The organism is Streptomyces sp. NPDC025618, assembly GCF_055558795.1.
In genome coordinates, this window is sequence record NZ_JBVHLW010000028.1 from 1 (window position 1) to 95,936 (window position 95,936).

Consider the following 95,936-nt stretch of genomic DNA (forward strand, 5'->3'; position numbering starts at 1 on the left):
CCGCGACTACGAGACCCACCCGCACCGCTCCGAAGCCATGATCCACCTCGCGATGATCGACCTCATGACCCGCCGCCTCACCGGCGAAACCACCCCGAACTGGCGCGGAGCCTAAACCCCAGGACCAAACACGAATCAACGGACCAAACGCTCAGTAAGGAGACCCATGCCTCCCCGTGACTTCCACATGCCCTTCACCTGCCCCTCCCCGGACAAAGAAGACAGCGACTGGGCCGAAAACTGGGGAATCGCGTGGGTGAAAAGGTTGGGATTCGTGCCTGACGATCCGAAAACAGACGCCCGCTATAAAGTACTCAACTACTCCTGGTTCGTCGCTTCGTCCTGCCACGGTCTCCCCCGAGAGAAGATGATTCCGGAGATTCAGGCCATGTACTTCACAGGGATTGTGGACGATTTCTTCGACCGTCCTAAAGTTGGAGAGGGATTCGGCCGAGAAGTGTGCCGGCAGATTAGCGATTTTCTTCGCACCTCGCACACCTCCGCCGCGCATCATCCGCTTGTGCATGCCTTCGCCGATCTTTGGCGGCATCTCACCGAGGGAATGTCAGACTACTTCGCCGGCCACGCCAGGGTATCGTGGACATTGTTTTTCCGCGGGTGCGTCGAAGAGATCCGTATGCGCGACACCACGGGAATCCCAAAAATGGAAAAGTATATGGCGACACGCAGGAAGAGTGTTGCCATGAACGTGTTCTTCGAAGCTCTTCAGGCTGCGCGCGGGTTTGAGGTGCCGGCAAAGATTTACGAACAGCCACTCTTCGCAGAGATGCGGCAGGACATCCATGACGCCGTCATCTTTTCCAATGACATCCAATCAATCGAGAAAGATTCCCTTACTGGAGGTGTGGCGAATTCCATCTTCATCTTGCAGCAGCATGACGGTCTGGGTCACGAAGAGGCCGAAGCTCGCTTGTACGAGAGGGTCCAAGAGATTTTTCGGAACATTCAGCGTCTTCGTGATGACGTACCGTCCCTATGCGGAGATAGTGGACTCGACCTCGACCTCGACCTCGACCTCGCGATCTCCTATGCGGAGCTCCTGACCACGGTCCTGGCCGGCGCCTTCAACTGGGCGCTGCAAAGCGGGGGGTACGAAGAGGAATTCTTGAGGGTGGACATCAAGAACCTCCTTGCAGGCGGGCTCTGACGCGCTCTTTCCCTGGACATCATCGTCCGCGCCTCCGGTGAACAACGCCTCTCCGGCGAACAGGCTCAAGGTGAAGTCCACAACGTAATCGTGGTGAGCCCCCGTGCACAGGTACACCTACGCCTGCCCGCTGAGATGGGCTGACGCTGACGCCAACGGCCACATCAACAACGCCGTCTTCCTCCGATACATGGAGGAAGCCCGTACGAGGATGTTTCGGCAAGTGCTGCCCACCGATGAGGACGGCCGTCGCCGGAACGCGTTCGTCGTGGCCCGCTCGGTAGTGGAGTACCGAGCCCCCCTGGACTACCGGGACGAGCCGGTCGAGGTGCACATCTGGGCCACCAAAAGCGCCGCGGCAACCTTCGAACTCGCCTACAAAATCAGAGACGACGATCGCCTGTACGCCGAGGCGACAACCACGATCGTCGCCTACAACCTCAACACCGGCCGACCCCGCCGCCTCTCCGAGGACGAACGCGCCTTCCTGACGCGCTACACCCAGCCGATCGACTGACCTTCATCGAGTGCATGCAGCCGGGAGCGCGGCACCGGGCGATCCGACGTCGGCCGACCGAGCAGCGGCTGCGGCATGCCCGTGTTCGTGCACGGCTATCGGACGGGACGGTCCGGTTCGGAGCTGATCGATTCTTGCGCCGTCGTTTGGACGTCTCCCTCTGCTGGTCGCGGGCGCCGCCGCGGTCCGGCAGTGGTGCGTCCGGTGAGGGTGGCCCCTGCCGTCGGGAGGGTACCGGTTCGGCTGCCCAAGCCGGGCGGCATACGGTGGCGTCACCGTCTGGTGCGCCGAGGCATGACACGACTCGCTGTGCAGCCGGACCTGATAACGGCGAAGAGCTGACCTCGTCGAACAATGAGGACGGGCGAACGGTCTATTACATCGTCGTCAACACCGGCAGCCAGGCAGGCAAAGTCCTGCCCTGGAACGGTTCCAGTGAGGCTGTCGCAGCACGAAGGTTCAAGAACTGCAATCACGTTTGGGCCCTGGTCCACGATGATCAGGCCTCCTTCTACCGCCACAGGCTCTACGGCGACTCGTACAACGCGGTCCTTGACGTGCCCAACCGCAAAGGGAACCGGGACATGGGCTGCTGGGACCGCAACGGCGGCCTCGGAGTGCGTCATGCCGGGACAAGGCCCATCGCGCCATCCCTCACCGAGCATCGGCGACTCGCCCAGCGGCGACAGGGCTCGGCCTGTTCGCCGAGGACTGGGCCCTTGTCGTCCTCGCCTCGGCGGCCTGGGCGCCACCTTGTCCTCGGCAAGCGACACACTGACCGCCGACTCGATCGCGGGAACAGCCGTCGTACTCACCGGATGACTTCTTCAGGGAAGATCACGCCTGTTTCCCTACGCAGCCCCTCACTGCCCGTTCATGGCATCTCTTCCGTTTCGCGGAACAGATGCTGCCGCCTTCCCAGATGGGGTCGTCTTCCGTTCCGGGCCAGGAGCTGTGTTCCAGCGCGCGGGCAGGTCAAGGCGGCCGGTTCGGGTCGCTTCTGAGGCGTTGGCGCCCGGCGCATGGTGACCGGGTCCGCACATCGACTGCCACCTGTGCTCGGCGGATACGCCTGGCCTGCCGCTGGCCTTTGCGTTCCAAATGGAGGATGAGAGATGAATCGTGTGTATGACGTGGATGTGCGGGGATCGAGGCCGCACAAGCGGAAGGACGGTGGCGAAATGGCGATCGAGACGGCACCGGGTTCGGGGCGGTCGGTGGCTTTGCGGGGTGGTCCTCCGGAGTTGCCGCGGCTGTACCGGATGCCGGAGGACACGGCGGCGGATGCGTCGCCGGTCGTGCTCTCTTTCTACGGGCGTCACCACCGGTTCGAGCCCGCCGGTGAAACCGAGTGGGGCGAGGGCCGCGAGGTGCCGGTCTTCCGGTTCTGCTACAGCACGGCGATCGCCGAATAGGCGGGGATGGGTGGCATGTCGGGGTCGGGTGCGGAGCCGATCGCGGTCGTTGGGGTCGGCTGCCGATTTCCGGGCGGGGCCGATTCCCCGGCCGCGTTGTGGAGGCTGCTGCTGGACCGCACGGACACGGTCGGCAAGGTGCCGGCGGACCGGTGGGACGCGGCAGAGCTGAAGTCGTATCAACACCCGGATGATGCAGACCAATTCGTACGGGGCTGTTTCGTCGACGGGGACATCTGGGCATGGGAACCGTCCGCGCTGTCCGCGTCGCCACAGGAGGCGGTGGTGGTCGACCCACAGCACCGCCTGGCCACAGAGGTGGCCTGGGAAGCCGTCGAGCACGCGGGTATCCCGGTCGACCGGGTGCGTGGTTCGCGGACCGGGGTGTATCTGGGGATGTATGCGGTGGACGCGCTGATGAGTTCGGCGCGCCCGGTGCGGGACTGGATCGACGGGCTGAACATCTTCGGCAGCCACCCCGGCAACGCCCCGGGCCGGATCGCCTTCGCCCTCGATGTGCGGGGCCCGGTGATGGCGATCGAGACGTTGTGCTCGTCCGGCCTGGTGGCAGTGCACGAAGCCGCCCGCGCCCTGGCCGTCGGGGAGTGCGAAATGGCGCTCGCCGGGGCGGTGATGTTGATGACGTCGCCGGAGACACTGCACTACGAGGCGCAGTGGCTGACCTCCCGCACGGGGAAGTGTTTCGCGTTCGATGAGCGGGCGGACGGGTTCGTACGCGGTGAGGGTTGCGGCATGGTGCTGCTCAAGCGCCTTGGGGACGCGGTGCGTGCTGGGGACCGGGTGCTTGCGGTGCTGCGCGGGTCGGCGGTGACCAGTGACGGGCAGTCGGAGCGGATGACCGCGCCGTCGACAGTAATGCAGCAGGAGGCGGCTCGGCTCGCGCTCGCCCGCGCCGGGGTGGATCCGGCCGATGTGGGGCTGGTGGAGGCGCACGGTGCCGGGACGCCGGTCGGTGATCCGATCGAGTACACGACGGTCAACTCCGTCTACGGCAAGGGCGTCACGCCGTGTGCGCTGGGTTCGGTCAAGACCAACATCGGGCACTCCGAGCCGGTCGCCGGGATCGCCGGGCTCATCAAGGCGGTGCTCAGCGTGTATCACGGCGAGATCCCCGCCAACCTCAACTTCCGTGCCTGGCACCCCTCCATCGAGGTCGACCCGGGCTCGCGGCTGTTTGTGCCGACTGAGACCATGCCGTGGCCGGTGGACGGTGGCAGGCGTCTTGCGGGCGTATGTTCCTCCGGGCTGGCCGGGACCAACGCGCACGTGATCGTCGAGCAGCCGCCCGTGTCCTCGGCCGGCCACCGGGCGCGGGGGCCAAGCACCCAGCAGGGTGCGGTGCCCCGGCTGTTCTTGCTGTCGACGGCTTCCCCGCCGGCCTTGCCCACGGCGGCCGGGCGGCTGGCGGACGCGGTCGAGCAGCACCGGCCGCCGCTTGCGGACCTGGCACATACGCTGGCTGTGCGCCGGATGCACGCCACCGAACGCCTCGCCGTATATGCCGCCGATCCGAGTGAACTCGTCCGGCGGTTGCGCGCGTTCACTCAGGGTGATGGGGTCGCGGTGGTTACCGGCCGTCCGGTGCTGCCGCCCGAGCATGCCGGGCCGGTTTTCGTCTTCACCGGGCAGGGCTCACAGTCGCCCGGGATGTGCCGCGAGCTGCTGGATGCCGATCCGGTGTTCACCGCCATCGTCGACGAACTCGAACCACTGGTGCAGGTGGAGGCGGGCTTCTCCGTCCGCCGGATGCTGGCAGAACCGGAGCTCTTGGTCGGCGACGACAAGATTCAACCGGTACTGCTTGCCGTGCAGTTGGGGCTCGCGGCGATGTGGCGGTCCTGGGGCATCACCCCGTCCGCCGTGATCGGCCTGTCTCTCGGTGAGATCAGCGCCGCCGTGGTGGCCGGGGGCCTGTCGTTGGAGGACGGGGTGAAGGTCAGCTGCCGCCGCTCCAAGCTCGCCCTCAACGTGCAGGGCGGGGCGATGGCTTCCGTCCTCCTCGGTGCGGACAAGGTCACCGCCGACATCACGGCGGCCGCAGCCTGCAAGGTGTCGCTGGCCGTGCTGACCGCGCCGGGCACTACCGTCATCTCCGGCGACCGCGACCAGGTTGAAGGCCTAGTGGCTGCCTGGCAGGCCCGTGACATCGGCGCCGGCGTGATCCGGGTCGACTACGCCTCCCACTCCGCCCACGTCGACCCGATCCTCGACTCGATCCGTGAACGGATGTGCGAGGTCACTCCGACCGCGCCGGCCATCTCGTTCTATGGCACCACCTACTCCGACCCGCGCACACCCCCATCCCTGGACGGCGATTACTGGGCCACGAATCTGCGCGAACCAGTGCGCTTCACCACCGCCTGCGCGGCCGCATTGGAAGACGGGTACCGGCTGTTCATCGAATGCTCCCCGCATCCCCTCGGTGTCCGGGCCATCGGCGAGATCGCCACGCGTGCCCACATCAGCGATGCCGTTGCCCTCGGCAGCCTGCGCAAGGGCAGCAACGACACCGAGGCATTCCTCACCCATGTGGCCGCTGCCCACTGCGCCGGCGCCCAACTGGACTGGGCTGGACAGTATCCGGGGAACCTGGTGGAGGCCCCCACCTTCACCTGGCACCGCACCCACCACCGCCCCGAACCGCCCTACGAGTTGGTCGCCCCGAATCTGGTCGGCGCCCGCCAGCACAGCCTGCTCGGCGGACACGTCGCCGACCCCGACCAGGACGGCCGCCACTTGTGGCAGACACCCATCGGCCCGGGGCGGGTGCCCTGGCTCGCTGATCACAGCGTGGCCGGTACCCCCGTCATGGCGGGCGCGGGGCTAACCGAGATGCTGCTCGCCGCCGCAGCCCAGGCCCTCGGAACCGACCACGTCGCCCTCACCGGCCTGCAGCTCAGCGCACCGCTGCTGCTGGATCCGGAACCGGACGTCACCGTGCAGGCTGCCACCACGCAGGGCACGGTGGACGTGCGGGTACGCTCCCACTCCGGCGCCGCCCCGGTCACCCACGCCCACGCCACCGCCGTAGCCGTACCACCAGCCCGGCCTATCACGGCGGACACTCTCGACCTCCAGGCATGGGAGAATATCTCGGTCACCGACTTCTACACCTACCTCCGGCAACGCCACCAGGTAGTGCACGGCCCCGCCTTCACCGGCCTGGAGCGCCTGCGCCTCAACCCCGAACGCGACGAAGTCCTGGCGGACGTACGCATCCCCGACACGGCCCGGATCTCCGCCTGGATGATGCGCCTGCACCCGGTGCTGCTCGACACCGCGATCCAGACCGCCTCCGCCGCATGGCGGCTGCGCTACCAGCTCGACCCCGGACCGGTCGTCGTCGCCGGCATCGACAGGGTGGAACTCTTCGGCCCCACCCAGCACGCCCGCCAGGCCCACATGCACCTGACCAGCGCGGACGAACGCACCTGCACCGCCGACGGACACCTCGCCGATGCGGACGGACACGTCCTCGCCCGGATCACCGGCGTCCGCCTCGCCAACATCACCCCACCCGCCGAACGGTTCACCGCCCGCCTCTCCCACCTCGCCCTCACCCCCGCCGAACAGTCCGCCCCTCCCCGGGCCCAACCCGGCACCTGGCTGGTCCTCGCCGAGGAAGGCGACCCCTGGGCACCCCGACTCACGCAGCACCTGAGCACGCAGGGCGCCGACGTCCACCAGACCGCCCTACCGCTCGCACAGCAGCCAACCGCCGCAATCTTCCCGCCCGCCCTGACCGGAGTGATCCTCGCCATCGGCCCAGGAGCGGATATCGCACCCCCACACGCCGCCCGGGAACGCGTGCTACGCCTGTGCACCGTCCTGCGCACCCTCGCCGCGCAACCGGACGCACCCCGGGTGTGGGTGGCCGTGTCGACCGGCGCCGTCCCTTCCCTGCGCACCGCCGGACTGCGCGGCGTACTGCGCACCGCCACCTATGAGTACCCCCAGCTCGCCGCGAGCATCGTCACCGCCGACGCCCCCGCCGCCACCAGCCGGCTCGCCGCGGAACTCCTCAGCGAAGACGCTACCGTCCGGGAAGTCGCCTGGCAGGCAGGCCGGCGCCACCTGCTCCGCCTGCACACCACGCCGCCGACACCCCACCACGACACCGGCAGTGAACAGTGCATGATCCACCCTGACGGCGCTTACCTGGTCACTGGCGGGCTCGGCGGCCTCGGCCTGCTCACCACCGGCTGGCTCGCCCAGCGCGGGGCCGCCCATGTCGTCGTCATCGCCCGCTCCCAGCCCACCGAAGTAGCCGCCGCCCACCTCGACGGTCTCCGTGCTACCGGCACCCGGGTCACCGTTGTCACCGGGGACATCGCCGACGCCCCCACCGCCCAACGCGCCGTGGCCGAGGCCACCCGCGACGGCCACCTGCTGCGCGGCGTCATCCACAGCGCCGCCGTCGTCGAGGACGCCACCCTGGACACCCTTACCGGAAACCTCATCCAGCGCGTCTGGCGAGGCAAAGCCGAAGGCGCCTGGCAGCTCCACCACTCCACCGCCGCACAGCCGCTGGACTTCTTCGTCGTCTACTCCTCCCAAGCCTCCCAGCTCGGCTCCCCGGGCCAGGCCGCCTACGCCGCCGCCAACGCCTTCCTCGACGACTTCGTCGCCTGGCGCACCGCCCAAGGCATGCCCGCCACCGCCATCCGCTGGGGAGCCTGGGCCCAGGTCGGCGCCGGACAGCACATGGCCCAACGCGGCTTCACCATGATCAAACCAGCGGACGGCCTCGACGCTCTCGACCGCATTCTGGCCGCCGGTCACACCCACATCACCTACTCACCCATCGACATGGGCCGCTGGCTCGCGCCTTACCCCCAAGCGGCCGCCTCCGCCTTGTTCACCGAAATCCTCGGGGAGAACCGCGGCGCCTCTGCACAGGGCGTCCCCGCCCTGGCCACCGCCCTCCTCGAAGCCCCCGACGACCAGCAGCGCCGCGCCCTCCTGCACACCCACATCATCGACACCGTCCGCGACCTCCTCGGCAGCACCACTATCCACATCACCCCCACCACCTCCCTGGTCATGCTCGGCCTGGACTCCCTCGGCGCCACCCAACTTCGCGTACGGCTCCAGCGCGCCCTGGACCTCACCATCGACGCCGCTGTGCTGTGGACCAAACCGACCCCCGCCGGCCTCACCGACTGGATTCTGCACCGGCTAGGTCTCAACGACGCCCCGGTCACGGCCTCCGCCGCAGGTGAACCGTCATGACGGACGACACCATCGAACCGACGGCCGTTCCCACGCCCGCGCATACTCCCCGAAGGCGCTGGGTCACGCCGATCACCTGCCTGGCCGCGCTCGGGCTCGCCCTGCTGGCCTTCCAGGCCACGGTGTTGGGGCAGTGGATCGCCGACACGGGGATTCACGCGGCTCCGGACGGCGACTACACCATCTCCACCGCACGCAAGGTACAAGCCTGGCTCTCCCAGGGGTTCATGGCCGCCCTCGTCATCACCTGCTGGGCGGTGGCCTGGCGCGACCGCAAGAAGGACGGGGGGATGCCCCTCAACACCGCGGCGGTCATCGGCTACACGCTGACCTTCTGGGCCGCGCCGATCATCAACGGAATCAGCATCGTCTGCGTCCAGAACCGCTATGCGCTGAACGTCGTCGGCTGGGGCCCCTACCTCCCGGGGTGGGGCCCCGACCACGATGTGCCGCTCGTCGAGACCCTGCTTGCCTCCGCCGGGCTCACCTACGTCCCCATGATCGTCTGGGTGTGGGCCCAGGTATGGATGGTCAACCGCTTCCGTCGATGGAGGCCACAGTGGGGGGTGCTCAAGCTGACGCCCGTCATCTTGCTGGCAGGCCTGATCATCGACACATTCTTCGAGATCTGGCTTGTAGTGGTCATGTCCGTGTACGCGTACCCCTACGCGGATCCGTCATGGTCGTTGTTCGCAGGGCATTGGTACCAGATCCCGCTGTTGTCATTGGTCGCTGGGATTTTCTTCCCTACCCCGGTGGCCTGGGTCTGGATCCACGCCCAACATAGCCGGAAACCCCCGGTTGTCTTCCGTGGAGAGGACCGCTTCCGGCCCCGCGCCCGGCTTTGGCTGCGTGCCCTGGCCGGGGTCACCCTCGCCAACTTGGGCATTGTCACCTGGGCCCTCATCGATATGATCTCCCCGCTGCTCGGCACTGGCCCCCTGCCGGCCGACTTCCCCAACTGGTTCCTCCCGCATTGAAATCCCGTCCGCCCCAGCCGCAATCCCGGTCTGCCCTTCGAGAGTGACGGTGCACCGTGCGCGAACCGAACCAACCTTGGCGCGGGAGCCGCGCGATCGTCGTGGGGGCCGGGTTCGCCGGCCTGCTTACCGCCCGGGTACTGGCCCAGCACCTGGGCGAAGTCACCCTCATGGACCCGGACCCGGTCCGCGACCCGGCCCCGCACCGTCGCGGCACCCCGCAGTCCCGCCACCCGCACGCGCTGCTGCACCGGGGGTCGGCGGTCCTGGAGGAGCTACTGCCGGGATTCGGAGCCGAGTTGGCTCACCGGGGCGCCCGCGAGTTCGATTTCGGCGAGCAGGCCCGGGTTATGCTGCCCAGCGGCTGGGCCCCCACCCTGACGTCGGGCCTCCGCCTGCACGCGGCGAGCCGCACGCTGATCGAGGCGGCCGTCCGCAATCGCGTGCTCGGCCATCCCGCCGTGCGGGCCGAGGGCAACACCCGGGCCGAAGCGCTGCTGTGGAGGGCTGGACAAGTCACCGGCGTACGGGACAGCACGGGCCGCGCGCACCACGCCGACCTGGTCGTCGACGCCACCGGCCGTGCCTCTCGGCTCGCCGACTGGCTCAGCGCCGCCGGACTGCCACCTCCCGACCCGCTCAGGGTAGCGTCACAACTTTCCTACACCTCACGCCTGTTCGCCTGCTCGCCGGATTACGTCCCTGACTGGCAGGTCACCGCCGAGATCACCTACGCCCCCGATCATCCGCGCGGCGGCACTGCTACGCGGATCGAGGACAGCCACCTCCTGCTCGCCCTGATCGGGGCCGCAGGTACTCGGGCGCCCCGCGACGAACCGGGCTTCCGCGACTACGCGGCGGCCCTGCGCAATCCTTACCTGGTCGAGGTGATCGACCGAGCCCGTCCGGTCAGCGGGATCTACCGGTTCAGCGGCCTGGACAACGTCTGGCGCCCCTACCACCGGATGCGCCGCTGGCCACGGGGGCTACTCGCCGTCGGCGACTCCGTCTGTACCCTCAACCCCGTCTACGCCCAGGGCATGACCGTCGCCGCACTCCAGAGCCGACTTCTCGGCCGGCTGCTCTCTGCGGCCTCCGCGCGCTGTGAACTCCCAGGCATGGGACGCACATTCCAGCGGGCCGCCTCGGCCACCATCCGCACCGCCTGGCATCTGGCCGCCTATGCCGACGTCGGCTGGCAGGACACCGCCCACCCGAGCGCGGCCGCTCTCGTCCACCGGGCCGTCCGCCGGATCGTCGACCGAGCCCAGACCGACCCGCTGCTCTACCGCAGATTCCTAGCCGTCCAGAACCTCACCACCCACCCGGCGACCCTGGCCGTGCCGGGCCTGCTCCGGCGCGGGCTCGTAGGCCCAGCAGCCTGCGGACCTCACCCCGACAACACCCCCAGGAAGTGATCGGCATGTCGCTCGAACGGACACATGAGGAGCCCCGAAGTGTCCGGACGATGCTGCATAGAGGCTGCCCATAGGGAAATGACGCAAAAAAGTGGCATGTACTGGATTACAGCCGGAAATGTCGAGGCAGCTGACGTCGATCAGTTAGCCGAGATGGCAGCTGAGCGGGACGAGCGTGGGGCACCTCCTGATGGTCCGCAATGGTCATTACCGGATTCAACCCTTGTCACCGCGGCCGGCCCGGTGAAGGTCACCGCACCCCGGGTGGACGACCGCTGCGTAAACGAGGCCACCGGAGAGCGCAAGCGGCTCTTCTCGAGAACCTGGCCCCGTGGCACCGCCACTCGTGTGTCACCCCCGCCCTCGCCGCGGCGGCTGAAGCGAGAGCCCTTGCTCGTCAAGGCGACGCCCATGGAACGGTGATGGCGATCTACCGCGCACGAGCGCTTTTCGACCAGACCAACGGCGGCGACACCGAAGACGCCTTCGCCTTCCCGCTCCGCCGGCTCCCGCTGTACCTCAGCGGTGCCTACACCTTTCTCGGCAAGACCCACGAAGCCGCTCAGGTCCAGCGACAGGCCCTCGCGCTCTACCGGCACTGCTGGAGCGTAGAGCGCAGCGTCGCCCGGCTCAACGGCTGCCGCAGGCTCCACCACCGCTACGAACACAAACCCAGGCACTTCCTCGCCTTCGCAGGCATCGTCGCATCCCTGATCTGCTACCGCAGACTCACCAAATGAAACGGCTTGTTTGGGCGCAAGTGGGGGGTCCCAGTCTCATTCGCGCCCCCTGGACGGCCGCGTAGGTAGGCGATGCAATAGGGGTCTCCCCGCATACCTGCCACCAGCCGGCGGGACGCCATCACCCGCAGCCGCCCAGAGCCGCCCACGGCCGCTCATCGAACAGACCGCTCCGCAGCGTCGGCCCGCGTGCCAGCACGGCCTTCGTCCTCACTGCCTTCGTTGTGGCCGACCGAGACCACGAGGCAGCAGAAGGCGCGCCCCCCCCGCCTGGGCATCCCAGGCGGGGGGACCCGTCTCGACGATCACTCACCCGGCGGCCTTCCCATCGACTTCAAAGCCCTCCCCGCCATCTGCGTACCGCGCGCCCTCACACTCACCACAACACCTGACGGACTACCGCACACGCCCCACAGCCCGCGACAAACGAAGGACGACCATGTCTGCCGAAACCCGCTTCTCCATTCCCGACCTCTACTGCCCCTTCACCGGCACGTGCGACCAGCCGCAACCGGCCGCCGAGGATGTCGGGCTTGACATCGCGGCTCTGGTACACGACCTCGACGACAACCCTGGACTGGCCGAGATGCTGTCCGAGCTCCGCCTGGGCGAGTTCACGGCTCGTTTGTCCCCGCGACTCACTACCGAGGGCAACTGGCTTATGCAGCTGTACTGGGCGATTTACTTCACAAGCGACCATTGGTGCGACCGCAGGCCCGACGGCACGTTCCGGGAAACCGCGGAAGCGGTGAACTTCTGCCGACGTACCGTACGGGTCTTGTGCGGCGAGCCTGTCGCGGCCGACGATCCGGTGCCGACGCGTTTGACCGCGTTCCTCAGGGAGCGATTGGACGCGTACTGTCCCGACTGGAGGGACTCCCGCCTCCCCCACTACTTCGACCGCAATATGACGGCCCGCCTGTGGGAAATGGACGTTCAACGGAGCGGTCGAACACCATTGTTGGCGGAGTACCGCCGCATCAAAGTCGTGAAGAGCGGCCCGGAGCCCCTCTTCGAACTCGACATCCTGGCCCACCGGCTCTGCATTCCCTCCTGGATCCGCGCGCACCCCGCCGTCGAGACCCTCCAGGGAATCGCCGCGGACTACATCGCGAGGTACACGGATATCGTGACCGTGTCGAAGGATCTCCACGAAGGCACTGTGTCCAACATCGTCACGGTCATCCGGGCCGAACGCGGCTGCACCCTGCAGAACGCCGTCGATGCCGCCGCGGAGATCATCCGGGCCGACGCCGACGCCTTCGTCGATCTGCGGGCCCGCCTGCCCCATCTGGGAGTCGGGTGCCATCCTGACCTCGAGGCGTTCCTCGACCGGCTGCAGGAGTGGATGGCCAACTGCGAACCCTGGGCGAGGAACCTTCCCCGGTACAGCAAGCACTACGACGAGGCCGGGTAGAAGCCCCTTGTCCTCGCCGTACGCGCACGACGAGACCGGGAACTCGGACGGTCCGTGAGCGTTGCCGCCGAGTCCCTTTGGCGCCGATTTCCGCACACGTTGACGCCCCGTCATGGCCGAGAGCGACCTACCCCCGCCCTTGGCGCGCGACGCCCCGATTCACCGCTGCCGCGAGCGTGTATGCCGTACCGGGTGTGCTCCTCGACGCCATAGGGGCCAATACCGGCTTCCGGTTCGAGACCGTGCATATGGCATGGGGTCCGACGCCTGACCGACGTGTACGAGCACCTGACGATGCCACGCTCGCGGACGTGCCGACGCTCCGGCGCGGACGGTCGACTTCGGTCCGGGTGGTGCGCGCCGCCGCGCCAGTCGTCGGGCGGGGCACAACGGCGTCCACGGAGGCACCGCCGCGCCTCCCTCCCAGCGGCGAGTGCGCTCGGTTGCCCGCATATCGTCCGCTGAGAGCAGGGCATATTGAAACGGTGGACACCCCCACGCCCCGTAGGGACCGCTCGCGGACCCGGCAGCATGCATGGGAACTGGTCAACGGTGAGGGTTCGGCCGGGTGCATGCCCTCACGGCGCCCTGCCCATGGGCCCACTGGCGACCAACGATATGCATCACGGCGGAGAGAATCTCCATGCGGAGTCCGTACCGGACAATGCGACGCATGCGCCGGGGCCGCTGATACCCAAGGCGGTCCCGAAGGCCCTGCGCGGGTCCTGCCGGAGGAGGGGGGTGCCTTTCCGCACCGGCCTGGACATGCGCCGCTGTTCGTGTGGTGAAGGTATGCGCCTCGGGCGGGCTACTGGAGCGGAGGGATCGCCGTCAGGCAACTCGGGGGCGAGGCCGGCGAGGTGTTGTCGTCGCCCGCACTCCTCCCATGCGGCCCGCCTCACCGTGCCGGCACTCGTCGCTGTGTCGGCCGATCGCACATGACCTTACTGGTCCAGCGAATTCACAGGTATGGGGGCTGTCGTGTGCGACACACGATCGGCCCGTCACCTCCGGCCCATTGCCCACGATGTGGCCGACCACGCGCCACGACGACGTACAAGCGGTCACAGCAGCCGAAGGGCACCGAATCTTCGCGTTGCCCGGGAAGTCGAGCAGTACGGCACCACACGTGGCGGCACGAGAGGAGCGTTCTGTGAAACCTGATCTCTTCGTCCGTGGAGCACCTGCTCCAGGGCACCCTGGAACGACCCGTCGAACGGAGCGAGTTCTCTGTGAGGGCGATCGGTCATGGGCGCGGTGAGGTCCGAGGAGGAAATCCGGCGGCTCCGCGCCTGTCGGCAGCGCCTCATCGAGCATCTGACCGGATGGGTCGATCCTGACGGTGGCGTCGACTCGCCCTGTGAAAGCCGGGTCCTGGAATCGGCGCTCGCCCTGCGCCTCCTCGACGCACCCGGGATCGGGCCTGACGTCCGGCAACCGCTGCGCGCGTACTTGGAGAAGGCACGTGCATCCGCCGCGTCCCGGCTTGACGCCGTCTTGGCCACAGCGGCGCTGGGCCTCCCCGTGCCGAACGGATCCGGTCTGGTCCGGGAGATCACCAAAGACATCGATCACTTCACCGCCGGCCGCAAGCGCGTACTGCTGGAGGCGGTGCTCTACGCGGTCGGAGCGATCGACGAGGTGACTCCGACGCCGCCGGATATCTTCGACGCAGGTGACCTTCAGGTCTGGAAACAGGTGGAGATGACGGCGTGCAAGGTGATCCTCGCCCGCGCTCTTGGAAAACAGGGTGAATGGATCCGGCACGACGATCTGGGGCTGCTGGCCTCCCTGTTGCGGCCGGACCGGATCTGGGAAGGCAACATACTGGTCCACCTGATGGTCCTGACCGCGCTCCAGAGGTTCCCCGCCTACCAACAGCAGACCCTGAACGGGCTCGCCGCGCTCCTGGCCGCCCAACGACCCGACGGCGGATTCAGCCTCTGCTCCGACATGAACGTCACCATCACCGCCCTCGCCGCCACGGCACTGGCCGAGGCCGGCGCCAACCCGGCCCTCCTCGACCGCATGACCGACTGGCTGGCCGCCCGCCAGGACGCCACCGGAGGCTGGGTCTACAACGCGGCCACCACGCAGACGGATGTCGAGACCACGTCGTTCGTCATGGAGGCGCTGCAATCGGCCCCCCACCCCCGCTACACCGAGCACCTACGGCGCGGCTACCCCTACCTGTGCCGCATGCAGAACCCCGACGGCGGCGTCCCCAACTATCAGCACGGCAACCCTTCGGAAACCTCCATCACCGGTGAGACCGCCACCATCCTGTCCACCCAGCCGATCCACACCGCTCAAGTAGAGCGCGCTGTGCGGTTCATCATCGACCAGCAGCACGCCGACGGTGGCTTCTCCCTCAACTGGAGTGCCAGCGACGCCAACGTCATCCTGCGCGCGTGCCTCGGCATGCAGAGCGCCATCACCTACGGCCGTCTACAGCCGCCTACGGAGCAGGCGGCACGCCACGCCGTCCGCCGCAGCACCGATTTCCTCGGTAGCCGCCCAAACTCCGACGGAGGCTGGGGCCGGCAGCCTGGGGAGCCCAGCGATCCCACCAGCACCGCCTTCGCACTCTGCACCCTCTCCAGGACCCGCCCGGACCATCCGGCAGCCGCCCGTGCGGTTACCTACCTGCTCAACGCCCAAAACCCCGACGGCGGTTTCACCGCACCCCCCGACACCTACTCGCCCCGCTTCATCCTCATCGACTTCCCCATCCTCCCGAGCATCTACGCACTGCGCGCCCTCGCCCGCCCCCGCGCTTCCGCACGGCCGACCACAGCACCACCGGTCAGTGACACCTAGGCAGAGAAAACACCCTGACCAGCACCGGCCTCCACCGAAGACGGCCACGGTTCGGCCCGTGCAGGCGGTCCAGGCGTGGGCGTCGAGGGGCACACGACCGCGGGCACGGGGGAGCCGCGGGCCAAACCGGTACGTCCGAGCCGAACGACCACGCCGGCTCGGTGTACGCGCGAAAGACCCGTGGACACCTCACCACCGGCAAGGGCCGGCAACAGCACCCCGCACGAAAAGGAAGACGACATGTCGGCTACGGAACCTCTGCGGATGCGTGACCACCAGCCCTCCGACGAGCTGCGCCTGTACTTCCCGCTTCCCCCACTCGACTACTCCCACGATTACGAGGACGTCGTCGAAGGCACTCGGGAATGGGCTCGGCCCTACACCGGGTATGTCGGCGCACGGGATCACGACATCCTCGACTCATGCGCCTATTCAGCGAACATGTGCCTCAACCCACGCGTTCCCCGGCATCTGCGCGTCTGGTTCAGCGCCGTATCATCATGGACCCTGCTCTCCGACGACCTCTACGACCGGGGGACCGTACAGGACCGGCAGCAGCGGTACGCCGAGGTCGCGCCGCAGCAACGGCACGCTCTCCTCACCCCTCTCGACATCCCCGATCCTGACCGCCTGCACCCGCTGACCGCCTACATCTGGGCGCTGCGCCGCTACGGTGAGGAGCATGCGCCGCCGGCGGCCGTCCGTGGAGTGATGAAGGGCCTCGAGCGTGGGCTGCGCGAGACGGCGACTGAGATCGGCTACGCGGTCCGCGCGGAACACTGCGGGGCGGACGAGTACATTCGACGGCTTTTGAGCGGCGCGAAGTACACGGGAGCCTTCGCGACCATGGAGGAGGTCTGCAATCGGCTGACCATTCCGGAGAGCGAACGACAACATCCTCTCCTGCAGGGTCTCTATCGCCTCACCGGCACTTTGGGCCATCTCCACCTCGACTTCGCGGGATGGGCCAATGACGGTCCCGGCGAGGCGTACAACCTCATCAACGCCGTCGCGCACGATCTGGGGATTCCACCGCGCGAGGCCGGGCCCCCGGCGGTGGAACTCGTCAATCTCGTCATGGAGCTCTTCCTGCGACTGCGAGAGAAGATCAGGCCTCAGGTCGGCGAAGCCACCCGCACTCTCCTGGACGAACTCGACTGGATGCTGCGTGGCAACATGGACTGGGCCCTCTACACCACCCGGTACGCCAGCGGCACCAATCCGATGCGGCCGCTTCTGCCGGAGGAGCACCGTACACCGGTGCCGCCGCCCCGGCTCGACACGGCGCCATGCCCGGCGCTGGGCCCCCTGTTCGAACTGCTCGCCTGAACGTCGCAGTTCCACATACCTCTGCTTGTGGTCCACCGGTGCCGATGTGGCCGTGGCACGTCAGGGAGCGGGCCGCGTTGCGGCGGATGTGGTGCGTGCCGTCGAGGTCGACGCCCGCGTCGGCCACCACCGTGGCCGGCAGCGGGCCGGGACTGGATTCCGCATCGGGCACCAGGTCCTTGGCCCGGTCCGGGACCGAGGCGTCGTACTCGCGGGCCGGCACTACGGGCGCCGTACCGGCGGGCCTCGGCGCCGACCAGTCGCCGCCTGGCCGTGCCGTCGTCCGTCAGCGGCGGCCTCCGCGCGGAGGCCGCGACGGAGTTCCTTGGGGAGGGAGAAGGCGATGGATTCCTCGGCGGCGGTGACGGCCTCGACGTCTTCGTAGCCGCGGGCGGCGAGCCATTCCAGGACGCCTTCGACGAGGATCTCGGGGACGGAGGCGCCGGAGGTGACGCCGACGGTGTTCACGCCCTCCAGCCATGTCTCGTCGATCTCCTCGGCGTAGTCGACGAGGTGGGCGGCGCGGGCGCCGGCGCCGAGGGCGACCTCGACCAGGCGCACGGAGTTGGAGGAGTTCTTGGAGCCGACGACGATGACGAGGTCGGCCTCGGCGCCTATCTGCTTCACCGCGGTCTGGCGGTTCTGCGTGGCGTAGCAGATGTCATCGCTGGGCGGGGAGAGGAGGTTGGGGAACTTGTTCTTCAGGGCGCCGACGGTCTCCATGGTCTCGTCGACGGAGAGGGTGGTCTGGGAGAGCCAGACGACCTTGTCCGGGTCGCGGACCTCGACGTTCGCCACGTCGTCGGGGCCGCCGACGAGCTGGATGTGGTCGGGGGCCTCGCCGCTGGTGCCGATGACCTCCTCGTGGCCCTCGTGGCCGATCAGGAGGATGTCGTAGTCCTCGCGCGCGTAGCGGACGGCTTCCTTGTGGACCTTGGTGACCAGCGGGCAGGTCGCGTCGATCGTGGCCAGCATCCCGCGGGCGGCCTCCTCGTGGACGGTCGGGGCGACGCCGTGCGCGGAGAAGATGACGATGTTGCCCTCGGGCACCTCGAACGTCTCGTCGACGAAGATCGCGCCCTTCTTCTCCAGGGTCTTCACCACGTATTTGTTGTGGACGATCTCATGACGCACATAGACCGGCGGCCCGTACTGCTCCAGGGCCTTCTCGACGGTGTCGATGGCGCGGTCGACTCCCGCGCATACGCCGCGTGGTGAGGCGAGCAGGACCCGGCGGCGGGTCATGACCGCCTCGTGGTGGCGGCGAGGGCGACGTCGTACAGGGCGTGGCGGGCCGGGGGTGGTGCGGGGAGGTCGGCGAGGGCGGTGAGGGCTTGTCGTTGGCGGTCGCGGATCAGTTCTTCGACGGTGGCGCGGGCGCCGGTGGTGGTGAGGATGTCGCGGACGCGGGCGGCGGTCCGCTTGTCCAGGTCCGGGTCGCCCAAAGCGGCGTGCAAGAGGGTGCGTTGGCGAGGGTCGGCCTTGTGCAGGGCATGGGCGATGAGGAGGGTGTGTTTGCCTTCGCGGAGGTCGTCGAGGTTGGGTTTGCCGGTGTGGGTGGGGTCGCCGAAGACGCCGAGGAGGTCGTCGCGGAGCTGGAAGGCCTCGCCGAGCGGGAGGGCGTAGGCGCTCAGTGCCTCGCGCAGGGCCAAGCCGGCGCCGGCGAGGGCGGCGCCGATGTGCAGGGGGCGTTCGACGGTGTATTTGGCGGTCTTGTAGCGGATGACGCGCAGGGGGGCGTCGAGGTCGGTGCCGGGTGCGATGCCCTGGATGAGGTCGAGGTACTGGCCGTGGACGACTTCGGCGCGCATGGCGTCGATCAGCGGCCAGGCGGCCTCCGTCTGCGCCGGAGTCAGCCCGGCGGTGTGCAGGAGTTCGTCGGACCAGACGAAGGCGAGGTCGCCGATGAGGACGGCGGCGTGGGCGCCGAGTTCGTCGACGGCGGCCGAGGGGTGGGCGTGCCGGTGGTGGGCGGCTAGGGCGCGGTGGACGGTGGGGTGGCCGCGGCGTAGGTCGGAGTGGTCCATGACGTCGTCGTGGATGAGGCAGAAGTCGTGGAAGATCTCCAGGGCGGCGGCCACGCGGACGACCGGCGCGGGTGGAGGTTTCGTCGTGGCGGTGTACCAGCCGAGCAGGCACAGCACCGGGCGCAGGCGTTTGCCACCGGAGAGGATGAAGTCGGCCAGGGTTTCGGTGGTTTCGGCGGGCAGGCCGCTTGCGTGTGCGGCGGCGCGTTTGGCGTCGAGGAAGCGGACCAGGACCTCCTCGACCTGGTCGCGGAAGCGGGCCAGGTCCGGTGGTTCGGCGGTCGGGGCGAGGACGGAGTTCATGTGGGGTCACTCGTTTCGGGGGAGGGTGCTTCGGTGAGGCGGAGGGCTTCCTCGATCAGGGCGTCGACGACGCGGTGTTCGGGGACGGTGCGCACGACTTCGCCCGCGACGAAGATCTGGCCTTTGCCGTTGCCGCAGGAGACGCCGAGGTCGGCTTCGCGGGCTTCGCCGGGGCCGTTGACGACGCAGCCCATGACGGCGACGCGCAAGAGGTGGGGGAAGCCGTCGAAGGCGGCCTGGACTTGGGCGGCGAGTTTGTGGATGTCGACTTGCAGGCGCCCGCAGCCGGGGCAGGAGACGATCTCCAGTTGGCGGGGTCGCAGGCCGAGGGACTGGAGGATGTGGATGCCGGCCTTGACCTGTTCGACGGGCGGGGCGGAGAGGGAGACGCGGATGGTGTCGCCGATGCCTTCGGCGAGGAGGATGCCGAAGGCGACGGCGGATTTGATCGCGCCCTGGAAGGCGGGGCCGGCTTCGGTGACGCCGAGGTGGAGGGGGTAGTCGCAGGCGGCGGCCAGGAGGCGGTTGGCGGCGACCACGGTCATCGGGTCGTGGTGCTTGACCGCGATCTTCAGATCCTGGAAGCCGTGTTCCTCGAACAGCGAGCACTCCCACAGTGCTGATTCCACCAGTGCCTGGGGGGTGGCGGCGCCGTGTTTGGATAGCAGGCGGGGGTCGAGGGAGCCGGCGTTGACGCCGATGCGGATCGGCACTTTCGCGGCCGAGGCGGCCTTGGCGATGTCGGCGACGCGGTCGTCGAAGCGCTTGATGTTGCCGGGGTTGACGCGCACCGCCGCGCAGCCGGCGTCGATCGCGGCGAAGACGTAGCGGGGCTGGAAGTGGATGTCCGCCACCACCGGCAGCGGGGACTTCGCGACGATCGCCGGGAGGGCGTCGGCGTCGTCCCGCGAGGGGACGGCCACCCGCACGATGTCGCAGCCGGCGGCGGTGATCTCCGCGATCTGCCGCAGTGTCGCGTCCACATCCGCCGTCGTGGTCGTCGTCATCGTCTGCACGGAGATCGGGGCGCCGTCGCCGACGGTCACGTCACCGACGGTGATCCGTCGCGCCGGACGGCGCCGCGGTGTCTTCGGGGGGACGATGGGCAGGCCGAGGTCGATGGTCATCGCGGCCTCCGGCGGCCGTTGACGGGGTGGGTGAGGGGGGTGAGGTCATAGGTGGCGAGGTCGGTGCGGGCGTGGAGGACGGCGGTGATGATGCCGTCGGCGTCGAGCCCGGTCTCGGCCAGGAGCGCGGTGCGGGTGCCATGGGGGATGAAGGCCCGGGGCAGGCCCAGGCAGCGCACGGGAGCGGTGACGGCGGCGTCGGCGCATGCCTGGGCGAGGTGGGAGCCGAAGCCGCCAGTGCGGGTGTTGTCCTCGACGGTGATGGCGAGGTGATGGCGTGCGCTGAGGTGGACGAGGGCGGGGTTGAGAGGGGTGAGCCAGCGGGGGTCGACCACTGTGGAGCCGATTCCTTCCTCGCCCTCCAGCCGTCGGGCCGCTTCGACGGCGGCGGCCGCGGTGGGGCCGGCGGTGACGAGGAGGACGTCCAGGGACCGGCTGGAGCTGCGGTGGAGGATGTCGAGGCCGTCCATCCGTACCAGGGCGTCCAGGTCGGGTCCGGTGGCGGCTTTGGGCAGGCGCAGGGCGGTGGGGCCGTCGTCAGTGGCGACGGCTTCGCGCAGCAGTTCCTTGAGGCGTGTGGTGTCGCGGGGGGCGGCGAGGCGCAGGCCGGGGACGAGGGTGAGGAGCGTGGTGTCCCACATGCCGTGGTGGGAGGGGCCGTCGGGGCCGGTGATGCCAGCGCGGTCCAGGACGAAAGTGACGGGCAGGCGGTGCAGGGCCACGTCCATCAGGACCTGGTCGAAAGCGCGGTTGAGAAAGGTGGCGTAGAGGGCTACGACGGGGTGGAGGCCGCCCATGGCCAGGCCCGCGGCGCTGGTGACGGCGTGCTGTTCGGCGATGCCGACGTCGAAGACGCGGTCGGGGTGGGCGACGGCCATGGGGTGCAGGCCGGTGGGCCGAAGCATCGAGGCGGTGATCGCCACCAGGTCCGGGCGCTCGTCGGCCAGGGTCAGCAGTTCCTGGGCGAAGACGTCGGTCCACGTGCCCGACGGCTGTGGCGGCGTGGCGGTGACGGGGGCGCGGCCGGTGACCGGATCGATCACCCCGACGGCGTGGAAGCAGTCCGCCTCGTCCGCCTCGGCGAACGGATAGCCCTTGCCCTTGACCGTCACCGCGTGCACGATCACCGGGCGGGCCAGGGCACGGGCGGTGCGCAACGCCTCCTCCAGCGCGGGAAGGTCGTGCCCGTCGACCGGCCCGAGGTAGGTCAGGCCGTGCGCGGCGAAGAGGTCGTCCTGCGCGGCCGGGTGTGGGCCGGATGCGCGTAGGCCGGCCAGGTGGGCGGCGAGCGCGCCGCCGGTGGGGGCGTAGGAGCGGCCGTTGTCATTGAGGACGACGACCACCGGGCGCTGGGGTGCGGCGCCGATGTTGTCGAGGGCCTCCCATGCCATCCCTCCGGTGAGCGCGCCGTCGCCGATGACCGCCACCACCGCCCGCTCCCCCTCCCCTGCAAGGGCCCGGGCCTTGGCCAAGCCGTCGGCGTAGGACAGGGCCGTGGAGGCGTGCGAGTTCTCGATCACATCGTGCTCGGACTCCGCGCGGCAGCAGTATCCCGACAGGCCGCCGGCCCGGCGCAACCGCGCGAAACCCTCCTGACGGCTCGTCAGGAGCTTGTGGACGTAAGCCTGGTGGCCGATGTCGAACAGGACGCTGTCGCGTGGTGAGTGGAAGACGCGGTGCAGGGCGATCGTCAGCTCGACCACGCCCAGGCTCGGGCCCAGGTGGCCGCCGGAGGCGCACACCGTCGCCACCAGGTAGCGCCGGATGTCCTCCGCCAGCGCCTCCAGCGCTTCCACCGGGAGGGCTCGTAAGGCCTCCGGGCCTGTCACTGACGCCAGGAGTGGCGGTACGTGTGTCATATTGCCAGGAGGGTTCTGCATGGGGGCCTCCGCGCTGGGGTGATCAGCGACCCCGCCTGTGCCGGCGGGCCCGTGTGCGGTGACCGACACCGTGCTCCCGCTCGGTGCGGCTTCGTCGGGACCGCCGTGCTACGGGTCCGGCGTCCACCACCGGGAGGCGGGGGCCGGTTTTGTCGTCCACGGTGCGCATGCCCAGCCTCCAGCGGCCCGGATGCGGGGCGGCAGGTGCATTCACCGATGGGGGGAAGCACGGCGGCACCTCCGCGAACGCTCGCGCGGGAAGGTGCCGCCCGAGGCCCCACCGCGCACCACCCGGCTCGTCCCGGCTTCCTCGTGCCGGGGCACTGGGGCGCCCATGAGCGTGGTGCCGGCCGGGGGCGGGGCGCGTCGGGAGGCGGAGGGCGGGCCGTCACGCCGTACGCCCCCACGCCCTTCCCCCGGCGTCCGAGTGCCGCGGGTCGTACCAGTACGAGCCTGGACGCGGCCCGCTCGGCGTGTCGTCATGAAAGAAGTGGCCGGGCCCGCGCGCGAGAACCCGTACGGGCACGGCACCCCTGCCCACGCGCGCGCCGACCGGGACGAGCCGGCGCAGAAGAAGGGGCCAATCATGACCACCCGTTCGAGGGGCCGCCGCCGAAGCGGCCTCATCCGTTTCATCGGCGACGTCCTCGACGACGCGAAGGACTTCACCGACGAGTGCCTGGACCGGGCCCGCGACCTGGAGTACGACCTGCGCAAGGCGGCGAGCGACGCCGTCCGGCCCGACGAGGACGACGACTACCGGCCGGCCGCCCGGACCGGCCGCGCCCGCACCCGGCAGGCGGTAGCCGGTAAAGGCACCGGGATCTGACGGCCCCCGGATACGCTGATGCGTGACGATGCCCCGTGCCGTGAGCCGTCCCGGCCGGCCCGGGCGGTGCGTGAGCTGACCCGTCACCAAGACGGCTCGCTGTACGACACCGCCGCCCACCGGCCCGTCCTCTTCGGCGAGTTGGCGGACGACATACGCGCGGGGGCCACGTTCCGGGCGCGGGACGCGGCCACGGATCAGGACTGCACGTATCAGGTGCTGGCCGCCGTCCTCGCCGGAGCGCTCTCCTGGCTGCCCGCCCCGTTCGGGCGCGGGGGAGCGCCGTCGGCCGCGATCAGCGCCCTGTTGGCACCGGAGCGGAGCTGACGCCGTGTCATACGCAGTCTTCTGCGGTGTTGGCCGGTACGCCGTGCTCCGCGGGGTCGGCACCGGTGGACGGGGAGGCGGGCGGCGTGGCGTCGGCCGCGGGACGGTCGACCGGCGTGCCGCCGTCCGGGACCGGCCGGCGGCACGGTGGTGTGGGCCGGCCGGGCGGCGACGGTTCGTCCGGCACGCCACCGGGGCCCGGTGGGGCGCCGCTGTCCCCGGGGGGATCGGGAGGGGCCTGAGCGGCGTCACGGAGTGCTGGGACAGGACGTCTCGGCTGTGCGTCGGCGGCGCCTGCGGGGTGCCGCGGGCCGGAGCGGATGCGGCGGCGGGCGGTGGGCCCGGCCGCGCCGCACCGGCGGACGGGGCCGAGGACCGCGAGGACGACGCGGCGGGGGCCGCTTGAGTGCTCGCCCCGCTCATGCCGGACACCGGCGACGGAACCGCGGGCGGCCGCTGCTGGACCGGCTCGACGTATGTGGCGCTGAACGAAGCGCATCCGGTGGCCGTCGCCAGGGACACGGCGGCGAGCGCGCGTCGTAAGGCGTTGTGGGGAAACCGCACCGAGGAACTCCTTTGCTCCGGACGACTCTCAGGCCGCCTCGGCGCGAGGGGAAAACGGACTCCGACCCGCTTCGGGACGAGGGGCGAGGCCGAGGGCGGTACCGGGCCGGCCGATCGCCGTCACCGGGGGGTGGTGAGCACGCTCATGAATGTCTTGAGCCCGGTGAAGAGGGTGATGACCGCCCGCGAGACGGCCAGGATCGCGTGGGCGGTGGCGACGGGAGCGGTCGCGATGAAGAACAGGACGATGATCACGACCAGCCAGAAGAAGAGACCGCGGGGACGCGACAGCAAGGGGCTTACCCTTCGTGGCGTGCAGGACCGGGCGGGCGGTGAGTTTCGGGCTCACGTCCCGCCGCCGCTCCGGACGCGGAGCCGGCCGAGGGGGCGGGGGGCGGCCGTGCTCCCTTGTGGCGGACGGCCGCGCCGACGGTTTCGGGGCCCTGGTGACGTCGGGGTCTCGGTGGTTGCGGGGGACGGTTGGACGGTTTCGGTAGGGGAGGTGGCGTCGAGTTTGGGAGGAGACGTGCGGCGCCTACCTCACCGGAGAAGACGGCCTTCGAGCCCCCCTTCCGCCACCCTCGCACTGGGACCGGCTCCTTGGGCAGCCGCCCCGGCACCCGCACGACGTACCGAGCGCGGCCACCGGCCACATGTCCTCCACAAGGTCGCTACAGCCACCGGGTGGTTCCCGCGTCCGCGTCCGCCGGGGGCGCGCCGACCGCACCCGGCACCGAGCCGCGGCCGGCCCCCGCCCCCGGACTCCTTCCTTCCAGTGCGCGCCACACCCCCCTCCCCGACAATCCCGCACCAGGCGGCGTGCGAGCGCATCGGGCGCGCTCGGCACACTCCGGGCGGCGTGCGCGGCGGAAGTGCCGTCTGGCCGCGCCGCGGAGGAGCTGCTACAGATGCCGGTGGCCCGGTCGACGCGCACGCTCGCCATCCGTCGCCGCGCCAGGGCACTGCACGCCGGCGCGGACACGACAGGCTCGTTGCCGTCGGCCCCGGAGGGCAGCGCCGGGGCCGAGCGTCAGGGCGCCGGCTCATCTCCTCCTGCCGCGGGCGAGGTAGCCGGCGAGGGCAAGGGCGGCCCAGAAGGGCCAGGACCCGGCGTCCGTGGCCCTCTTCCGCCGGTCGTCCTCGCCGGCCACCTTGGCGTGGAAAGTGAGGTCCTGCTCGGCGAAGGCGCGCAGGATCCCCCGTGTCTGCTGGAGGGCTCCCGGGGCGGCGATCATGAGATCGAGGGCGGTGCGGGCGGCCTGCTGTTCGGAGAGGGTCTCGCGGGCCAGGCCGAAGACGACGGTGCGGAGGTTGTCGGCGAAGACGTCGGTGATGGACAGCTCCGGGCACAGGTAGCGGATGGCGCCTTCGAGGTTGGCGAAGGACTTGCCCAGCAGCGAGATCACCGGGCTGGTGCGGATGCCGCGGCGGGTGGCGTGCGCGAGGACGGCGGTCAGGGTGACGCCGAAGTTGAGCTCCTCCAATGTGACGGAGGAGATCCTCGGGACGATCAGGCTGATGTCGGAGCGGAATCCGGCGACGTCGGCCCAGGTCGTGGCCGTCCCCATGTCGATCCAGGCCGCGGCCAGGCCCGCGCCGTCGTTGGCCGCGAGGTTGAGCAGGGCCAGCACCAGGTGCCGGCTGGTACCGCTCTCCATCCGGCCCACCATGCCCCAGTCGATCAGATGCGCGGGCTCGCCCGGGGCGACGAAGACGTTGCCCGGATGCGGGTCCGCGTGGAAGAACCGGTCGAGGAAGTAACCCCGGAACATGAACGCCATCAGGTCCCGGCCGATGCCGGCGCGCTGCGCGGCGGTGAACGCACCCCGGTCGGCATCCCGGATCGACACGCCCGGGGCCAGCGCCTGCACCAGTACCCGCCGGGTCGGCGGCAGCAGCACCTCCGGCACGGACAGATACGTGAACTCCTCGCACAGCTCACGGGCCCGGCGCATGTGGCCGGCCTCCACCCGGAAGTCGGTCTCGGCCTCCATGGCCTCGAACAGCACACCTAGCATGGCCGGCACGTCCGCCACTGTGGTGAACCGGGGAGCGGCCCGCGCCAGGAGGCGGGCGGCCCGGCGCAGCAGCCGGATGTCCCCGGCCATCACCTCTTCCACACCCGGCCGTTGGACCTTGACCGCGACGAGCGAGCCGTCGGCCAGCCGCGCCCGGTAGACCTGCGCCAGCGAGGCGGCACCCAACGGCGCCGAAGTGTCGACCTCCTTGAACAGCCGCCGCCACCGCGGCCCGAGCTCCGCCGCGAGCACCGGCTCGAAAGTACTGAACGGCGCGGGGGTGACCTGGTCGTGCAGCTGCCCCAGCTCCTCCAGGACGGCCGGCGGCACGAAGTCAGGCCGGGTGGAGAGCATCTGCCCCACCTTGATGTAGAACGGGCCCAGCTCCTGCAGCGCCTCCCGGACGGCCCGCGCCTGCTCCTCGGTGCCCTCCCCGGGCTTCGCCCGGCGGGCACGGACCTGCTCGGCCAGCAGGCGCCCCACCACACGCGCGACGTGCCGGGCGCGGCCACCGCCCAAGAGTCCCTCCCCGCTGTGCACCACCCCGCGCCGCGACCGGCGGTACGTCCCACCCGTGCACCGAGAGCGGCACTTCCCGCCCTTCTCCTTCGGCTGCCTCCAGTGCACGCCACGCCGCCGTCCGCCCACAACCGCGCACCCGGTGGCGCGCGTAGGGTACGGGGAGGCGCGCGGGGGCCTGGTCCCGCCCCGACGGCGTCGGGGGTGAACGCGCGCGCTGCCTTGACGTCGAGCGGTGTCCCGGGAAGACGTCCGTGTGGGTGACGAGGGCGTGCGTCGGGGCACCGGCAATCGAGTGAGCAGTGCCCTTTGGCGGGATAGGCCCGGCTTGTGCCGCGCCGGGTTATCAGAGGAGTGCTCCAGGCTGAACTTCTTGACCGGCCAGGCCTGTTCGGCGGCTCACGGCGGTCTTGCCCGGCCCGCACCCGGGCCGGTAGTTGTCTGGGGCCGCGGGGCGGGCCGGCCCTTCCGGCGGTGGCGGCCGACGCACGGTGCGGGCCCGTATGACGTGATCGCTCCTTCGCGGAGCAGGGTGCTGGTGTTGCTGTCCGCACCGGCCGTAGAGCCGTCGAACGCTCCGTCCCGGGCGTCGTACACCCTGCGGACGGCAGCCATGACCTGAAGATCCAGAACAACCATGCTCATTCCTCCCTGTCCCTTTTCCTCGTCCCTCTCGTCAGGGCTACCCCCCGGTGCCCGGACGCAGTCCGGCGCGGACATCGGCACCCCCGCCGGCCCGCTGATCAAATCGTCGAGAACCGCGATGGATGGACAGGATGCCCGGCCAATGTGAGGCACGGAGGCTCAGGAGGAAGACCAAATAACAGGCCCCATGCGCATAGCCTGGTGCCCTGGACCGCGCGACACGGTTGGAAGCAACCGGCTGAACGACAGCTCGTGGCAGGGGAAGTTCGGGGCGGATTCGCTCACGGCAGACGGGATACCGCCCTACAGGGCTGGAGCCAAGGGCCGAACCATGTCAACGTACAACGCTCCCGGAAATACCGGGCAGCCGGCGCCCTCTGGCGTTGCCGCTTCAGAGCGCACCAGGAGTTTCAACTGTCCAGCGCCGGAATGGGCGTCCTTCGCTTCACCAGCTCCGTATTGTTCGGCCTTGGTGCGCTGAATGCTGCGAGGGCTCAGCTGACTCCTGACAGGGGCATCCCGGAGTCAACGCGAGGCACGTCGCTTGTGCCGTAGAAGCTCGCGAAGGCCCGGCTCTCGGCAGCCTTACGCCTGGCCGACGGCGGACTCCTCACGGCTGCTGCATCGCGCAGGGAGCCAGCGCTCCGCTCGGCCAGCCCGAGTCCTTGAGCGGCTGGCCGACATTCCCGCGGTCAAGTGTGCTGGCCGCTATACAGCCGGTGATCCCCGGTTAGCGAAACCGGGTGTCCTCCGGATCATTGGTCTCGTTCGCGTGTGGCTGTGCTTGGCGGTGGAGCCTCGCGAACAGCGGGTTGGGTTGCCTGGCATCAGTAAAGGAGGTGTCGGAGCGTCCGGCCTGCACTGATCGGTCAAAGCGGCGCCTTTCCGACCGATTCTTCGCGATCCCCGAGTTGAAAGGTGACAGTCAATGGCGCGCCCGCCTGCCCTGAAACTTACAGAAGTGCTTGCAGAAATCCGGATGAGTCCGTCCGCCTTTTATCGGCTACGTGCCCGTGGGCTGGCGCCGCGCATGGTCAAACTGCCGAACGGTGAGCTGCGATGCCGGTGAAGTGATCTGGACGCCTGGTGGGAGGCGTGTGAGAGGGATTCCATACATTGGGGATGAGCTACAACGTCCGGTTCTGGGACATACGCGAGCGCCTCGACCGGCGCAAGCCGTACATGGTCCGGTGGACGGTTAATGGTCGCGAAAAATCCGAATCGTTCATGACCTTCGGGCTCGCCGACAGCAGACGCTCAAAGCTGATGACGGCGGCGCGCGACGGTGAGCCTTTCGACGAACACACGGGTCTGCCGGCGTCCGAACTGCGAGCTATCAAGCAGCGGACGACATGGTATGACCTCGCCCACGAATACCTCGACCAGCGGTGGGCGTGGGCCCAAGCCCCGAGCGAGGAGTGGCGTAAGGCCCTTGACTGGAAGCAGCGAAACTCCCTGCCCGTCAGTGCTCTCGCGGAAGCTGATGTTCTGCGACGTGCGCTGGACGCCCTGTGCCGCAAACTGGACGGCAAGGCGGCTGCTGGGTGGGGGATGCTCAATCTGTCGGGGCGGTGTCGTCATCGCAGGCAAGGAGTGGACGGACGACGGTGCCGTGCACGAGGTGCACTCGCTGAAGCGCCGAGCGGAGACCGCAACCCGGCCCGTACCCATCCCGCCGCAGTTCGTGCGCATGCTCCGAGCGCACATTGAACGGTTTGGCGTGGCGCCGGACGGCCGGCTGTTCCGAAACCAGGCGGGCAACTACGTGGACGCAGCTGCGTATGGCACGACGTGGTCGCGGGCACGGAAGTACGTGCTGACCCGTACGGAGCTTGCCTCCAAGCTGGCCAAGCGGCCCTACGATCTCCGGCATGCCGGGATCTCGTTCCGGCTGTACTCCGGTGTGGACCCGGCCGAATGCGCTCGCCGCGCGGGCCAGAGCATCGAGGTCCTCTTCCGTCACTACGCCAAGTTCCTGGACGGTGTCCGGGAGCAGGCCAACCGCCTCATTGAGCAGTCCCTGCAGGAGTGGGACCGCGTCAGCCAGGGCTCGTCGTCTGCGAGGTGAACGGGGCTTTTGGTCCGTGACTGGTCCGGAAGAGCTGGTCAGGAACGGGATAGCGGTGGGACGAACTGGGAGTTACGACGTAAACGGGTCCCTGCTCCGAGGGGGCGGCCGGAAGGCGCCTGACGGGCAAAAGCCCAGGTCAGGCGCCTTTTTTCGTGCCTCTAGAAGAAGCCCAGCTTCTTCGCCGAATACGACACCAGAATGTTCTTGGTCTGCTGATAGTGATCCAGCATCATCCTGTGCGTCTCCCGCCCGATCCCCGACTGCTTATAACCTCCGAAAGCCGCATGCGCCGGATACGCGTGATAGCAGTTCGTCCACACCCGCCCCGCCTGGATCGCGCGGCCCGCCCGGTAGGCCGTCGTGCCGTTGCGGGTCCAGACGCCCGCCCCCAGGCCGTAGAGCGTGTCGTTCGCGAGGGTCATCGCGTCGTCGAAGTCCGTGAAGGGCGTGACCGCCACCACCGGGCCGAAGATCTCCTCCTGGAAGACCCGCATGCTGTTGTCGCCTTCGAGGATCGTGGGGCGGACGTAGTAGCCGCCCTCCAGTTCGCCGCCCAGTTCGGCGCGGGTGCCGCCGGTGAGGACCCGGGCGCCTTCCTGGCGGCCTATGTCGAGGTAGGAGAGGACCTTCTCCAGCTGGTCGTTGGACGCCTGGGCGCCGATCATGGTGGTGGTGTCCAGCGGGTGCCCCGCGACGATGCGTTCGGTGCGGGCCACCGCCGCTTCCATGAAGGCCGCGTAGTGGCCGCGCTGGATCAGGGCGCGGGACGGGCACGTGCAGACCTCGCCCTGGTTGAGGGCGAACATCGTGAAGCCTTCGAGCGCCTTGTCGAGGAAGTCGTCGTCGGCCGCGGAGACGTCGTCGAAGAAGATGTTCGGGCTCTTGCCGCCGAGTTCGAGGGTGACCGGCTTCAGGTTCTCGGAGGCGTACTGCATGATCAGGCGGCCCGTCGTCGTCTCGCCGGTGAAGGCGATCTTGGCGACGCGCGGGCTCGACGCCAGCGGTTTGCCGGCCTCCACGCCGAAGCCGTTGACGATGTTGACCACGCCCGGCGGCAGCAGGTCGGCGACGAGGTCCAGCCATACGTGGATCGACGCCGGGGTCTGCTCGGCCGGCTTGAGGACGACCGCGTTGCCCGCGGCCAGCGCGGGGGCGAGCTTCCACGTGGCCATGAGGATGGGGAAGTTCCACGGGATGATCTGGGCGACCACGCCGAGCGGTTCGTGGAAGTGATAGGCCACCGTGTCGTCGTCGAGCTGGGAGAGGCCGCCCTCCTGCGCGCGGATCGCGCCCGCGAAGTAGCGGAAGTGGTCGATGGCGAGCGGGATGTCCGCGGCCAGCGTCTCGCGGACCGGCTTGCCGTTCTCCCACGACTCCGCGACCGCGAGCTCCTCCAGGTGCTCCTCCATGCGGTCGGCGACGCGGTGCAGGACCAGCGCCCGGTCGGCCGGCGACGTGCGGCCCCACGCGGGCGCGGCGGCGTGCGCGGCGTCCAGCGCGCGCTCGACGTCCTCGGCGGTGCCGCGGGCGATCTCGGTGAACGGGCGGCCGTTCACCGGGGTGGGGTTCTCGAAGTACTGCCCCTGCTTGGGCGGGACGTATTCACCGCCTATCCAGTGGTCGTACCGCGGGCGGTAGGAGACGATCGCGTCGGGGGAGCCGGGGTCGGCGTAGCGGGTCATGAGGACGGCCTTCCGGAAGCGGGGGTACGACGGAGGTGCGCCTCGGAAGCTAGCCCCGGGCAGGTTGCGCGAACGTTGCCCGGCCTCCCGGCCCGTACGCTGCCCGGCCGTTCACCGCGTACGCCGCCCCGTACTCCTCCCGCAGCCGCCGCGCCCGCGCCGCCACCGACCGCCGCTGCGGCGCGCTCATCGGAAGCGCGGCCAGCAACCGCTCCCACACCTCCAAGTCCTCCTCGCCCCACGGGGCCTCGGCCCACATCTGGAGTGCGGCGGCGTCGCCGCTGGTCAGCACCGCGCCGCGCAGCCGGGCCTCCATAAGGCGCCGCATCCGGCACACGCCCGGCGCCTCCGACAGCGGGAGGAGCGGACCGCCGTACGCGCGGAGCGCGGCCCGCAGGCCGCCCGCGGCCAACTCCCGCTCCAGGCAGTTGAAGTCGGTGTCGACCTCGCCGCGCAGCCGGTACGGGCGGGACGCGAGGAGTGGGCCGACCAGCCGCCGCAGCCGGGACAGTTCGGCCCGCAGGGTCACCGGGGGCACCGGGCGGTCGCCGTAGAGCGCCGCCGCGAGCCGCTCGCCCGTCAGCCCGTCGGGGTGGGCGGCCAGCAGGGCGACGATCTCGCTGTGCCGGCGGCCCAGGCGTAACCGGCGCCCGTCCACGACGAGCAGCGCCTCGTCCCGGCCGAGCACCGACAGGACGCAGCCGGGCACCGGCTCCGGCGCCGCCAGCCGCGCCTCGGCCGCGCGGGCGGTGGCCTGGACGAGCGCCAGGCTGTGGGGTGAGGCCAGTTGATCACCGCCGGTGATGTCCACCGCGCCCAGCAGCCGGCCGGTGCGGGGGTCGTGCACGGGCGCGGCGGCGCAGGTCCACGGCTGGACGAGGCGGTTGTAGTGCTCGGTGGCGAAGACCTGGACGGCGTGGTCGAGGGCCAGGGCGGTGCCGGGGGCGTTGGTGCCCGCGTGGGTCTCGTCCCAGCGGGCGCCGGGGACGAAGTTCATGCGCTCGGCCCCCTTCCGTACGCCCGTGTGTCCCTCCACCCACAGCAGCCGGCCCGCGGCGTCGCAGACGGAGAAGAGGTGCGCCCCGTCGGCGGCGATGGAGCCGAGCAGCTCGCGGAAGAGGGGGAGCGCGGCGGCCAGCGGGTGCGCGCGGCGGTAGGTCTCCAGCTCGGTGCCGGTCAGTTCGACCGGTGCGAGGAACTCGGGCGCGGGCAGGGCTCTCGCCGAGCGCCGCCAGGAGTCGGCGACCACGGCGCGTACACGGGGACCCGCCGGGCCCCCGGTCACGAAGGCCGCGTGGGCGTCACGGACCGCGCGGCGCCGCCGCGCGGGGTCGTCGCCGGACACCAGCGCCAGCCATGGGTTGACCATGCGGACCCTCCCAGCCCTCGGCAGCCCCCGCAAAGAGGGCAGCATCCCACAGGGGGCGGGGCCCGCACAGGTTCCGTGCGGAGTCTCACTGTCCGTCAGGTCTTGCGGTACGGGCGGCGCACCCAGCACGCTGCCCCTTCAGCCATACGACGCGAACGGAAGAGACACAAGAAGGCCATGACTGCCCTGTCCAAGAAAGTTCTCCTCGACATCCTCGAGCGCACCCTCGCCGCCTATGTCACCACCTTCCTCGGCCTTCTCATCGCCGACGGCTTCGACCTGACCGACGTCTCCGCGCTCAAGGCGGCCGCGATCGCGTCCCTGCCCGCCGCCCTCTCCGTGATCAAGGGCGCGATAGGCACCCGCTTCGGTGACACGACCAGTGCCGCCTGGCTGCCCAACCGCGGCGGCGGAGCCAAGAGCGGAGCCAGGAGCGGAGCGAAAAGCGGAACCAAGGCGGGCTCGCGCGCGGGGCGGCAGTCGAGCGGAGGCTGACCGTTCACACGGGGTGTGCGCGGCGCACCCACGCCGCCCCCGCGCACACGCTTCCCGGCGTGGCCCGCCGCACGGTTGACTCGAAGACGCGAGTCCCACTGGAGCGACGGGACCCGGGCCGTCGGCCCTTCCCCCGAGCCGACGGCCCACCGCCTCGTACCGCCGGGCGGACGGTACGGGGCGGATCGTCGCCTTGCGGCGCGGGCCACACGTGGCTCAGACCAGTTCGGGCTGCGGTTCCGCGCGCGGCATCGGCGCGGGCTCCCGCTCCTTCGCCTCCCAGCGCCTGGTGGTCCGTACGTAGCCGTAGATCACCGAGGCCATCGCCAGGATGAGGAGCGGTCCGAAGGCCCACCGGTGCCCGGCCATCTCCACCGGCAGCCAGCGGTATGCCGCCAGGAGTGCGGCGAAGACCGCCGTGCCGTAGGCGACCAGCCGGATCCCCGAGCGGTCCCAGCCGCGGTCGTAGGTGCGCAGAGCCGTCTCGATCGTCAGCGAGAACACCACGCCGGCGACGAGGTCCACGCCGTAGTGGTAGCCGAATCCCAGCGTCGCGCTGAGCGTGGCGACCAGCCAGAACGCCCCCGCGAAGCGCAGCAGCCGCGGGCCCTTGCGGGTGTGGATGAAGATCGCGGTGGCCCAGGCCGTGTGCAGGCTGGGCATGCAGTTGCGCGGGGTGATCGTGTCGTAGGGCACCGGGTGCGGGATGTGGACCGGCGGCGGTGTGTGCGGCCACAGGTCGGCCACCGCCCACTGCACGCCGCCGGTGCCGGAGGCGCCCGGGCCGTAGGCGAAGACCGGTCCGACCACCGGGAAGATCATGTAGATCGCCGGCCCGAGGAGGCCGATCGCCAGGAAGGTGCGTACGAGGTGGTGGCGCGGGAAGCGGCGCTCGGTCGCGACGTTGCGCAGCTGGTACAGCGCGACGACGATCGCCGCCACCGCGAGCTGGGCGTAGACGGTCCCCAGGAGACGGTCGCCGACCGGGCCGATGGCGTCGAGGACCCGGCCCATCGCCCAGGACGGGTTGCCCAGCGCGTGGTCGGCGGTGGCCAGATACGGGTCGAGCACCGTCGGGCGGGTCTTCGCCGTGATGAGCAGCCAGGTGTCGCCGATCTTGCGGCCGGCCACCAGCAGCAGGCCCAGCGCGACGCCCTTCAGCATCAGGGTGCGTTCGCGGCCGGTGCGGCGGGTGAGCGCGATGACCGCGCAGCCGAGCATCACCCACAACGCGCCGTTGCCGAAGTAGTGGCCCTCGGGCACCTCGGCGCCGACCGCCCACCGCACCAGCACGAAGACGACGTCGATGCCGATCGCCGCGCCGGCCGCGATGAACCGTTGCCGCCAGGTGAGCACCACCATCATCAACGCCATGCCGCCGTACAGCGGCCCCGGCTTGGGGGCGAAGATCACCTCGCGCACCTGGGTCGTCAGCGGCCCGGGCACGCCGGCGTAGCGACGGGCGGCGATCTCCAGCGCGACGAGGAGCACGACGGCTGCCACGCCCGCCGCGGCCCACAGGAGCACCTGGGGTCGCCGCCGCGCGGCGATGTCTGTTCGCGAAAACACCCGGTCAACTATAGGCATCGATCACGTAACCGATTTGTTGGGTGTTGGTCAATTGTTCACTCTTTGCGGTGAATGGTGTGACTTTCCGGCATGCCGGGAGGGGGCGGCGGACCGGGCGGACCCATGCGCCCGTGCGGGGGGTCGTGCGGGCGTCAAGGCGCCCCCCGCCGTCCGCCCGCGCGGAGCGGGTGCAACGATGTGCACGTCATGAGAGCAGGGCAGGCGCACGAGGGTCCGCGAGCGCTGCGAGCCGCGGTGTTCGCAGCGGTCTGTGTGCTGCTCGCTGCCCTGGGACACGCGGTCATGTCCGGCACGACCGTCCCCTGGTGGGCCGTCGCGGTCGCGCTGTGCGCGACGGGCAGCGGCGCGTGGTTCATGGCGGGACGCGAACGCGGCCCGCTGCTGATCACACTCGCCACCGTCGGGGCGCAGACCGGACTGCACTCCTTCTTCGCCCTCTCCCAGAACGTCGCGGCCAACGCGGCCCGTGCGGCCGCGGCCGCACGCGCCGGGCTGCTGGCGGGCATGCCGGGGGCGGACCCCGGCATGCCCATGGGGCACGACATGGCCGGGTCCATGAGCGGCATGGCCGGCACGTCGATGGGTGCCATGGGTGACCTGGGCGGCGCCATGGGGCACATGAGCGGCGGCATGGCCGGCATGTCCGGTCACTCCATGGCCGGTCATTCCATGGCCATGCACGCCGGGCACGGCGCCCTCGGCATGTGGTCCGCCCACGTCCTCGTCGCGGTCGTCTGCGGCGTCTGGCTCTCCGGCGGCGAACAGGCCGCCTTCCGGCTCGGCCGCACCCTGCGCACCCGCCTCTTTGCCCCGCTGCTCGTCCTCTTCCGGGACGTTCCGACGCCCTCCGGGCCGCCGCGCATCCGCGCCGACCGGACGCGCGCCGCGCAGCGCCTGCGGCAGCTGCTCTACGCCCATGTCCTGGACACACGTGGTCCACCGGCCCGCGTCGCCGTCGCCTTCGGCTGACGGCGACCCCTCGCGCCGAACCACGTCACCGGGCCGACCCGCACTCCAGGGCGCCCGGATTTCCAGGAAGGACCCAGGGCGATGACCCCTGCCCGCACATGGGGCGTGCCGCGACAGCACGTCCCCCCTGCCCTCGGCACGCGCCGTACGGCCGTACCCAGCGCGTCAGATGTCCCCCAGGCCCGCCGACAGCAGCTTCAGCCGCCGCGCGCCTGCCTCCCAGTGCCGGCACGCGGCGCACTCCCGCAGGTGGGCGTCGAGCGCCGGGCCGGAGACCTCCGGCGGCGGCTCCTCGCCGTCGACGCGGGCGGACAGGGCGGTACGGGACTCGACGCAGTGCACCCCGCCATCGTCCCCGGCGTCGCCGGAGCCCCGCGCACCACCCCCCACGCGGGGGGCCGCCGTGCGTGACGACGAGACGGTGACCACCTGGGCGCTCGCGGCCCGCGGCGGTGACGCCGACGCCGTGGAGCGCTTCATCCGCGCCACCCAGAGCGACGTACGGCGATACGTGGCGCGGCTCAGCAACGACCCGCAGGGCGCGGACGACCTCGTGCAGGAGACGTATCTGCGGGCCCTGCGCTCGCTGCCCCGCTTCGAGGGGCGCTCCTCGGCCCGCACCTGGCTGCTGACCATCGCGCGCCGCACCGTCGTGGACCGGATCCGCTTCAACGCGGCCCGGCCCCGGCTGTCGGACACCGACGACTGGCAGTCGGCCGCCGAGCGGGCGCAGTCCGCGGAGCTGCCCGGCTTCGACGAGGGCGTCGCCCTCTCGCAACTCCTCGACCGCCTGCCGTACGAGCGGCGCGAGGCGTTCGTCCTGACCCAGCTGCTGGGCCTGCCGTACGCGGAGGCCGCCCTCGTGTCGGGCTGCCCGGTCGGCACGGTGCGCTCCCGCGTGGCGCGGGCGCGCGAGGCGCTGATCAGCCAGCTGGAGACGGCCGAGCGGGATGCCGTACGGGCCGCCCCGGTGCTGGCCGGGGCCGCCTGACCGGCCGGACATGAAGCGGGGGCGGGGCTCGTCATGAGCCTCGCCCCCTTCTTCGTACGGCTCGGTGCCGCTCTTCGTACCGCTCGGTGGCGCTCTTCGTACCGTTTGGTGCCGCCGTCTATCCCCGGTTCCCCGGGCGGACCACCACCGCTTCGACCCGCACCGTGCCGCTGTCGCGGAAGCGGAGCGTCAGCGGGAGGCGGTCGCCGACGCGCAGGCGGGGCGGGGACGCCACCATGATGTCCAGCTCGTGCGGTGACATCTCGAGGGTGCCGTTCGCCGGGACGGTCGCCGCCGGGACCATCCGCATCGACCCGGCGCCGTCCTTGACCACCGTGCGGCTGAGCATCGCGCCGCCCGCGGTCGGTGCCTCGACGCCGACGAGCTCGTCGTCCGCGTCACCGGTGTTGCGGAGCTTGACGAAGGCCGCCGTGTCGTCCGTGCCGAAGGGGAGCAGGACGCGGGGGTCCTCGACCTCGATCGCCGCGGGCCGGCCCGCGGCGCCGGAGGCCGTCCACGCGCACAGGCCGCCGAGGGCGACGGCACAGGCGATCACGGGCACGGCGGCCGCGCGGGCGGTCGCGGCGAGTGGCCTGGCGGGCGGGGAGGGAAGCTGCGTCTTCACGCGTCACCTCGTGTCTGGACGGCGGTGCTCCGGGACGCCGGGCGGCGCCGGGCGGGGGAGTGCGTACGGCTCAGGCCCGCGGGCGCCGGCTGCCAGCCGCGCAGGCGGAGGCTGTTGGCCACCACCAGCACCGAGCTGACCGACATCGCGGCCGCGGCGAACATCGGGCTCAGGAGACCGACCGCGGCGAGCGGGACGGTGACCAGGTTGTAGCCGAACGCCCAGGCGAGGTTGGCGCGGACCGTCGCCGACGTGCGGCGGGCCAGGCGTACGGCGTCCGCCAGCGCGCCCATGTCCTCGCGCACCAGCGTCACGTCCGCCGCGCCGATCGCCGCGTCCGTACCGCTGCCCATCGCGATGCCCAGGTCGGCACCCGCCAGCGCCGCGGTGTCGTTGACGCCGTCCCCGATGACCGCGACCCGGCGCCCCTGGGCGCGCAGTTCACGGACGAGCGCGGCCTTGTCCTCGGGCGTGGCGCGCGCGTGGACCTCGGTGATGCCGAGCTCCCCGGCGACGGCCCGCGCGGCGCCCTCGCTGTCCCCGGTGGCCAGCACCGGCCGCAGACCGAGCCGCTTGAGGTGGTCGACCGCGCGGTACGAACCGGTGCGCACCGAGTCGCCGAGCGCGACGACCGCCTCGGGCGCGCCGTCCACCCGGACCAGCACCACGGTCCGGCCGTCCCGCTCCGCCTCGCGCACCGCCGTGGCCAGGGCCTCCGGCAGCCCGCTCCTCCTGGGCTTCTTCTTCGCCGGGGCGGCGGCCTCCTCCGGCCGGACCACCTCCACGAGCCGGTCACCGACCCGGCCCGAGACGCCCCGGCCCGGCGTCGCCGCGAACCCGGTGACCTCCGGCAGGGCGGCCGTGTCCGGCACATACGCGCACACCGCCCGGCCCACCGGGTGCTCCGAACCCCGCTCGACCGCCGCGGCCAGCCGCAGTGCCTCTTCGGAGCCGAGCCCGTCCGCGCGGGCCGTCACCCCGGTCACCGCCATCGAACCGGTCGTCAGCGTGCCCGTCTTGTCCAGCACGACGGTGTCCACCCGGCGCAGTCCCTCCAGCGCCTGCGGGCCCGACACCAGGATGCCCAGGCCCGCGCCCCGGCCCGTGGCCGCGAGCAGGGCCGTCGGCGTGGCCAGGCCGAGCGCGCACGGGCAGGCCACCACGAGCACCGCGACGGCGGCCGTGACCGCCGACTGCGGCGGCGCGCCCGCGCCCAGCCAGAAGCCGAGCACGGTGACGGCCACGGCCAGCACCGCCGGGACGAAGACCCCCGCGACGGCGTCGGCCACGCGCTGCACCCGGGCCTTGCCCGCCTGCGCGTCCTCCACCAGCCGGGCGATCCGCGCCAGTTGGGTGTCCGCGCCGACCGCCTCGGCCCGCACCTCCAGCAGGCCACCGGAGTTGACGGCGCCACCGACCACGGCCGCGCCGGGGCCCGCCTCCACGGGCGCGCTCTCGCCTGTCACCAGCGACAGGTCCAGCGCCGAGCTGCCCGCGACGACCACGCCGTCGGTGGCCACGCGCTCACCGGGGCGTACGACGAAGCGGTCGCCGACCCGCAGCTCGGCGATCGGCACCCGCCGCTCGGTGCCGTCGGCGTCGCGCACGACGACGTCCTTCGCGGCGAGCGAGGCCAGCGCCCGCAGCGCCGACCCCGTACTGTGCCGGGCCCGCGCCTCCAGCAGCCGGCCGACCAGCACGAACAGCGGGACGCCGACCACCGCTTCGAGATAGACGTCCGCCGTGCCACCACCCATGGACGGCACCAGCGTGAACGGCATCCGCATGTCCGGATCGCCCGCCCCGCCGAAGAACAGCGCGTACGCCGACCATGCGTAGGAGGCCAGCACGCCGAGCGAGACGAGCGTGTCCATGGTCGCGGTGGAGTGCCGCAGGCCGCGCAGCGCCTTCTCGTGGAAGGGCCACGCGCCCCACACGGCCACCGGGGTGGCCAGCGCGAAGCACAGCCACTGCCAGTTGCGGAACTGCAGCCCCGGCGCCATGGACAGCACCAGGACGGGCACGGACAGCACGGCCGTGACGATCAGCCGGGTCATCGCGGAGGCCGCGGCCGCGCCGTCGGCCGGCGCCTCGGTGACCTCCGGCTCCGGCAGCGACGCCGTGAAGCCCGCGCCCTCCACCACGGCCATCAGCTCCGCCGCCGTCACCCCGGCGGGGTGACTGACCCGGGCCCGGCCGGTGGCGAGGTTGACGGTGGCGGTCACGCCGTCGAGCCGCCCGAGCTTCTTCTCCACCCGCGCCACGCACGCCGCGCAGGTCATCCCGCCGACGACGATCTCGGTGGCGGCGGGCGCCATGGGACTCGCGGTGCTCATCGGACCACCACCGGGCCCACGGGCGCGCCCATGTCGTGCATGCCGCCCATCCCGCCCATGCCACCGCCGCCGGAACCGGAGCCTCCGGAGCCACCGCCGGTGCGGTGTATGCCGGGGGCCGCGGGTCCGGCGGCCGAGCCGACGGCGTACGCGACGCCGAAGAGGGCGGCCAGCAACAGGACGAAGCCGAGCAGGGATCCGTACGGGCCGAGGAGACTCGGACTGAGAAGACGACGAGCGGTCATCGCCGCATCGTGACACGTCGCGCGCCGCGTCCGGCCGCCCGCGACGGTTTCACGGCGCGTGAGGATTGTCCCTTTCGTGTATGGGAACCAGGGGGCCTCCGCGGCCGACTACCCAGGAATCGCCCGTCACCCTTCGCGCGGCGCGAACCGGCGGGGGCCCGCCGTCTGTACGGCGCGACCTGGCGGGGGCTCATCGTCCGTGAGTTCTGGACGATCCGGCGGGAACTCATCGCCCGCCCCGTCCGACTTCCTTGGGGTCCACGACTTCGCGAGGAGCCCCCGCCGTGCCGCTGCCCGAGCCGATTCCCCTCTACGGACCCGAATACAAGCGGGACCCCTACCCGCTCTACGCGCGCATGCGCGCGGCCGGGCCCCTCCACCGGGTGCGCTTCCCCAGCGGTGTCACCGCCTGGCTCGTGACCGGCCACGCCGCCGCCCAGCGGACCCTCGCCGACCCCCGGCTGGGCAAGAACCACGCGCTCGGCAACGACCGCTGGCGCGAAAACGCCTCGATCATGCCCGAGCCGCAGCACTCCCAGCTCCAGGTCCACCTCCTCCACCAGGACGCGCCCAAGCACACCGCGATGCGCCGCCTGATCACCGACGCCTTCGCGCCGCGCCGGGTCGAGGAGCTGCGCCCCCGCTTCCAGGAGATGGCCGACGCGCTCGTCGACGCCATGCCCGCCGACGCGGCCTCCGCGGACCTCGTGCGCTGCTTCGCCGCGCGGTTCCCCTTCCAGGTGCTCGCCGAGGTCATCGGCCTGCCGCCGCACCTCGCGACCCGCTTCCGGCGCGACTGGGGCAAGGTCGTCGCCCCCGTCGGCCCCACCGATCCGGGCCGCCCCGCCTATGAGGCGCTGCTGCGCGAACTCCAGGGCTATATCGCCGAGGTGGTCGCCGACCGGCGCGCCGCGCCCGGCGACGGGCTGCTCTCCCGGCTGGTCACCGCCCGCGACGCCGGCGAGCTGACCCAGGAGGAGCTGGACTCCATGATCTTCCAGCTGCTGGTGGCCGGCCAGGAGCCCGTCACCAATCAGATCACCACCGCCGTCGTCTCACTCCTCCGAGCGCCCGAGGCACTGGAGCGGCTGCGCGCCGAGCCCGGTCTGCTGCCCGCAGCGGTCGAGGAACTCCTGCGCATCGACAGCGCCTTCGAGCTCACGACCTGGCGCTTCCTCGCCGAGGACGCCGAGCTGCACGGCAGGCGCGTCCCCGCTGGCGACTCCGTCATCGTCTCCCTCTGCGCCGCCAACCGCGACCCCGAGCGCTTCCCCGACCCCGACACGCTCGACCTCGACCGGGCGCAGGGCTCCCACCTGGCCTTCGGACACGGCAGCCACTTCTGCCCCGGCGCGGCCCTGGCCCGCGTCGAACTCCAGGTCGCTCTCGGCACGTTGGTCACCCGCCTGCCGGGTCTGCGCCTCGCCGTCCCCGAAGATGAACTCTCCTGGATCCCCGCCGTCCTCGGCCGTGGCGTCGGCGAACTGCCCGTCGCCTTCGACCGGCCCGCCTGCCCCCGCCCCCGTGGATGACCGCACCATGTTCTACGCAGCGACCCTGACCCGCACCACCGTCGAAGAACGCGTGCTCGGCCTCCTCCTGCCGTACCACCGCACGGCGGAGGCGACCCCCTCCGAACCCGCCGATCACCCCGAACAGCTGGAACAGATACGGCAGTTCACGTCCTCCGGCGAGACCATCGTCTTCACCCTCCCCGGCTTCCCCTGCAAGTCGCCCAACCCCGCCAAGGTGCTCGGCCACCTCCCCGACGAGGGCGAGCGCCTCTCCCTGCGCTTCCTCGACGGCCTGTGCGCCCGCATCGGCGAGATATACGAGCCCGGGGCCCGTATCGTCATCTGCTCCGACGGGCACATCTTCGGCGACCTCATCCGGGTCCCCGACGACCACATCGACGCCTACGGCGACGAACTGCGCGCCCTGATCGACCGCGAACGGCTGCGCCACCTCGACACCTTCGACATGCGCGACGTGCACGGCGACCTCGACCACGACACCAAGCGGGAGTTGGTCACCGCCGCGTACGCCCCCTCACTCGACGCCCTGCGCGCGCAGGTCCGCGCCGGCGACGAGGAGACCCTGCGGCTCTACCGCGGCATCACCCGCTTCCTCTTCGAGGACACGGCGGACTTCACCGGCACGAACTCCGCGCTCCAGCGCGAGTGCAAGCGGCGGGCGTACGGCGTCATCGCGCGGAGCCGCGCGTGGGGCGACCTCATCGCCGACTGCCATCCGCGCTCGGTACGGCTGTCCATCCATCCACAGCGGGCGGGCTCGGAGAAGTTCGGCATCCGGCTGCTGGATTCGGCGGACGCGTGGGCCACGCCGTGGCACGGAGCTGTGCTCCGGGGGCCGGGGGGAGAGGCTCGTTTGATGCGGCGGGTGGACGCGGAGCGGGTGGGGCGGCTGGTGTCGTCGGGCGGGCGGCCGAGCCATTTCGAAGCGGTGGCTTGAGCGGGGCTTTGGGTACGGGGTGTGTGGGGCGGGCCTGCCGCCTCCCCGGCCGCGTCTGATGTGCGGCTCCGCCGCGGGGACCTCCGGGAGCGGGCAGGGCCCGCACCCGCCCGACCAGCGAGAAGCCCCATCCCCACGCCTCGCGACGAGGGCGCGGACGGGGCACGAGCCGTGACCGGTTTACGGTTGCTTCCTGCTCTTCTCCCCGACGCAGTCGAGACAGACCCATCCCGTACGGACCACGAGCCGTGTCCGCTCCTTCGGATGCTTGCCGCACCACTCGGAGGGCCCGGACCGGTCGGGCAGATCGCGCTTGATCAGCATTCTGATCAGGAACCGGTTGCTCGGCGGCTCGTCCGGGACGGGCTCGTCAGTCATCGTCGCCGTCGCCCTCCTCCGGCTGTGGGGTCGGGGTCACGATCTCTTCCTCGAATACGTCGTACCCGTTGACCTCGTTCTCTCCACCCATGGTGCGGCTCCAGTCTGTCGGGTGGTGGATGGAGCCGGCAGTCGGCGACAGCGGCGGGGAGACGGTCGGTGCGGCCGCGTAGGCGGGGCTGAGTGGGCGTGGCATCAGCATGGCGGCCTCTCGTGGTGTGTCTCCACGGTGTACGGGCCGACCTGGAAGATCCGTCGGGCCCGTGTCCGTTCCTCGGGGGCCTCGGCGGGCGGGTGGCTGGGTGTGCGATGGTCGGTTCGTGCTGGGGTGTCCGGTGTGGGCTGCGCCTGCTTATGCTCTGTCATGGCTGCCTGCTCGTCCTTCTCGGGTGGTCCACGCCCCCGGGCCGGTCGGACGGTCGCGGGGGTACGTGCGTCAGGCCAGCAAACCCTGAGAGGCGGGAGCGAGACAGGGACGCAACGTCCTAGTTTCGCGGGCTTAGTTGGCGACGCCCAGGAACTCGGCGAGCTTCCGCAGGCCGGGCGGGCGGTACGAGCCTGCCCACAGGTCGCTGACGATCGCCACGGCGAGCGTGTGGTGCCGCACCCAGGCCGGGGCGATCTGCCGAAGCTTCTCAAGTGCCTGCACGGCGCCCTCGGCGTCGCCCAGGTCCGTGTGTGCTCGGGCGACGTCCAACAGGAGCCACGTGCGCCAGGAAGGGGGAGTATCGGCGCTGAGGCGCATTCCCTTGGCCAGTGCCAGCGCTTCTTCGGGCCGTGCGTGCTGGACGGCGAGGCGGACGCGCTCGATCCGTACGGATGAGCGGCTGAACACCGACACCATCTTTCCGTCGGCGGGAGGAGGGAGCGTGGCCAGTTTGTGGGTGGCGTTCTCCGCTGTGTTCATCATGTCGTTCGCTGTCGCGTAGTCGCCGGCGCGGGCGGCGGATGTGGCGGCGGACATGATGAGCGCACCCCAGACCCTCAACCCCTCGGCGTTCTTCCCATGCTCCTTCTCGACCGAATCGGCGGCGTACACGGCAAGGCGCTCGGCGTCGTCGAGCCGGTTCTGCCGCTGGTAGTTCCAGGCCACGCTGTTGCTGATCATCGGTGCGAGCAACGGGTCCGAGGAGTCCGAGGCGGCGCTCATGGCGCGCTCAAGTGCGCTCAGCGCGAGGTCGGTCTTCCCCAGGCGGATGGCGAGGTGCCCGGCCAATTGCAGCGCCTTGCCCAATGCGGCCTGCGCCGCCGCGCGTTCGTCCACGTTCCCCACAGCGGCAGCGAAGCGCGCGTCGGAGATGATGCCGGGCAGCATCTCCATGAGCCGACCGAAATCGGCGTCGTGGTAAAGGGTCCAGCTGTCGGAGATCTCGCGTCTCAGAAGAGGCGCGGTCAGTCGCTCGGCGCCGTTCGGCTCCGGAGGCGGGGCGAACAGCGGGGGCATGATCGCGCGACGCAGAGCAACCAACTGAGGAGGGTCGGCGTCTCCGGTGGACGGGACTCCGGGCGGGTCTCCGAGGAGGGTTGTCAGTTCGACGCCCAGTCCCCGGGACAGCGCGTGCAGGGTCGGCAGGCGTGCGCTGTGCTTCCGCTTCTGCTCAAGCTTGCGGACCACGTCCACGGACACGCCGGACCGCTCCGCCAGCCCCTCTTGCGTGAGGTCGGCAAGCTTGCGGAGCCTGCCCAACCGGTCGCCCAGGTGTTCCGTCACCATGGCCCCACGCTACCGCTCCCGGGCGCGACGAAAGCGGGGCGAAGCGAGATCGCCTCAGGCGACAACTACCGCCCAGCCCCCCGATGATCGAAAGCGATCAGCGGATCCCCCGTCAGCGGATGATCCACCACCGCCGCCCGCACCCCGAAGACCTCCGCCAGCAGCCCCGGCGTCAGGACGTCGCGCGGTGGACCCGACGCCACCAGCGCCCCTTCGTGCAGTACGTGCAAGCGGTCGCACAGCGACGCCGCCGCGTTGAGGTCGTGCAAGGAGAGAAGCGTCGTACGGCGCTGCGCGCGCAGCAGTGCCAGGAGTTCCACCTGGTGCTGGACATCGAGGTGGTTGGTCGGCTCGTCCAGGACGAGTACGCGGGGGTCCTGCGCGAGTGCCCTTGCCAGCAGCACCCGTTGGCGTTCGCCTCCGGAGAGGGCCGAGAAGCGGCGGGTGCCCGCGCCGGCCATGCCGACCTGTTCCAGGGCCGCCGCGACCAGGTCCGCGTCCGTGCGGTCCTCGGCCGCGAACGCCCGCTTGTAGGGGGTGCGGCCCATGGCCACGACCGCGCGGACCGACAGTTCGAAGTCGCTGCCGCGCTCCTGCGGCAGGGCGGCCACCAGGCGGGCCGACTCCGCCGTCGTCAGGGAGCGGACGTCCGTACCGCCGAGCAGGACGCGTCCGGCGTGCGGGCGGAGATAGCGGTAGACGGTGCGCAGGAGGGTCGACTTCCCGCTGCCGTTCGGGCCGATCAGTCCCGCGATCTCGCCGTCCTCCGCGAGCAGGTCCACGCCGGAGACCACCGTCCGCCCGGACAGGGCCACTTCGAGTCCTTCGATGGTGACACGCACGCCGCTACCCCCGCTCCAGCCGTCGGTCCAGCAGATACAGCAGCGTCGGCGCGCCGATGAGCGCGGTGACCACGCCCACCGGCAGCTCCTGGTCCGGCAGGGCCGTACGGGCCAGGAGGTCGACGACCACCAGGAGCACGGCGCCGAACAGCGCCGCCACCGGCAGCAGCCGGCGGTGGGCGCCGCCCACCACCATCCGGCAGACGTGCGGCACCATCAGGCCCACGAAGCCGATCGCCCCGGACACCGAGACCAGCACACCGGTGAGCACGCTGGTGACCACGAACAGCTCGCGCCGCAGCCGGACGACGTCCACGCCCAGCCCGGCCGCCGTCTCGTCGCCCATCAGCATCGCGTCGAGGGCCCGGGCGCGGGCCACCAGGGCCACCAGGCCGAGCAGCACCGCGACCACGGGCAGCGCGAGGGTGGACCACTGGGCGCCGCCCAGCGAACCCATCAGCCAGAACAGCACCCCGTGCGTCTGCTGGTCGTCCCCGGCCTGGAGCACCAGATAGTGGGTGAAGCCCGACAGGAACTGCCCGATGCCCACCCCCGACAGCACCAGGCGCAGCGGCGAGAACCCGCCGCCCCGGCGGGCCATGGCCCACACCAGCGCGAAGGACGCCAGCGCCCCGGCGAAGGCCGCCGAGGACAGGCCGAGCCCGAGCAGCCCGCCCGCACCCGCGCCCAGCACGATCGCCGCGACCGCGCCCAGTGACGCGCCGCTGGAGATGCCGAGCAGATAGGGGTCCGCGAGCGGATTGCGGACCAGGGCCTGGACGGCCGTGCCGACCAGGCCCAGGCCCGCGCCCACCACGGCCGCGAGCAGCGCGCGCGGCACGCGCAGCTGCCACACGATGAGGTCCTGGGTGCCCGGCACCGGGTCCGCGCCGCGGATGCCGCGCGTCACCGAGGACCACACCTCGCCGAGCGGGACGTCCGTCGAGCCCAGGCACACGGACGCGGTCAGCGCGGTCACCAGGGCGACGCCCAGCACGGCGCCGACCCACCCGGCCCGCGCGCCCGGCTCGCGTTCACGCTCTTGCTCCGCCTCCGCGGCCGTGGCGAGCGCGGCCACCTACTTCACCAGGTCCGGGTGGAGCGTGTGCGCGATCTCGCGCACGGTGTCGGCGCTGCGCACCCCGCCGATCGTGGTCCGCTCGGAGCCGATGCGTACGAAGCGGCCCTCCTTGACGGCGGTGAGGTCCTTGGTCGCGGGGAAGGTGCGCAGGAAGTCGGCTGCTTCGTCGAACGCCTTCTTGTCGGCCTCCTCGCTGCCGCGGTTGCGGACGCCGAGCTGGATCCAGTCGGGGTTCTTGGCGACGACGTCCTCCCAGCCCACCGGCTTGAAGTCGCCGTCGCAGCCGGCGAAGACGTTCCGGCCGCCGGCCTGGGTGATCACCGCGTTGGCCACCTGCCGGTTGCACACCGCCATGGGCTGCTTGGTGCCGGCGTCGTAGTCGAAGAAGAAATACGTCGGCCGCTTCGCCTCGGGCACGTCCTTGAGCGCGTCGCGGACGGTGTCGGTCTTCTTGCGCATCTGGCCGACCAGTTCGTCGGCGCGGGCGGAGGTGCCGGTGACCTTGCCCATCTCCAGGACGTCGGCCTCCACGCCGGAGAGGTCGGTGCGCGGCGCCTTGCTCATCGACGCGCAGGCCGACGACTTGAGGAAGACGTGCTTGATGCCCGCCGCCTCGAACTCCTTGGCCGTGGGGGCGTCGCCCATCTTCCCCATGTTCTTCATGGAGGAGAACGAGTCGACGTAGAGGTCCGCGCCCGAGGCCAGCAGCTTCTCCTTGGGGATGCCCATCTTCCCCAGCACGGGGACCTTCGCCGCCTGGTCCGCGAACTGCTCGGGCAGCGTGCCCTTGCCGGGCGGGAAGCCCGTACCGGCCAGCTTGTCGCCCGCGCCCAGCCACATCAGCAGCTCCAGGCTCGCCGCGTTGCTGGTGACGATCTTCTTCGGCGCGGAGTCGAACGTCGTCCTCGCCCCCATGCAGTCGGAGACGGTCACCGGGAAGCCCGCGCGTGCCGAGGACTCGGCCCCCGCGTCGTCGGACTTCTTCGCACCGCCACTGCCGCAAGCCGTCGCCGACAGGGCCACAGCGGCCAGCACACCGCACCACACACGAGGGCGCATCAGAAAACACTCCAGAACTCGACATCCGCGCGGACCCGTCCGCGCGGGTCCGGACAGGTAGTCGGACCGTCGGCCCACCCGGTTCCCGCGCGTCGCGAGGAATCACGACGTACGCTGCCCGAGCCGAGTCGACGAGCGAAGGAGACCGCCATGGCGGACCAGCTCAAGGAGATGCCCACCGACTGGCGGCGCGCCCTGGCCGTCGTCGCCCACCCCGACGACCTGGAATACGGTGCCTCCGCGGCCGTCGCGACCTGGCTCGACGACGGCCGCGAGTGTGTGTACGTGCTGGCCAGCGCCGGGGAGGCGGGCATCGACACGCTCGCCCCGGCCGAGGCCGGGCCGCTGCGGGAGACGGAACAGCGCGCCTCCGCCGCGGTCGTCGGCGTGCGGGCCGTGGAGTTCCTGGGGCACCGCGACGGTGTCATCGAGTACGGGCCCAGGCTGCGCCGCGACTTCGCGGCCGCCATCCGCCGCCACCGGCCCGAACTCGTCCTGACCCTCAACCACCACGACACGTGGGGCGGCGTCTACTGGAACACCCCCGACCACCGGGCCGTCGGCCGGGCGGTGCTGGACGCCGTGGGTGACGCGGGCAACCGCTGGATCTTCCCCGAGCTCACCGACGAGGGCCTGCTGCCCTGGGACGGCGTCCGTTATGTGGCCGTCGCGGGCTCCCCGCACCCCACCCACGCCGTCGACGCGAGCGCGGGCCTCGACCGGGCCGTGGCGTCCCTGCTCTGTCACCGCACCTATATCGAGGCGCTGACGAAGGACGACCCGGAGACGTACTGCCGGAAGTTCCTGGAAGGCAACATGAAGGCGGTGGCGGAGCGCTTCGGAGGACGGCCGGGGGTGGCTTTCGAGCTGTTCAGCCGCTGAGCGCTCCGCTGGGCGTGCCGCGAGGTGCCGTCGGTCGTCCGTGGCGCCGTCGTGGCCGGTCGCGCCCACGCGGCGGAGCGGCACATCGACGCCTCCCCGCGCCCTTCAGGGCGCTGCCGGACCGCAGTGGACTTCACCCGGCCTGCTGGGAGGCGTGAAAGGTGCGGCCATCACGTGAAGTCCGGCTCGATACCCCGGTTGTTTCCGGAAATTCGCCCCTGGGCTCAGCCGCAGCCCACCGGCACCCGCTCCATCACCAGCACGGCCGCGTCGTCCTGCAACTTCCCGCCCGTGTGCGCGTCGAGATCCGCGCGCAGCCGCTCCAGCAGCTCGGAGGTCGACAGCGTGGCCCACGCGTCCAGCCGTTCGGCCAGGGGGTAGAAACCGCCGTCCGGCGCGCGGGCCTCGGTGACGCCGTCGGTGCAGGCGAGCACCCGGCTGCCGGCGGGCAGCTCGACCCGTTGCGTGGTGCGCGCCGCCGTGGCCAGGTCGCCCAGGCCCAGCGGCAGCCCCGGGTCCGGGGTCTCCAGCTCCCGCACCCCGCCCTCCGGGCCGATGAGGAACGGCGCCACGTGACCGCAGTCGACGAACACCACGGGCACCGCCCCGGCCTCCGGCGCGGCCGCCTCCTCGGTCCCGAACACCAGCGCCGTCACGAACTCCTCCGACGCGCGCAGCGCCGTGTCCTCCGCGCCCGTGGACCTCGCCTCGTACGCCGCCGACCGGTGGTAGCGGTAGAGCCCCTGCTCCATCGCCTCCACCCCGCTCTCCAGGTCGCGCCGGTGGTAGGCGGCCTCCCGGAACGCCGTCAGTACCGCGGCCCCCGCGCCCAGGGTGCCCAGGCCCTTGCCCCGTACGTCACCGATCAGCACCCGGGTGCCGTACGGCGTGTCGACGACCTCGTAGAGGTCGCCGCCGACCAGCGCCTCCCGCTGGGACGACACATAGAAGCCGTCCACCACCACGCTGTGCGTGCGCAGCGGCAGGGGCCGCAACAGCGCCCGCTGCGCGGCCTCCCCGGTGGCCCGCACCCGCTCCAGCAGGTCCTCGCCGTCGCGCCGGAGCCGGGCCACCGCGATGCTCGCGCCCACCATCAGGGCGTTGCCCACGAAGGAGCCGACGCGGTTGACCGCCACGTCGCTGTTGAGCACGCCGTGGTGCGCCACCATCAGGCAGAAGTCCAGGACGCCGACGAAGACCGTCTGCTGATACGTGCACACCGCGGCCGCCGTCATCGGCGCGAGCGCCGCGAAGACGTCCAGCCGGAGATTGGACGGGGTCGTCAGATCGACGGCCACGATGACCAGGAGATAGACGAGGACGAGCGCGAAAGGCCTGCTGCGCGACGACACCGTGGCGGGACCTCCACGCCGGAAATGGGCTGCATAGGGTATTTCGCCAGCTCCAGCCTTCCACGGCCGCCGCGCCTCGGCCACCCGGTGCGATCTTGACCCCGGGTTGCCTCAGAGTTTGCGGTACGTCCGCGCGTCGTCGGTCGCCGCGAGCACCGTCGCCAGGTCACCACCGGCGGACGCCGTCACCACGGCGGTGACCGCGCCCTCCACGAAGGGGGCGTCCGCGACGCGTACGTCGGCGGCGCCCAGCGAGCCGTCGGCCAGCAGCGCCTTGACCGTGAGCACCGCGCTGCCCATGTCGCACAGCACCACCACACCCGCGCCCTCGTCCACCCCCGTGACCGCCGCGCGGACCAGCTCCGCGCTGGTGCCGACCGAGCCGTCCGGCAGCCCGCCCGCCCCGGCGACCGGCGCGGGGGAGGGGGACCCGGTCAGGGCGCGGGCGAGCGCGGCCGTGGAGGCGGCCACATCGCGGCTGTGCGAGACCAGCACCACGCCGACCCGGCCCGGCGCGCGCTCGGGCTCCGGCGCGGGCGCCTCGCTCGCCTCGACGGGCGCCGCGCACAGCTCCGGGTCGGTGGCCTCGTACAGCGCGGTCACCAGCAGCGCCGACGAGGTGGCGCCCGGGTCCTGGTGGCCGATGCTGCGGTCGCCCAGATAGCTGGCCCGGCCGCGCCGCGCCCGCAGCGGAATGGTTGCCTCCGCACCCGCGCGGGCCGCCCGCGCCGCCGCGTCCAGCGCCGCCGTCACGCCGCCGTCCGCCAGGGCCTCGGCGTACGCGTCCGCGGCCGGCTGCAACGCGTCGACCATCGTCTTGTCACCGGGCGCCGCGTCACCGAGGCGCCGCACGCTCGCCACGGCCGCGGCCAGCGCCCGCCCCAGCGTCGCGGGTTCGACCACGGCGTCGTCGCCGAGGATCTTGCCCATCCGGCGCAGGACCGTCCCGTACAGGGGGCCGGAGGCGCCGCCCACGGTGTTGGTGAGGTGCACGCCCACGGCGGTGAGCAGGGCGCCCGGCGTGGCGGGCGCCTCGGCGGCCAGGGCGTCGGCGGCGGAGGTGAAGCCGCGCTTGAGGTTGGCGCCGTGGTCGGCGTCGCCGATGGCGGCGTCGAGGTCGGTCAGATACGCGGCATCCGCGACGAGGACGCGCGTGGCGCGGTCGAGGAACCGGTGGAAGAAGGCGAGGTCGAGCGGGGCGGTCATGGTGCGGTGCTCCTCGTCGCTGCGGCTCGGGGTCCAAGTCGGTTCAGCGTAATGCGCACGCCCCGCGGGGCCGCGGGCAGCCGGGCCCGGCCCTCACGCGCCGGGAGGCGTCACCCCCACCCGCAGTCCGTCGGCCCCGATGGTGTCCGAGGTGACCAGCGCCTGTTCGGCGTGGACGTCCGTCATGAAGACGAAGGGCGGGATCACCGGCGGCACGGGAAGCCCGTCGGGGGAGAAGGTCACGCACAGCAGGCCCTCCAGGCACCCGCTGAACTTCGTGAGATAGAGCGTCACATCGCCGCTCAGGTCCAGCGTGCGCGCCCCGAGGGACAGCTCCGCGCCGCCGTCCCGCGTGGTCATCCGGTAGTCCTTCAGCGAGGCGGAGCCCATCTTGAGGACCAGCACCTTCAACGGCCCCTTGGCCGTGGGCACCTGGGTGACCCCGCCGAACGCGAAGCCGCGCGGCGCGAAGAGCGACGTGCGCACGGCCGGCGGGACCGCCGCGGCCGGGACGCCGGAGGCGCCGCGCGGCACCGCCTCCGCGCGGTCCGCCGCCGGGGCGCCGACCGCCGCCACCAGCACGAACGGCAGCGCGACCGACAGCGTCCGGGACGGCCCCGGCCCGGCCTCCCGGCGCTCGGCCGGGGTCCAGCCGAAGCCCATGGCGCTGCCCGCGATCCCCAGCAGCGTGCCGACCAGGAAGCCGCCCAGGTTGGTCGCGGCGAAGGAGAGGACGGACAGGATCAGGGCGTTGATGCTCACGTAGTGCCGCGCCGACGGCACGCACCACAGGAACACCCCGGCGACGATCAGCGCCAGCCCGATCCCGAGCGCGGCGAGCCCGCCCAGGCCCAGGCTGACCAGCACGGGCACCGGGGACAGCGGCACGACCAGCAGCTCCGTCCCGCCGAGCACGAGCAGCAGCCCGGCCCAGAAGGGCCGGGTGCGCCGCCATGCCCGGAACCTCCGCCGCCGCTCCGGCCATGGCAGCCGCCGCTCCACCGCCGTGCTGAACCGGCCGCTCAGAAGCACTTCTTGCCGTCCAGGCTCACGTTCAGCCGCAGCCCCGGCAGCCGGAAGTTGCCGCCGGTCGCGGACCAGGCGTGCGAGCGCACCCCGGCCACCGTGATGTCCCCGGCCTGGAGCCCGAACCGGCCCGCCTCGCCCTTGACGTCCGGCACCGCGTCGAGGGTGGAGGCGTCCCGGCCGATCTGGGCGGTGCCGAAGGTGGCGTCGCCGACGAGGTCCTCGCCGTCGATGACCAGTTTGCTCGCGCTCACCTCGCCCGCGCCGCCGCCCGCGGTGAGTTTGAAGACCACGTTCCCCAGCGGCGTGGGCACGGACGCGGACTGGCAGATGTCGCTCAGCCGCGCGTCGCCGATGCCCAGCAGCGACACCGGGTGGCCCTTGCCGTCCACGGAGCGGTCGGTCTGGACGAACGAGGAGAGCCCCTTGCTCGTCAGCTTCCCTGACTGCACCTGGAAGTTGGTGCCGGATACCGCGAAGGACGCGGCCAGCGCGCCCTGTGCCATCGCCGTCGCCATCGCGGCCACGGCGGCGAGGGCGGGGACGGCCACCACGGCCGTCTTCCTCCAGCGGGTTCTGCCCTCCGGCAGGCGTCGGTCGGTTCCGCTCACTGCGCCCTCCCGTAAGGAAGTGAGGAGTGTGGCTTCTGCCATACTGCGGACGTCCGGTGACGGGAGACTAGGGCCGAATTTGAATAATAGTCAACAGCCTGGGACCGACCGCTCCCAGGCGAGACGCTCCGAACTCATCGCGATCGGCCGGAAGTTGTTCGCCGACACGTCCTACGACGCGCTCTCGATGGACGACATCGCGCGGCACGCCGGTGTCGCCAAGGGCCTGATCTACTACTACTTCAAGAACAAGCGCGGCTACTACCTCGCCATCATCGAGGACTCCGTCGCCGAGCTCGCCCAGCGCGCGGCCGCCACCCACGACCTGCCCCCGGCCGACCGCGTCAGCCACACCATCGACGGCTACCTCCGCTACGCGCAGCACCACCAGGCCGCCTACCGCGCGGTCGTCACCGGCGGCGTCGGCTTCGACGAGGAGGTCCTGGCCCTGCGCGACGGCGTCCGCGAACGGCTGCTGGCCGCGATCGCCGAAGGCGCCTGGGGCCGCCGGGACCTCCCCGTCATCGCCCGCACCGCGCTGATCGGCTGGTTCTCCAGCGTCGAGGGCGTCACCCTGGACTGGCTGCGCACCGAGGAGCTCCCGCGCGAGACGGTGCGCTCGCTGCTCGTACGCGGCCTGGGCGACACCCTCCGCGCGATCGAGGACTTCGAGCCGACGTGCCCGGCGCCGCTGCGGAAGGAGCTGTGAGGCGAAGGAGGCTTCCCCGTTCGGGGAGTTGCTGACATAGTGCGTGCCCCTGCCGACAGCCCACCCGGGAAAGGGCTTCCGCATGCGACGCGTCCTCGCCGCCCTCCTGCCGGTCCTTCTCACGGCATCCGCCCTCGGCGCCGTCCCGGCCGGGGCGGCGGCCCCGCCGAACCCGGTGATCTTCGTGCACGGCCGCAACGCGGGACCCGGCGTATGGGACGGCATGCGCGCCGGCTTCGTCCGGGCCGGGTATCCCGCGGACCGGCTCGACGCCTGGTCGTACGACACCACCAGATCGGCCAACGAGGTGCTGGCCGGTCAACTGGCCGCCCACGTCGACGCCGTGCTGGCCCGCACCGGTGCGTCGAAGGCGGACATCGTCGCCCACAGCCTGGGCAGCCTGCCCTCCCGCTGGTACGTCGAGTCCGCCGGAGGCGGCGCCAGGATCGCGCACTGGGTGTCGCTGGCCGGCCCCAATCACGGCACCGCCCTGGCGTACCTGTGCGCGCTCTGGGACCAGGGGTGCCGGGACATGACCCCCGGGTCGTACGTCCTCTCCCACCTCAACGCGGGCTCCGAGACGCCCGGGCCGGCGCGCTACGCCACGTGGTGGTCGTCGTGCGACGAGCAGATCGCCCCGGTCTCCAGCACCGCGCTGGCGGGTGCCGTGAACACGCGGACGGCCGGCTGCCTGAAGCACAACGACCTGCTGACGGACTCAACGGTCGCGAGCCAGGTACGGGCCTTCCTCGCGAAGTGACGGGCGCCGCCCGCCAGGGCGCGCCTGACCGCATGTGATCACTGCGTGGAGGGGCGCCCGAGGGGAAGCCGGCCGGTCCCGCGGGCGCGGGACCGGCCCTGGCGTCAGGTCAGTTGATCGCCTTGATCAGCTCTCCGTCCGCCGTGTCACCGCTCAGCTCCCAGAAGAACGTCCCGCCCAGGGCCCGCTGGTTCTTGTAGGCCATCTTCCCGGCGATCGTGGCGGGGGTGTCGTAGCTCCACCAGTCGCTGCCGCACGCGGCGTAGGCGGTCCCGGCCACGGTGCCCGTGGCCGGGCACTTGGACTTGAGGACCTTGTAGTCGTCGATGCCCTGCTCGTACGTGCCCGCGGCCGGCCCCGTCGCGCTGCCGCCCGGCGCCGCCTGCGTCACGCCCGTCCAGCCGCGGCCGTAGAAGCCGATGCCCAGCAGGAGCTTCGACGGCGGCACACCCATGGAGAGGAGCTTGCTGATCGCGGTGTCGGTGTCGAATCCGGCCTTGGGGATGGCGTTGTACGTGGTCAGCGGGGAGTGCGGGGCCGTCGGGCCCTTGGCGTCCCAGGCGCCGAAGAAGTCGTAGGTCATGGGGTTGTACCAGTCGACGTAGCGGGCCGCGCCCGCGTAGTCGGCGGCCTCCAGCTTGCCGCCCGCCGAGCCGTCCGCCGTGATCGCCGCGGTGACCAGGTTGTTGCCGCCGAACCGCGTGCGCAGCGCCGCCATCACGTCGCGGAAGGCGTCCCGGCCACTGGTGTCGCAGGTCAGGCCGCAGGCGCCCGGGTACTCCCAGTCGATGTCGATGCCGTCGAAGACATCGGCCCAGCGCGGGTCCTTGACGAGGTTGTAACAGGAGTCGGCGAACGCGGCCGGGTTCTTCGCGGCCTCGCCGAAGCCGCCCGACCAGGTCCAGCCGCCGAAGGACCAGATGACCTTGAGGTTGGGGTGGAGCTTCTTGAGCTTGCGCAGCTGGTTGAAGTTGCCGCGCAGGGCACCGTTGTCCCAGGTGTCGGCCTGGCCGTCGACGCTGCCCGCCGCATCGTAGGCACGGTCGTAGTCGGCGTAGGAGTCGCCGACCGCGCACTTGCCGCCGGTGACGTTGCCGAAGGCGTAGTTGATGTGGGTGAGTTTGGCCGCGGATCCGGAGGTCTCGATGTTCTTCACGTGGTAATTGCGGCCGTAGACGCCCCAGTCGGTGAAGTAGCCGACGACCCGGTGCCCGGCGGAGGCGTCGCCGGTGTCGGTGCCGCCGCTGTCCGCGGCGGCCGCGCCCGCCGTGCCGGTGAGCAGCGTGGACGCGAGCATCGCTCCGGCGGCGGCGAAGGCCGCGAGCAGCGTCCGGGCGCGGCGGCGGGGGGTGTTCTGGTGCGGTCCGTACATGGTTCTCCTCGGTGGGGTGGGGAGAGCTGGGGGTGACGCACACGCGTTTCGTTGCGTTGGCATGAACGCGGTGAACGGTGCGCAAACCGTAGAAGGACTAGACCAGTACGGTCAATGGTTTGGACCAATCCCGTCCTGGCACTCCCACCGGATTTGTCAACCCGTGACGTCCGGCCGCCGATCGGGCATACTCCAACCCGCCACAGCCGCAGGTCACCCGGTGCCGCGACCCGGCGGGGGACCATGGGCTGGGCACCACGGACGGCGGGAAACACACCCTTGCGCTCCCGTCGCCGCAGCGCCCGACAGGGAGGAGAGCGCCGCCATGACCGACCACGGCCCGCAGCCGGTGGAGCGTCAACTGCCCACCGAGGAGGCCCGCGACCTGATCGCGCTCGTACGTGATCTGGTGCAGCGGGAGATCGAGCCCCAGGCGGCCGAGGAGGAGGACGCCGGACGCTTCCCGCGCGAGGTCTTCCGCCTGCTCTCCACCTCCGGACTGCTCGCGCTGCCCTACGCCGAGGAGTTCGGCGGCGGCGACCAGCCGTACGAGGTCTACCTCCAGGTCCTGGAGGAACTCGCCGCCGCCCGCCTCACGGTGGGCCTCGGCGTCAGCGTGCACACCCTCGCCTGCCACGCGCTCGCCGGCTACGGCAGCAAGGAGCAGCGGGCCGAGCATTTGCCCGCGATGCTCGGCGGCGGACTGCTCGGCGCCTACTGTCTCTCCGAGCCGTCGGCGGGATCCGACGCCGCGTCACTGCGCACCCGCGCCAAGCGCGACGGCGACGCCTGGACGCTGGAGGGCACCAAGGCGTGGATCACCCACGGCGGCATCGCGGACTTCTACACCGTCCTGGCCCGCACGGGCGGTGAGGGCGCCCACGGCATCACCGCGTTCCTCGTGCCGGGGGACGCGCCCGGCCTGTCGGCGGCGGCGCCCGAGCGGAAGATGGGCATGAAGGGCTCGCCCACCGCGCAGATCCACTTCGACGGCGTACGGGTCCCCGACGCGCGGCGCATCGGCGAGGAGGGGCAGGGCTTCGCGATCGCGCTGTCCGCCCTCGACTCCGGCCGGCTCGGCATCGCGGCCTGTGCCGTCGGGATCGCCCAGGCGGCGCTGGACGAGGCGCTGTCCTTCCTCGCCGAGCGGCAGCAGTTCGGCCGCCCCCTGGTGGACTTCCAGGGCCTGCGCTTCATGCTCGCCGACATGGCCACCCAGATCGAGGCGGGCCGCGCCCTCTACCTCGCCGCGGCGCGCCTGCGCGACGCGGGCCTGCCCTTCTCCAAGCAGGCGGCCATGGCCAAGCTCTTCTGCACCGACGCCGCGATGCGCGTGACCACCGACGCCGTACAGCTCCTCGGCGGCTACGGCTACACCGCGGACTTCCCCGCGGAGCGCTACATGCGCGAGGCGAAGATGCTCCAGATCGTGGAGGGCACCAACCAGATCCAGCGGTTGGTCATCGCCCGCCACCTGGCAGGCCCCGAGTCCCGCTGAGCCACTCGGTTCACTTCCGTACGGGGAGGGGCGGGCGGCTCCCGACCCGTACGGGTGACGATGGCACGGACGGTGTACGTCCGGGATGGTGCGGCGGGACGATGGCGGTGTGAACGCGGTCGTCGCGCCGGAGCGGAGGGCGCCCGGAAGAGGCGCCCCCGGGCGTCACCGGGACCGGCGCCGCATGTCCGGGACGCGCACCGGGCGCGAGCCCGGGCCGCCGATGTGCGAGAAGGGCTGGGTGCGCCAGTCCAGGCTCTCCGGCAGCGTCAGCATCAGGGCCGCGTCGAACTCCTGGGTGCCCTGCGACTCGTCGGCGGGCGCGGCGCTCCCCACGCCGCGGCCGGAGCCCGGGCAGACCGTGAGCCCGAAGGGGTTCCACGGCGACGGGCACAGGGCGTGCTCGGGGAGCACGTCCTCGTCCGCGAGCAGGGCGATCGGGCGCGCGCAGTCCGGGCACGTCACCCGGAACATGGCGGGAATCTCATACGTCTCGTACGGGCTGCTGCCGTCACCCTCATTGAGGCGTTCCAGGCTGGGCATACTCGTTCTCCCCCTCGGCTCGGCCGGCCAGGCACCTCGGCCTCGGCCACAGCAAGCACTTCCCGCGACGCGAGTCGGGTAATCGCGGCACCCGGCAGGACACGGGCGCATAGGTGTGTTGTTCCTCACACACTCTGCGCGGGCGGACGGGCCGCCGACTGTGCCGGGTCGGCTTTCACCCAGTAGGTTGATCCGCGTGGAGGAGCTGGACAGAGAAATCGTGGAACTGCTCGTCAAGGACGGGCGGATGAGCTACACCGACCTGGGAAAGGCCACGGGCCTGTCGACCTCGGCGGTGCACCAGCGTGTGCGCCGGCTCGAACAGCGCGGTGTCATCCGCGGCTACGCGGCCGTGGTGGACCCCGAAGCCGTCGGCCTGCCGCTGACCGCGTTCATCTCGGTGAAGCCGTTCGACCCCAGCGCCCCGGACGACATCGCCGACCGGCTCGCCGAGATCCCCGAGATCGAGGCATGCCACAGCGTGGCGGGCGAGGAGAACTACATCCTCAAGGTGCGCGTGGCCACCCCGCTGGAACTGGAGCACCTGCTGGCGCGCATCCGCTCCCTGGCGGGAGTGTCCACCCGCACGACGATCGTGCTGTCGACGCCGTACGAAGCGCGGCCGCCCAGGGTGGGCTGACGCCCGCTCGCCCGGCCCGCCGGAGGCGGCGCCCCGCTGGGTGACAGACTTACCCCCATGAGCGACCGACCCGGCACGACCGGCAAGAACACCCGCACCGTGCTGCTGCGCCGCGGCACGGTGCACAGCCCCGCCGACCCCTTCGCCACCGCCATGGTCGTGGAGCGGGGGAGCGTCGCCTGGGTCGGTTCCGAAGGGGCCGCCGACTCCTTCGCCGACGGGGTGGACGAGGTCGTCGACCTCGAAGGCGCGCTGGTCACCCCGGCGTTCACCGACGCACATGTGCACACCACCTCGACCGGCCTCACGCTCACCGGCCTCGACCTCACCGGGGTCCGCACCCTGGCCGAGGCGCTGGAGAAGGTGCGCGCCCACGCGGCCGCCCGGCCCGCCGACCGGGTGCTCCTCGGCCACGGCTGGGACGCCAGCGTCTGGCCCGAGCGCCGCCCGCCGTCCCGCCGCGAGCTGGACGAGGCCACCGGCGGCCGCCCGCTCTACCTCACCCGGGTCGACGTGCACTCCGCCGTCGTCACCACGGCCCTCCTCGACCTGGTCCCCGAGCTGCGCGGACCCCAGGCGGACGCCCCGCTGACCGGCGACGCCCACCACGCCGCGCGCGCCGTCGCGCACGGCGGTGTCACCGCCGCCCAGCGCGCCGAGGCCCAGGCCGCGACCCTCGACCGCGCCGCCGCCCTCGGCATCGGCACCCTGCACGAGTGCGGCGGCCCGCTGATCTCCGGCGAGGACGACTTCACCGGCCTGCTGGCCCTCGCCGCCGAGCGCCCCGGCCCGCGCGTCGTCGGCTACTGGGCCGAGGCCCTCACCGCCGCGGGCGGAGCCGGTCGCATTCGCGAACTCGGCGCACACGGCGCGGCCGGTGACCTCTTCGTCGACGGCTCCCTCGGCTCGCACACCGCCTGCCTGCACCAGCCGTACGCCGACGGCCCGCACGCCACCCACACCGGCACCGCCCACCTCGACGCCGCCACCGTCACCGCGCATGTCATCGCCTGCACCGAGGCCGGCATCCAGGCCGGCTTCCACGCCATCGGCGACGCCGCGCTGACCACCGTCGTCGCGGGCGTGCGCGCCGCCGCCGACAAGCTCGGCCTCGCCGCCGTCCGCGCCGCCCGGCACCGCGTCGAGCACGCCGAGATGCTCACCCCCGAACACATCGCCGCCTTCGCCGAATTCGCCCTCACCGCTTCCGTGCAGCCGGCCTTCGACGCCGCCTGGGGCGGCGACGACGCGATGTACGCGCAGCGCCTGGGCGCCGAGCGGGCCCGCACCCTCAACCCGTACGCCGCCCTGCTGCGCGCCGGCGTCCCGCTCGCCCTCGGCTCCGACAGCCCGGTCACCCCGCTCGACCCCTGGGGCACCGTCCGCGCGGCCGCCTTCCACCGCACCCCCGAGCACCGGATCTCCGTCCGCGCCGCCTTCACCGCGCACACCCGCGGCGGCTGGCGGGCCGTCGGCCGCGACGACGCCGGCGTCCTGGTGCCGGGCGCGCCCGCCGACTACGCGGTGTGGCAGGCCGGGGACCTCGTCGTCCAGGTGCCGGACGAGCGGGTCGCCAGCTGGTCCACCGACCCCCGCTCCGGCACTCCCGGACTGCCCGACCTCACCCCCGGGATCCCCCTTCCCACCTGTCTGCGCACCGTCGTCGGCGGCCACACCGTGCACACGGCTCCCGGGCGTCCGAACGAGTGATGAGGGCGGCGCGGCGTACCGCCGAACGACGTGCCGTCGGCCTGTCGCCGCACATGATCACTCGCCGTACTGACCTGCTGATTTGAGACGTTCGCGCAGGTCGGAGGGGTGTTGACACGGTGCGGGCGGCGGCGGGTAGGTTCTGCGGAGTCCACCACGGACGTCCGGCCGGTGAACCTCCACACAGTCGTCGAACGCCGCTGGGCCATGGGGTGGTGTGCCGGACCGGCACACCACCACTGGCAGCCAGGTTCCAGCGCTCGGGGGCGGGGGGCGGTTCCGCCGCCCGGCAGGTGCGACCCGGGTGGGGCCCGGATGTTCAGTAGACAACGGTCTCGGCCGACCCGCAGCCAGCGGTTCCCGGGCCGGCCCGAAGGACGCCGGGCCCCCATTCGCCGCTCGCGCGCGCAGCGCGTTTTCCACAGCCCAGGATCCGGGGTGCGCCCCGCGCGGGGTACCGTCGGCACATCACCGCTCAGCTCGCAGGAAGGCGAGACCGTGCCCCCGGGTCCCGAAACCACCGCCGATGGCAAGAGCCGCGCCGCCGACCTCACCGAACCGGTGCCCGCCCCGCGGGCGGAGGCGGAATCCGCCCCCGCCGCGCCGCGCCCCGGCCGGCTCACCCGCCTGGGCCGCCTCGCCCGTCGGGAAGCGCCGCGCACCGGCCTCGCCGTGCTCGGCGGGATCGCGCTCGCGGTGGCCTTCCCGCCGTACGACCTGTGGCCGCTGTCGCTCGTGGCCGTCGCCGCGCTGGCCCTGCTCACCCGTGGCCGCACCGCCCGCCAGGGCGCCTGGACGGGCTTCGCCTTCGCCTGGCCCTTCTTCTTCGTCCTGCTGCGCTGGCTGCGGGTCGTCGGCTATGACGCGGTGGTCGGGCTCTCCTTCGTCGAGGCGCTGTTCGTCGCCGTGCTCGGTGCCTGCCTGGCGCGCGTCTCCCGGCTGCCCGCGTGGCCGCTGTGGGGGGCGTGCCTGTGGGTCGCCGAGGAGCTGGCCCGCGACCGGCTGCCGTTCGGCGGCTTCCCCTGGGGGCGCCTCGCCTTCGCCAACACCGCCTCGCCGTTCACCCCGCTCGCCGCCCTCGGCGGCGCCCCGCTGGTGACCTTCGCCGTGGCCCTCGCCGGCGGTCTTCTCGCGTACGGGGCCGTCACCGCCTGGCGGCTGCGCCACGGTGCGGTGACGGTCCGCGCGGCCCTGCCGGGTGTCGAGGCCGTCGCGCTCGCCGCGGCGATCGGCGTCTGCGGGTATGCCGTGCCGGTTCCCACGGGCGCCGCCGACACCGTGAAGGTCGCCCTGGTCCAGGGCAATGTGCAGCAGCCCGGCATCGACTTCCTCGGCCGCCCGATGGTGATCCTCGACAACCACGTCGACGCCACCCTCCAGCTGGCCCGCGACATCAAGGAGGGGCGGCGGGAGAAGCCGGATCTGGTGATCTGGCCGGAGAACTCCTCCGACCTCGACCCCTTCCAGTACCCGCAGGCGTACGACCGCATCGACGCGGCCGTCAAGGCCGTCGGCGTCCCGGTCCTCGTCGGGGCCCTGGTCGACCACCCGGGCAGCAGTGGCTATATCGACAACAAGGGCATCGTCTGGGACCCGAAGACCGGCCCCGGCGCCTCCTACGCCAAGCAGCACCCCGTGCCCTTCGGGGAGTACGTGCCGTTCCGCGCGCAGCTCAGCAAGGTCATCACCCGCCTCCAGCGCGTCCAGCGCGACTTCTACCCCGGCGACCACACCGGTGTGATGCGGATCGGCCCGGCCCGGCTCGGCGACGTGATCTGCTTCGAGGTCGCGTACGACGAGATCGTCCGCGACACGGTCAAGGCCGGTGCCCGCGCCCTCGTCGTGCAGACCAACAACGCCACCTACGGCCGCACCGGCCAGCCCGAGCAGCAACTGGCCATGTCCCGGCTGCGGGCCGTCGAGCACGGCCGCGCGGTGGTCACCGCGGCCACCAGCGGCATCAGTGCCGTGGTCGCCCCCGACGGCAAGGTGCTCCAGCGCAGCGAGGAATTCACCCGGGATGTCATCAGTGCCCGGATTCCCCTGCGGGACGGCACCACCGTCGCGGACCGCGTGGGTGCGGCGCCCGAATGGGCGCTCGCTATGGTGGGCGTTCTCTCCTGTGCGGCCGCGCTTCTGATCGGCCGTCGGGGACGTACGGACGAGCTTCGAAAGAAGGACCAGCAGTGAACGACGGTGGGCAGCGGAAGTACGGTCCGCTCGGCACGGCCTTGGTGATCATTCCGACCTACAACGAGGCGGAGAACATCAAGTCCATCGTCGGCCGGGTGCGGGCCGCGGTGCCGCAGGCGCACGTCCTCGTCGCCGACGACAACAGCCCCGACGGCACCGGCAAGCTGGCCGACGAGCTCGCGGCCGACGACGACCAGGTCAAGGTCCTGCACCGGCAGGGCAAGGAGGGCCTCGGCGCCGCCTATCTCGCGGGCTTCCGCTGGGGCCTGGACAACGGCTACGGCGTCCTGGTGGAGATGGACGCCGACGGCTCCCACCAGCCCGAGGAACTGCCCCGGCTGCTCACCGCGCTCAAGAGCTCCGACCTGGTGCTCGGCTCCCGCTGGGTGCCCGGCGGGCGGGTCGTGAACTGGCCGAAGTCCCGCGAGTTCCTCTCCCGCGGCGGCTCCACCTACTCCCGGCTGCTGCTGGACGTGCCGCTGCGCGACGTCACCGGCGGCTTCCGCGCCTTCCGCCGGGAGACCCTGGAGGGCCTGGGCATGGAGGAGGTCGCCTCGCAGGGCTACTGCTTCCAGGTCGACCTGGCCTGGCGTGCCGTCAAGGCCGGCTTCCATGTGGTGGAGGTCCCCATCACCTTCGTCGAGCGGGAGCTCGGCGACAGCAAGATGAGCCGCGACATCGTCGCGGAGGCCCTGTGGCGGGTCACCACCTGGGGCGTCGGCTCCCGGGTCGGCAAGGTCCTGGGCCGGCGCTGACCCCGGCCCGCCCCGTACGGCGGGCGCCCAGGCACACTTGAGGCATGACGTTCGGAGCACAGCAGACCCCCGAAGGCCGACCGCCGCGCAGGAGCCGCGCCCGCAAGCTCATCCCGCTGGGGGTGGCGGTGTGGGCCGTGCTGGAGATCTGGCTGCTGACCCTGGTGGCCGGGGCCGCCGGGGGTCTCGCGGTCTTCGCCCTGCTGGCCGGTGGCGTGGTCGTCGGCTCGTATGTGATCAAGCGGGCCGGGCGCCGCGCCTGGCGGCGGCTGACGGTGACCCTCCAGCCCGGGGGAGCGGTGGCGGGCCCCGCGCCCGAGAGCGAGGGCAACGGCCTCACGATGCTCGGCGGGCTGCTGATCATCCTGCCGGGGCTCCTGTCGGACGTGGCGGGGCTGCTGTGCCTCTTCCCGCCCACGCGGGCGCTCCTGCGCAAGCGCTTCGAGAAGCGGCTGGCGCGGCCGGCGGCGCCGGGGAGCTTCGGGGACGCCTTCCAGCAGGCGCGCATGCACGTGCCCGACGGCAAGGTCGTCCAGGGCGAGGTCATCCGGGAGGACGAGCCGCCGCGCGCTCCGCGCGAGGGCGGGCCGCAGCTGCCGCGCTGAGCCTTCGGGGCTCCGCACCGGCGGAGCCCCGCCTCTCACGCGCTGAGGCCGCTGAGGCCCGCTGAGACCGCTGACGCGCACAAAGGGCCCGGGCCACCGCCTGAATGCAGTGGCCCGGGCCCTTTGTGTGATGCTGCTATGCCGCCGTCAGGCGGACTTGCGGTTGTCCCGCGGGTGCACTGCGATGTTCATGGCACCGGAACGGAGAACGGCCAGCCGCTCGGCCAGCACCTCCTCCAGCTCCTCGCGGGTCCGCCGCTCCATGAGCATGTCCCAGTGCGTACGCGCGGGCTTGCCCTTCTTCTCCTCAGGACCGTCGCCGTCCACCAGGAGTGCCACGGCGCCGCACGCCTTGCACTCCCACTCCGGCGGAATCTCCGCCTCTACCGAAAACGGCATCTCAAATCGATGCCCGTTCGGGCATGCGTACTCCACCGCCTGGCGCGGGGCCAGATCGATGCCGCGGTCGGTCTCGTAGCTGGTAACCACAAGTCGCGTGCCGCGGAGAGCTCGCTCACTCATGAATCGTGCCTCCCGGGCTTGGTCGCCCACAGGACAGGTGTCGCTGTCGTCGTCATCCGGTCAACGTCCGGTCGGCGGTGAAGATTCCCGTTGAGGGACATGCGTCGCCCGTCGTGCCGCCCCTTGTTGTACCCACCAACGCCCGTTTTGTCACATCTGGCAACGGATGTCACCCTGCGTTTCCGTCGCTTTAGCGCGCAGTAACGGTCCGTCCGGTGGGTCGAAGGCGTACACTACCGGCCCGCGTCTCCCGGGCCTAAACCAGGTCCGGAACTTCGCGCGCCGCCGCCGGTCCGGCCGGTGCCGGGCCACCCGAGGCGACCCGAACGGTCCCGCCCACGGCCTCCGCCGCCGGGGCCGCCCCGGCCGGGGCGAAGAAGCGCAGGAAGAACTGCGACAGCGGTCCGATCGCCAGCGCGAAGGCCACCGTGCCCACACCCACCGACCCGCCGAGCACGAAGCCCGTCGCCAGCACGACGACCTCGATGCAGGTCCGTACGAGCCGCACCGAGCGGCCCGTGCGCCGGTGCAGACCGGTCATCAGGCCGTCGCGCGGCCCGGGTCCGAATCGCGCCGAGATGTAGAGCCCGGTCGCCGCCGAGCAGAGCACCACCGAGAAGGCCAGCAGCGGGATCCGCGCCCACAGCGACGCCGGGGTGGGGGTGAGGGTCAGCGTCGCGTCCATCGCGAGGCCGATGACCAGCACGTTCGAGACGGTGCCGAGCCCCGGCCGCTGCCGGAGCGGGATCCACAGCAGCAGCACCAGCGCGCCGATGGCGATCGAGGCGGCCCCGATCGAGGTGCCCGCGTGCCGGGCGACCCCCTGGTTCAGGACATCCCACGGCGCGAGCCCGAGCCCCGCCCGCACCTGCAGCCCCGCGCTCACGCCGTACAGCACGAGCCCGCCGTAGAGCATGAGCAGACGGCGGGCGAGCAGCAGTCCCCCTGATGCGGACACAGGATCCTCCCGAGTGAGCGAAACGAAGAATCGGCAGAGCCGGTGGTGCGAGTGGCCTGCCGCGTGACAGTCTGTGGACTGGATCGCGTGAAGATCCAGGGCCAATCCCGGAAAGGTGGACCGGTCAGGATGAGTCAGTGGACCTCTTCCGTGGGTGCGCAGAAGCTCGCGCATCTCCTCGGGTCGCAGCACGAGCGTGACGGCCAGGGCGTCGTGACGCTGATCGGCGGACGCCGCGCACCCGCCTACCGCTCCCTCGCGGACGGCATCCGGCTGCTCGTCCTGGAGGGCCGCGTCCCCGTCGCCGCCCGGCTGCCCGCCGAGCGCGAACTCGCGGCGGCGCTCTCCGTCAGCCGCACCACCGTCGCCGCCGCCTACGAGGCGCTGCGCGGCGAGGGCTTCCTGGAGTCCCGGCGCGGCGCCGGGAGCTGGACCTCCGTGCCCGCCGGGAACCCGCTGCCCACCCGCGGCCTCGACCCGCTGCCGCCGGAGGCCGCGGGCTCCGTGATCGACCTCGGCTGCGCCGCCCTGCCCGCCCCCGAGCCCTGGCTGACCCGCGCCTTCCAGGGCGCGCTGGAGGAGCTGCCGCCCTACGCGCACACCCACGGTGACTACCCCGCGGGCCTGCCCGCGCTGCGGCAGTCCATCGCCGACCGCTACACCGCGCGCGGCATCCCCACCATGCCCGAGCAGATCATGGTCACCACCGGTGCCATGGGCGCCGTCGCCGCGATCTGCCGGCTCATGGCCGGGCGCGGCGAGCGCGTCGCCGTCGAATCGCCCTCCTACGCCAACGTCCTCCAGCTGATGCGCGAGGCCGGGGCCCGGCTGGTGCCCGTGGCCATGGCCGACGGGCTCGCCGGCTGGGACCTGCCGGCCTGGCGGCAGGTGCTGCGCGACGCCGCGCCCCGGATGGCGTACGTCATCGCCGATTTCCACAACCCCACCGGCGCCCTGGCCTCCGAGGAGCAGCGCCGGGAGCTCGTCGAGGCGGCCCGCTCCGCGGGCACCGTGCTCGTCGCGGACGAGACCATGTCGGACCTCGCCCTGGAGCCGGGCCTCGAACTTCCCCGGCCCGTCTGCGCCTTCGACCCCGCGGGCAACGCGGTGATCACCGTCGGTTCGGCGAGCAAGTCGTTCTGGGCGGGCATGCGGATCGGCTGGGTCCGGGCCGCCCCGGACGTCATCCGCAGCCTCGTCGCCGCCCGCGCCTACGCCGACCTCGGCACGCCCGTGGTGGAACAGCTCGCCGTCACCTGGCTGTTGAACACCGAGGGCTGGGACGCCGCCGTCGCCATACGGCGTTCCACCACGCGCGAGAACCGCGACGCCGTCGTCGACTCGCTGCGGCGCCACCTGCCCGACTGGGAGTTCACCGTCCCGCGCGGCGGGCTCACGCTGTGGGTGCGCACCGGCGGACTGTCCGGCTCGCGGATCGCGGAGGCGGGGGAGCGGCTGGGCGTACGGGTGCCGTCGGGGCCGCGGTTCGGCGTCGACGGGGCCTTCGAGGGGTTCGTACGGGTGCCGTTCACGGTCACCGGCGCGGTCGCCGAGGAGGCCGCGAGCCGGCTGGCCGAGGCCGCCCGCCTCGTGGCGAGCGGCGCGACGGCGGCCGTCGAGGCCCCGCGGACCTACGTGGCCTGAACCGGCAGCGGCTCCCCGCCGCCGAACTGCTGCCCGAAGCCGCCCACGGCCTCCTCGGGGGCGGGGGCCGCGCTGCCGTACGGCGCGCCCGCGTCGCAGGGCTCCGGCGCCGCCTCCACGCCCGCGCCGTACAGCGGGCCGTCCGGGCGGGGCAGCAGCTCCAGGACCGCCTGCCGTTCGGTCTCGGCGGCCTCCTCGTCGAGCGGGTCCGGGGTGGCAGGCACCTGCACGCGGTACACGGGCCCCGAGCCCAGTCGCGCGTAGCCGCGGCCGGGCGGCACGTCCGGGGTGGGGGTGGTGTGCGGCGGGGCGCCGAGCGCGGTCCGCACCTGCTCGGGGGAGGCGGGGCCGAGGATCACCCGGGCGCGGGTGTGGGCGAGCACCGCAGCGCCGAGCAGCCCCGCGTTCTCCAGGTGGTCGGCCACGGCGACCGTGACGTTGGCCGCCCGGCCGTGCCGCAGCGGCACCTCCAGCAGCTCCTGCGGATCGGGGCGCCCCTCGGTCGCGGCGAGGTGGCTCAGCGCCGTGGGCCGGTCGATCACGATCCACAGCGGGCGGCGGACGTCCTCCGGCGTGGGACGGCCCTGCTGCCGGGCCTGATTGCCCGTCACCAGCCGCCGCTCGGTCTCGTGCGAGGCCCACTCCAGGGTGGCGAGCGCGCCCGCGGGGGAGCACTCCAGGGCCAGCACCCCCTCGCGGCCGGGGAAGCAGGTGTAGCCGCCGGTGCCGCCGCCGTCGATCAGCAGGACGTCGCCGTGGTGGAGCGCCTGGAGCACGATCGAGCGCAGCAGGGTGGTGGTGCCGGAGGAGGGTCTGCCGAGGGCCAGCAGGTGCGGCTCGGTGGAGCGGCGGCCGGTGCGCCAGACGACGGGCGGCGCGTCCCGGATCCCCTCGCTGTCGACCACCGGCAGGGTCCGTTGCACGGAGTCGGCGTCGGTGAAGCCGAGCACGGTCTCCCCGGGCGTGGTCACGAACCGCTGGGCGAGGATGTCGGTCGGCAGGGCGGGCAGCACGGTCAGGGTGAGGCGGTTGGCCTCCTCGTCCCAGTCGAAGCGGTACTCGCGGCCGCGGCCGGCCTTGACCCGCAGCAGCTGCTCGACCTTGGCCCTCGCCTCGGCCTCGCCGTCGGTGAAGTAGGCGGGGTAGCGCAGCTGGAGGGAGACCAGCCGCCCGTCCTCGAAGGCGTGGGACAGGAACGCCTCGTGCGGGTCGCCCCCGCGGGCGTAGAGCGGATCGGGGTCCTCGGGCAGGGAGAAGTACGGGATCAGGGACTCGTACAGCAGCTGGAGCCGCTCGTTCTCCTCGTCCTCGCCGTGCGTCTCCCCGGCCGCCCGCTCGCGCCCCGCCCAGCCCGCCGCCAGCATCAGGGCGATCGCGGCGCACGCCGGGCCGTACGGCACGAGCGCCACGATGACCATCGAGGAGACCACCAGCAGCAGCCCGGGGGCGCGCTGTTCCCTGGGGGTGCGCGCGCAGCGGCGCAGCCCGCCGTGGGCCAGCACGCGCAGGCCCCGGGCGACGGTGATCAGCGGGTGGAGGACGTCGGCGGCGGTGTAGGCGGCCGACCGCGCGAACTCCCGCCCGCGGGCGAGCGTGGCGCCGCCGGTCAGGCCGCCGGGGAGCGGTCGCCGGGCCATGGGCGTCCTCCGGTGTCGGTGACGGGTCAGAACTTGAGGCCGCCCAGCAGCCCGGCGAGGCTCGCGCTGCCCGCCTTGATGCTCGGGGCGATGGCCGTGCCGGCGAGGTAGAAGCCGAACAGGGCGCACACGATGCCGTGGGAGGGCTTGAGGCCGTCCTTGCGGAAGAACAGGAAGACGACGATGCCGAAGAGGACGACGCCGGAGATGGACAGGATCATGAGGTTCTCCTGGTTGATGGGGACGGTCACCACGAGTTCCTCAAGAGTCACAGAAAGTGCTAATAAGGCAAAAGCGGATGAATCGCCGTTCGGTGGCCGGTCGCCGCACCAGGAGCCGGGGGCTTCCGGGCCCCGGGGGCCGGGTGAACCGCTTGAACACGCCTCGAAACCCGGCCGGTGGCGATCAGCACCCTCCTGTGGGCCGCCGCCGACGGGGAATCCCGGGAATCACCCGTTCGGCCGCGTCCGACCCCTGTCCGGCCCGCGCGCGTCGCCCCTCGGAGCCGCTCGGGGCCCGGATACGACGCGCGGCGGGCGGAGCCCGTGGTTCCAGCGGCCCGGCCGTACATAGGGTGGCAGCACTGACATCACCAGGCCGCCAGCAGCCCAACCCGGAGGACAGCGGACATGACCGAGCAGACCCCCGAGACCGAGCCCGCGCACGACCCCGAGGTGCTCCAGCTCGCGGCCAAGGTCTTCGACCTGGCACGACACGGCGACACCGACACCCTCGCCGCCTACGTGGACGCGGGTGTGCCGGTCAACCTCACCAACGACCGCGGCGACTCCCTCATCATGCTGGCCGCCTACCACGGCCACCTCGACGCGGTCACGGCGCTGCTCCAGCGCGGCGCCGACGCCAACCGCCCCAACGACCGCGGCCAGACCCCCCTCGCCGGAGCCGTCTTCAAGGGCGAGGACGAGATCGTCCGCACGCTCCTCGCCCACGGCGCCGACCCGTCGGCGGGGTCGCCCTCCGCGGTCGAGGCGGCGGGGGTCTTCGGCCGCCAGGATCTGGTGGAGCTCTTCCGCGACGCGTGAGCGGGGCCGGGTGCCGGACGGGCTGAGGCCGCGTCATCGTGTCCAGCCCGTCCGGCGATCGACGGTGGTGCGGAACAGGACGGCCCGCAGCACGCACGGGTGGCCCGGGCCCGGCCGGACGGCTCCAACGGTGCCTCGCGAGCGCGTGGCGCCCTCGACGGGCCCGGCTGAACGCCGCATCCCCGCCCGCTCACGGCCCGAAGGGCCCAGGGGCCCCGGCCGCGACGCCGGGCCGTCGGCATGCCGGATCGCGATATCGGCGCACACGCCCCGGAGCCGGCAATCAGGACCGGCCTCCCGTGCGAAGTGAAAGAGCGGGATCGGCCCTCAACTCCGGCAGCCGACATTCATGGCCTGAATGACTGCTTGCGGGCAAGGTAGGGGGCCGCAAAACTCCATGGAGCGTCATCCAGTTCCCTCCGAGGAGCCGCTCGGCCCGCATTCGATCGTCGGTTCACCGATTCGCGTGGAGGCGGAAAATGGCGAAAGGCAGCAAGGCGCAGGTCTTCGAGTTGCGCTTCGACCAGTTCGACGTCAACCAGGACGGCCGCATCGATCGCTCCGACTTCGAACAAGAGGCGAACCGGCTGATCCGCGCGTTCGGCGCCGACCCGGATTCGCCGCGCGCGATCGTGCTCAGGCACAGCTACATGAGCGTGTACGAGTACATCGTCAGCCAGGCCGACGTGAAGAGCGAGGCGCTCAGCCGGGAGGAGTTCGTCGCGGCGGCGACATCGGCGATCAGCAACCGGGGCGGCGCGGGATTCGCCGAGGTCATGGCCCCGTACGCGTACGCCTGCGCGAACCTGTGCGACATCGACGGCGACGGGATGATCAGCCGGCAGGAAATCGCCACGTGGCTCGCGGTCATCGGCGTGCGCGCCGACGCCGTGGACGACGCCTATCAGGCGATCGACACGGACCGGGACGGCAAGGTCACCATCGACGAGCTCGTCGCGGCAATCAAGGGCTATGTCCTCGGCCAGACCGAGATCAGGGTCGGCTAGACAGCCCATGAGCAGGCCGTGGGGGTGGCGGACCGATTCGCCGCCCCCACGGCAGACTGGAGGAACACCCCTCGGTGAAAGGGGTGTTCCTCCAGTTTTCCGTGTGCCGGACAATTCATCTGCCGACGTGCCCCGATTCGCCTGTGGTGCAGTGGGCTGATTGATTCGTGAGGGCAGCGGGAGGCCGCACGCCACTGTTTCGTCAGAGGCGCGCTTCTCGCGGTGCCGAAAAACAAAAGTGCCTTTCTGGCCGGGGCGATGAACCTTGCCGAGGGGTTCTGCCGGCCCAAGCGGAAGGCGCTTTCCGTGTGAGCGATATGGGTTGACGTCCCAGGCTCTGTGGTGCGGTGCCCGACCCGGTGGCCGCATCGGTCGCGCTGCTGGGCGCGCGGTGGCGGTCGGCGCCCCCCTCGGAACCCTTACTTCAGCTTGAACTCGCACATCTTGTCCGACTTGCCGTTCTGGTTGTCCGCCACCTTCTTGCCGTCGACGGTGATGACGCAGGGCGCGGCGTGCAGCATGCCGTCGGAGCCGGTGACGGAGCCGGGGACGACCGAGACCCCGAGGCCGACCTTCTTCTCGGCGTCCGTCGTCAAGGTGATGGTCGCGGACTTCTTCCAGGGCAGCTGGACCTGTTCGAACTTGTTGGTGTCGAGGTTGTAGTAGACCGATGTGGTGCCGGTGCCGAGGACTTCGAGGGTGACCTCGTGCTTGACCTCACCGCTCCCGCCCTCCGGCTTCGCCTTCGGCTGTGTGGCCTTCGCGGGCTTGTCGGCGGTCGCCGGGCTGTCGTCGCTGCCGCATCCCGTCAGCAGGGCCGTGGTGGTCAGGACCAGAGCCGCACCCGTAATGATCTTGCGCATGATTCCCCCTAGTGGACAAGTGGACGATTCTAAGGGGGGTCGCAGCGGCCGCCGTGTCGGCCGTCCTCGCACAGTGAACTCGGTCGCAGCCCACGCTGACCTGCGTGGACCGGATCGACGGGCAAGGGCCATGGGCTGCCGCCGGGAGCGGACCCTGGGGCTCGGCGCCCCGGGCGGGCCCTTGGTGACAAGTCGCCTTGGTGAGCGCGGCCTTCGGCCATTCCCGGCAGAAGCGCGATCACCCGCCGATGCGCCCGCTATACAGGCGGAATGATCTCCTCGAACTCCTCCCGCCGTCGCTTCCTGCGCGCGGCGGCCGCAGCCGCCCCGCTCTCCGCGCTCGGCGCGCTCGCTCCTCCCGCGAGCGCCCGGCCGCGGCACCGGAGCGGGGACTGGCCCGCTGACCTCGCGGACGCCGTGGAACGCGCGATGCCCGCCGCCGTGGACCAGGCCCGCCGGGCCCGCTGGCCCTACGGGGCCGTCCTGGTCGGCACCGGCGGCGGGGCCGTCGTGGCCGGGGCCCGCAACACCACGGACCTCTCCGGCGACCCCTCGGCACACGCCGAGGTCAACCTGCTGCGCAAGGCCGCCGAGGCGGGCCTGGACCTCGCCTCGCACGTGGTGGTCACCACCGCCGAGCCGTGTCCGATGTGCGCGGGCGCGCTCCTGTGGGGCAAGGTGTGGGGCGTCGCCTACGGCACCTCCGTCGCCAAGCTCATCTCCTACGGGGTCCCTCAGATCGATCTGTCCTTCACCGCCGTCGCCCAGCGCTCGCGACTGACGGGGCGGCCCGCGGTGGCGTGCGACGTGCGGTCGGATCTCACCGACCCCCTCTACAGTCGGCCCACGGGGCGGGCCGGTGAGACGGCGTGAGGGCTCGAACCTGGCCACGGCCGCTACCCGGCGCGTAGATGAGGACCGGAGGCGCCGACGTGCCCCGATGCCGGCGTCCCCGGCCCGGCCTCCGGCAACCGCTGACCGGGCCAACCGGGTGGGTGCGACACGGCCACCTTCTTCCTGCCGCTCGCCCCTACGTTGGTGGCCATGCACACGAACCGGCTGACTGAGTTCCTGCGGGCCCGGCGCGCGTTGGTGCGTCCCGAGGACCACGGGATGCCCGCGGGGGCGCGCCGTACTCCCGGCCTGCGGCGCGAGGAGATCGCGGTCCTCGCCGGGGTGAGCACCGACTATTACGTGCGGTTGGAGCAGGGACGCGAACGCAACCCCTCACCCCAGGTCCTGCGGGCCCTGGCGGCCGCCCTGCTGTTGAAGGACGAGGAGACCGCCTATCTGCGCGCGCTGGTCGATCCGCCGCGACCCTGGCGCTCCGGGCCCGCCCGGGAGTACGCGAGCCCGCAACTGGTGGCCCTGCTGGACATGTGGGCGGACACACCGGCTCTGGTCTACGGCCGGTACCTCGACCTGCTGGCCGTCAACTCCCTCGGCGAGACGCTCTTCTCGTGGCTCGGCAGCGATTCCAGTCTGATCACGGCGATGTTCCTCAACCCGGCCGCCCGGGACTTCTACCGCGACTGGACCGCCATCGCGCAGGGGTGCGTGGCCGCGCTGCGAGCCGCCAACCCCGCTCCGGGCGATCAGCGGCTGCGGGAGCTGACAGACGAACTGGCCGCGCGCAGCCCGGACTTCGCGCGCATGTGGGCGCGCCACGAGGTACGGGCCAAGACGGCCTCGACGAAACACTTCCACCACCCGCTGGCAGGCGACCTCACCCTGAGCTTCGAGACCTTCTCCGTCAACAGCGCCCCCGGCCAGCACCTCGTCGTCTACCGGGCCGAACCCGGCACCGCCGCCGAGCGGTCACTCGCCCTGCTCGGCAACTTCACCCTCACCGACTCCCACGACACTCCAACCGAAGGGCACACCCCGCATGAGCTCCCCTGACCTGCCGGTCTGGTTCATCACCGGCTGCTCCTCCGGCCTGGGCCGGGCGCTGGCCACCGCGGTGCTGGAGCGCGGATGGCAGGCAGCGGTCACCGCCCGGGACCCGCGCACGGTCGCCGACGTGATCCGCGGGCATGGCGACCGCGCCCTCCCGCTGCCGCTGGACGTCACCGACCCCCGGCAGACAGCGGCGGCGGTCGCCCGGACGCAGACCGCCTTCGGGAAGATCGACGTCCTGGTCAACAACGCCGGCTACGGCTACCTCGCCGCCGTCGAAGAGGGCGAGGACGACGAGATCCGCGCCCTGTTCGACACCAACGTCTTCGGCTTGGCCGACACCACCAGAGCCGTCCTGCCGGGCATGCGCGCACGCCGCTCCGGCCACATCGTGAACATCTCCTCACTCGGCGGCCTCGTCGGCTTCGGCGCCACCGGCTACTACCACGCCACCAAGTTCGCCGTGGAAGGTCTCTCCGAGTCACTCGCCGCCGAAGTCGCCCCCTTGGGCATCAAGGTGACGATCGTCGAACCCGCCGCGTTCCGCACCAACTGGCCCGGGCCCTCCATGCGCCAGTCCGCCACCACCATCGACGACTACGCCCCCACCGCGGGCACACGGCGCGCCGGCACGCTGGCCACCTACGGCCACCAGCCCGGGGACCCGGCCCGCGCCGCCCAGGCCGTCATCGACGCCACCACGGCCGAACAGCCACCGCTGCGCCTGCTGCTGGGCAAGGCGGCCTACGACATCGCCACCGCCAAGCTCGACTCCCTCAAAACCACCTTCGACGACTGGCGGGAGGTCACTCTCGGCGCCGACTTCCCTCCGGAGCGGGCCGCGAGCTGACGCTGCATCACCGGACTTGGGTGTTGGCTCTCCGCCTTGCCATACCGTCGATGTGGGGGAGGGGGAGCAACCCTGTCCGCTGTCGCCGCAGGACGATCCGCGTCCGCCCGGGCCGCGGCCGACGGCCGGCATCCTCCTCGCGAGGGCGCTCCGCTACCGATCCGCGGGAACGCGGTGCCGGTCCGGCTGCCGGCCGGGCCGACCGGGTCCGCGAAGGGGCAGGGTCCGGCTGTAGACGACGCTCGTGGTCGTGCTGCCGAAGCCGGCCAGCTCGTCCACGAGAGTCTCCAAGTGCTCCATGGAGGTCGCGGCCACCTTCAGGGTGTAGCAGTCGTCGCCCGTGGTGCGCAGGCACTCCAGGATCTCGCGGCGTTCGGCGAGGAGGCGGTGCAGTGGCTGGTGGCGGTTGCCGGGGTACTTCAGCCGGACGACGGCGAGCACCGGGTAGCCGACCTTGGCCAGATCCACGGTGGCGTGGTAGCCGGTGATGACGCCCAGCGACTCCAGGTGCCGCACGCGCTCGGTGGTGGCCGACGCGCTGAGACTGACGCGGCGCCCCAGTTCGCTGAGGGATATGCGGGCCTCCTGCTGGAGTTGCGCGATGATCGCCCAGTCGGTGTCGTCGAGGTTCACGGTCATGGCGGGATATTACCGGGAGATTCACGGTGGGCGGCGGTGAGTACCGGGAGAATCCGGTTCCCCGTGGCATGATCACCGGCATAGCCTCGGGGCATGCAACTTGGTGTCAACGTACCGAACTTCGGGCCCGGAACCGACCCCGGCGTGCTGCGCGAATGGGCGCGGGTCGTGGAGGGGGCCGGGTTCGGCCTGCTGATGGTGTCGGACCATGTGGCCGTCACCCCGGACGTGGCCGAGCGGTATCCGGAGCCGTTCTACGACCCGTTCACCACGCTGTCCTGGCTGGCCGGAATCAGCGGTGACGGGCTGCGGCTGGGCACGACCGTGCTGGTGCTGCCGTACCGGCATCCGCTGCTTGTGGCGCGGATGGCGAGCAGCCTGCAACGGCTCAGCGGCGGGCGGTTCGTGCTCGGCGTGGGGGTCGGGTGGGCGCGGCGGGAGTTCGCCGCGCTCGGGGTGCCGTTCGGCGCGCGGGGCCGGCTGACCGACGAGTACCTGGGTGTCGTGCGGGAGACATGGAAGGCGGAGGGCGGTGCCGCGCCCGCGGTGTGGGTCGGCGGGCACAGCGCGGCGGCGATCAGGCGGACGGTCAGGTTCGGCGATGCCTGGCATCCCCTGCGGCTTCCGGTGGCGCGGATGCGGTCGGTTCTCACGGACCACGATGTGCCGGGGTTCGCGCCCCGTATCGCGCTGCGGCTGACCGACGCTCCGGTCGAGGAGGCCGAACGGCCCGCCGGCGTCGGCGATCTGGAGCAGATCGTCGGTGATCTGCGGGAGCTTCGCGAGCTCGGTGCGGAGACGGTGGTGCTCGACCCGTACCACGGGGATCCGGCCGAGACCCGCCGGCCGGAGGCCGCGTGGCAGGCGCTCACGGTGGTGGCCGAGCGGTGGCGGAAGGCGTCATGATCACCCCTGCTGACGAGGCGCTGCTGCGACGCGCCATCGGTATCGCGGCGCGCGCGGTGGAACTGGGCGACGCGCCGTACGGCTCGCTGCTGGCCGGCCCGGACGGGGCGGTCCTCGCCGAGGCGCACAACACGGTCCGGCGGGACGACGACATCACGGCCCATCCGGAGTTGAAGCTGGCCCGGTGGGCGGCCCGTGAGCTGGACGCGGACACGGCCGCCCGCACCACGATGTACACCAGCTGCCAGCCGTGCGGCATGTGCGCCGGCGCCATCGTCCGCTCCGGCATCGGCCGGGTCGTCCACGCCCTCTCCACCGAGCAGCTCATCGCGCTCAACCCGCAGTCGGGCGCCTGGCCGTCAGTGACGCAGGACGGCCCCGCTCTCTTCGACGAGGCGCGCGCTCCTATGGATGCCTACTACCGGACGCGCTGATGACGACGGCTCGTCATGACTTGACGCTCTCCTCGCGGAGCTGTGTCACCCCTCCTTTCCGCAGGTCATGGCACCGTGAAGCACGGTGATGTTCCTGTTTGCCGTTCCGGTGGGCGGCCGAACGGCAGTGGAGAGGTTCGAGGAGGCTGCTGCGAGGGTGGGCGCGGCCCGGCCTCGTCCTCTGCGACCGCGACCAGCATCAGCCGCGGGACCGTGTCCCTGCCGGTGCGGCCGCCGTACGTGCCCATGGTCGAACCACTGCGCCCGCCTGCCGACGCCGGGGCGGGCCGTCGAGCGCGGGCCGGTCAGTGGGTGCTGATCCGCGCGGACACGCAGGGGTCCTCGTTGCGGTAGCCGAGGCGGGTGTAGAGCCGGTCCGCGGGGGTGTTGTCGGCGAGCTGCCACAGCGTGCAGAAGCCGTGCCGGCGGACGGCGTACCGGGTCAGCCACGAGGTGAGCGCCGCGCCGAGCCCCTGGCCGCGCAGGGCCGCGTCGGTCGCGACGGACGCCATCAGCGGCGCGCCACTGTCCCGCAGGCTGCTCATGGCGCCGCACGCCACCAGTCGTCCGTCCGTGTCACGGATTCCCGCCCAGAGGCTGACGTCCGAGGAGCCGGGCCCGGTCGAGTGGGCCGGGCTGTGCTCGCCGAGGAAGGCGAGCAGTTCGCCGTGGTGCGTCTCGTCCAGCTCGGTCACCCGCTCCTCCGCCGGATGGAGCGGCGGCTCGTCGAGCGTCCAGCGGAAGACCCAGGCGACCGGGTCGGTCACCAGGAGATGGCGGCCGAGCAGTACGTCGGTGCCCCGTGGTCCGGTGAACTCCGCTACGCATCCGGCGAGTTGGTGAGCCGCGCGGAGGGTGAGACCGGCCGCTGCGGCCGGTTCGCCGACGCTCCACAGGTGGCCGCGCGGCTCGTCGAGCCAGGCCACCGCACCGTCGCCGGACCAACTGATCCGGTCGGCCGGGCGTGGCCGCGCGGCGCCGAAGCGGAGCAGGGCCGAGCCGGTCTGCAGCTCCAGGCCCTGGGCGAACAGGTCCGTGGTCCGGGGAGGAAGGGTCGTCGCCTGCATGGTTCTCTGGGGAGGGCTTCCTCTGTGGAGGAGGGCGGAAGGGCGGGCGGATGGTCCGGATCCGCGCAGGGCAGGGCCGGAACCGTCGTTCGGTGATGGGAGATGTGGGAGTTCCGGCGGCCGCCGCGCGCCTATGGCGGAGCGCCTGGCGCACCGGAGGGCCCACTGTCGCATACCGCCCCCGGACCGATGCAAATCTGCGGCCGGGCGGCCCGTCTCTGCCCCCGGGGCGGCTCGCCTCCGCAGTCGGGTGGGCCGCCTCCGCAGCCGGGTGGCCCACCCGGCGGCCCACCCGGCTGCCTTTGTCCGGCACCGCCGGGAGCGGGCCCGGCCAGGCTCCTGGACGAGTCGCCCCGCATACGACGGGCCGTCCCCGGCGTGAAGACGGCCTCCAAGATCCTCACCGTGCTTCATGGCGCCGTGACCTGCGGAAAGGAGATGTGGCACAGCTCCTGAGCCTTGAGCATCCTCTGGCTTGGCGCCGCCGCCCGGCGCGCCTCGCACTCCCCGCCCGGCCGCCCCCGCCCGATCCCGCTCAGCGCTGACGCATGCGGAAGCCGCCGGGGGTGTGGCCGGTCTCGCGGACGAGGAACTTCCCGAAGTTGGTGGGCTCGGAGAATCCGAGCGCCCGGCCGATCGCGGCGACGGGAAGGTCGGTGTGCACCAGCAGCCGTTGCGCCTCCAAGGCCACGCGGGCATCGATGAGTTGCTTGGCGGTACGGCCGGTCGCGGCCTGGCAGGCCCGGGTCAGAGTCCGTGCCGAGTAGCCGATCCGGGCGGCATGGCTCTGCACGGAGCGGGTGGCGGCGAACGAACGCTCCAGCTCGTACCGGAAGGCGCGGAAGACCTCGCCGCCCGCGGGCGGCGAGGCGGCGCGGTCCGGGTGCGGCAGCCGGGCCAGGCGCAGCAGCAGAGTGCCGAGAAGTTGGCGCAGCAGTTGAACGGTGAGGTCGGCGTCCGGGCCTTCCCGATGGTTCTCCACTGCGTGGTATTCAGCCGTGATCTCGGCCAGGGTCCGGTCGAGAGCCTCGTAGTCGCCGGGGGACAACGCCCAGCCGGCCGGGCCGAATCCGTCGAGAAGGGGCGCGGTCAAGGGCAGGGGTGGCGGGAACCCCGCGGTGAAGAGGAGCAGTACGGCGTCCAGTTCGGCGAGGCGGCCCGTCGGGCCGGCCGGGAACCGCTGCACCTGCCCGGGCCGCACATGCAGCAGCGTGCGCGGTGCGCAGGGCTGGGGGACGAAATCGACCATCGCGGTCCCCGTGCCACCTCGTACGAGAAGCAGCTGGTGGAAGTCCGGCCGACTCGCGGTGCGGGCCACCGTCCGCCTTATCCGGCGGCGTAGGGCGTCGAAGGTCAGGACCTCGATGCCCAGCAGGGGGCGGTCAGGATTGCGGTAGGGGATGTCGACGACGTCGCGTTGTCCAACTTTGACCATGGTGGGTCCCGACCCTACCTCGCCGCGGGAAGCCCCTGGCACGGATCGTGGAGGCAGTGCGGCACGCTGCTGGTCCTCAAGGCCGGCGGCGCGACCGGACACCACTGTTCCGATCGCAGGAAGGACCCACCCGTGAAGACCGCTCTCACTGATCCCGCACAGCTGCCCGTCGCCTTCGAGGCCGCCCTCAACCGCGGTGATGTCGGTGGCGTACTGGCCTTGTTCGCCTCCGGCGCCACCATGCGTACCGTCACCGGCGCGGTCATCACCGGTGACCAGGCGCTGCGTCAGGAGATCGGCGGCACCGTCGCCGCCCGCGGCAGGCTCACCAACAACTCACGGCACGCTCTGGTCGGCGCCGAGTCCGCGCTGCTCGTCACCGACTGGACCCTCGAAGTCACCGCCCCTGACGGCGAGCGCGTCGCTTCGACCGGCACCACGGCCAACGTCGCGCGCCGGGACGCCGACGGCTGCTGGCGGTTCGCCGTGCTCAACCCGCTCGGCACGGCCTGAGCGCGCCGGCGTCGACAGGGAGCTGTCCATTTCGGGTCAGGCCACGGGGCGGCCTGTCCGGCTCGGGGTGGAGGGTGGGAGGCTGCCGCAGTGGACGTGACGCACGAGACAGCCAGCGTGTACCTGCTCGCCCGGTTCGGCGCCCTGTGGCGGCTCGGGATGATCGAACACCCGCACCACGGCCGATGGATGGTCAGTGGCGGACACCTCGAGCCTGGAGAGACTCCTGAGCAAGCGGCGCTGCGCGAGACCGTCGAGGAGACCGGCTACCGCCCACGGTTCCTGCCTCCGGCCGGGCACGGCCTGCCACGCGGCTACCCGCGCTTCCCGGCTCGCTCGGTTCACGCCACCGAGGGCCGGCCGGCGTGGTGGACCGTGGCCATGCCCGCGGGGCCGGACGGCCACCATCCGAAGCGGCACCGGCACGTCGACCACATCCACGTCGCCGTGGTCGACCGCCCCTACGGGCCGACAAGCCCTCGGGAGCACCCGTTCCGGTGGGTCACCGCCCCCGAACTGAAGGCTCTGGACACCCCCGCGAACACCCGGATCCTCGGCAGCACCCTGCTCGATGCCGTGCCGGGCGTCGTGGCGGCGCGACGGCCTCGTCCCGTGCGGGACGAGGCGCTGCGCCGGGAGTTGCTGCGACGCCGCGACATCGACCAGGAGTTCCGGCACCACCTGCCCCGTACGATCAGCGAGGAGACGGCGGCCCGGTGGGCGGAGGTCGACGAGGGCAACACCGCCTGGCTGCGGCAGGTCATCGACCGGGTCGGCTGGCCGGGCCGCGCGCTGTGCGGCGAGGACGGCGCCGACGCCGCGTGGCTGCTGACCCAGCACGCCGACCGGCAGCCGGACCTCCAGCGGGCGTGGATCGAGCTGCTGGCCGAGGCGGTGACGGCAGGGGACGCCGAGCCGAGGCATCTGGCGTTGCTGGAGGACCGCGTCACCGTCCTTGCCGACGGGGGCGAGCAGTGGTTCGGCACCCAGCACCGGCCGGCACCCGGTGGAGGTTACGAGCCGTTCCCGGTCCGCGACCCGGGCGGAGTCGATCGGAGAAGGGCCGAGCACGGCCTGGAACCCCTCTCCGAGGCCACGAAAAGGATCAACGACACCAACGTCTGACCACGGCCGCACAGCCGTTTCGGGCGGTACAGCAAGGTGATCCGGCGGGATCAGCGGCTTCGTGATCCCCCACGACCCCTCCGGAACAATCCCACTCCACGCACCCCGCCCCATGCTCGGGCACCGTCCGCCTGACCCCCCAGGAGACGGTCTCAGCGGAACGGGCCGTCGTCGGCGAAGGCGTGCGCGGCGAAGCGTTTGCCCATTCGCCGGTAGGCGGCGGCGGTGGGGTGCAGGCCGTCGGGAAGGTCATCCGCCTCGTCCGGGCCGAGCAGTTCGCGTCCGTCGAGATAGTGCAGGTGGGGGTCGCATGCTCGCCGGGCCGCCACGATCCGGGCCAGTTCGTCACGGACCACCTCCAGCGACAATGCCCCACGGGCCACATCGGCCGGGTCGCCCAGGGCTGTGATCTTCCCGTCCGGGCCCATCGTGGTCGGGCCGGGGACCGTGTCGAGTGCCGGACAACTCACCGGGGACACCAGCAGCAGCGGGACGTCCGGATGGCCGTCCCGGATCGTGTCCAGGAATCCGTGCACCGCCGGGCCGAACGTCCGTAGCCGGAAGGTGCCCAGGGCCACGATGTTGATGCCCACCTTGAGGCTGATCAGGTCGGCGGGCATATCGCGGATGGTACGGGCGACATACGGGTCCAGCATGTCGTTGCCCGCCTGGCTGAGGTTGATCACCTCCACGCCCCCGAGCGAAGCCGCCACCACCGGCCAGGTGCCGGTCGGGCCGTCGGCTTCGAGGCAGTGGCTGATGGAACTGCCGTGGTGCACCCAGCGGCGCCGGCCGTCCGGCAGCGGTGCCAGCACCTCGCCGTCGGCGCGGAATGCCACCAGTTCCGTGGGGGTCTGCTGCGGCAGCCACAGCTCGACGTTCTTCATGCCGGCCGGCAGCCCCGCGAACCGTACGGTCCCCGGCACCCCCGGAACCAGCTGCTGCGCGGCCCGGGGGCCGGCCATCCGCATCACATTGCCCAACGGTGCTTGCTTGCGGGCGAGATGAGTACCGTTTACCAGCAGTTCCAGCATGCCGGTCGGGCGGGGCCGGGGGTCGCTGTCGAGCTGCCCTGTGGAGGTGAGTACCTCGAACTCCAACGTGCGCGCATCGGTGCGGAACACCAGCCGCACCCCCGAAGGCATCAACGTCACCCCGTAGACCGACGGATCCTGATACTGCTCCTTGGTCCACGCGGGCAACCGGCGGGGCATCACCCCCGCCTGCGTCCTCTCCAGATCCAGCGCACCCCGTATCTCAACCGCCCCGCCCACCAGCGGAAATGCCCGCATCACCACCGTCACCGCTCCCCAGCGCTCTCGGGGCCGGATGCCTGTACGCACCCGTGAGTACTTCCACTGCCACTTCGCCGCACAAGCAACTCCTTGCCACTCCAACTCCCTCGCCGCCTACGAGCGGGCGGAAAGGAACCGTTCGGATCAAGACCGGTATATCAGTGGCGGACCGGGCCTCGGCGGGCACTTGTGTGAAGCGGGCCGTGCCGGAGGCAGGGCGGCGGACATCTCGCGCGGCGGCAACGTCACCTGGCGTTCGGCTTCGGCTCGCACCAGTGCGTCGGCCGACAACTGAGCCGGATCGAGCCGTAGATCGTCTTCGGGACGCTGTTCCGGCGCTACCCGCCCCCGCGCCTGGCCGAGCCCGTGGAAGAGCTTCGTTTCCGCACCGGCATGGTCCGCTACGGCGTGCACGAACTGCCCGTCACCTGGTGACCCCGCGCGGCACCCCGAAGCTCCCCCGGTGAGCAGCGCCCGTGAACTGCGGGCGCTGCTCAGCGCTTTCCGCGCCGGGAGACCGGGAATTCCGAACGGGAATACTACGGAATGCCCTACTGGCGGGTGCATAGCGTCTGAGCATGGAGACTTCTCAAGTTGTGCGCCGGACCGGCACGGTCCTGGCAGCCGCCGTCACGACGCTGGCGTTGGCCGCGCCCGCAGCGCTCGCCTCACCGCCGCACTCCGCCGCAGGGACGGCCGTCGCCCCGGCCACGCAACCGCAGGCGGCCCGGCACGCCATCCCGTTCACCGAGGCCGTCGTCACACAGCACGACGACGGCTCGTACTCCGTGAACTGGCGTGCGCCGGGCGTGCGGTCGGTGACCGTGTACGCCGACGGGCGGGAGGTGGCCCGCGGCGGTGCCGAGGCGAGCGTGACGGTGCGCGGCCTGCCGGCGGCCGACCGCCAGTGGTTCCGCCTCGTCCCCGACCAGGGCGACCCGCTGACGCTCGCGGACCGCTCGCTCCACCTGACGGGCGCCCCCAACTTCCGTGACGCGGGCGGCTACCGGACCTCCGGCGGGCAGTGGGTGCGGATGGGCGTGCTGTACCGCACCGAGGCGCTGTCGAAGCTGACCGACGCCGACGTCGCCAAGCTCCAGCGCCTCGGCATCCGCACCGACTACGACCTGCGCGCCCCGGGGGAGCGGGCGAAGGCGCCGGACCGCATCCCGCAGGGCACCCGCTACGTGGTCGCCGACGTCACCGGCGAGGACGCGGACCTGCCCCCCACCCCCGAGCGGGCGGCCGAGCTGATGACCGAGGGCAACCGTGCCTACGTCTCGAGGGATTCGGCGCGCAAGGCCTACGGCGCCCTCTTCCGCGACGCCGCGGACCCGGCCGCGTACGCGCTGGCCTACCACTGCACGGCGGGCAAGGACCGCACCGGCTGGGCGAGTGCCGCCCTGCTGACCGCGCTCGGCGTCGACCGCGACACGGTCATGCGCGACTACCTGGCGACCAACGAATACCGGGCGCGGGAGGTGCAGGAGACCCTCAGTCACGCGACGCCCCACGACGCGGCCATCCTGAAGCCGGTGCTCGAGGCGCGTCCCGGATACCTGAACGCCAGCTTCGACGAGGTCGGCCGCCGGTACGGCACATTCGAGAACTATCTCCACGAGGGCCTGGGGCTGGACGACCAGACACTGGCCGGACTGCGCAAGGCCCTGCTGACGGACTGAATACGCGGGCGAGCGTTGCTCCTCGGGGCGGGCCGCTGCCAGGGCCCCATGCTGACCGGGGCGAGGTAGAGGGTGGCGAACTGAGGGCGGGCGGCGTGGGTAGGGCCGACGGTGCCGGCGTTTCCGTCGTGGATGAAGCAAGGCAGGCGCCTCCCACTCCAGGAAGTGGGAGGCGCCCGGCACGCACGCCGCCACGTGACCCTCAGCCGTGATCACGGGCTTGGCGTTGACCGCTGTACCGGTGTTCTACGCCCGTGGTCGCCCGGCGCGACGGTCACCGCAGGCACGGAGCGTCTTTCCCTGTGACGCCCCAGGTCACGCCCCGGCCTTCAACAGTGCGGTCAGGAGTGTTTTCTCCAAGGCCCGGCCGTTGGCCTCCGCGGACGCCCAGCTGGTGGTGGTGGTGGCAGTCATGACCTCGGGTGCCGGGTTGCCGAAGCAGTGCGGTGCCAGGGCGGCGAAGAAGACGTCCGGGTCGATGAGTGTTTCCATGGGGTGGGTGCCGGGACGGCGGGTTTCCTTCATGAGGAGCGCCGATACGGCCAGGGGCACCCCGGTCGTGGCGGCCATCGAGAAGCCGGGAACCTGGGCCAGTGCCGTGGCCACCGTGCCGGGCCGGCCCTGGCGGGTGCCGGTGGCGACGGCGAAGAGCGGCGGCGAGGAGCCCGGTTTGAGAAAGTCGGTCGGGCTGGTCGGCAGGACTCCGAAGAGCTTGTCGAGCGCCGCCCCGGAGCGGTCGACCGTCAGTGCGCCCTTGTCGATCAGGCGCCGGAACGACGCCAGGGCCGCCATGGTGAACTTGTCGCCGACGCATACGTTGATGGTGTCGCGCAGTCCGGGGAAGGCGGGCTGCAGGGTGACGGCTTCGGGGTGTCCGATCGAGCGGACAGTGAAGGTGCCGAGGCCGGGGTAGTCGACCGTGACCTTCTCCAGCGCCTGGCGGTGCACCAGCCGGCCGCCGCGGGTGACGGGAATGGTGCCGCTGATCTGCTCCATGGTGCATCATGGCGGCGCTGGCAGCGCCCGAGTGCCCCTGTTCCGGATGGGCGGCGGCGATGTTCCAGCCGGTGAGGAGCGTGTCCACGGTGTCGAGTTCCCGGCCCGCGGTGACGGCGAGCATGTTGGCGATGCCGGGGCTGGCACCGGAACCGATCAGGGCGCACACTCCCGCCGACTTGGCCTTCTCGTCCAGGGCCAGCATCTGGAGCGTCGGCTCCGGGTCATCGCAGATGTCGGCGTAGTCGCAGCCCGCCTCGATGGCCGCGATGAGGATCGGGACGCCGAACCGGAAGTACGGCCCGACGGTATTGACGACCAGGTCGAATCGTTTCATCGCGGAGACGAGGCCACGGTGGTCGGTGGCATCGACCCGCAGTGCCGATGCCTTCGGTCCGAGGGCGTCCGCGACCGCGGCGGCCTGCCCGTGGTTGCGGTCGGCGACCACCAGCTCCGTCACGGCTTCGTCGGCGACGAGGCCGCGGAAGTGGTCGCTCCCATCTCTCCGGCTGCCCCTAGCGCGAGAATCCTCATGGCTACCACTTTGATCCGGTAGGTTCCACTCCAGTAGATTTACTGTCATGACAGTAAACCGAGGTGGTCGGCCGAGCAAGGCACCTGAACGAATCGCCGAGATCATGCAGGCCACGGTCAGCGTGGTGGCGCATGAGGGTTTGGCGGGTGTGACGTTCGCCAAGGTCGCGGAGGCCGCCGGCCTTCAACGCACGCTGGTCCACCACTACTTCGGCTCGCGTGACCAGCTGATCGGGGCGTTCATCGACCACGCCGTCTCCGCGATCGGCACCGAGATCCTGAACCGCGGCTCCGGGCAGTCCTTGCGTGAGCGCGTCCGGTCGGTCTTCGCCACCGAGGCGTACCGCTCCCGCGAGGACCTGACCGTGTGGATCGAGCTCGTCGCCCTGAGCGCCCGTGACGAGGAAGCCCGCCGGCACCTGAACGTCTTGTGGGCCGACCGCTGGCTGCCCGCACTGGAGGCTCAGCTTTCCGAGGCGTACCCCGAGGCGTCCGACGACGCGGTCTCCACGGCGGCCTACAGCCTGGCCTGCCTGTTCGAAGGCCACTGGGCACTGAGCATGCAGGACGTGGTCGACGAACGGCGGCGACACCAGGCCGAGCGAGCGGCACTTCTCGTGCTCGACCAACTGGAGGCCGGCGACTGCCGGTCCACCGAGGCCGGATAGTCACGCAGAGGTCGAATTGGGCAAGCCGCACTGGTTACTTGAGTGCACGCTCGAGGAGGGCCGCTCGTCTTCAAATCGCCGTGTCGTCGTCCTGGGGGTGCCCCCCCTCGGATCGCACAGAAGAGGGTGCCCCTTCTTGAGCACACTGCGAAGCCCTCAAACCGCAAACAGTTCTTCGCGAATACATCTTCGCAAAGAACTGTTTGCGGTCTAGAGTGCGCGATATGACGGACACAAGCACGGAGCCGTATGGCCCGAAGTCCGAAGCGGACTCGATCGTTCTCGACGCCAAGGGGCTGCGCGCCCTGGCGCACCCGGTACGTGTACAACTGGTCGGCCTGCTGCGGGAGTACGGCCCGTCGACCGCTACCCGCCTCGCGGAGCGGCTCGGCGTGAACTCGGGCACGGCCAGTTACCACCTGCGCCAGCTCGGCGCGGCCGGTTTCGTTGAGGAGGACACGGAACGCGGCAATGCGCGGGAGCGCTGGTGGCGCTCGCTGCACCAGATGACGGAGCTCAACGACCCGGAACTGGCCGAGCGGGAGCCCGAGGCGGCGCTGTCCTACCTGCAGTCCGTGGCTGCCAATTACACCCTTCGTACACAGCGGGCAGTCAACGAGCTTCAGACGATGCCCCGCGTGTGGCGGGACCTCTTCGGCATGAGCGACTGGGCCTTGCGGCTCACGCCTGAGGAGACCGCTGCTCTGCGCGAGGAGTTGCGGGCCGTTGTCGCCCGCTACCGGAGAGACACCCCGGAGGCCGCGGTCACAGCTCCGGAGGGAGCCGAGCGCGTCGCCGTCGTCACGCATCTCCTGCCTGAACTGGATACCCGCGCCGCGCCGGTGACCCCTGCCAGTCCTCAGAAGGCGGCAGGAACGGAGACGTCATGACGGAGGACGCCCCGGGTGACGGCATACCAGGGAAACGGTCCTTACGACCGCTGAGCGGGGTCTTGGCCGCGATTGCCGTGTCGTTGACCGGTACTCGGGTCTCTGCCGTCGCGTTGCCCTGGTTCGTGCTCGTCACGACCGGCAGCGCCACGCAGACCGGACTGGTCGCCTTCTGCGAGATGACTCCCTACGTGGCGGTCAAGGCGTTGACAGGGCCGCTGGTGGACCGGGTCGGCCCGCGGGCCGTTTCCTGGACCACTGATCTGGCCAGCGCGACCGCCGCTGCCGCGGTCCCGCTGTTCCACGCCCTGGACCTGCTGTCCTTTCCCTTCCTGCTGGCCCTGGTCGCGCTGATCGGCGCGGTGCGCGGCCCCGGCGATCTGGCCAAGGGGGTCATGGTCCCCGAGGCGGCTGAACGCGGCGGCGTGCCGCTGGAGCGGGCCACCGGTCTGTCGGGTGTGACCGAGCGGCTCGCATCCACCATTGGTCCGGCGGCCGGCGGCGCCCTGGTCGCGTTGCTCGGACCCCTGACGGGGCTTGTCGTCAACGCGGGTTGCTTCGCTCTCGGATCAGTGATCATCGCACTGGCGCTGCCTCGCGGGATGGGGCATGCGGCCGAGGAAGCTCCCTCCCAGGCCGGGGAGACGGGAGCGGGTTACTGGCGACGATTCGGCGAGGGCTTCACCTTCCTGCGTGGAGAGCTGTTGCTGCTGACCGTCATTGTCATGGTCGGGATCACCAACCTGCTGGACGCGGGGTTCACCACGGTGCTCATGCCCGTATGGGCCAAAGAGTCCGGCAACGGCCCGGCTGCGATCGGCCTGATGGGAAGTGTGATGGGAGCCGCGGCGGCCGCGGGGAGTCTGATCGCTGCGTTGGCCGCGCACCGGCTGCGACGCCGGGCGGTGTTCTTCACCGGGTTCCTGCTGGCCGGTGCGCCGAGATTCCTGATTCTCGCCTCCGGTGCGCCGATGGGGGCGGTCCTGGCGGTGTTCGCCGTCAGCGGGTTCGGAGCGGGATTCGTGAACCCGGTGCTGGGGGCCGTCCTCTTCGAGCGGGTACCGCGCCGGATGCTGGGCCGAGTCAGCGCACTCGGTGACTCGCTGGCCTGGGCCGGCATCCCTCTCGGTGGACTGATGGCCGGGGCCGCGGTGGCCTCTGTCGGACTTGCGCCCGTGCTGCTCGCGGGCGGGGCCGCGTACTTCCTCACCACGAACCTGACCGGGCTGCGGCCGGAGTGGCGCGAGATGGACCGCGCGGGTGGGCGAGACGCTCAGGATCGGCGACCCGAGGAAGCCGTTCAGACAGCCGGTGCCAATCGCACGACATGACGACTGCGGGAGAGAGGGAAGCATCTGGGTGCCTCCTGCCTCCTGCCTCCCACCGCTTGGTGAGCAGCGTCTCCAGGCTCACCTTGCGCAGAGCCCCCCGCTCTTCCCCACGACCGGCGGCCCGTCCTCGTCACCACGACGACGGGCCGCCTATGAGACCTGTTGGCCCCAACGGATCTCATAGGCGGCCCGTCCGCGGTTCCGTGAGCGGGCCCGTCGGCGGGGCTACCGGGCGGCGGGATCCGGACGCGGCCGGGCCGGGGCTCGACGAGGGCGATCAGGAGCAGGGCTCTGCCGGTGTCCCCTGCCGGGAGGCGCCGCGGTGGTGGGGTGCCTCAGCCCGTTCAGGTGGACGCCGCAGGGTCCGAGGGCCCGGCCGCCTTGCGGTATTCGGCGTTGATGCGCTGGGCTTCCGCGAGCTGGTCTTCGAGGATGACGATGCGGCAGGCCGCCTCGATGGGGGTGCCCTGGTCGACGAGTTCGCGGGCGCGGGCGGCGATGCGCAGCTGGTAGCGGGAGTAGCGGCGGTGTCCGCCGGGGGAGCGCAGCGGGGTGATCAGACGGGCCTCGCCGATCGCGCGCAGGAAGCCCTGGGTGGTGCCGAGTATGTCGGCGGCCCGGCCCATGGTGTAGGCGGGGTAGTCGTCGTCATCGAGTCGCTCGTAGGAGTCGTCTGCTGTCATGGAACCTCTCTCTGCGGAACGCGTGGAGGGGCCCGGGTGCCAGACGGCACCCGGGCCCCGAAGGAACTGCTACACCATCTGCCGGCCCTGATCCTGCGCCGGCTTTCTCTTTCCGCCTGCCCGACCGGAACGGCGTCGGGGCTGCGGGGATCGCGGTTGCTTGACCGGAGACCACCTCACTATCGATGTCCTGCGGTACCCGGACCCGCGTGGCGTCCGGGCGATCCTGATGGCGCCTGGTTCCTCCGTTCTTTCCTCTGGTGATCAACTGCTTGCCAAGCGGCGTACTGCGAACCGCTTGTACTGCTGTGGCCTGTCCCAGCGCCACGTTCCGGCAGCCAGCCCCGTCGCCCGTCCTGCGTCTGCTCTGGCTTGGAACCCCACTGCCGGACTTCCCGGTGCGCGCGCCCGCAGCCGACGCCTTCACCGAGGTGCTGCTCACTACTTCACTGCTGGGTACTTCCACCTGCGGATACTGCGGTACTGCCTTGGCGGCCCCTGATGACTACGGGCCACCCGGTCCGGTCGTCAGCCCCGTCGCCGTCCTGCAACCGCTCTGGCTCCGGAACTCCACCACCGCACCGTCCTGCGCACTGCAACTGCGTGTACTGCTGCCCGGCAGTTCGTCTCTGCCGGGCCCATCGGACTTCTCTGGGTTACGAGAGAAACCATAGCCACGCTGCCGCCCAATGTCTACTCTCGCCGGGATAGATTTCCGCGTGTGGCATGGAGAGGTAATCCGCCTCGGAGGGGAGGGTCCCGCAGGCCCTCGCGTACCGCTGGTCCGGCGCGAAGGCGGCTTCTGCTCGGCCTACTTGGACTCGACCCGTCCGAGCGAGTCGGGGCCGGCGGTCAGCGCGTGCCGCGCGGTCTGCCAGGCGGGGTCCCCGGGGTGGAGCTCGCTGCGCAGATAGGCCCAGGTGAGCCGCGCGAGTGCGGCGACCCGCTCGGGGTTCTCGTCCGTGGTCTCGGCGACGTCGTATCCGGAGATCCCGCCGAGCCCGTGCTCCGCGCCGAACAGCGTGAGCAGCGACTTGGGGCCCGGGGAGAGCGCGTACGGATCGGCGTGCCAGGCAGGGCCGGCGACGGTGAGGAACGCGGAGTCGTCCTTGTCGCCGGCGACCACGAGCGCGGGCTTCGTCATCGTGGAGAAGTCCGTGGTCAGGAAGAACGGGTAGTTCTCGACGGTGAACTCGGTGAGGGCGTCACCGCCTCGGCCGGGCGCGGCGAGCAGCACACCTGCCGTGATCCGGGGATCGGCCAGGTCGGCCTCGGTTCCGTCGTGCGGATCGGTGAGCCGGGCGCCCAGCAGCAGGCTCGCGGTGTGGCCGCCCATCGAGTGCCCGGCCACGGCGACCCGGCTGCGGTCGAGGCGCCCGAGCAGTCGCGGGACGGCGGCCTCGATCGCGTCGAGCTGGTCGAGGACGCGCTTCATGTCCTCGGCCCGGGTGCGCCAGTGCGCTCCAGCCCCGGGCGTGGCGGGATCCAGGCTCAGCGTCCTGGAGTCCAGATGGGTCGGCTGGATCACGACGAAGCCGTGCGCGGCCCAGAAGTTCGCGAGAGGGGCGTAGCCGTTCAGTGAGGAGAGGTTGTTCGAGAAGCCGAGACCATGCGAGAGGAGGATGACCGGCAGCCCGCTCCCGGTCATCGGAGCGGAGACGCGCACCTGCAGGTCCACGGCGCGGCCGGGAGCCGGCAGCGTCAACGGGCTGACCGAGAGCACGGGCGCGGGCGGGCCGGGGAGGTCGGCCGCGTAAGCGGGATTACTCATGATGAGGGTGCCTTTCGATGGCCCTGCCGCCGGTCGCGTGCGGCCGGCGGCGGGTAAGGCGGAGCGCCCGCTTCGGCTAACCTGAAAGCGGATCACTGTTCCACTTAAAATACGGAACAGCGATCCGTTTCGTCAACGGCCACGGAAGGAGAGCGCGATGCCCACTGCGGGCCGGTCGGGAGGGGCGTCTGCCCGAAGCAAGAGGGCGGACGCGATGCGCAATCAGCAGACGCTGCTCGAGGCCGCCGCGGAGGTGTTCGTGACCTCGGGGGTCGATGCGCCGATCCGGGAGATCGCGGCCCGCGCGGGCGTCGGACTCGGGACGCTCTACCGCCACTTCCCGACCCGGGCGGACCTCGTCACCGCCGTCTACCGCCACCAGATCGAGGCATGCGCCGAGGCCGGCCCGAACCTCCTGGCCGTCGCCCCCTCCCCGTTCGACGCGCTGCGCCAGTGGATCGACCTGTTCGTCGACTTCCTGGTCACCAAGCACGGACTCGCGGACGCCCTGCAATCCGACGGTGACCGCTTCGCCGCGCTGCACACCCACTTCCTCGACCGCCTGATGCCCGTCTGCGCCCAACTGCTCGACGCCGCGGCCGACGCCGGTGACATCAGACCCGGCATCCAGCCCTACGAACTCATGCGTGGCATCGGCAACCTCTGCGTCGGACGGGACGGCGACCCCCGCTACGACCCCCGCCGACTGGTCGAACTCCTCCTCCAGGGACTGCGTCGACAGCACGCACCCGACGGCGACGCCACACGATGACCTCGTCCGCCCCCAACGAGGACACCCCTCCCCGTCCGTCGCGAGGGGACACCGAGTCCGCGGCTCGTGCGGACCAGGTAGCCGAGGGGGCTTCGTAGGGTCCGAGCACGCTGCCCGACCGGCGTGCCGGCGGCCCTCGCCCGGGCCCGCTCCCTCAACGGCCCTATCCATGGCCGGAATCCATGGCCGGAGGCGCTCCGTCCCCCGTTGACTGCCCGCGCCCCGCGGGATTGGCTGCCCTGGTGCGTACCGGAGCGGCACCGTGGAGGGAAAGCATGCGCCTCAGACGAATCGCTGTGCTCGCCGCCGCATTAGGGGCCTGTGCGACGGCCGTACCCGCCGCCTCGGCGGACACCCCACGGCCCCACCATCCGCGCATCGAGCGCGTGAGCGTGGCCGCGGACGGCACCCAGGGGGACGGTGTGTCGTCCGAGCCGGCGATCAGCGCCGACGGCCACTACGTCGCCTTCCTCTCCCGCGCGCGCACGCTGCTGCCCGGCGCGCCGAGCACCCGGAAGCTCTACCTCAAGGACCTGCGGACCCGGGCCGTCGAGCAGGCCAATGTGGCGAACGACCCCGATCCCGACCTGCTCTGGGTGTACTCCTTCTCGCTCAGCGCCACCGGCCGGTACGTCGCCTTCTCCTCCACCGCCGAGCAGAACGGCCCCGGTCACGTCACGGACCAGCACATCTACGTCCGCGACCGGCTGACGGGACGGACCGAGCCCCTCCTGGGGGACGGGAACAGGAAGGGCTGGGCGACGTCCCCCGCGATCAGCGCCGACGGCCGCTATGTCGCCTTCTCCTCCGACCGCACGGACCTGGTCCCCGGCGGAGGCCCGCGCCAGCAGGACGTGTACGTGCGCGACCGCTGGAAGCACACCACCCGGCGGGTGAGCGTCGCCTCCGACGGCAGCCGGGCGAACTCACTGTCCTACGGGCCGGTGATCAGTGCCGACGGCAGCCGGATCGGCTTCGGCTCAGTGGCCGACAACCTGGGGGCGGCAAGGCTCCACTCCTGGCCCACGGGCAGCTTCTACGTCCACGACCTGCGCACCGGACGCACCGTGCCCGCGGCCCGGACCCGGGACGGCAAGGCGGCCGACACCATCCTCAAGTCGAGCCTCACCCCCGACGGACGGTACGCCGCCTTCTCCTCCGGGACGCCCGACATCGCTCCGGGCCGCGACCATGGCACCGGCCGCTGGGACTGCTACGTCACGGACCTGCGCACGGGCGCCACCCGGCGGGTCAACCTCGCCCGGGACGGCTCCCCGACCGACGGCGACTGCGACGAACCGGTCATGAGCCCGGACGGCCGCCGGGTGTTCTTCACCTCGGTCCCCGGCAGCATGAATCCGGGCTCCCCAGGCTGGCGGGGCCTCTACATGCGGGACTTGCGCACCGGCGTCATCGAGCGGCTCGACGTCTCCGACGGGGGAGCCGAGGGCGACTCCGGCTCGGGTGGTGCCTCGGTCGACTGGTCCGGTCACCGCGTGGTCTTCGACAGCTGGGCGCACAACCTCGTCCCCGGCGACACCAACAAGGTCGGCGACATCTTCCTGCGCCGCCTGCCCTGACGGGCAAGGGGCTGGACACCCGCAGGAGGGCGCCAGGCGGGCGACGGCGCGGGCCCCCGCCCCGTCATCACCTCCGAACCGCGCACCACGGCCACCGGCGACAGGGCCGATCCGCCCGGTGATGTCAGCCCCGGGCGGCATCATGGGGGCCAGGGACCGCAGGAACGCCCGGCCTCCGGGCTTACCGCCGCGACGCAGAGGGGGTGCGAGGTGACGGACGCACCGGCAGGCTTCCCTGTGCTCACCGGAGACGAATGCTCTTCCGGCCTCGGCGCAAGGGCCGAGGACCGGGCGGCCACCGTGCGGCAGGCCATGGCGGGGCTTCGGCAGATCCGCGCGATCACGAACCCGCCGGCGGGCCGCGCGGTGACCGTCCCCGCGCCGTGGGAGCGTCTCCAGCCGCTGCGCGCGATCGCCCTCGCCCTGGAGGACGCCGGGATTCCCGCATCCGCCCTGGACGCCGACGGCCGGCGCACCGCCACTGGCTACCGCCTGCTCCGTGAGAACCGGATCGTCCGCGTCGAATGGACCGGACCGCCCGGCAGCGGTGCCGTCTACCAGCAGCACGAAGAACTCCAGCGCTGCGCCCGCGCCCTGCAGGATCTCGGCTGGCACGTCCTGGAGTACCGGGGCGCGCGCCGGCACCGGTGGCTCGAGGTCGAGGCCCCGCCACCATGAGCGGACGGAACAGGGCTGGACGGGCTCTCGGAGTACGGCATCCGCCGCCCGCTGACCCCCACGGGCGCCGTGACCGCCCCCGGCGGTCTCACCCTCCCCTGCTCCAGCGGCATGGTCGAGGGACACGTGAACCGGACGAATTCCTCCACCGTCAAGGCGGCTACGGACGAGCCGACTTCGGCTTTCCCTGCGCCGAATCCCCTTCACCCCATGAACCGATCGCGCCCGGTCACCCAGGGATGCTGATCAGAGTCATTCCCGGTGTCCGCTCTCGTCGCGGGCGGTGGCCTTCCGCGCTCGTGCGGGCGCAGGAAGGCCACCGGCCGTCAGCAGAAGATCACGGTCATCATGCTGGGGCAGAGAAAGAGACTCGCGTGACTGGGCGCTTTGGCCTGATTTCCAGCGAGACAGTCAGGCTTGCCCAGGGGGAGCATCTGCAGGTCGAGGAGCGCCACGTCGGCTCCATCCTTCCGTGAGGAGGCAATCGCGCGGTGCGGTACGCACTGCCGCCGGGGCCGCCCGTCGGCGGCTGCTGTTCCTCGTGACAGCGCACAGCGTATGGAGCCGGCCACGATGACGGCACCGGCTTCCCGGCCAACCTTCGCCCAGCCTGTATCGGGCATACTTCTCCAACCCGGCCCGAAGTTTGACGAGTAATCACGGACTGCCTCCGGATGGCCGGAGCCTTCGTGTGGCTGTTCATATGTCCCCGCACTCACCGAGTGAAGACCCGTCTCAGGCCCGCGGACTAGGGTCGGAGGCATGACGACACACCTTGCCAGCAGCGCTTTCGACTCACTCCGCCTCGACGCCGTGCGCGACCAAGAGGCGCTGCGCCGGGCCTACGATGCCCCCAGTGACGCGGCCGTGCGGAAACAGATGACCGAACTCACCGAACAAACACGGCAGTTGATCGCCTGCTCATCGCTGGTCCTGATCGCCAGCGCGGACGCCGAGGGCAACTGTGACGTCTCCCCGCGCGGCGGCCCCGCCGGGTTCGTCGCCGTCCTGGACGCACGGACGGTGGCGATACCCGACGCGACCGGCAACAAGCGCCTGGACACCTTGCAGAACGTCGTCGCCACCGGACGAGCCGGGCTGCTGTTCGTCATCCCGGGCCGCACCACGACGCTCAGGGTGAACGGCCGGGCCTGCGTCTCCACCCGCCCGGAGCTGCTGTCACAGCTGACCGCCGTGGGCAAGCCGCCGGCCAGTGCGCTGGTGCTCGGGATCGAGGAGATCTACCCGCACTGCCCCAAGGCCCTCCTGCGCAGCGCGGCCTGGAAGCCGGAGCAGTGGCTGCCGGCGGACGCCCAGCCGACCTCGGCCGAGGTGACGCTGGCTCAGCTGAGGATGCCGGAGCTGACGATCGCTGACATCGAGCGGGCGGAGGAGGACTCGCTGAAGTACCGCTATGAGTGACGGACTGACCGGTGATTGCTGAACCGCAGCGCATCGATGACCGCTCCGGGCTCTGTGCAGCACCTCGCCCTCACGACGCAGATGACCACTGACTGGTTCCCGGCTCGCATGCCCGGAAATACCGCCGTCACCCCTGAATTCGGCCCCTCCTGCACTATGCCCGCTTCTGCCTGACAGAGGATGCGATGGAGACAATCCGCCAATTCTGGTTTCCCGAGCTGTACGCCCCTGTCCCGTATCGGCGGAGCCCTCTGGAAAGCGACCGCGCCGTTGTGGCCGACGTGCACGCATGGGGAGTCGAATGGATCCCCTCGGACCGCGTTGAAGAACACGTCGGAACAGGAATGTGGTTCGCCTCGCTGTACGCCCCGGGATGCGCTCACCCCGACCGGTTCGTGGTGATGGCGAAGTTCCTGGCTCTCATGGCCGCCTTCGACAACCAGGACAACTCATCCGGCAACTTGACCGATAGCGCGACCGACCGGCGCACCTTCGCGGATCAGACCGTCGCTGCCCTGGAGATCCACGAAGGGACGCGCAAGGCGATCACCTTGACGGAGCAGGCATACCAGTACTGCATCGATGGCGTACGGGCCAGCTTCCCCACACCCTGGACAGCGCAACGATACGTCGACGGAGTCGCTGAATGGCTCAGGGCCATGGTGCGGGTCCACCGTGAGTTCGCAGACGGAATCTCCCCCACCATGACCTTCTCCGAGATGGTGGAGTTCCGCCTCCGCAACGGCGGAGGTCTCTTCAACGCAGCACTGGCCGAGGGTCTGTGGGACTTCTCCCTGGAGGATGTGTGGGAACACATCGAAGACCTGTATGAACTGGTTTTCGGCGCCCTCATCCTCACCAACGACCTCGACTCCTTCCGCCGCGAGTACTTCACCGGCGGGAAGACCAACGTCCTGCACTGCCTGCACATCAACGAAGGCATGCCATTCCAGGACGCCGTCGACTATCTCGAACGTTCATCAACGACCGGGTCCGTCAATTCACGACCGCCTGGCCCGACCGCCTCAAGACGCTGCACCCCGCCCAGCGGCCGGAGATGACCCGCACTTCCGCGCACTCGAACTCGTGATCGCGGGTAACCTCCACGTACACCGCACCGCGCCCCGCTACAACGGCCCAGGACTCACCCGGCCCGTCCCCGCCGGCCTTCTCCTGATGGACCCTGAGCGCACTATCGGGGCCTGTAAATAGAACGGCTCTTCCAAGATTTTCGTAGCCAGTGATCGTGTGAACTGACCTGTGGCTTAAGAGTGTTGACGGTGGCACGCTGACCGCGTGTGCCATTGAGCTGGAGGACCTGCTGCCGCAGCTGGCCACGGTGCAGGTCGAGACGGTTGAGGCCGGCGAGGATCTGGTGCGGATCACGGCGCGGACGCATGCCGGTGTTCCGGTGGTCTGCCCGGGATGCGGGCAGACCTCGGACTGGGAACACAGCCGGTATGTGCGGCATGTCGCGGACGAGGCCGTCGGCGGCTGCCCGGTGACGATCGACCTGTCGGTGCGGCGGATGTACTGCGAGAACCCGGACTGCGCGAAGCTGACGTTCGCCGAGCAGATCGAGGGTCTGACGGTGCGCTACCAGCGCCGGACCCCGGCCCTGCAGGCCGTCGTGGAGGCGGTGGCCCACGCCCTGGCGGGCACGGTCGGCGCCCGGCTGCTGCTGCACCTGCACCAGGTGCTCAGCTGGGCCACCATGCTGACCTGCCTCCTGCGCATCCTCCTGCCCGAGCGGCCGGTGCTCCGGGTGCTCGGGATCGACGAGTTCGCCCTGCGCCGACGGAAGCGGTACGCAACCATCCTGATCGATGCCGAAAGCGGACAGCGCATCGACGTCCTGCCCGGCCGGAAGATGGAGTCACTCACCGCGTGGCTGCGCGAGCATCACGGAGTCGAGATCGCGTGCCGGGACGGAGCCTCGGACTTCGCCCAGGCCATAACCGACGCCGACCCCACCATCACACAGGTGATGGATCGCTGGCATCTGTGGCGCGGCC

Annotated in this window: 85 protein-coding genes and 5 pseudogenes; 51 read left to right on the forward strand and 39 right to left on the reverse strand. The window is 71.4% G+C overall.

Annotation, left to right across the window (positions count from 1 at the left end; translation table 11 throughout):
* The 12 genes and pseudogenes from ACZ4A5_RS22160 to ACZ4A5_RS22215 all read left to right on the forward strand — a co-directional run.
* Positions 1–115: pseudogene (locus tag ACZ4A5_RS22160) on the forward strand (IS5 family transposase); the annotation flags it as partial.
* A 51-nt stretch (positions 116–166) separates the two neighbouring features.
* Positions 167–1,168, forward strand: a complete 1,002-nt coding sequence (locus ACZ4A5_RS22165; RefSeq protein WP_467586657.1) for a terpene synthase family protein — start codon at positions 167–169, stop codon at positions 1,166–1,168.
* A gap of 103 nt (positions 1,169–1,271) precedes the next feature.
* Positions 1,272–1,685 (forward strand): acyl-CoA thioesterase, encoded by a 414-nt coding sequence (locus ACZ4A5_RS22170; RefSeq protein ID WP_467586660.1) that lies wholly within the window; start codon positions 1,272–1,274, stop codon positions 1,683–1,685.
* A 1,181-nt stretch (positions 1,686–2,866) separates the two neighbouring features.
* Complete coding sequence (locus tag ACZ4A5_RS22175; protein WP_467586663.1) at positions 2,867–3,100, forward strand: DUF5988 family protein; 234 nt, start codon at positions 2,867–2,869, stop codon at positions 3,098–3,100.
* 15 nt (positions 3,101–3,115) lie between these two features.
* Complete coding sequence (locus ACZ4A5_RS22180) at positions 3,116–8,353, forward strand: type I polyketide synthase (protein WP_467586668.1); 5,238 nt, start codon at positions 3,116–3,118, stop codon at positions 8,351–8,353.
* A complete protein-coding gene (locus ACZ4A5_RS22185; RefSeq protein WP_467586672.1) occupies positions 8,350–9,333 on the forward strand; it encodes a spirocyclase AveC family protein in 984 nt (327 codons plus the stop codon). The genes ACZ4A5_RS22180 and ACZ4A5_RS22185 overlap by 4 nt, the downstream gene beginning before the upstream one ends.
* Positions 9,334–9,389: 56 nt before the next feature.
* Positions 9,390–10,751, forward strand: a complete 1,362-nt coding sequence (locus ACZ4A5_RS22190; RefSeq protein WP_467586675.1) for an FAD-dependent oxidoreductase — start codon at positions 9,390–9,392, stop codon at positions 10,749–10,751.
* Between the two features lie 147 nt (positions 10,752–10,898).
* Positions 10,899–11,098, forward strand: a pseudogene (locus ACZ4A5_RS22195) (IS256 family transposase); the annotation flags it as partial.
* A 240-nt stretch (positions 11,099–11,338) separates the two neighbouring features.
* A pseudogene (locus ACZ4A5_RS22200) lies at positions 11,339–11,491 on the forward strand (IS5/IS1182 family transposase); the annotation flags it as partial.
* A gap of 439 nt (positions 11,492–11,930) precedes the next feature.
* On the forward strand, positions 11,931–12,908 hold the full coding sequence (locus tag ACZ4A5_RS22205; RefSeq protein ID WP_467586678.1) for a terpene synthase family protein: 978 nt from the start codon (positions 11,931–11,933) through the stop codon (positions 12,906–12,908).
* 1,248 nt (positions 12,909–14,156) lie between these two features.
* Positions 14,157–15,728 carry a prenyltransferase/squalene oxidase repeat-containing protein gene (locus ACZ4A5_RS22210; protein WP_467586683.1) on the forward strand — a complete coding sequence of 524 codons (1,572 nt, stop codon included), beginning with the start codon at positions 14,157–14,159 and terminating at the stop codon, positions 15,726–15,728.
* Between the two features lie 264 nt (positions 15,729–15,992).
* A complete protein-coding gene (locus ACZ4A5_RS22215; RefSeq protein ID WP_467586686.1) occupies positions 15,993–17,057 on the forward strand; it encodes a terpene synthase family protein in 1,065 nt (354 codons plus the stop codon).
* A gap of 222 nt (positions 17,058–17,279) precedes the next feature.
* On the opposite strand, the gene ACZ4A5_RS22220 is transcribed toward ACZ4A5_RS22215, so the two are convergent.
* The 4 genes from ACZ4A5_RS22220 to ACZ4A5_RS22235 are packed head-to-tail and all read right to left on the reverse strand — an operon-like array spanning position 17,280 to position 22,373.
* On the reverse strand, positions 17,280–18,302 hold the full coding sequence (locus tag ACZ4A5_RS22220; RefSeq protein ID WP_467586690.1) for a 4-hydroxy-3-methylbut-2-enyl diphosphate reductase: 1,023 nt from the start codon (positions 18,300–18,302) through the stop codon (positions 17,280–17,282).
* A complete protein-coding gene (locus ACZ4A5_RS22225; protein ID WP_467586694.1) occupies positions 18,299–19,387 on the reverse strand; it encodes a polyprenyl synthetase family protein in 1,089 nt (362 codons plus the stop codon). The genes ACZ4A5_RS22220 and ACZ4A5_RS22225 overlap by 4 nt, the downstream gene beginning before the upstream one ends.
* Positions 19,384–20,514: a flavodoxin-dependent (E)-4-hydroxy-3-methylbut-2-enyl-diphosphate synthase gene (gene ispG, locus ACZ4A5_RS22230; protein ID WP_467586697.1), complete on the reverse strand. Its 1,131-nt coding sequence runs from the start codon at positions 20,512–20,514 to the stop codon at positions 19,384–19,386. Before ispG ends, ACZ4A5_RS22225 begins: the two co-directional genes overlap by 4 nt.
* Positions 20,511–22,373 carry a 1-deoxy-D-xylulose-5-phosphate synthase gene (locus ACZ4A5_RS22235; RefSeq protein WP_467586903.1) on the reverse strand — a complete coding sequence of 621 codons (1,863 nt, stop codon included), beginning with the start codon at positions 22,371–22,373 and terminating at the stop codon, positions 20,511–20,513. The genes ispG and ACZ4A5_RS22235 overlap by 4 nt, the downstream gene beginning before the upstream one ends.
* A 607-nt stretch (positions 22,374–22,980) precedes the next feature.
* On the opposite strand from ACZ4A5_RS22235, the gene ACZ4A5_RS22240 reads away from it, so the two are divergent.
* Both ACZ4A5_RS22240 and ACZ4A5_RS22245 read left to right on the forward strand, forming a co-directional pair.
* Positions 22,981–23,223: a hypothetical protein gene (locus tag ACZ4A5_RS22240; protein ID WP_467586700.1), complete on the forward strand. Its 243-nt coding sequence runs from the start codon at positions 22,981–22,983 to the stop codon at positions 23,221–23,223.
* 18 nt (positions 23,224–23,241) lie between these two features.
* Positions 23,242–23,550 carry a polyhydroxyalkanoate synthesis regulator DNA-binding domain-containing protein gene (locus ACZ4A5_RS22245; protein WP_467586703.1) on the forward strand — a complete coding sequence of 103 codons (309 nt, stop codon included), beginning with the start codon at positions 23,242–23,244 and terminating at the stop codon, positions 23,548–23,550.
* Positions 23,551–24,234: 684 nt separating this feature from the next.
* Here ACZ4A5_RS22245 and ACZ4A5_RS22250 read toward each other — a convergent pair.
* A complete protein-coding gene (locus ACZ4A5_RS22250; protein ID WP_391836351.1) occupies positions 24,235–24,408 on the reverse strand; it encodes a hypothetical protein in 174 nt (57 codons plus the stop codon).
* 749 nt (positions 24,409–25,157) lie between these two features.
* Positions 25,158–26,651: an ABC1 kinase family protein gene (locus ACZ4A5_RS22255; protein ID WP_467586705.1), complete on the reverse strand. Its 1,494-nt coding sequence runs from the start codon at positions 26,649–26,651 to the stop codon at positions 25,158–25,160.
* 1,573 nt (positions 26,652–28,224) lie between these two features.
* Here ACZ4A5_RS22255 and ACZ4A5_RS22260 point away from each other — a divergent pair.
* From ACZ4A5_RS22260 to ACZ4A5_RS22270, 3 genes are read left to right on the forward strand one after another with little or no spacing between them, the layout of a single operon-like run.
* Positions 28,225–28,365, forward strand: coding sequence for a helix-turn-helix transcriptional regulator (locus tag ACZ4A5_RS22260; protein WP_467586708.1), 141 nt, complete (start codon positions 28,225–28,227; stop codon positions 28,363–28,365).
* Between the two features lie 53 nt (positions 28,366–28,418).
* A complete protein-coding gene (locus ACZ4A5_RS22265; protein ID WP_467586710.1) occupies positions 28,419–29,006 on the forward strand; it encodes a hypothetical protein in 588 nt (195 codons plus the stop codon).
* A 55-nt stretch (positions 29,007–29,061) separates the two neighbouring features.
* Positions 29,062–29,364 (forward strand): hypothetical protein, encoded by a 303-nt coding sequence (locus tag ACZ4A5_RS22270; protein WP_467586713.1) that lies wholly within the window; start codon positions 29,062–29,064, stop codon positions 29,362–29,364.
* A 161-nt stretch (positions 29,365–29,525) separates the two neighbouring features.
* Here ACZ4A5_RS22270 and exaC read toward each other — a convergent pair whose 3' ends face one another.
* Together exaC and ACZ4A5_RS22280 are read right to left on the reverse strand one after the other, a co-directional pair.
* Positions 29,526–31,049 (reverse strand): acetaldehyde dehydrogenase ExaC, encoded by a 1,524-nt coding sequence (gene exaC, locus ACZ4A5_RS22275; protein ID WP_467586716.1) that lies wholly within the window; start codon positions 31,047–31,049, stop codon positions 29,526–29,528.
* A gap of 49 nt (positions 31,050–31,098) precedes the next feature.
* Entirely contained in the window at positions 31,099–32,418 is a 1,320-nt protein-coding gene (locus tag ACZ4A5_RS22280; protein ID WP_467586719.1) for a GAF domain-containing protein, read from the reverse strand.
* Positions 32,419–32,595: 177 nt separating this feature from the next.
* Between ACZ4A5_RS22280 and ACZ4A5_RS22285 the strand changes: the two genes are divergently transcribed.
* Complete coding sequence (locus ACZ4A5_RS22285; protein WP_467586722.1) at positions 32,596–32,913, forward strand: holin; 318 nt, start codon at positions 32,596–32,598, stop codon at positions 32,911–32,913.
* Between the two features lie 216 nt (positions 32,914–33,129).
* On the opposite strand, the gene ACZ4A5_RS22290 is transcribed toward ACZ4A5_RS22285, so the two are convergent.
* The gene (locus ACZ4A5_RS22290; RefSeq protein ID WP_467586725.1) at positions 33,130–34,500 is read right to left on the reverse strand and encodes a phosphatase PAP2 family protein; all 1,371 of its coding nucleotides are present in this window, start codon (positions 34,498–34,500) and stop codon (positions 33,130–33,132) included.
* A 285-nt stretch (positions 34,501–34,785) separates the two neighbouring features.
* Here ACZ4A5_RS22290 and ACZ4A5_RS22295 point away from each other — a divergent pair, with 285 nt between their 5' ends.
* Positions 34,786–35,472 (forward strand): hypothetical protein, encoded by a 687-nt coding sequence (locus ACZ4A5_RS22295; protein ID WP_467586728.1) that lies wholly within the window; start codon positions 34,786–34,788, stop codon positions 35,470–35,472.
* Between the two features lie 165 nt (positions 35,473–35,637).
* Here the strand turns inward: ACZ4A5_RS22295 and ACZ4A5_RS22300 are convergent, their stop codons facing one another.
* On the reverse strand, positions 35,638–35,814 hold the full coding sequence (locus ACZ4A5_RS22300) for a zf-HC2 domain-containing protein (RefSeq protein WP_467586731.1): 177 nt from the start codon (positions 35,812–35,814) through the stop codon (positions 35,638–35,640).
* 61 nt (positions 35,815–35,875) lie between these two features.
* On the opposite strand from ACZ4A5_RS22300, the gene ACZ4A5_RS22305 reads away from it, so the two are divergent.
* Positions 35,876–36,463 carry a sigma-70 family RNA polymerase sigma factor gene (locus tag ACZ4A5_RS22305; protein WP_467586734.1) on the forward strand — a complete coding sequence of 196 codons (588 nt, stop codon included), beginning with the start codon at positions 35,876–35,878 and terminating at the stop codon, positions 36,461–36,463.
* 118 nt (positions 36,464–36,581) lie between these two features.
* Here ACZ4A5_RS22305 and ACZ4A5_RS22310 read toward each other — a convergent pair whose 3' ends face one another.
* The 3 genes from ACZ4A5_RS22310 to ACZ4A5_RS22320 are packed head-to-tail and all read right to left on the reverse strand — an operon-like array spanning position 36,582 to position 39,669.
* Positions 36,582–37,088: a copper chaperone PCu(A)C gene (locus ACZ4A5_RS22310; RefSeq protein WP_467586738.1), complete on the reverse strand. Its 507-nt coding sequence runs from the start codon at positions 37,086–37,088 to the stop codon at positions 36,582–36,584.
* Positions 37,085–39,424, reverse strand: a complete 2,340-nt coding sequence (locus ACZ4A5_RS22315) for a heavy metal translocating P-type ATPase (protein ID WP_467586741.1) — start codon at positions 39,422–39,424, stop codon at positions 37,085–37,087. The genes ACZ4A5_RS22310 and ACZ4A5_RS22315 overlap by 4 nt, the downstream gene beginning before the upstream one ends.
* Entirely contained in the window at positions 39,421–39,669 is a 249-nt protein-coding gene (locus ACZ4A5_RS22320) for a hypothetical protein (protein WP_467586744.1), read from the reverse strand. Before ACZ4A5_RS22320 ends, ACZ4A5_RS22315 begins: the two co-directional genes overlap by 4 nt.
* 284 nt (positions 39,670–39,953) lie before the next feature.
* Between ACZ4A5_RS22320 and ACZ4A5_RS22325 the strand changes: the two genes are divergently transcribed.
* Positions 39,954–41,201, forward strand: coding sequence for a cytochrome P450 family protein (locus ACZ4A5_RS22325; protein WP_467586747.1), 1,248 nt, complete (start codon positions 39,954–39,956; stop codon positions 41,199–41,201).
* Positions 41,202–41,208: 7 nt separating this feature from the next.
* Positions 41,209–42,141 carry an L-tyrosine/L-tryptophan isonitrile synthase family protein gene (locus ACZ4A5_RS22330; protein WP_467586750.1) on the forward strand — a complete coding sequence of 311 codons (933 nt, stop codon included), beginning with the start codon at positions 41,209–41,211 and terminating at the stop codon, positions 42,139–42,141.
* 180 nt (positions 42,142–42,321) lie between these two features.
* Here the strand turns inward: ACZ4A5_RS22330 and ACZ4A5_RS22335 are convergent, their stop codons facing one another.
* The 6 genes from ACZ4A5_RS22335 to ACZ4A5_RS22360 all read right to left on the reverse strand — a co-directional run bounded on the left by ACZ4A5_RS22335 (position 42,322) and on the right by ACZ4A5_RS22360 (position 47,215).
* On the reverse strand, positions 42,322–42,519 hold the full coding sequence (locus ACZ4A5_RS22335; protein WP_467586753.1) for a hypothetical protein: 198 nt from the start codon (positions 42,517–42,519) through the stop codon (positions 42,322–42,324).
* The gene (locus ACZ4A5_RS22340; RefSeq protein ID WP_398871829.1) at positions 42,512–42,715 is read right to left on the reverse strand and encodes a hypothetical protein; all 204 of its coding nucleotides are present in this window, start codon (positions 42,713–42,715) and stop codon (positions 42,512–42,514) included. The genes ACZ4A5_RS22335 and ACZ4A5_RS22340 overlap by 8 nt, the downstream gene beginning before the upstream one ends.
* A 303-nt stretch (positions 42,716–43,018) precedes the next feature.
* On the reverse strand, positions 43,019–44,233 hold the full coding sequence (locus ACZ4A5_RS22345; protein WP_398871831.1) for a helix-turn-helix domain-containing protein: 1,215 nt from the start codon (positions 44,231–44,233) through the stop codon (positions 43,019–43,021).
* A 65-nt stretch (positions 44,234–44,298) separates the two neighbouring features.
* Positions 44,299–45,075, reverse strand: a complete 777-nt coding sequence (locus ACZ4A5_RS22350; protein WP_467586758.1) for an ABC transporter ATP-binding protein — start codon at positions 45,073–45,075, stop codon at positions 44,299–44,301.
* A gap of 4 nt (positions 45,076–45,079) precedes the next feature.
* Positions 45,080–46,153 (reverse strand): FecCD family ABC transporter permease, encoded by a 1,074-nt coding sequence (locus ACZ4A5_RS22355; RefSeq protein ID WP_467586763.1) that lies wholly within the window; start codon positions 46,151–46,153, stop codon positions 45,080–45,082.
* A complete protein-coding gene (locus tag ACZ4A5_RS22360; protein WP_467586766.1) occupies positions 46,154–47,215 on the reverse strand; it encodes an ABC transporter substrate-binding protein in 1,062 nt (353 codons plus the stop codon). It abuts the gene before it with no gap.
* Between the two features lie 150 nt (positions 47,216–47,365).
* Between ACZ4A5_RS22360 and ACZ4A5_RS22365 the strand changes: the two genes are divergently transcribed.
* Positions 47,366–48,097 carry a PIG-L deacetylase family protein gene (locus ACZ4A5_RS22365; RefSeq protein WP_467586769.1) on the forward strand — a complete coding sequence of 244 codons (732 nt, stop codon included), beginning with the start codon at positions 47,366–47,368 and terminating at the stop codon, positions 48,095–48,097.
* 224 nt (positions 48,098–48,321) lie between these two features.
* Here ACZ4A5_RS22365 and ACZ4A5_RS22370 read toward each other — a convergent pair whose 3' ends face one another.
* The 5 genes and pseudogenes from ACZ4A5_RS22370 to ACZ4A5_RS22390 all read right to left on the reverse strand — a co-directional run bounded on the left by ACZ4A5_RS22370 (position 48,322) and on the right by ACZ4A5_RS22390 (position 52,292).
* On the reverse strand, positions 48,322–49,449 hold the full coding sequence (locus ACZ4A5_RS22370) for a PP2C family protein-serine/threonine phosphatase (protein WP_467586772.1): 1,128 nt from the start codon (positions 49,447–49,449) through the stop codon (positions 48,322–48,324).
* Positions 49,450–49,560: 111 nt separating this feature from the next.
* Positions 49,561–50,052, reverse strand: coding sequence for a PTS-dependent dihydroxyacetone kinase phosphotransferase subunit DhaM (locus tag ACZ4A5_RS22375; RefSeq protein ID WP_467586906.1), 492 nt, complete (start codon positions 50,050–50,052; stop codon positions 49,561–49,563).
* Positions 50,026–50,655, reverse strand: a pseudogene (gene dhaL / locus ACZ4A5_RS22380) (dihydroxyacetone kinase subunit DhaL); the annotation flags it as partial. The pseudogene dhaL and the gene ACZ4A5_RS22375, both read right to left, overlap by 27 nt.
* Positions 50,656–50,748: 93 nt before the next feature.
* Complete coding sequence (locus ACZ4A5_RS22385; protein ID WP_467586775.1) at positions 50,749–51,687, reverse strand: DUF6114 domain-containing protein; 939 nt, start codon at positions 51,685–51,687, stop codon at positions 50,749–50,751.
* Positions 51,678–52,292: a DUF6230 family protein gene (locus ACZ4A5_RS22390; RefSeq protein ID WP_467586778.1), complete on the reverse strand. Its 615-nt coding sequence runs from the start codon at positions 52,290–52,292 to the stop codon at positions 51,678–51,680. The genes ACZ4A5_RS22385 and ACZ4A5_RS22390 overlap by 10 nt, the downstream gene beginning before the upstream one ends.
* Before the next feature lie 79 nt (positions 52,293–52,371).
* On the opposite strand from ACZ4A5_RS22390, the gene ACZ4A5_RS22395 reads away from it, so the two are divergent.
* Together ACZ4A5_RS22395 and ACZ4A5_RS22400 are read left to right on the forward strand one after the other, a co-directional pair.
* Complete coding sequence (locus ACZ4A5_RS22395) at positions 52,372–53,001, forward strand: TetR/AcrR family transcriptional regulator (RefSeq protein WP_467586909.1); 630 nt, start codon at positions 52,372–52,374, stop codon at positions 52,999–53,001.
* An 82-nt stretch (positions 53,002–53,083) separates the two neighbouring features.
* Entirely contained in the window at positions 53,084–53,761 is a 678-nt protein-coding gene (locus tag ACZ4A5_RS22400) for an esterase/lipase family protein (protein WP_467586781.1), read from the forward strand.
* Positions 53,762–53,870: 109 nt separating this feature from the next.
* Here the strand turns inward: ACZ4A5_RS22400 and ACZ4A5_RS22405 are convergent, their stop codons facing one another.
* Positions 53,871–55,133 carry a glycoside hydrolase family 18 protein gene (locus tag ACZ4A5_RS22405; RefSeq protein ID WP_467586784.1) on the reverse strand — a complete coding sequence of 421 codons (1,263 nt, stop codon included), beginning with the start codon at positions 55,131–55,133 and terminating at the stop codon, positions 53,871–53,873.
* A 325-nt stretch (positions 55,134–55,458) separates the two neighbouring features.
* On the opposite strand from ACZ4A5_RS22405, the gene ACZ4A5_RS22410 reads away from it, so the two are divergent.
* Entirely contained in the window at positions 55,459–56,631 is a 1,173-nt protein-coding gene (locus ACZ4A5_RS22410) for an acyl-CoA dehydrogenase family protein (protein WP_467586787.1), read from the forward strand.
* Between the two features lie 165 nt (positions 56,632–56,796).
* Here the strand turns inward: ACZ4A5_RS22410 and ACZ4A5_RS22415 are convergent, their stop codons facing one another.
* A complete protein-coding gene (locus ACZ4A5_RS22415) occupies positions 56,797–57,174 on the reverse strand; it encodes a hypothetical protein (RefSeq protein WP_467586790.1) in 378 nt (125 codons plus the stop codon).
* 196 nt (positions 57,175–57,370) lie between these two features.
* On the opposite strand from ACZ4A5_RS22415, the gene ACZ4A5_RS22420 reads away from it, so the two are divergent.
* From ACZ4A5_RS22420 to fxsA, 5 genes are all read left to right on the forward strand, one after another.
* Positions 57,371–57,814, forward strand: coding sequence for an Lrp/AsnC family transcriptional regulator (locus ACZ4A5_RS22420; RefSeq protein ID WP_361530562.1), 444 nt, complete (start codon positions 57,371–57,373; stop codon positions 57,812–57,814).
* A gap of 57 nt (positions 57,815–57,871) precedes the next feature.
* A complete protein-coding gene (locus ACZ4A5_RS22425; protein WP_467586794.1) occupies positions 57,872–59,524 on the forward strand; it encodes an amidohydrolase in 1,653 nt (550 codons plus the stop codon).
* Positions 59,525–60,022: 498 nt separating this feature from the next.
* Positions 60,023–61,714: an apolipoprotein N-acyltransferase gene (gene lnt / locus ACZ4A5_RS22430; protein WP_467586797.1), complete on the forward strand. Its 1,692-nt coding sequence runs from the start codon at positions 60,023–60,025 to the stop codon at positions 61,712–61,714.
* Complete coding sequence (locus ACZ4A5_RS22435; RefSeq protein ID WP_467586801.1) at positions 61,711–62,472, forward strand: polyprenol monophosphomannose synthase; 762 nt, start codon at positions 61,711–61,713, stop codon at positions 62,470–62,472. Before lnt ends, ACZ4A5_RS22435 begins: the two co-directional genes overlap by 4 nt.
* Positions 62,473–62,516: 44 nt before the next feature.
* Positions 62,517–63,077, forward strand: a complete 561-nt coding sequence (gene fxsA / locus ACZ4A5_RS22440; protein WP_467586803.1) for an FxsA family membrane protein — start codon at positions 62,517–62,519, stop codon at positions 63,075–63,077.
* Between the two features lie 147 nt (positions 63,078–63,224).
* On the opposite strand, the gene ACZ4A5_RS22445 is transcribed toward fxsA, so the two are convergent.
* Both ACZ4A5_RS22445 and yczE read right to left on the reverse strand, forming a co-directional pair.
* Positions 63,225–63,599, reverse strand: a complete 375-nt coding sequence (locus tag ACZ4A5_RS22445; RefSeq protein WP_087929069.1) for an RNA polymerase-binding protein RbpA — start codon at positions 63,597–63,599, stop codon at positions 63,225–63,227.
* A 256-nt stretch (positions 63,600–63,855) separates the two neighbouring features.
* Positions 63,856–64,557 carry a membrane protein YczE gene (gene yczE / locus ACZ4A5_RS22450; protein WP_467586806.1) on the reverse strand — a complete coding sequence of 234 codons (702 nt, stop codon included), beginning with the start codon at positions 64,555–64,557 and terminating at the stop codon, positions 63,856–63,858.
* A gap of 129 nt (positions 64,558–64,686) precedes the next feature.
* Here yczE and ACZ4A5_RS22455 point away from each other — a divergent pair, with 129 nt between their 5' ends.
* Positions 64,687–66,201 (forward strand): SCO1417 family PLP biosynthesis transcription factor, encoded by a 1,515-nt coding sequence (locus tag ACZ4A5_RS22455; protein WP_467586809.1) that lies wholly within the window; start codon positions 64,687–64,689, stop codon positions 66,199–66,201.
* Here the strand turns inward: ACZ4A5_RS22455 and ACZ4A5_RS22460 are convergent.
* Positions 66,189–67,838 carry a hypothetical protein gene (locus ACZ4A5_RS22460; RefSeq protein ID WP_467586812.1) on the reverse strand — a complete coding sequence of 550 codons (1,650 nt, stop codon included), beginning with the start codon at positions 67,836–67,838 and terminating at the stop codon, positions 66,189–66,191. The two genes, ACZ4A5_RS22455 and ACZ4A5_RS22460, sit on opposite strands and share 13 nt — an antisense overlap.
* Positions 67,839–67,864: 26 nt before the next feature.
* Complete coding sequence (locus tag ACZ4A5_RS22465) at positions 67,865–68,059, reverse strand: hypothetical protein (RefSeq protein WP_361527368.1); 195 nt, start codon at positions 68,057–68,059, stop codon at positions 67,865–67,867.
* Between the two features lie 408 nt (positions 68,060–68,467).
* Here ACZ4A5_RS22465 and ACZ4A5_RS22470 point away from each other — a divergent pair, with 408 nt between their 5' ends.
* Both ACZ4A5_RS22470 and ACZ4A5_RS22475 read left to right on the forward strand, forming a co-directional pair.
* Positions 68,468–68,881: an ankyrin repeat domain-containing protein gene (locus tag ACZ4A5_RS22470; RefSeq protein WP_398871868.1), complete on the forward strand. Its 414-nt coding sequence runs from the start codon at positions 68,468–68,470 to the stop codon at positions 68,879–68,881.
* A 479-nt stretch (positions 68,882–69,360) separates the two neighbouring features.
* Positions 69,361–69,888: an EF-hand domain-containing protein gene (locus ACZ4A5_RS22475; RefSeq protein WP_467586815.1), complete on the forward strand. Its 528-nt coding sequence runs from the start codon at positions 69,361–69,363 to the stop codon at positions 69,886–69,888.
* A gap of 419 nt (positions 69,889–70,307) precedes the next feature.
* Here ACZ4A5_RS22475 and ACZ4A5_RS22480 read toward each other — a convergent pair whose 3' ends face one another.
* Positions 70,308–70,751, reverse strand: coding sequence for a hypothetical protein (locus ACZ4A5_RS22480; RefSeq protein ID WP_467586817.1), 444 nt, complete (start codon positions 70,749–70,751; stop codon positions 70,308–70,310).
* 270 nt (positions 70,752–71,021) lie between these two features.
* Between ACZ4A5_RS22480 and ACZ4A5_RS22485 the strand changes: the two genes are divergently transcribed.
* The 3 genes from ACZ4A5_RS22485 (at position 71,022) to ACZ4A5_RS22495 (ending at position 73,500) form a co-directional block, all read left to right on the forward strand.
* Positions 71,022–71,624, forward strand: a complete 603-nt coding sequence (locus tag ACZ4A5_RS22485) for a nucleoside deaminase (RefSeq protein WP_467586820.1) — start codon at positions 71,022–71,024, stop codon at positions 71,622–71,624.
* A 171-nt stretch (positions 71,625–71,795) separates the two neighbouring features.
* Positions 71,796–72,653, forward strand: coding sequence for a helix-turn-helix domain-containing protein (locus tag ACZ4A5_RS22490; protein WP_467586824.1), 858 nt, complete (start codon positions 71,796–71,798; stop codon positions 72,651–72,653).
* Positions 72,640–73,500, forward strand: coding sequence for an oxidoreductase (locus ACZ4A5_RS22495; protein ID WP_467586827.1), 861 nt, complete (start codon positions 72,640–72,642; stop codon positions 73,498–73,500). The genes ACZ4A5_RS22490 and ACZ4A5_RS22495 overlap by 14 nt, the downstream gene beginning before the upstream one ends.
* Before the next feature lie 153 nt (positions 73,501–73,653).
* On the opposite strand, the gene ACZ4A5_RS22500 is transcribed toward ACZ4A5_RS22495, so the two are convergent.
* Positions 73,654–74,139: an Lrp/AsnC family transcriptional regulator gene (locus tag ACZ4A5_RS22500; RefSeq protein WP_467586830.1), complete on the reverse strand. Its 486-nt coding sequence runs from the start codon at positions 74,137–74,139 to the stop codon at positions 73,654–73,656.
* Between the two features lie 93 nt (positions 74,140–74,232).
* Between ACZ4A5_RS22500 and ACZ4A5_RS22505 the strand changes: the two genes are divergently transcribed.
* Both ACZ4A5_RS22505 and ACZ4A5_RS22510 read left to right on the forward strand, forming a co-directional pair.
* Entirely contained in the window at positions 74,233–75,045 is an 813-nt protein-coding gene (locus ACZ4A5_RS22505; RefSeq protein ID WP_467586833.1) for an LLM class flavin-dependent oxidoreductase, read from the forward strand.
* Entirely contained in the window at positions 75,042–75,479 is a 438-nt protein-coding gene (locus tag ACZ4A5_RS22510) for a nucleoside deaminase (protein ID WP_467586838.1), read from the forward strand. Before ACZ4A5_RS22505 ends, ACZ4A5_RS22510 begins: the two co-directional genes overlap by 4 nt.
* Before the next feature lie 305 nt (positions 75,480–75,784).
* Here ACZ4A5_RS22510 and ACZ4A5_RS22515 read toward each other — a convergent pair whose 3' ends face one another.
* The gene (locus tag ACZ4A5_RS22515; protein ID WP_467586842.1) at positions 75,785–76,546 is read right to left on the reverse strand and encodes a GNAT family N-acetyltransferase; all 762 of its coding nucleotides are present in this window, start codon (positions 76,544–76,546) and stop codon (positions 75,785–75,787) included.
* A 535-nt stretch (positions 76,547–77,081) separates the two neighbouring features.
* On the reverse strand, positions 77,082–77,981 hold the full coding sequence (locus ACZ4A5_RS22520) for an AraC family transcriptional regulator (protein ID WP_467586845.1): 900 nt from the start codon (positions 77,979–77,981) through the stop codon (positions 77,082–77,084).
* A gap of 132 nt (positions 77,982–78,113) precedes the next feature.
* Here ACZ4A5_RS22520 and ACZ4A5_RS22525 point away from each other — a divergent pair, with 132 nt between their 5' ends.
* Both ACZ4A5_RS22525 and ACZ4A5_RS22530 read left to right on the forward strand, forming a co-directional pair.
* Positions 78,114–78,494 (forward strand): YybH family protein, encoded by a 381-nt coding sequence (locus ACZ4A5_RS22525; protein WP_467586848.1) that lies wholly within the window; start codon positions 78,114–78,116, stop codon positions 78,492–78,494.
* A gap of 90 nt (positions 78,495–78,584) precedes the next feature.
* Positions 78,585–79,619: a DUF6624 domain-containing protein gene (locus ACZ4A5_RS22530; protein ID WP_467586851.1), complete on the forward strand. Its 1,035-nt coding sequence runs from the start codon at positions 78,585–78,587 to the stop codon at positions 79,617–79,619.
* A 152-nt stretch (positions 79,620–79,771) separates the two neighbouring features.
* Here ACZ4A5_RS22530 and ACZ4A5_RS22535 read toward each other — a convergent pair whose 3' ends face one another.
* Complete coding sequence (locus ACZ4A5_RS22535; protein WP_467586916.1) at positions 79,772–80,911, reverse strand: GDSL-type esterase/lipase family protein; 1,140 nt, start codon at positions 80,909–80,911, stop codon at positions 79,772–79,774.
* 581 nt (positions 80,912–81,492) lie between these two features.
* Between ACZ4A5_RS22535 and ACZ4A5_RS22540 the strand changes: the two genes are divergently transcribed.
* Entirely contained in the window at positions 81,493–82,596 is a 1,104-nt protein-coding gene (locus ACZ4A5_RS22540) for a tyrosine-protein phosphatase (RefSeq protein WP_467586854.1), read from the forward strand.
* Between the two features lie 315 nt (positions 82,597–82,911).
* On the opposite strand, the gene ACZ4A5_RS22545 is transcribed toward ACZ4A5_RS22540, so the two are convergent.
* Both ACZ4A5_RS22545 and ACZ4A5_RS22550 read right to left on the reverse strand, forming a co-directional pair.
* Positions 82,912–83,592, reverse strand: a complete 681-nt coding sequence (locus ACZ4A5_RS22545; protein ID WP_467586857.1) for a saccharopine dehydrogenase family protein — start codon at positions 83,590–83,592, stop codon at positions 82,912–82,914.
* A gap of 217 nt (positions 83,593–83,809) precedes the next feature.
* Positions 83,810–84,232: pseudogene (locus ACZ4A5_RS22550) on the reverse strand (saccharopine dehydrogenase NADP-binding domain-containing protein); the annotation flags it as partial.
* On the opposite strand from ACZ4A5_RS22550, the gene ACZ4A5_RS22555 reads away from it, so the two are divergent.
* The 3 genes from ACZ4A5_RS22555 (at position 84,174) to ACZ4A5_RS22565 (ending at position 87,015) form a co-directional block, all read left to right on the forward strand.
* Positions 84,174–84,794 carry a TetR family transcriptional regulator gene (locus tag ACZ4A5_RS22555; protein WP_467586860.1) on the forward strand — a complete coding sequence of 207 codons (621 nt, stop codon included), beginning with the start codon at positions 84,174–84,176 and terminating at the stop codon, positions 84,792–84,794. The pseudogene ACZ4A5_RS22550 and the gene ACZ4A5_RS22555 overlap by 59 nt on opposite strands.
* A 224-nt stretch (positions 84,795–85,018) precedes the next feature.
* Entirely contained in the window at positions 85,019–85,684 is a 666-nt protein-coding gene (locus ACZ4A5_RS22560; protein WP_467586863.1) for an ArsR/SmtB family transcription factor, read from the forward strand.
* The gene (locus ACZ4A5_RS22565; RefSeq protein ID WP_467586866.1) at positions 85,681–87,015 is read left to right on the forward strand and encodes an MFS transporter; all 1,335 of its coding nucleotides are present in this window, start codon (positions 85,681–85,683) and stop codon (positions 87,013–87,015) included. The genes ACZ4A5_RS22560 and ACZ4A5_RS22565 overlap by 4 nt, the downstream gene beginning before the upstream one ends.
* Positions 87,016–87,359: 344 nt before the next feature.
* On the opposite strand, the gene ACZ4A5_RS22570 is transcribed toward ACZ4A5_RS22565, so the two are convergent.
* A complete protein-coding gene (locus ACZ4A5_RS22570) occupies positions 87,360–87,698 on the reverse strand; it encodes a MerR family transcriptional regulator (RefSeq protein WP_467586871.1) in 339 nt (112 codons plus the stop codon).
* A gap of 811 nt (positions 87,699–88,509) precedes the next feature.
* Positions 88,510–89,469 carry an alpha/beta hydrolase family protein gene (locus tag ACZ4A5_RS22575; protein ID WP_467586877.1) on the reverse strand — a complete coding sequence of 320 codons (960 nt, stop codon included), beginning with the start codon at positions 89,467–89,469 and terminating at the stop codon, positions 88,510–88,512.
* Positions 89,470–89,626: 157 nt separating this feature from the next.
* On the opposite strand from ACZ4A5_RS22575, the gene ACZ4A5_RS22580 reads away from it, so the two are divergent.
* From ACZ4A5_RS22580 to ACZ4A5_RS22605, 6 genes are all read left to right on the forward strand, one after another.
* On the forward strand, positions 89,627–90,241 hold the full coding sequence (locus ACZ4A5_RS22580) for a TetR/AcrR family transcriptional regulator (RefSeq protein ID WP_467586880.1): 615 nt from the start codon (positions 89,627–89,629) through the stop codon (positions 90,239–90,241).
* A gap of 275 nt (positions 90,242–90,516) precedes the next feature.
* A complete protein-coding gene (locus ACZ4A5_RS22585; RefSeq protein WP_467586885.1) occupies positions 90,517–91,821 on the forward strand; it encodes a TolB family protein in 1,305 nt (434 codons plus the stop codon).
* 210 nt (positions 91,822–92,031) lie between these two features.
* Entirely contained in the window at positions 92,032–92,499 is a 468-nt protein-coding gene (locus ACZ4A5_RS22590) for a hypothetical protein (RefSeq protein ID WP_467586889.1), read from the forward strand.
* A 762-nt stretch (positions 92,500–93,261) separates the two neighbouring features.
* Positions 93,262–93,921, forward strand: a complete 660-nt coding sequence (locus ACZ4A5_RS22595) for an MSMEG_1061 family FMN-dependent PPOX-type flavoprotein (protein WP_467586892.1) — start codon at positions 93,262–93,264, stop codon at positions 93,919–93,921.
* Positions 93,922–94,106: 185 nt separating this feature from the next.
* On the forward strand, positions 94,107–94,982 hold the full coding sequence (locus ACZ4A5_RS22600; protein WP_467586894.1) for a terpene synthase family protein: 876 nt from the start codon (positions 94,107–94,109) through the stop codon (positions 94,980–94,982).
* 278 nt (positions 94,983–95,260) lie between these two features.
* The coding region (locus ACZ4A5_RS22605; protein ID WP_467586899.1) for an ISL3 family transposase at positions 95,261–95,936 on the forward strand (676 nt) is incomplete at its 3' end.

Excerpts from the sequence above, each read along its gene's own strand:
- ACZ4A5_RS22165 (WP_467586657.1), top strand. The coding sequence starts at position 167 with ATGCCTCCCCGTGACTTCCACATGCCCTTCACCTGCCCCTCCCCGGAC.
- ACZ4A5_RS22175 (WP_467586663.1), top strand. The coding sequence starts at position 2,867 with ATGGCGATCGAGACGGCACCGGGTTCGGGGCGGTCGGTGGCTTTGCGG.
- ACZ4A5_RS22180 (WP_467586668.1), top strand. The coding sequence starts at position 3,116 with ATGTCGGGGTCGGGTGCGGAGCCGATCGCGGTCGTTGGGGTCGGCTGC.
- ACZ4A5_RS22185 (WP_467586672.1), top strand. The coding sequence starts at position 8,350 with ATGACGGACGACACCATCGAACCGACGGCCGTTCCCACGCCCGCGCAT.
- ACZ4A5_RS22205 (WP_467586678.1), top strand. The coding sequence starts at position 11,931 with ATGTCTGCCGAAACCCGCTTCTCCATTCCCGACCTCTACTGCCCCTTC.
- ACZ4A5_RS22210 (WP_467586683.1), top strand. The coding sequence starts at position 14,157 with ATGGGCGCGGTGAGGTCCGAGGAGGAAATCCGGCGGCTCCGCGCCTGT.
- ACZ4A5_RS22215 (WP_467586686.1), top strand. The coding sequence starts at position 15,993 with ATGCGTGACCACCAGCCCTCCGACGAGCTGCGCCTGTACTTCCCGCTT.
- ACZ4A5_RS22220 (WP_467586690.1), bottom strand. The coding sequence starts at position 18,302 with ATGACCCGCCGCCGGGTCCTGCTCGCCTCACCACGCGGCGTATGCGCG.
- ACZ4A5_RS22225 (WP_467586694.1), bottom strand. The coding sequence starts at position 19,387 with ATGAACTCCGTCCTCGCCCCGACCGCCGAACCACCGGACCTGGCCCGC.
- ispG (WP_467586697.1), bottom strand. The coding sequence starts at position 20,514 with ATGACCATCGACCTCGGCCTGCCCATCGTCCCCCCGAAGACACCGCGG.
- ACZ4A5_RS22235 (WP_467586903.1), bottom strand. The coding sequence starts at position 22,373 with ATGACACACGTACCGCCACTCCTGGCGTCAGTGACAGGCCCGGAGGCC.
- ACZ4A5_RS22240 (WP_467586700.1), top strand. The coding sequence starts at position 22,981 with ATGACCACCCGTTCGAGGGGCCGCCGCCGAAGCGGCCTCATCCGTTTC.
- ACZ4A5_RS22245 (WP_467586703.1), top strand. The coding sequence starts at position 23,242 with ATGCGTGACGATGCCCCGTGCCGTGAGCCGTCCCGGCCGGCCCGGGCG.
- ACZ4A5_RS22260 (WP_467586708.1), top strand. The coding sequence starts at position 28,225 with ATGGCGCGCCCGCCTGCCCTGAAACTTACAGAAGTGCTTGCAGAAATC.
- ACZ4A5_RS22265 (WP_467586710.1), top strand. The coding sequence starts at position 28,419 with ATGAGCTACAACGTCCGGTTCTGGGACATACGCGAGCGCCTCGACCGG.
- exaC (WP_467586716.1), bottom strand. The coding sequence starts at position 31,049 with ATGACCCGCTACGCCGACCCCGGCTCCCCCGACGCGATCGTCTCCTAC.
- ACZ4A5_RS22280 (WP_467586719.1), bottom strand. The coding sequence starts at position 32,418 with ATGGTCAACCCATGGCTGGCGCTGGTGTCCGGCGACGACCCCGCGCGG.
- ACZ4A5_RS22285 (WP_467586722.1), top strand. The coding sequence starts at position 32,596 with ATGACTGCCCTGTCCAAGAAAGTTCTCCTCGACATCCTCGAGCGCACC.
- ACZ4A5_RS22290 (WP_467586725.1), bottom strand. The coding sequence starts at position 34,500 with ATGCCTATAGTTGACCGGGTGTTTTCGCGAACAGACATCGCCGCGCGG.
- ACZ4A5_RS22295 (WP_467586728.1), top strand. The coding sequence starts at position 34,786 with ATGTCCGGCACGACCGTCCCCTGGTGGGCCGTCGCGGTCGCGCTGTGC.
- ACZ4A5_RS22315 (WP_467586741.1), bottom strand. The coding sequence starts at position 39,424 with ATGAGCACCGCGAGTCCCATGGCGCCCGCCGCCACCGAGATCGTCGTC.
- ACZ4A5_RS22320 (WP_467586744.1), bottom strand. The coding sequence starts at position 39,669 with ATGACCGCTCGTCGTCTTCTCAGTCCGAGTCTCCTCGGCCCGTACGGA.
- ACZ4A5_RS22330 (WP_467586750.1), top strand. The coding sequence starts at position 41,209 with ATGTTCTACGCAGCGACCCTGACCCGCACCACCGTCGAAGAACGCGTG.
- ACZ4A5_RS22335 (WP_467586753.1), bottom strand. The coding sequence starts at position 42,519 with ATGACTGACGAGCCCGTCCCGGACGAGCCGCCGAGCAACCGGTTCCTG.
- ACZ4A5_RS22340 (WP_398871829.1), bottom strand. The coding sequence starts at position 42,715 with ATGCCACGCCCACTCAGCCCCGCCTACGCGGCCGCACCGACCGTCTCC.
- ACZ4A5_RS22345 (WP_398871831.1), bottom strand. The coding sequence starts at position 44,233 with ATGGTGACGGAACACCTGGGCGACCGGTTGGGCAGGCTCCGCAAGCTT.
- ACZ4A5_RS22360 (WP_467586766.1), bottom strand. The coding sequence starts at position 47,215 with ATGCGCCCTCGTGTGTGGTGCGGTGTGCTGGCCGCTGTGGCCCTGTCG.
- ACZ4A5_RS22365 (WP_467586769.1), top strand. The coding sequence starts at position 47,366 with ATGGCGGACCAGCTCAAGGAGATGCCCACCGACTGGCGGCGCGCCCTG.
- ACZ4A5_RS22400 (WP_467586781.1), top strand. The coding sequence starts at position 53,084 with ATGCGACGCGTCCTCGCCGCCCTCCTGCCGGTCCTTCTCACGGCATCC.
- ACZ4A5_RS22405 (WP_467586784.1), bottom strand. The coding sequence starts at position 55,133 with ATGTACGGACCGCACCAGAACACCCCCCGCCGCCGCGCCCGGACGCTG.
- ACZ4A5_RS22410 (WP_467586787.1), top strand. The coding sequence starts at position 55,459 with ATGACCGACCACGGCCCGCAGCCGGTGGAGCGTCAACTGCCCACCGAG.
- ACZ4A5_RS22415 (WP_467586790.1), bottom strand. The coding sequence starts at position 57,174 with ATGCCCAGCCTGGAACGCCTCAATGAGGGTGACGGCAGCAGCCCGTAC.
- ACZ4A5_RS22425 (WP_467586794.1), top strand. The coding sequence starts at position 57,872 with ATGAGCGACCGACCCGGCACGACCGGCAAGAACACCCGCACCGTGCTG.
- fxsA (WP_467586803.1), top strand. The coding sequence starts at position 62,517 with ATGACGTTCGGAGCACAGCAGACCCCCGAAGGCCGACCGCCGCGCAGG.
- ACZ4A5_RS22445 (WP_087929069.1), bottom strand. The coding sequence starts at position 63,599 with ATGAGTGAGCGAGCTCTCCGCGGCACGCGACTTGTGGTTACCAGCTAC.
- ACZ4A5_RS22455 (WP_467586809.1), top strand. The coding sequence starts at position 64,687 with ATGAGTCAGTGGACCTCTTCCGTGGGTGCGCAGAAGCTCGCGCATCTC.
- ACZ4A5_RS22460 (WP_467586812.1), bottom strand. The coding sequence starts at position 67,838 with ATGGCCCGGCGACCGCTCCCCGGCGGCCTGACCGGCGGCGCCACGCTC.
- ACZ4A5_RS22465 (WP_361527368.1), bottom strand. The coding sequence starts at position 68,059 with ATGATCCTGTCCATCTCCGGCGTCGTCCTCTTCGGCATCGTCGTCTTC.
- ACZ4A5_RS22470 (WP_398871868.1), top strand. The coding sequence starts at position 68,468 with ATGACCGAGCAGACCCCCGAGACCGAGCCCGCGCACGACCCCGAGGTG.
- ACZ4A5_RS22475 (WP_467586815.1), top strand. The coding sequence starts at position 69,361 with ATGGCGAAAGGCAGCAAGGCGCAGGTCTTCGAGTTGCGCTTCGACCAG.
- ACZ4A5_RS22480 (WP_467586817.1), bottom strand. The coding sequence starts at position 70,751 with ATGCGCAAGATCATTACGGGTGCGGCTCTGGTCCTGACCACCACGGCC.
- ACZ4A5_RS22485 (WP_467586820.1), top strand. The coding sequence starts at position 71,022 with ATGATCTCCTCGAACTCCTCCCGCCGTCGCTTCCTGCGCGCGGCGGCC.
- ACZ4A5_RS22490 (WP_467586824.1), top strand. The coding sequence starts at position 71,796 with ATGCACACGAACCGGCTGACTGAGTTCCTGCGGGCCCGGCGCGCGTTG.
- ACZ4A5_RS22495 (WP_467586827.1), top strand. The coding sequence starts at position 72,640 with ATGAGCTCCCCTGACCTGCCGGTCTGGTTCATCACCGGCTGCTCCTCC.
- ACZ4A5_RS22500 (WP_467586830.1), bottom strand. The coding sequence starts at position 74,139 with ATGACCGTGAACCTCGACGACACCGACTGGGCGATCATCGCGCAACTC.
- ACZ4A5_RS22505 (WP_467586833.1), top strand. The coding sequence starts at position 74,233 with ATGCAACTTGGTGTCAACGTACCGAACTTCGGGCCCGGAACCGACCCC.
- ACZ4A5_RS22510 (WP_467586838.1), top strand. The coding sequence starts at position 75,042 with ATGATCACCCCTGCTGACGAGGCGCTGCTGCGACGCGCCATCGGTATC.
- ACZ4A5_RS22515 (WP_467586842.1), bottom strand. The coding sequence starts at position 76,546 with ATGCAGGCGACGACCCTTCCTCCCCGGACCACGGACCTGTTCGCCCAG.
- ACZ4A5_RS22520 (WP_467586845.1), bottom strand. The coding sequence starts at position 77,981 with ATGGTCAAAGTTGGACAACGCGACGTCGTCGACATCCCCTACCGCAAT.
- ACZ4A5_RS22535 (WP_467586916.1), bottom strand. The coding sequence starts at position 80,911 with ATGCGGGCATTTCCGCTGGTGGGCGGGGCGGTTGAGATACGGGGTGCG.
- ACZ4A5_RS22540 (WP_467586854.1), top strand. The coding sequence starts at position 81,493 with ATGGAGACTTCTCAAGTTGTGCGCCGGACCGGCACGGTCCTGGCAGCC.
- ACZ4A5_RS22545 (WP_467586857.1), bottom strand. The coding sequence starts at position 83,592 with ATGGAGCAGATCAGCGGCACCATTCCCGTCACCCGCGGCGGCCGGCTG.
- ACZ4A5_RS22555 (WP_467586860.1), top strand. The coding sequence starts at position 84,174 with ATGACAGTAAACCGAGGTGGTCGGCCGAGCAAGGCACCTGAACGAATC.
- ACZ4A5_RS22560 (WP_467586863.1), top strand. The coding sequence starts at position 85,019 with ATGACGGACACAAGCACGGAGCCGTATGGCCCGAAGTCCGAAGCGGAC.
- ACZ4A5_RS22565 (WP_467586866.1), top strand. The coding sequence starts at position 85,681 with ATGACGGAGGACGCCCCGGGTGACGGCATACCAGGGAAACGGTCCTTA.
- ACZ4A5_RS22570 (WP_467586871.1), bottom strand. The coding sequence starts at position 87,698 with ATGACAGCAGACGACTCCTACGAGCGACTCGATGACGACGACTACCCC.
- ACZ4A5_RS22575 (WP_467586877.1), bottom strand. The coding sequence starts at position 89,469 with ATGAGTAATCCCGCTTACGCGGCCGACCTCCCCGGCCCGCCCGCGCCC.
- ACZ4A5_RS22580 (WP_467586880.1), top strand. The coding sequence starts at position 89,627 with ATGCCCACTGCGGGCCGGTCGGGAGGGGCGTCTGCCCGAAGCAAGAGG.
- ACZ4A5_RS22585 (WP_467586885.1), top strand. The coding sequence starts at position 90,517 with ATGCGCCTCAGACGAATCGCTGTGCTCGCCGCCGCATTAGGGGCCTGT.
- ACZ4A5_RS22595 (WP_467586892.1), top strand. The coding sequence starts at position 93,262 with ATGACGACACACCTTGCCAGCAGCGCTTTCGACTCACTCCGCCTCGAC.
- ACZ4A5_RS22600 (WP_467586894.1), top strand. The coding sequence starts at position 94,107 with ATGGAGACAATCCGCCAATTCTGGTTTCCCGAGCTGTACGCCCCTGTC.